This is a genomic window from Fibrella aquatilis, from assembly GCF_017353255.1.
In the GTDB taxonomy this organism is placed as follows: Bacteria; Bacteroidota; Bacteroidia; order Cytophagales; family Spirosomataceae; genus Fibrella; species Fibrella aquatilis.
On the sequence record NZ_JAFMYU010000002.1, the window covers coordinates 55,983 to 171,325 of the forward strand.

Annotated in this window: 93 protein-coding genes (1 of these 93 only partly in view); 38 read left to right on the plus strand and 55 right to left on the minus strand. The window is 56.2% G+C overall.

What is annotated here, in order from left to right:
* From J2I48_RS02590 to J2I48_RS02600, 3 genes are all read right to left on the minus strand, one after another.
* Positions 1 to 348: the start of a chorismate-binding protein gene (locus tag J2I48_RS02590; RefSeq protein ID WP_207333831.1), read on the minus strand. 915 nt of this gene lie to the left of the window's left edge; only the first 348 of its 1,263 coding nucleotides appear in the window; its start codon is at positions 346 to 348; its stop codon lies off the left edge, out of view.
* A gap of 73 nt (positions 349 to 421) precedes the next feature.
* Positions 422 to 1,411, minus strand: coding sequence for a DUF4349 domain-containing protein (locus J2I48_RS02595; protein WP_207333832.1), 990 nt, complete (start codon positions 1,409 to 1,411; stop codon positions 422 to 424).
* Between the two features lie 103 nt (positions 1,412 to 1,514).
* The gene (locus J2I48_RS02600) at positions 1,515 to 1,919 is read right to left on the minus strand and encodes a DUF1573 domain-containing protein (RefSeq protein ID WP_207333833.1); all 405 of its coding nucleotides are present in this window, start codon (positions 1,917 to 1,919) and stop codon (positions 1,515 to 1,517) included.
* Between the two features lie 239 nt (positions 1,920 to 2,158).
* Here J2I48_RS02600 and J2I48_RS02605 point away from each other — a divergent pair, with 239 nt between their 5' ends.
* From J2I48_RS02605 to J2I48_RS02635, 7 genes are all read left to right on the plus strand, one after another.
* Entirely contained in the window at positions 2,159 to 3,433 is a 1,275-nt protein-coding gene (locus J2I48_RS02605) for a sensor histidine kinase (protein WP_207333834.1), read from the plus strand.
* On the plus strand, positions 3,411 to 4,118 hold the full coding sequence (locus J2I48_RS02610) for a response regulator transcription factor (RefSeq protein WP_207333835.1): 708 nt from the start codon (positions 3,411 to 3,413) through the stop codon (positions 4,116 to 4,118). Before J2I48_RS02605 ends, J2I48_RS02610 begins: the two co-directional genes overlap by 23 nt.
* Before the next feature lie 126 nt (positions 4,119 to 4,244).
* Positions 4,245 to 5,519 carry a WD40 repeat domain-containing protein gene (locus J2I48_RS02615; RefSeq protein ID WP_207333836.1) on the plus strand — a complete coding sequence of 425 codons (1,275 nt, stop codon included), beginning with the start codon at positions 4,245 to 4,247 and terminating at the stop codon, positions 5,517 to 5,519.
* Between the two features lie 199 nt (positions 5,520 to 5,718).
* The gene (locus tag J2I48_RS02620) at positions 5,719 to 6,444 is read left to right on the plus strand and encodes a hypothetical protein (RefSeq protein WP_207333837.1); all 726 of its coding nucleotides are present in this window, start codon (positions 5,719 to 5,721) and stop codon (positions 6,442 to 6,444) included.
* 38 nt (positions 6,445 to 6,482) lie between these two features.
* On the plus strand, positions 6,483 to 7,136 hold the full coding sequence (locus tag J2I48_RS02625) for a hypothetical protein (protein ID WP_207333838.1): 654 nt from the start codon (positions 6,483 to 6,485) through the stop codon (positions 7,134 to 7,136).
* Between the two features lie 142 nt (positions 7,137 to 7,278).
* The gene (locus J2I48_RS02630; RefSeq protein WP_207333839.1) at positions 7,279 to 7,503 is read left to right on the plus strand and encodes a type II toxin-antitoxin system HicB family antitoxin; all 225 of its coding nucleotides are present in this window, start codon (positions 7,279 to 7,281) and stop codon (positions 7,501 to 7,503) included.
* A 10-nt stretch (positions 7,504 to 7,513) separates the two neighbouring features.
* A complete protein-coding gene (locus tag J2I48_RS02635) occupies positions 7,514 to 7,693 on the plus strand; it encodes a type II toxin-antitoxin system HicA family toxin (protein ID WP_207333840.1) in 180 nt (59 codons plus the stop codon).
* Between the two features lie 74 nt (positions 7,694 to 7,767).
* Here the strand turns inward: J2I48_RS02635 and nagB are convergent, their stop codons facing one another.
* From nagB to J2I48_RS02650, 3 genes are all read right to left on the minus strand, one after another.
* The gene (gene nagB, locus J2I48_RS02640) at positions 7,768 to 9,729 is read right to left on the minus strand and encodes a glucosamine-6-phosphate deaminase (RefSeq protein WP_207333841.1); all 1,962 of its coding nucleotides are present in this window, start codon (positions 9,727 to 9,729) and stop codon (positions 7,768 to 7,770) included.
* A 225-nt stretch (positions 9,730 to 9,954) separates the two neighbouring features.
* Positions 9,955 to 11,082 (minus strand): Gfo/Idh/MocA family protein, encoded by a 1,128-nt coding sequence (locus tag J2I48_RS02645; protein WP_207333842.1) that lies wholly within the window; start codon positions 11,080 to 11,082, stop codon positions 9,955 to 9,957.
* A 100-nt stretch (positions 11,083 to 11,182) separates the two neighbouring features.
* Positions 11,183 to 11,725, minus strand: coding sequence for a 3'-5' exonuclease (locus J2I48_RS02650; protein WP_207333843.1), 543 nt, complete (start codon positions 11,723 to 11,725; stop codon positions 11,183 to 11,185).
* 109 nt (positions 11,726 to 11,834) lie between these two features.
* Between J2I48_RS02650 and J2I48_RS02655 the strand changes: the two genes are divergently transcribed.
* From J2I48_RS02655 to J2I48_RS02665, 3 genes are all read left to right on the plus strand, one after another.
* Positions 11,835 to 12,584 (plus strand): shikimate dehydrogenase family protein, encoded by a 750-nt coding sequence (locus tag J2I48_RS02655; protein WP_207333844.1) that lies wholly within the window; start codon positions 11,835 to 11,837, stop codon positions 12,582 to 12,584.
* 96 nt (positions 12,585 to 12,680) lie between these two features.
* Positions 12,681 to 13,889 (plus strand): N-acetylglucosamine-6-phosphate deacetylase, encoded by a 1,209-nt coding sequence (gene nagA, locus J2I48_RS02660; protein WP_207333845.1) that lies wholly within the window; start codon positions 12,681 to 12,683, stop codon positions 13,887 to 13,889.
* Positions 13,890 to 14,036: 147 nt separating this feature from the next.
* A complete protein-coding gene (locus J2I48_RS02665) occupies positions 14,037 to 14,531 on the plus strand; it encodes a hypothetical protein (RefSeq protein WP_207333846.1) in 495 nt (164 codons plus the stop codon).
* Between the two features lie 175 nt (positions 14,532 to 14,706).
* On the opposite strand, the gene ribD is transcribed toward J2I48_RS02665, so the two are convergent.
* Positions 14,707 to 15,822 (minus strand): bifunctional diaminohydroxyphosphoribosylaminopyrimidine deaminase/5-amino-6-(5-phosphoribosylamino)uracil reductase RibD, encoded by a 1,116-nt coding sequence (gene ribD / locus J2I48_RS02670; RefSeq protein WP_207333847.1) that lies wholly within the window; start codon positions 15,820 to 15,822, stop codon positions 14,707 to 14,709.
* Between the two features lie 154 nt (positions 15,823 to 15,976).
* On the opposite strand from ribD, the gene prmC reads away from it, so the two are divergent.
* The gene (gene prmC, locus J2I48_RS02675; RefSeq protein ID WP_207333848.1) at positions 15,977 to 16,834 is read left to right on the plus strand and encodes a peptide chain release factor N(5)-glutamine methyltransferase; all 858 of its coding nucleotides are present in this window, start codon (positions 15,977 to 15,979) and stop codon (positions 16,832 to 16,834) included.
* A gap of 75 nt (positions 16,835 to 16,909) precedes the next feature.
* A complete protein-coding gene (locus tag J2I48_RS02680) occupies positions 16,910 to 17,866 on the plus strand; it encodes an AAA family ATPase (RefSeq protein WP_207333849.1) in 957 nt (318 codons plus the stop codon).
* A 96-nt stretch (positions 17,867 to 17,962) separates the two neighbouring features.
* Here the strand turns inward: J2I48_RS02680 and J2I48_RS02685 are convergent, their stop codons facing one another.
* Positions 17,963 to 18,910 (minus strand): GNAT family N-acetyltransferase, encoded by a 948-nt coding sequence (locus J2I48_RS02685; protein ID WP_207333850.1) that lies wholly within the window; start codon positions 18,908 to 18,910, stop codon positions 17,963 to 17,965.
* Between the two features lie 116 nt (positions 18,911 to 19,026).
* On the opposite strand from J2I48_RS02685, the gene J2I48_RS02690 reads away from it, so the two are divergent.
* Positions 19,027 to 21,471: an SdrD B-like domain-containing protein gene (locus J2I48_RS02690; protein ID WP_207333851.1), complete on the plus strand. Its 2,445-nt coding sequence runs from the start codon at positions 19,027 to 19,029 to the stop codon at positions 21,469 to 21,471.
* 558 nt (positions 21,472 to 22,029) lie between these two features.
* Positions 22,030 to 31,041: an SdrD B-like domain-containing protein gene (locus tag J2I48_RS02695; protein ID WP_207333852.1), complete on the plus strand. Its 9,012-nt coding sequence runs from the start codon at positions 22,030 to 22,032 to the stop codon at positions 31,039 to 31,041.
* Between the two features lie 12 nt (positions 31,042 to 31,053).
* Here the strand turns inward: J2I48_RS02695 and J2I48_RS02700 are convergent, their stop codons facing one another.
* Entirely contained in the window at positions 31,054 to 31,926 is an 873-nt protein-coding gene (locus tag J2I48_RS02700; RefSeq protein ID WP_207333853.1) for a Ppx/GppA phosphatase family protein, read from the minus strand.
* A gap of 223 nt (positions 31,927 to 32,149) precedes the next feature.
* On the opposite strand from J2I48_RS02700, the gene metH reads away from it, so the two are divergent.
* The 3 genes from metH to J2I48_RS02715 all read left to right on the plus strand — a co-directional run bounded on the left by metH (position 32,150) and on the right by J2I48_RS02715 (position 37,549).
* Complete coding sequence (gene metH, locus J2I48_RS02705; protein ID WP_374758146.1) at positions 32,150 to 35,869, plus strand: methionine synthase; 3,720 nt, start codon at positions 32,150 to 32,152, stop codon at positions 35,867 to 35,869.
* 73 nt (positions 35,870 to 35,942) lie between these two features.
* Positions 35,943 to 36,989: an AAA family ATPase gene (locus J2I48_RS02710; protein ID WP_207333855.1), complete on the plus strand. Its 1,047-nt coding sequence runs from the start codon at positions 35,943 to 35,945 to the stop codon at positions 36,987 to 36,989.
* A gap of 113 nt (positions 36,990 to 37,102) precedes the next feature.
* Positions 37,103 to 37,549 carry a hypothetical protein gene (locus J2I48_RS02715; RefSeq protein ID WP_207333856.1) on the plus strand — a complete coding sequence of 149 codons (447 nt, stop codon included), beginning with the start codon at positions 37,103 to 37,105 and terminating at the stop codon, positions 37,547 to 37,549.
* A gap of 25 nt (positions 37,550 to 37,574) precedes the next feature.
* On the opposite strand, the gene J2I48_RS02720 is transcribed toward J2I48_RS02715, so the two are convergent.
* The 12 genes from J2I48_RS02720 to J2I48_RS28615 all read right to left on the minus strand — a co-directional run bounded on the left by J2I48_RS02720 (position 37,575) and on the right by J2I48_RS28615 (position 53,288).
* On the minus strand, positions 37,575 to 37,901 hold the full coding sequence (locus J2I48_RS02720) for a hypothetical protein (RefSeq protein WP_207333857.1): 327 nt from the start codon (positions 37,899 to 37,901) through the stop codon (positions 37,575 to 37,577).
* Positions 37,902 to 37,921: 20 nt separating this feature from the next.
* Positions 37,922 to 38,878 (minus strand): hypothetical protein, encoded by a 957-nt coding sequence (locus J2I48_RS02725; RefSeq protein WP_207333858.1) that lies wholly within the window; start codon positions 38,876 to 38,878, stop codon positions 37,922 to 37,924.
* Between the two features lie 204 nt (positions 38,879 to 39,082).
* Positions 39,083 to 42,520, minus strand: a complete 3,438-nt coding sequence (locus J2I48_RS02730) for a PKD domain-containing protein (RefSeq protein WP_207333859.1) — start codon at positions 42,518 to 42,520, stop codon at positions 39,083 to 39,085.
* Positions 42,521 to 42,556: 36 nt separating this feature from the next.
* Positions 42,557 to 43,615 (minus strand): PorP/SprF family type IX secretion system membrane protein, encoded by a 1,059-nt coding sequence (locus J2I48_RS02735; protein ID WP_207333860.1) that lies wholly within the window; start codon positions 43,613 to 43,615, stop codon positions 42,557 to 42,559.
* A gap of 260 nt (positions 43,616 to 43,875) precedes the next feature.
* Positions 43,876 to 45,663, minus strand: a complete 1,788-nt coding sequence (locus J2I48_RS02740; RefSeq protein ID WP_207333861.1) for a HAMP domain-containing sensor histidine kinase — start codon at positions 45,661 to 45,663, stop codon at positions 43,876 to 43,878.
* Between the two features lie 13 nt (positions 45,664 to 45,676).
* On the minus strand, positions 45,677 to 46,117 hold the full coding sequence (locus tag J2I48_RS02745) for a hypothetical protein (RefSeq protein WP_207333862.1): 441 nt from the start codon (positions 46,115 to 46,117) through the stop codon (positions 45,677 to 45,679).
* A complete protein-coding gene (locus tag J2I48_RS02750) occupies positions 46,114 to 47,238 on the minus strand; it encodes a sensor protein KdpD (RefSeq protein ID WP_207333863.1) in 1,125 nt (374 codons plus the stop codon). The genes J2I48_RS02745 and J2I48_RS02750 overlap by 4 nt, the downstream gene beginning before the upstream one ends.
* A gap of 69 nt (positions 47,239 to 47,307) precedes the next feature.
* Positions 47,308 to 48,447: a porin gene (locus J2I48_RS02755; RefSeq protein ID WP_207333864.1), complete on the minus strand. Its 1,140-nt coding sequence runs from the start codon at positions 48,445 to 48,447 to the stop codon at positions 47,308 to 47,310.
* A 100-nt stretch (positions 48,448 to 48,547) separates the two neighbouring features.
* Complete coding sequence (locus tag J2I48_RS02760) at positions 48,548 to 49,111, minus strand: K(+)-transporting ATPase subunit C (protein ID WP_207333865.1); 564 nt, start codon at positions 49,109 to 49,111, stop codon at positions 48,548 to 48,550.
* Positions 49,112 to 49,195: 84 nt separating this feature from the next.
* Positions 49,196 to 51,286, minus strand: coding sequence for a potassium-transporting ATPase subunit KdpB (gene kdpB, locus J2I48_RS02765; RefSeq protein ID WP_207333866.1), 2,091 nt, complete (start codon positions 51,284 to 51,286; stop codon positions 49,196 to 49,198).
* Positions 51,287 to 51,451: 165 nt separating this feature from the next.
* Entirely contained in the window at positions 51,452 to 53,167 is a 1,716-nt protein-coding gene (kdpA, locus tag J2I48_RS02770; protein ID WP_207333867.1) for a potassium-transporting ATPase subunit KdpA, read from the minus strand.
* A 40-nt stretch (positions 53,168 to 53,207) separates the two neighbouring features.
* Positions 53,208 to 53,288, minus strand: a complete 81-nt coding sequence (locus J2I48_RS28615; protein ID WP_207334143.1) for a potassium-transporting ATPase subunit F — start codon at positions 53,286 to 53,288, stop codon at positions 53,208 to 53,210.
* A gap of 471 nt (positions 53,289 to 53,759) precedes the next feature.
* Here J2I48_RS28615 and J2I48_RS02780 point away from each other — a divergent pair, with 471 nt between their 5' ends.
* Positions 53,760 to 55,691 carry a KUP/HAK/KT family potassium transporter gene (locus J2I48_RS02780; RefSeq protein ID WP_207334144.1) on the plus strand — a complete coding sequence of 644 codons (1,932 nt, stop codon included), beginning with the start codon at positions 53,760 to 53,762 and terminating at the stop codon, positions 55,689 to 55,691.
* Between the two features lie 450 nt (positions 55,692 to 56,141).
* On the opposite strand, the gene J2I48_RS02785 is transcribed toward J2I48_RS02780, so the two are convergent.
* A complete protein-coding gene (locus J2I48_RS02785; RefSeq protein ID WP_207333868.1) occupies positions 56,142 to 56,324 on the minus strand; it encodes a hypothetical protein in 183 nt (60 codons plus the stop codon).
* 56 nt (positions 56,325 to 56,380) lie between these two features.
* Complete coding sequence (epsC, locus tag J2I48_RS02790) at positions 56,381 to 57,196, minus strand: serine O-acetyltransferase EpsC (RefSeq protein ID WP_207333869.1); 816 nt, start codon at positions 57,194 to 57,196, stop codon at positions 56,381 to 56,383.
* A gap of 227 nt (positions 57,197 to 57,423) precedes the next feature.
* Between epsC and J2I48_RS02795 the strand changes: the two genes are divergently transcribed.
* The 7 genes from J2I48_RS02795 to J2I48_RS02825 all read left to right on the plus strand — a co-directional run bounded on the left by J2I48_RS02795 (position 57,424) and on the right by J2I48_RS02825 (position 64,312).
* Positions 57,424 to 58,626, plus strand: a complete 1,203-nt coding sequence (locus J2I48_RS02795) for a PQQ-dependent sugar dehydrogenase (protein ID WP_207333870.1) — start codon at positions 57,424 to 57,426, stop codon at positions 58,624 to 58,626.
* 63 nt (positions 58,627 to 58,689) lie between these two features.
* Positions 58,690 to 60,849 carry a S9 family peptidase gene (locus J2I48_RS02800; RefSeq protein ID WP_207333871.1) on the plus strand — a complete coding sequence of 720 codons (2,160 nt, stop codon included), beginning with the start codon at positions 58,690 to 58,692 and terminating at the stop codon, positions 60,847 to 60,849.
* Between the two features lie 45 nt (positions 60,850 to 60,894).
* Positions 60,895 to 61,302, plus strand: a complete 408-nt coding sequence (locus tag J2I48_RS02805; protein ID WP_207333872.1) for a response regulator — start codon at positions 60,895 to 60,897, stop codon at positions 61,300 to 61,302.
* A 62-nt stretch (positions 61,303 to 61,364) separates the two neighbouring features.
* Entirely contained in the window at positions 61,365 to 61,859 is a 495-nt protein-coding gene (locus J2I48_RS02810) for a methylated-DNA--[protein]-cysteine S-methyltransferase (RefSeq protein ID WP_207333873.1), read from the plus strand.
* A gap of 20 nt (positions 61,860 to 61,879) precedes the next feature.
* A complete protein-coding gene (locus J2I48_RS02815; protein ID WP_207333874.1) occupies positions 61,880 to 62,857 on the plus strand; it encodes a GSCFA domain-containing protein in 978 nt (325 codons plus the stop codon).
* Between the two features lie 20 nt (positions 62,858 to 62,877).
* On the plus strand, positions 62,878 to 63,987 hold the full coding sequence (locus tag J2I48_RS02820; protein ID WP_207333875.1) for an Mrp/NBP35 family ATP-binding protein: 1,110 nt from the start codon (positions 62,878 to 62,880) through the stop codon (positions 63,985 to 63,987).
* 58 nt (positions 63,988 to 64,045) lie between these two features.
* Positions 64,046 to 64,312 carry a NifU family protein gene (locus J2I48_RS02825; RefSeq protein ID WP_207333876.1) on the plus strand — a complete coding sequence of 89 codons (267 nt, stop codon included), beginning with the start codon at positions 64,046 to 64,048 and terminating at the stop codon, positions 64,310 to 64,312.
* A gap of 75 nt (positions 64,313 to 64,387) precedes the next feature.
* Here the strand turns inward: J2I48_RS02825 and J2I48_RS02830 are convergent, their stop codons facing one another.
* Genes J2I48_RS02830 through tsaD form a run of 3 tightly spaced genes read right to left on the minus strand, consistent with a single transcriptional unit; the run spans position 64,388 to position 67,132 of the window.
* Positions 64,388 to 65,221, minus strand: a complete 834-nt coding sequence (locus J2I48_RS02830) for a hypothetical protein (RefSeq protein ID WP_207333877.1) — start codon at positions 65,219 to 65,221, stop codon at positions 64,388 to 64,390.
* A gap of 10 nt (positions 65,222 to 65,231) precedes the next feature.
* Complete coding sequence (locus tag J2I48_RS02835) at positions 65,232 to 66,110, minus strand: MOSC domain-containing protein (protein WP_207333878.1); 879 nt, start codon at positions 66,108 to 66,110, stop codon at positions 65,232 to 65,234.
* A 5-nt stretch (positions 66,111 to 66,115) separates the two neighbouring features.
* Entirely contained in the window at positions 66,116 to 67,132 is a 1,017-nt protein-coding gene (gene tsaD / locus J2I48_RS02840; protein WP_207333879.1) for a tRNA (adenosine(37)-N6)-threonylcarbamoyltransferase complex transferase subunit TsaD, read from the minus strand.
* Between the two features lie 25 nt (positions 67,133 to 67,157).
* On the opposite strand from tsaD, the gene J2I48_RS02845 reads away from it, so the two are divergent.
* Positions 67,158 to 67,547 carry a VOC family protein gene (locus J2I48_RS02845; RefSeq protein WP_207333880.1) on the plus strand — a complete coding sequence of 130 codons (390 nt, stop codon included), beginning with the start codon at positions 67,158 to 67,160 and terminating at the stop codon, positions 67,545 to 67,547.
* 362 nt (positions 67,548 to 67,909) lie between these two features.
* Positions 67,910 to 72,610 carry a translocation/assembly module TamB domain-containing protein gene (locus J2I48_RS02850; RefSeq protein WP_207333881.1) on the plus strand — a complete coding sequence of 1,567 codons (4,701 nt, stop codon included), beginning with the start codon at positions 67,910 to 67,912 and terminating at the stop codon, positions 72,608 to 72,610.
* A 56-nt stretch (positions 72,611 to 72,666) separates the two neighbouring features.
* On the opposite strand, the gene J2I48_RS02855 is transcribed toward J2I48_RS02850, so the two are convergent.
* The 13 genes from J2I48_RS02855 to J2I48_RS02915 form a co-directional block, all read right to left on the minus strand.
* The gene (locus tag J2I48_RS02855) at positions 72,667 to 73,941 is read right to left on the minus strand and encodes a hemolysin family protein (protein ID WP_207333882.1); all 1,275 of its coding nucleotides are present in this window, start codon (positions 73,939 to 73,941) and stop codon (positions 72,667 to 72,669) included.
* A gap of 118 nt (positions 73,942 to 74,059) precedes the next feature.
* A complete protein-coding gene (locus tag J2I48_RS02860) occupies positions 74,060 to 74,326 on the minus strand; it encodes a hypothetical protein (protein ID WP_207333883.1) in 267 nt (88 codons plus the stop codon).
* Entirely contained in the window at positions 74,323 to 76,896 is a 2,574-nt protein-coding gene (gene ccsA / locus J2I48_RS02865) for a cytochrome c biogenesis protein CcsA (RefSeq protein WP_207333884.1), read from the minus strand. Before ccsA (J2I48_RS02865) ends, J2I48_RS02860 begins: the two co-directional genes overlap by 4 nt.
* A gap of 5 nt (positions 76,897 to 76,901) precedes the next feature.
* A complete protein-coding gene (locus J2I48_RS02870) occupies positions 76,902 to 77,159 on the minus strand; it encodes a ParE family toxin-like protein (protein ID WP_207333885.1) in 258 nt (85 codons plus the stop codon).
* Between the two features lie 84 nt (positions 77,160 to 77,243).
* Positions 77,244 to 77,441 (minus strand): hypothetical protein, encoded by a 198-nt coding sequence (locus J2I48_RS02875; protein ID WP_207333886.1) that lies wholly within the window; start codon positions 77,439 to 77,441, stop codon positions 77,244 to 77,246.
* The gene (locus J2I48_RS02880; protein WP_207333887.1) at positions 77,438 to 77,878 is read right to left on the minus strand and encodes a cytochrome c maturation protein CcmE domain-containing protein; all 441 of its coding nucleotides are present in this window, start codon (positions 77,876 to 77,878) and stop codon (positions 77,438 to 77,440) included. The genes J2I48_RS02875 and J2I48_RS02880 overlap by 4 nt, the downstream gene beginning before the upstream one ends.
* A gap of 16 nt (positions 77,879 to 77,894) precedes the next feature.
* On the minus strand, positions 77,895 to 78,122 hold the full coding sequence (locus J2I48_RS02885) for a CcmD family protein (protein ID WP_310587248.1): 228 nt from the start codon (positions 78,120 to 78,122) through the stop codon (positions 77,895 to 77,897).
* 126 nt (positions 78,123 to 78,248) lie between these two features.
* The gene (ccsA, locus tag J2I48_RS02890; RefSeq protein ID WP_207333889.1) at positions 78,249 to 78,908 is read right to left on the minus strand and encodes a cytochrome c biogenesis protein CcsA; all 660 of its coding nucleotides are present in this window, start codon (positions 78,906 to 78,908) and stop codon (positions 78,249 to 78,251) included.
* A 107-nt stretch (positions 78,909 to 79,015) separates the two neighbouring features.
* Positions 79,016 to 79,690, minus strand: coding sequence for a heme exporter protein CcmB (locus tag J2I48_RS02895; protein ID WP_207333890.1), 675 nt, complete (start codon positions 79,688 to 79,690; stop codon positions 79,016 to 79,018).
* Positions 79,691 to 79,763: 73 nt separating this feature from the next.
* The gene (gene rplI, locus J2I48_RS02900) at positions 79,764 to 80,207 is read right to left on the minus strand and encodes a 50S ribosomal protein L9 (protein WP_207333891.1); all 444 of its coding nucleotides are present in this window, start codon (positions 80,205 to 80,207) and stop codon (positions 79,764 to 79,766) included.
* 75 nt (positions 80,208 to 80,282) lie between these two features.
* Positions 80,283 to 80,534 (minus strand): 30S ribosomal protein S18, encoded by a 252-nt coding sequence (gene rpsR, locus J2I48_RS02905; protein ID WP_207333892.1) that lies wholly within the window; start codon positions 80,532 to 80,534, stop codon positions 80,283 to 80,285.
* A gap of 17 nt (positions 80,535 to 80,551) precedes the next feature.
* Entirely contained in the window at positions 80,552 to 80,920 is a 369-nt protein-coding gene (rpsF, locus tag J2I48_RS02910) for a 30S ribosomal protein S6 (protein ID WP_207333893.1), read from the minus strand.
* A gap of 56 nt (positions 80,921 to 80,976) precedes the next feature.
* The gene (locus J2I48_RS02915; RefSeq protein WP_207333894.1) at positions 80,977 to 81,939 is read right to left on the minus strand and encodes a DUF8428 domain-containing protein; all 963 of its coding nucleotides are present in this window, start codon (positions 81,937 to 81,939) and stop codon (positions 80,977 to 80,979) included.
* 151 nt (positions 81,940 to 82,090) lie between these two features.
* Between J2I48_RS02915 and J2I48_RS02920 the strand changes: the two genes are divergently transcribed.
* From J2I48_RS02920 to J2I48_RS02930, 3 genes are all read left to right on the plus strand, one after another.
* Complete coding sequence (locus J2I48_RS02920; RefSeq protein WP_207333895.1) at positions 82,091 to 82,753, plus strand: YggS family pyridoxal phosphate-dependent enzyme; 663 nt, start codon at positions 82,091 to 82,093, stop codon at positions 82,751 to 82,753.
* Between the two features lie 151 nt (positions 82,754 to 82,904).
* A complete protein-coding gene (locus J2I48_RS02925; protein WP_207333896.1) occupies positions 82,905 to 83,285 on the plus strand; it encodes a DUF423 domain-containing protein in 381 nt (126 codons plus the stop codon).
* Between the two features lie 101 nt (positions 83,286 to 83,386).
* Positions 83,387 to 83,569: a hypothetical protein gene (locus J2I48_RS02930; RefSeq protein WP_207333897.1), complete on the plus strand. Its 183-nt coding sequence runs from the start codon at positions 83,387 to 83,389 to the stop codon at positions 83,567 to 83,569.
* Positions 83,570 to 83,576: 7 nt separating this feature from the next.
* Here the strand turns inward: J2I48_RS02930 and J2I48_RS02935 are convergent, their stop codons facing one another.
* Together J2I48_RS02935 and J2I48_RS02940 are read right to left on the minus strand one after the other, a co-directional pair.
* Positions 83,577 to 84,209, minus strand: coding sequence for an outer membrane beta-barrel protein (locus tag J2I48_RS02935; protein ID WP_207333898.1), 633 nt, complete (start codon positions 84,207 to 84,209; stop codon positions 83,577 to 83,579).
* A 191-nt stretch (positions 84,210 to 84,400) separates the two neighbouring features.
* A complete protein-coding gene (locus J2I48_RS02940) occupies positions 84,401 to 85,351 on the minus strand; it encodes an NAD(P)-dependent oxidoreductase (RefSeq protein ID WP_207333899.1) in 951 nt (316 codons plus the stop codon).
* A gap of 158 nt (positions 85,352 to 85,509) precedes the next feature.
* On the opposite strand from J2I48_RS02940, the gene pdxA reads away from it, so the two are divergent.
* Positions 85,510 to 87,450 carry a 4-hydroxythreonine-4-phosphate dehydrogenase PdxA gene (gene pdxA, locus J2I48_RS02945; protein WP_207333900.1) on the plus strand — a complete coding sequence of 647 codons (1,941 nt, stop codon included), beginning with the start codon at positions 85,510 to 85,512 and terminating at the stop codon, positions 87,448 to 87,450.
* Positions 87,451 to 87,462: 12 nt separating this feature from the next.
* Positions 87,463 to 88,353: a YicC/YloC family endoribonuclease gene (locus tag J2I48_RS02950; protein ID WP_207333901.1), complete on the plus strand. Its 891-nt coding sequence runs from the start codon at positions 87,463 to 87,465 to the stop codon at positions 88,351 to 88,353.
* A 21-nt stretch (positions 88,354 to 88,374) separates the two neighbouring features.
* Here the strand turns inward: J2I48_RS02950 and pfkA are convergent, their stop codons facing one another.
* From pfkA to dtd, 4 genes are all read right to left on the minus strand, one after another.
* Positions 88,375 to 89,349 (minus strand): 6-phosphofructokinase, encoded by a 975-nt coding sequence (gene pfkA, locus J2I48_RS02955; protein WP_207333902.1) that lies wholly within the window; start codon positions 89,347 to 89,349, stop codon positions 88,375 to 88,377.
* A gap of 163 nt (positions 89,350 to 89,512) precedes the next feature.
* Positions 89,513 to 92,341, minus strand: coding sequence for a S8 family peptidase (locus J2I48_RS02960; RefSeq protein WP_207333903.1), 2,829 nt, complete (start codon positions 92,339 to 92,341; stop codon positions 89,513 to 89,515).
* A 15-nt stretch (positions 92,342 to 92,356) separates the two neighbouring features.
* Positions 92,357 to 96,421: a S8 family serine peptidase gene (locus tag J2I48_RS02965; RefSeq protein WP_207333904.1), complete on the minus strand. Its 4,065-nt coding sequence runs from the start codon at positions 96,419 to 96,421 to the stop codon at positions 92,357 to 92,359.
* Between the two features lie 197 nt (positions 96,422 to 96,618).
* Positions 96,619 to 97,071, minus strand: a complete 453-nt coding sequence (gene dtd, locus J2I48_RS02970; protein WP_207333905.1) for a D-aminoacyl-tRNA deacylase — start codon at positions 97,069 to 97,071, stop codon at positions 96,619 to 96,621.
* A 133-nt stretch (positions 97,072 to 97,204) separates the two neighbouring features.
* On the opposite strand from dtd, the gene J2I48_RS02975 reads away from it, so the two are divergent.
* The gene (locus J2I48_RS02975; protein ID WP_207333906.1) at positions 97,205 to 97,969 is read left to right on the plus strand and encodes a DUF3667 domain-containing protein; all 765 of its coding nucleotides are present in this window, start codon (positions 97,205 to 97,207) and stop codon (positions 97,967 to 97,969) included.
* Between the two features lie 5 nt (positions 97,970 to 97,974).
* On the opposite strand, the gene J2I48_RS02980 is transcribed toward J2I48_RS02975, so the two are convergent.
* The 6 genes from J2I48_RS02980 to J2I48_RS03005 all read right to left on the minus strand — a co-directional run bounded on the left by J2I48_RS02980 (position 97,975) and on the right by J2I48_RS03005 (position 103,612).
* Complete coding sequence (locus tag J2I48_RS02980; RefSeq protein WP_207333907.1) at positions 97,975 to 98,646, minus strand: DUF8737 domain-containing protein; 672 nt, start codon at positions 98,644 to 98,646, stop codon at positions 97,975 to 97,977.
* 103 nt (positions 98,647 to 98,749) lie between these two features.
* Positions 98,750 to 99,337 (minus strand): Crp/Fnr family transcriptional regulator, encoded by a 588-nt coding sequence (locus tag J2I48_RS02985; RefSeq protein ID WP_207333908.1) that lies wholly within the window; start codon positions 99,335 to 99,337, stop codon positions 98,750 to 98,752.
* Positions 99,338 to 99,561: 224 nt separating this feature from the next.
* Positions 99,562 to 99,966 (minus strand): hypothetical protein, encoded by a 405-nt coding sequence (locus J2I48_RS02990; protein WP_207333909.1) that lies wholly within the window; start codon positions 99,964 to 99,966, stop codon positions 99,562 to 99,564.
* A 54-nt stretch (positions 99,967 to 100,020) separates the two neighbouring features.
* A complete protein-coding gene (locus J2I48_RS02995; RefSeq protein ID WP_207333910.1) occupies positions 100,021 to 100,593 on the minus strand; it encodes a TetR/AcrR family transcriptional regulator in 573 nt (190 codons plus the stop codon).
* A 392-nt stretch (positions 100,594 to 100,985) separates the two neighbouring features.
* Positions 100,986 to 102,350 carry a sigma-54-dependent transcriptional regulator gene (locus J2I48_RS03000; protein WP_207333911.1) on the minus strand — a complete coding sequence of 455 codons (1,365 nt, stop codon included), beginning with the start codon at positions 102,348 to 102,350 and terminating at the stop codon, positions 100,986 to 100,988.
* Positions 102,351 to 102,367: 17 nt separating this feature from the next.
* The gene (locus tag J2I48_RS03005; RefSeq protein WP_207333912.1) at positions 102,368 to 103,612 is read right to left on the minus strand and encodes an MFS transporter; all 1,245 of its coding nucleotides are present in this window, start codon (positions 103,610 to 103,612) and stop codon (positions 102,368 to 102,370) included.
* A gap of 133 nt (positions 103,613 to 103,745) precedes the next feature.
* Between J2I48_RS03005 and mazG the strand changes: the two genes are divergently transcribed.
* Complete coding sequence (gene mazG / locus J2I48_RS03010) at positions 103,746 to 104,579, plus strand: nucleoside triphosphate pyrophosphohydrolase (RefSeq protein ID WP_207333913.1); 834 nt, start codon at positions 103,746 to 103,748, stop codon at positions 104,577 to 104,579.
* A 93-nt stretch (positions 104,580 to 104,672) separates the two neighbouring features.
* On the opposite strand, the gene J2I48_RS03015 is transcribed toward mazG, so the two are convergent.
* The gene (locus tag J2I48_RS03015) at positions 104,673 to 105,440 is read right to left on the minus strand and encodes an SGNH/GDSL hydrolase family protein (RefSeq protein WP_229375765.1); all 768 of its coding nucleotides are present in this window, start codon (positions 105,438 to 105,440) and stop codon (positions 104,673 to 104,675) included.
* A 120-nt stretch (positions 105,441 to 105,560) separates the two neighbouring features.
* Here J2I48_RS03015 and J2I48_RS03020 point away from each other — a divergent pair, with 120 nt between their 5' ends.
* On the plus strand, positions 105,561 to 107,714 hold the full coding sequence (locus tag J2I48_RS03020) for a penicillin acylase family protein (protein ID WP_207333914.1): 2,154 nt from the start codon (positions 105,561 to 105,563) through the stop codon (positions 107,712 to 107,714).
* 234 nt (positions 107,715 to 107,948) lie between these two features.
* Positions 107,949 to 108,350 carry a MaoC family dehydratase gene (locus J2I48_RS03025; protein ID WP_207333915.1) on the plus strand — a complete coding sequence of 134 codons (402 nt, stop codon included), beginning with the start codon at positions 107,949 to 107,951 and terminating at the stop codon, positions 108,348 to 108,350.
* A 23-nt stretch (positions 108,351 to 108,373) separates the two neighbouring features.
* Here J2I48_RS03025 and J2I48_RS03030 read toward each other — a convergent pair whose 3' ends face one another.
* A complete protein-coding gene (locus J2I48_RS03030; RefSeq protein ID WP_207333916.1) occupies positions 108,374 to 108,766 on the minus strand; it encodes a hypothetical protein in 393 nt (130 codons plus the stop codon).
* 132 nt (positions 108,767 to 108,898) lie between these two features.
* Here J2I48_RS03030 and J2I48_RS03035 point away from each other — a divergent pair, with 132 nt between their 5' ends.
* Positions 108,899 to 109,891 carry a glycosyltransferase family 2 protein gene (locus J2I48_RS03035; RefSeq protein WP_207333917.1) on the plus strand — a complete coding sequence of 331 codons (993 nt, stop codon included), beginning with the start codon at positions 108,899 to 108,901 and terminating at the stop codon, positions 109,889 to 109,891.
* Between the two features lie 93 nt (positions 109,892 to 109,984).
* Entirely contained in the window at positions 109,985 to 111,070 is a 1,086-nt protein-coding gene (locus J2I48_RS03040; protein ID WP_207333918.1) for a M42 family metallopeptidase, read from the plus strand.
* 94 nt (positions 111,071 to 111,164) lie between these two features.
* Here the strand turns inward: J2I48_RS03040 and J2I48_RS03045 are convergent, their stop codons facing one another.
* Together J2I48_RS03045 and J2I48_RS03050 are read right to left on the minus strand one after the other, a co-directional pair.
* Positions 111,165 to 112,832: a hypothetical protein gene (locus J2I48_RS03045; RefSeq protein ID WP_207333919.1), complete on the minus strand. Its 1,668-nt coding sequence runs from the start codon at positions 112,830 to 112,832 to the stop codon at positions 111,165 to 111,167.
* 185 nt (positions 112,833 to 113,017) lie between these two features.
* A complete protein-coding gene (locus tag J2I48_RS03050) occupies positions 113,018 to 115,294 on the minus strand; it encodes a hypothetical protein (RefSeq protein WP_207333920.1) in 2,277 nt (758 codons plus the stop codon).
* Positions 115,295 to 115,343: the final 49 nt, after the last annotated feature.

Below are 115,343 nucleotides of genomic sequence, written 5' to 3' on the forward strand. Positions count from 1 at the left end.
GCCGACTGCGGTATGGGTCAGGTGGCGCGTCTGCACCGAACCCGGCGCAGTGCCTGGGGCATCGGCAACATAATGCTGGTCGGCTTGCAGGTAATAGGCGCTGGCTTCGTTGTGGGTGGCGCTGGCTGAGTTGAACAGGCCAATGGCAAAGCCAGGAGGCCGTTCGTCGAGGTCGGTGGGTTGCTCGGTGAGGGTATCGCCGAGGTGAACGATCAGCTGCTTTTCGGTTTGCAGAGGAAGCCGCCACATCGCCGCCGGGTGGGCTGTTTCGTAGGCCGTTTGCCAGATGTGGCTAAGCGAAGGAGACGATAAACGGACTGTGGCGAGCGAGTCAGATAAAGCGGTCATGGCGGAAAGCACCTTGTTCAGCTGGATAACAAGCTGTGGGGGGTAAAGAGTTTTTTGCTCTCCACAAACCTGCCTACGCCTTTACCAGTCGCCACCGCCGAATGCCGAGCTTGGCCAGTACAAACACGAGCAGGCCAAACAGAATGATGCCCCAGCTTTTGAGCAAAAAGAGAACAAACCCCGCCAGCACGTCGGCACCGGTGGCGAGAGCATCGGCGGCCTGGGCGAAAAAGCCGGGTTGGTATTCGCGTACGTCGGTGGTGTTGGGGAGCATAGCCCGGAGCGTAGACTGCCGCTGGTAGAGGTTCAAGGTGACGGTGCTGTACTGAATCTGGTCGGCCAGCGAGAGGTCGTTGATCTGCGCTTCGTCGCTTTCGCGTTGGCCATTCAGGCGTGACTCTTCGGCGGCGGTGGTTTCACCCAGCTTGCGGCCCCGCCCGTCGATGGCGCGGCGCAGGCGGGCATCGTGGGCGGCAATGCGGCGGCGGGCCTGATCGGCGGCGAGACGTTGCAGGGCTACGTCGTCGGACTTTATCTCGCGGATGTCCAGGTAGTTACCCAGCGCCGTGATGGCCTGGAGCGTGGTGTCGAGGCGGGTGTTGGGTACGCGCAGGGTCATGGTGTTGCTCACGGTATAGCGCGTGGTTTCAAGCAACGAATCGGCGCTGATGGCCACCGTCTCTTTATCGTCGATCTGACTGTCGAGTTTCGTAAACGTCACAAAGCCGCCCTGTTGCGTAGTGATGGTCTCAATCCGGCTGGTGGCTTTGGCCACATTGTCGACCCGGAATTTCACGTCGGCGGTGCGGACAAACTGGCGGGCGGGCAGGGCGGTTTTTTCTTCGGGCGAAAACAGGCCGGGGGCAGACTGGGGCTTTGTTACTGCTTCGTCCGATACCTGGTCGGCCATTACCGCATTAGCCGTGGTGGCTGGCCGTGCTGGCTCGGCCTGAATTTGTTCGGTCTGAACCTGGTCGGTTGCCGGCTGTTGTGCTTCATGTTTGGCGCTACAGCCGCCAAGCCAAAGCGCAGACAGACAGAGTATTACGCGAATCGTTTGCATGATGAACGGGGTTTTTAGGAGATAGATGAAGTAGGGGATGAGAATGCATAAAAAGGGCAATAAACCTATAAGGTTTTGGAAACCTTATAGGTTTGGTAGTTCCTTACCGCCCGCTCACGCCTGCTTTTTCGTCGGCGACGACTTCGCCTTTGAAGGCCAGCGACACGGGGCCACCGTCGGCGTTTGATTCGACGAATACGGTCTTGTTGAACGCACCGAGGGCGGCGGCGTTGAACGTGGCTTTGATCTCGCCGGTGGCGCCGGGCAGGATGGCTTCTTTGGGCCATTCAACACCCGTACAGCCGCACGAGCCTTTGGCGTAGGTCACCACCAGCGGCGTTTCGCCTTTGTTGGTAAACGTGTAACTGATGCTCACCGGCTTACCCTGCCGGATGCGGCCCAGGTCCTGAGCGGTGTTGGTCCAGCCAAAGGCGGCGGCCAGGGTGTGGGCGAAAACAGTACCGGCCAGCAACAGCAGGGCCGAGAGTGAAAGCAGTGTCCGTTTCATTGGAAACAGGGGTTTTTGGTTGATTACGAACCCGACGGGCCTTCCGCCAAGGGTCGATACAAACGTACCCGGTGCCCCCGCGCCCCCTTGTTAATGACTCGTTATCAGTTGTTAATGAAATGTTAAAGAGGGGAGCGAAAGAGTGAAAGGCGAAAGAGTGAAAGAGTGAAGACCGTACTTTCGCCATTCGCTCTTTCGCCATTCGCTCTTTCGCCATTCACTCTTTCGCTCTTTCACTCATGTCCCGCGCCCTTATTCGCACCCTCGTTATCCTCTCCGTTGTTGCCATTGTGGGCATCCTCACGGTGCAGGCGGTGTGGCTGCGGCGGGCCTATGCGCTGGGCGAACGGCAGTTTCGGCAAACGGCGTTTGTGGCTCTACAGGAGGTAGCTGACGCGGTGGCGCGGCTGAACAAAATCACCCAGACGCGCTCGGCCGTGACTCAGCTCTCGCCCGACTATTTTGTGGTCCGTACCGACGCGCCCATCGACCCTATTTTGCTGGAACACTACCTCCAGGATGCGTTCCGGCGGCACCGGCTGCTCACCGATTTCGAGTACGGCATCTACAATTGCGACAATGAGCAGATGGTTTACGGGGCCTATGTGAGCACGCAGGTAACGCAGCCGGGCAAAGCCACGGGCAAGCGGGTAAGCAAAGCGCGGACGCACCCCAAGTTTCCGGGCTACACCTATTACTTCGAAATACGCTTTCCGGGGCAGGGTAGCCTGGTGGCGGGGCAACTCGATGGTTGGCTGGCGTCGTCGGCGGCGGTGGGGCTGGTGGTGCTGCTGTTTGGCTACACGCTCTGGGTGGTGCTACGCCAACGGCGACTCACCGAGATCCAACGCGATTTTATCAATAACATCACCCACGAGCTGCAAACGCCCGTTTCTACCCTCCGCATTGCCGCCGACGTGCTGCAACAACCCGACATCGGCACCCAGCCCGACCGGCTTAGCCAGTACGCCCGTATTGTGGGCGAAGAAAGCAAACGCCTGCAAAAACAGGTGCAAAGCGTGTTGCAGGTGGCTCGTAACCCCCGCACCAGCCTCGCTGCCAACCGTACCGTGGTTGACCTCAACGCCCTCATGACCGACCTTGCCGATACCTACGCCCCGCATATACGGCTCGATTTGCAAGCCAAACAGGCCTTGATCCTGGCCGATGCCTACGCGCTGGAAACCCTGCTGAACAACCTCATCGACAACGCCCGGAAGTATTGCCAAAACACGCCCTGCATCACGCTCAGCACCCGTACCGAGGGTCAGAAACTAGTCTGGTCGGTGGCCGACAACGGCATTGGTATAGCCCGTGAGCACCACCGGGCTATCTTCCGGCAGTTTTACCGCATTCCTACCGGCGACGTCCACGACGTGAAAGGTTTCGGCCTGGGGCTGTATTACGTCGGTCAGGTAGTCCGCGCCCACGGCTGGACGATCAACCTGACCAGTGTAGTTGGTGCGGGCAGTACATTCACTCTTTCACTATATGCCCACAATCCTCTACGTTGAAGATGACATTAACCTGAGCTTCGTCACGCGCGACAACCTGAGCGCGGCGGGGTTTGCCGTGGTGCATTGCACGTCGGGTGCCGAAGCATGGGCGTTGTTTCAGGCTGATAGTCAAGAGTTTGATCTATGTTTGCTCGATGTGATGCTGCCCGAAACGGATGGCTTTACCCTGGCCCGGCAAATCCGCGCTGCCAACGCCGACGTGCCCATTCTCTTTCTCAGCGCCCGCGCCGACCATACCGACCGGCTTACGGGCCTACGCCTTGGCGGCGACGATTATCTCACCAAGCCTTACCGCATGGATGAACTGCTGCTGAAAATAGAGGTGTTTCTGAAACGCAGCAAAACCAACCGGCCCGATGCCAAACCGGCCCTTTCGGCACCGACGCGACTCATGGTGGGTCAATACCAGTTCGACCCGGCCAACCTCAGTCTGCGGTCGGCAAGCCAACAGCACGCCCTCACGCAGCGCGAAGCCGACGTGCTGGCCTACCTGCTGACCCGCGCCAACACGGTGGTTCGCCGCGACGAACTGCTCCGCAGCCTCTGGGGCGACGACGATTATTTCATGGGCCGCAGCCTCGACGTGTTTATCTCGCGCCTCCGCAAACGCCTGGCCGACGACCCCACCGTTCGTATCGAAAGTGTGCATGGCGTGGGGTTCCGGTTGCAGCTTGGGAGTTGAAAAAGTGGCCTATATATCAAGAAAAACCCATACGGGATGCCTTGGGCTGTTCGTTAGGTTATCTATTCACGCCGTTTATCTTTGTGGAGTATCCCTAAAAAAACCAATCCATTTTCCGCTTGCCCCATGAAAAAAAGCACCTTTCTGGCCGTTTGGCTGATGCTGTCTGGCACCGCCTTCGCCCAGTCACCCATTACATTCAATGCCAAAGGTTTAGTGGCTATTTCAGACGCTGACCTCTCGGCCTCGGCCATGATCGATGGCAACCGGTATACCACCCCCGGCACCCGCGACCAGCTCACCTACGTCATGTTTCCGTTGAACCGCAACGGCCAAAGCATCGGCACTGCCAACCTCTCGAACTCGATGGCCCTCACTGACAAGGTGTTGGCAATCAACAACAACGGTCGGCTGGGCTTCGTGATTGAAGGGCGCGGTCAACTCTCGGATAGCCTCGGCACGATCAAGGGCATGGCCGATTTTCCCGTTACCAATACCATGTTCATCTTGGACATGAGCAACCCGCAGAAGCCTGCGGTGAAATATAAATTCCCGACTGGCACCGGCGGGCTGTCGGCGGTGACCATTGCCCCCAACGGCACCAGCCTGATTCTGGCGTCGAGCGAAGCAGGTAAAGAACTGAAACTGATCGACATCGACGCTACGGGCAAACCCACGCGGGTACTTACGGCCGCTTCACCCGTGGCGGGCGTGGGCATTACCGACGTCACCTTCCACCCCGGCGGGCAGTTTGCGGCCTACACCACGGCAGCAGGCGAAGTTGGTCTGATGAAATACGTAATCGACGAAAAATCGAAGAAACCCTACGTCGTTGCGCACGGCAAAGCCGTAAAAGTGGGCGCCATGCCTGGTTCGGGCAAGTTCACCGCCGACGGGAAGTACTACGTCATTGCCGACGGCAAAAAGGCCCCCGGTGCGGGTGGTGCGGGTGCCGGTGAGGTATTCGTGCTCCAGTTCAGCACCGAAGACACCCCCGCTGATGCCAAGATTGTATCGCAAATAGCCACTGGCGAAAGCCCCGAAGCCGTGGCCATCAGCCCCGATGGATCGGCGGTGGCGGTGGTGAGCGCCGGTCAGTCGTACCAGCCGTTTACCAATGCCGCAGCAGGCAAGAGTGAAGTGGCCCTGTTTGGCCTGAAAGACGGCAAGCTCACCGCTGGCGGAAAAGCCACGATTGAGGGCATTGCCCCCCAGGCCGTTGAGTTCGACCGCACTGGCGACAACCTGGCCGTGGGTGTGGCCGAATATCTCGACTACGGCATCCGCACGGGTGGTATCGAGTTCTACAAAGTGACCAAAGGCGACCAGCCCAGCCTGACCAAGCAACCGGGCCGTATCAGCGTAACGCGCGGTGTGCACGCCATGCGAGTAGTAAACTAACCGGTTTCGGTAAACCCTCTTTCCACGAAAAAGGGGCAACGCCAATGGTGTTGCCCCTTTTTCGTACGGATCAATATAGCTGGGTTATGAAGCTGGTTGTAAACAGATATAAGTCAATCGCTTTGCTCAGATAACCGAACATTCAGGCGGGGGAATGGTTCGGTTAGTAGTTCAAACACGTACTCAACGAATCCCGATTATGGCACAGTCTTATCCGCAGACAATCCTGCAAAACACCCTCCACGCGCTGGCGAAAAGCGACGCCCAACCCAGTAGCGGTGCTGATTTGATTAAAGAATGGCAGTCGGCCCTCAAGAACGCTGATGGTGCCGAAGAGGTGAATAAACAACTCACCGACCTCTACGACGAACTGCTGAACCCTAGCCCCGATGCACACCGGGTGAAGAACTTCCTAAACCACCTGGCCGGTCAAACCCAGACTATTGCTCGCGGTGTGGAAGGTGAAACGGGCGAAAATCTGACCAAGCTGGCCGATTCGCTGCGGTCGTTCGCCATCGACATCAACCGCGTGGGTGACGATAGTCAATTGGCCGAAAACCAAACCGCTGAAGGCACCATCTACGACCTTTACAACCCCGCCGACCGTGCCCAGTTGATGTTCAACAACACGCTGGAAACCCTGGCCGGGGGCACCTCCGCCGCTTCGCCCGAACAGGGTGCCGTGATGGTAGAAGACTGGATCACGGTGGTTCGCTCCGACGTGAGCACACAGTGGTTGGAAGCATCACTCCTCCAACTCCGCGACGCGCTCAACGAGGGCGACATGCGCACCACCGAACGCCTTATGCGCGAACTGGCCGGCACTGTACAAGACTACGCCAACAATACCCCCGACGGCCCCTTCAGCACCGACCTCACCAACCTCGCTACTGCCCTCACCAGCTTTGCCGGGCCATTGAGCTAAGGCCAGGTGCCTGTTGATGAAACCGATTGATTGCTCTTATGCTGCCGATTACCCAACGAGTAGTCGGCAGCGTTTTTTGTAACACGTTTCAACGCCATGCTGCCATGCTCAACAAGGCTATTCGTGCGTATCTGCTAGCAGAAAGAGATCGATATATCACGTTGGCGCTGATTGATGCAGGCGCAGCCCCATTTATAAGCGATCTAAAATCAATAGATTATGGGTCATTGAGTCAGGCGTACCTGCACGAGATGCTTGAAAACAGCGATGAGTGGTGGCCTATGACAGAGGTCCCGTTTGATGCGCTTCTATTTGAATACGACTATCTTGGTCGGCTAGACCCTACTGCTGAATCATATGGCCTTCGTGCCGAAAACCCCGCTGACTTAAAAAGACAGACTGAACCCTATTTCCTTGGTTATGCCTACGATTTTGCGCAGCCTATTGAAGCTACGCCAGGTATTACGCTACGCTTACTTAATCCGCTTAGTACGGTAGAGTCAACTAACGCTGTTGAACTAATGTCCGAATTAAAGACAGCCTATTTATACGCAGCTTTTGTTGCGTTGCACGACGCTATCACCGAATTTGTCAGCACCGATAGTTTCAACAAACTGTTGCGCCTGTCGCCGTTTCATTTTCTTATTCAAGAGCACGACAGCCTGACTCAACCCCTCTACATCGTAGAATAAGCAACGCTATTCACCCGATACAGGAAGGGCGGGCCGACGGTAGTCCCTAAGGCCTGTCCTTTTTAGTGCGTAATCATTCGTATATTCGAATGACCTTAATAGCCCTGAAGCGAGCATCTATACTCTACAATTAATTGAATGCATGACCTACAATGTTAATGTGATTTACGAGAAGGACGAAAATGGCTATTATGTCTATTGTCCACAATTGAAAGGCTGCCAGTCGCAGGGCGATACCTTTGAAGAGGCTCGTGACAATATCCAGGAGGCGATTGAATTGTATTTGGAAACTATGCCACCCGATAATGTTGTTGAGTTGCTTGGGCATGAAATTATCACCTCAACTATTGAAGTAGCCCTTGCCTAAGCTACCCGTCATGGAGGCCAAAGAAGCCGAGCGGCTTCTCCTTCAACATGGTTTCGTACTGATCCGTACTAAAGGAAGCCATCGCATCTACCTGAAAGATAAGACGAGAGTTGTCATTCCATTTCACAGTGGTAAAAGTCTGCATCCCAAAATTGTAAAAGAGGTGCTCGACGCCGTGGGACAACTATAAGCCGACAGATTTATCAGGGCAACATCATAAAAAATGACTCCGCGAGATCAGTCTCGCGGAGTCATTTTTTATTCCTACCCCTTCCATCTGACAAACGCTTCCATCGCTTCGTATTCGGCCAGGCCGAGGCGGTTATAGCGGCTGGCGGTGGTGCGGTTGCGCTCTTCGGCGCGCTGCCAGAACTCGCGGGCATCCGTGCCCTGGTAGACTACGCCGTCTTTCTGCGACTGGTGCTTGAAAATACCCAGCCGCTTCTTCATCACCTGATCAGGCGACATCGGTACGGCCATTTCGATTTCGTGGATGTCCCACTCGGCCCAGGCACCACGGTAAAGCCACACCCAGCAGTCGTTCATGAAGTTGGCGGGCGTGGGGTCGGCGCGGCGCAGGCGTTTTACGGCCTCCAGAATAGCGTCCAGACACACCTTGTGCGTACCGTGTGGGTCGGCGAGGTCACCGGCGGCGTAGATCTGATGCGGCTTTATTTTTTCAATCAACTCCATCGTAATCTGAATGTCGGCTTCCCCCAGCGGCTTCTTTTCCACCTTGCCTGTTTCGTAAAACGGCAGGTTCATAAAGTGCGCGTTTTCTACGGGAATACCCACAAACCGGCACGTCGATTTGGCCTCACCCCGACGGATCACGCCCTTCACGTAGCGCAGTTCGTCGATGTCCCTATCCGAGTCTTTCTTGGTCCGCAAAAACGCTGCCGCATCTTGGAAAATATGCGTGGCTCCGGGGCTGTCGATGCCGAATTGTTTGTTGAAATCGACCACAAAATCGGCAAAGCGCAAGGCTTCGTCATCGGCCACGGCAATGTTGCCGGAGGTCTGGTAGCCCACGTGTACGTCGTGCCCCTGATCGACCAGCCGCTGGAAGGTGCCGCCCATCGAGATGATGTCATCGTCGGGGTGGGGGCTGAAGATAAGGACGCGCTTCCGTTCGGGCAGGGCGCGTTCGGGGCGGTTGGTGTCGTCGGCGTTGGGTTTGCCGCCGGGCCAGCCCGTAATGGTGTGCTGCAACTGGTTAAAGACGTCGATGTTGATGTCGTAGGCCTGACCATACTGCGCCAGTAAGTCGCTGACACCGTTGTCGTTATAGTCGCGGTCGGTCAGTTTCAGAATTGGCTTTTGCAGCGTCATCGAGAGGTACGTGACCGCCTTTTTCTTCATGGCATTGTCCCACGTTACCGAGTCTACGAGCCAGGGCGTCCGCATCCGGGTTAGGTCCGACGCCGCCGCTTCGTCGATTACAAACAGGGCGTTGGGGTGCGTTTGCAGGTACGAGGCGGGGTTTGTCTCCGTCACGGTGCCTTCCACGGCACTGGCAATTACGGGGGCTTTGCGCTCACCCCAGGCCAGCAGTACCACCCGCTTGGCCGCCAAAATGCTGGCCACGCCCATCGTAATCGCCTTACGCGGCGTGCGGGGCAGTCCACCAAAATCGACCGATGCAGCCGCCCGCGTCGAGTGGTCGAGCATCATCAGGCGGGTGTGGCTGTTGATGAGTGAACCCGGTTCGTTAAAGCCAATATGGCCGTTGCCGCCAATACCCAATAACTGAAAGTCAAGCCCGCCCGCGTCGGCAATTTGCTGATCATATTGCTTGGCAAAAGCCGCCACCTGATCGGGCGACAGCGTCCCGTCGGGCACGTGGTAATTACCTGCCGGGATGTCTACATGGTCGAAGAGTTGCTCCCGCATGAACCGCCAATAGCTTTGGAGCGAGTCCGGCTCCATCGGGAAATATTCGTCGAGGTTGAACGACACCACGTTCCGAAAACTCAGTCCCTCCTCGCGGTGCATTCGGATCAGTTCAGCGTATACCGTCTTGGGCGACGACCCCGTGGCGAGGCCCAAAATACAGGGTTTTCCTTCGCCCTGCCGCTGCCGAATGAGGTCGGCAATCTCGTGGGCCACTGCCCGTGAGGCCGCTTTGGCGTCGGCGTAGATGTTAGTGGGAATTTTCTCGTAGGTGATGGCCGACTGGAGGGGGCCACTGAAGGGCGCGTCGGTGTGAGCAGGCTCAGCAATCATACTGTGTTGGCGGTTGATTGAGCCGCAAAGGTAAATTGAAGGGAGGAAGGAGGAAAGGAAGAAGGGAGGAAAGGAGGGGTTTACAGGGCGGTTATCGCGCGTTTGCGCCAACGTTAGCGCAGGGAAGGGGGTTAATGTACAATGCACAATGTATAATGTACAATGGCTCCGCCAGATTATCATATAAGGCGGAGCCATTGTACATTATACATTGTGCATTGTACATTATCCTTTGCGTGCCATCTTGTCAGCAATAAATGCCGTTTCGAGGCTGGATAGGCCGTTTTCTTCGGAAATGATGCGGTGTACGTCGGGTTGTTTGATGGCCGCTACCTGATCGCGGAACATGAGGCGGAGCAATTCGCTGTAGCGGTGTTGCTTCTCTACGTCGAAGCCGAATTTGATCTCGATCTGTTGGTAAACCGAGAACGTTTTGTGCCGCCCGCCAATGGGTTTGGTCGGGTCGATGTTGGCCGTTACGTTGAGTTGGGCGTCGGGGAATATGTCCATCAGGGCGCGGGTGGTGGCTTCGTCGGCCACGCAGCGGAGCACCATACGGGTGGGCACCCATTCATACAGCGTGATGTCGCCGCGCTCAAAAACGAGCCGCATCTCCTGCCGGTCCATGCGCCCGGTTTGGGTGAAGCCGTGGTAGAAATTTACAAGCTTGTAGCCCGTTTCTTCACTGCCATAGCGCACCGTAGCCTGCACCTGATCTTCAATGTCATTGCTGTTGGGACGTTTTATTACCTGCGCCGCTACCACCTCGCCGTGGCCCAGCCAACCCGCAAAAAGGTCAAAAAAGTGAACGCCGTGTTCAATGAAAATACCGCCCGATAGCTCCCGGTTCCAGAACCAGTGTTCAGGTTTCAGGCCTTCGTCGCCGGCGTAGTTCTCGAAGTAGCCGTGCAAAAAATCGCCCAGCAGATTCTTATCGATCAGCGTTTTAATTCGGGCGAACAGCGGGTTGTAGCGTTGCATGAGGTTCGTCACCATCAGCAGCCCTTTCTCCTGCGCTTTGGCCAGCATTTCGCGACCCTGCGTGGGATTCATAGCCAGCGGTTTTTCGCAGATGACGTGCTTTCCGGCCTCCAGGGCCAGCATAGCCTGTTCGTAGTGCAAAAACGGCGGCGTGGCAATGTAGACCAGATCTACGTCGGGGTGGGCCACGAGTTGCTCAATCGAGTCGAGTTGATCGGCCCCAAAACGCTCGGCGGTGCGGATGGCCTCTTCGCGCCGTGACCCGGCAATGGCCACTAGTTTGGTGTGGGGATGTTGCAAAAATTGTTGCACGGCAAACAGCCCGAAGCCGCCCATGCCAATTACCCCAATACCCAGTTGGTTGTCTTCCATAACAGTCTACAGCAAGTAAGCCTATTGGTAAAATGGGCTGCTGTACCTGTTAGGATAACCCGAAACGGGGGGCGATGTTAGAATTGGCAAAAACGGGTTTTTACACCGTCACCAACGCGCCTGTTTTTAGCCGTGGAATATGGCCGTGGCGGTCGTTTTGGAGGAGCAGTTCAAACAGCTTCACGGTGGCGGCGGCATCGCCGTAGGCCCGGTGGCGGGCCGAAACCGGAATGTCGAGCGACCGACAGAGCTTGCCAAGGCTGTAGGAGGGAAGGCCCGGAATAATTTTGCGACTCGACCGCACGGTGCAGAGTGTACGCCGGTGGAAATCACGGTTGAGCCAGCGCATTTCTTTTTGCAGAAACCCAAAATCAAACATCACGTTGTGCGCCACAAAAATGGCCCCGTCAGTGATCTCGTGTACCCGGTCGGCCACCTGATCAAAGGTGGGCGCGTTGGCCACCATGGCGTCGGTGATGCGGGTGAGCTGGCTGATGAACGGCGGGATGGGGTGGCCCGGATTGAGCAGCGTCTGAAACTCGTCGATGATCTGGTAGCCATCGTGGCGAATCAGGGCAATTTCGGTAAGGCGGGCGGGGCCTTTTACGCCCCCGGTCGTTTCAACATCGACGATACAATACACGCAGTCAATAGCAGTTGGAAGGCAACCGGATTGGCTGCGATTATGAATAGATAAAGATACAACGTTTGGTGGAGGCTGCCAATTCCCGATGCACCCGTACTTTTACTATATGACACGCTACGGACTCATTGGCCACCCCCTTACCCACTCTTTTTCACAAAAATATTTCACCGAAAAATTCAACCGCGACGGTATCACTGATGCCCGCTACGATCTGTTCGACATGCCCGACGTGGCGCAGGCATTGCCAGCACTACTAGCCATGCCTGGTTTGCGGGGGCTGAACGTAACTATTCCGCACAAAACAGCTGTGTTGCCTTTCTTAAATCAACTCGATGATTCAGCTAAAAAAGTCGGGGCCGTTAATGTGATTCGGTTAGAAAAAGACGGTACCAAAACAGGCTTTAATTCCGACTATTATGGATTCCGGCAATCGCTGGAAGAGGCGTGGAGCGAAGGGGTAGAAGCGGGGGGCGAAGGGCGGGCGTTGGTGCTGGGTACGGGCGGTGCATCTAAAGCGGTTGTGGCAGCGCTAACGGATATGGGTGTTGCCCACAGGCTGGTTTCCAGAACGCCCTCTGCCAATGGGCTGGTTTATGCTGACTTGCCTGCGGTAATAGTTGATTATCAGTTGGTTGTTAATTGTTCGCCAGTAGGTACATACCCCAACGTGACGGCTGCGCCCGATCTGCCGTACGAGTTACTGACACCCCGCCACTTCCTCTACGACCTGGTCTATAACCCCGCCGAAACCGAGTTTATGCGTCGGGGGCGGGCGCAGGGGGCCACCGTCATGAACGGCTACCAGATGCTGGTTCTACAAGCCGAAAAAGCCTGGGCAATTTGGGGAGAAGGGTAGATAGGCTTTGGATATTGGATTTTGGATACTGGATTAACACACCATCAGCTTTACATAACTGTCCAATATCCAGCATCCAACGTCTAAATACCTTTTATGCTTCTTTTCAAAAACGCCACGGTCTTCACCGGCGGCACCTTACAGCCTAACACCGACGTATGGGTGGAGGATGGGCGCATTTCGGCTATTGGTCATGATCTTGATCCAGCCAACCACAACGTAATTGATTGCCAGGGCGATTACCTCGTGCCGGGCCTGATAGACCTGCAACTCTATGGTGGGGTGCAGGAGTTTCTAAACGAAAACCCCACGCCTGAGGCTGTGCGGCACATCTGGCTCAGCCACGCCCGGCGCGGGAGCACCACGGTGTTGCCCACCATGCATTCTACCTCGCTGGAGGAGATGCAACGCGCTATGGCGGCGGTGAAAATCGTGCGCGACGAGCAACCCTTACACGTGCCGGGCATCCACCTGGAAGGCCCTTATTTCAACCCCATCAAACGTGGGGCACACCGGGCGGCCTTTGTACGCCCCCCCGCCGAAGGGGAGCTGGAGGCCCTGTTCAGCCACGATGCCGACGTGATTTCTATACTGACGCTGGCCCCCGAAATCTTGTCTACAGCGCAACGGGAGACTCTTTACCGGTTGAAACATCCCAACACCCGCCTGAGCCTGGGTCATAGTAATGCCACCTATGCCGAGGCTATGCAGGCCTTTGATGAAGCCAATGCCGACGGCGCAGGCTTCGGATTGGCCACGCACCTCTATAATGCTATGCGGGGGTTTGAAAGCCGCGAACCGGGCATTGTGGGAGCTATTTTCGACCAGGGAGCTGTGGTCACGAGCCTCGTGGCCGATGGGTATCACTGCGCCCCTGCCGCTATCCGGCTGGCCCACCGGGTGCTGGGTCCCAACCGCCTGTTTCTAATTTCCGATGCGCTCTTTGTACCGCCCGTTGGTAGCGGCGCCGGGCCTCGGGCCACCTTTGCCCTGGGCGACTTTGTGGTGAAGTACCTACCCGGCACGGGACAGCCTGATGAGCCGTTGCACGGACGCTACGGCAATAACGAAGGCAAGTTGGCAGGCACCGCCGTTTCGCTTTCCGACTGCCTTCGTTTTTGTGTAAAAACCGTAGGTTTACCACTGGTAGACGTGTTGCGAATGACGACCGAAATACCCGCCAAACAAATTGGCCTGACCCATCAAATTGGTAAAATAGATGTGGGGTATACCGCTAATTTGGTTCGCCTCAATAATCTATTAAACGTGCAGACAGTCTGGGTAAATGGGGAACAGTTGATCTGATTTACTACTTATTTCAATTATTTTTATTAATAATTGATACGAGCTATTTCTAAATTAATAGCTTTGTTCCAAGAAAATGATGAGCAGGTGATTTTAGCGCCGCGCTCGCCTAGTAAAAACAGACAAATCGTTTAACCATTGCAGCTCATGAAAGAGAAAAGCATTCGTTTTTTTTCGTCTCAGGACAATCAAAAGACCCGGAAAAAATCTGACAAGCCACGTAAATCGAAAAAACAACCCACGTTAACGGGTACAATTTCGGCCAAAGGGATCGTGGTGTTTCCTGTAAAGACAGCGGCGGCTCTTGATTTGGGTGCTGCACCAATGCGCTTTAAAGTAGGTACGCAGGAAGGCAAACGCAAGATTTCGGCGCTTTACCTAGTTAAGACCAGCCAAGAAGAAGATGGGTTTGACCTAGTAAAAGCAGGCCGTAGCTATGGTATTGAATTAGCTGGTGTATTGACAAATAATGGCGTAGATTTTAAAACCGCCAAGCAGTCATTTGTCGTGAAAGATTTCAGCCATGACGGTATGACTGGCTACGAGTTACAGTTGAAGGATAGCGAACCAAAAGTAAAAGCAGCTGTTTCGGCTACAGGTAAAAAGCGGGGTCGGCCAAGAAAAAATGCCGTGGTTGCCTAATATAAAGGTCAACAGTTGGTTGTAAGTGGTTTATTAATTGGCCACGTTTTTATTGATACCCTACGCGAAAGCGGCTTATCACAGACGGCAATGTTTGTGATAAGCCGCTTTTGTTTTAACCGTCTTACAGGCATTGGGGTATCAGGCTGTGTGATAGGTACATTATGTAGAAAGATTAATTTGTTTTAGACTGTACCTTATACCAATAAAGCTGGTCAGGACCAACATGTTCCTGCGTAAAACTATAGTCTCTGAGACTGTCAATCTGTGGTGCCGAAACCCCGTGGCCTAGGTTGTTTGGGCTAATAAATCGCCTGATCTCGTCCCATAAGCCTAGCCTGATGAACTCGGTATGCACCTGAGTACCACCTTCAACAAATACAGACTGCACCGACCGCTGATGCAGCTCGTGCAACATTGCTCGTACATTCAGCATTGGCAAGCCTGTCAGCGTTGTTTCGGGCAGGGGGGCATACATCACGTTGAGCACATTGGGCGGCGAAGGCAGGGTATCGGCGTGGAAAACGAGCGTGGGTTGCAAACCGTCGAAGAGATGTAGGCTGTGGGGTAGGGTCAGTGTGCGGTCCAGCACAATACGCAGCGGTTGGCGTACGGGTTTTTCGGCATCGTGATACAGGCGCACGTTGAGGCGGGGGTTGTCGTGGCGGGCGGTGCCGCTGCCTACCAGAATAGCCTGTTCTTCGGCCCGCCAGCGGTGCACCAGCGCGTTGGCCTCCGGTCCGGTAATAGCTACGGGCACACGCCCCGGCCCACCCATAAAACCGTCGGCAGTTTCGGCCCATTTCAGCATAATGTAGGGCCTCTTCTGCTCCATAAATGTAAAGAAACGGGCGTTCAACAGGCGTCCTTCCTGCGCCAGCACGCCCCTTTCTACGGGAATGCCCGCCTCACGCAGCAGCTCGAACCCGCGCCCGGACACCAGCGGGTTTGGGTCGTCGTTACAGCATACTACGCGGCCTATGTGCTTGGTAATCAGCAGTTCGGCGCAGGGTGGTGTTTTGCCCCAGTGCGAACAAGGCTCCAGTGTCACGTAGGCTGTGGCCTGGGGTAGCAGGGCTTCGTCGGTGGGGATCACGGAACGGATAGCGTTGACTTCGGCGTGGGGGCCACCATACTGCTCGTGCCAGCCTTCACCCAGCACGCGGCCCGTGGCCGTTGGCCCCAAGTCATGTACCAGCACGCAGCCTACCATAGGGTTGGGGCTTACGTGCCCACGCCCCCGCTGGGCTAATTCCAGCGCCCGGCGCATGTGTAGTTCTGTTGGCAGCATAGACGAATTAGTGGTGAGTGCTGAGTAGTAAGCGGTGAGTAGATAAGGCAAAGGTATAGCCAACAGAAGACCCTAAACAGTCAACTGAAGACTATAAACAAAAAGTAGCCTTCCCTTAATTTGTTCTATTTTTGGCGAAACTCCGTTTTGTCGTATGGCTTCTACTGCCCGACCCCTTTACCAACAACTCAGCCGCAACATCACCGCCTACCCGCCCGAAGAGGCGCGGGAAATGGCCTTTATGCTGCTCGACCATTATTTCGGCCTGCGCAAGGCCGACGTGCTGGCCGACAAACCCCTGCCTGCCAACCGCACCGAACCCGACTGGTTTCGGGTTATTGAACGGCTAAACCGGCAGGAACCCATTCAGCACGTAATCGGTACTACCATCTTCTGCGGCCTGGAATTTGAAGTGTCGCCCGACGTGCTTATTCCCCGCCCCGAAACAGAAGACCTCATCCGCCTGATCATGCACGATTTCGGCGACGAAATGGAGCGACCCCTCAGCGTACTTGACATTGGCACGGGCAGCGGTTGTTTGGCCGTGACCCTGGCGCGGTTCCTGCCGCAGTCGGACGTGACGGGCTGGGACGTGTCGGAAGAGGCCCTGACGCTGGCCCGCCGCAATGCTGACAAACTCAATGCCGACGTGAACTTTCGGATTCAGGACATATTGAACGTGCCCGCCGAAGGAGTCAGCCAGTTCGACTGCGTGGTGAGTAACCCCCCCTACGTAACCCGCTCGGAAGCCGCCCAGATGGACCGCAATGTGCTGGACTACGAACCCGACGTGGCCCTGTTTGTCGACGATGCCGACCCGCTGATTTTCTACAAAGCCGTGGCTGACTTTGCCGCTAAATACCTGTCTGACAAGGGGATGTGCTACGTAGAAATCAACGAACGGTTCGGCGACGACACCAAGGCCGTGTTCAGTCAGCGGGGTTTCTCGCAGGTGCAGGTATATAAAGACATCCACGGCAAAGACCGCACTGTGCGAGCGAGCCGGTACTAATTGTTTGTGTGTTTGTCTGTTTTGTTGCTGGCTACAAACAGACAAACACACAAACCGACAAACAGTCAACCTTTTGTGAATTACACGACTCAGATTAAACAGGTACGGGCCGAGATTGGCAACGTAGTGGTGGGGCAGGACCGGCTGCTAAACCGGCTATTGATTGGCCTGTTTACGGGTGGCCATATCCTGCTCGAAGGGGTACCCGGCCTGGCTAAAACGCTGACTATCAATACGCTGGCAAAGGTATTGCAGCTTGATTTCCAGCGTATTCAGTTTACGCCCGACCTACTCCCCGCCGACCTGATCGGAACCATGATATTTAATCAGCGCACGTCTGATTTTGAGGTGAAACAGGGCCCCGTGTTTGCCAACCTGATCCTGGCCGACGAGATCAACCGGTCGCCGGCCAAGGTGCAGTCGGCATTGCTGGAGGCCATGCAGGAAAAGCAGGTGACTATCGGCGAAGAGACCTTTGTGCTCGACCGGCCGTTTCTGGTGTTGGCCACCCAAAACCCGCTGGAACAGGAAGGGACCTACCCGCTGCCCGAAGCGCAGGTAGACCGGTTTATGATGAAGGTCTTTGTCGACTACCTCACCAAAGACGAGGAGCTGGAGGTGATGCGGCGCATGTCGAACCTGAACTTCGACTATGAAGTGCAGCCCATGCTCGACAAAGACGACATCGCCAACATTCGCAACGAGATCAATCAGGTAGCCATCTCCGACAGCCTCGAACGCTACATCATCGAACTGGTGTTTGCCACGCGCCGCCCCCTCGACTACGGCCTCCGCGACGAGGCGCGGTACATTCAGTATGGGGTGTCGCCCCGCGCCAGTATCCACCTGAACCTGGCTGCCAAAGCTATTGCTTACTTCGATCAGCGCGATTACGTCCTGCCCGACGACATCAAAGAAGTGGCCCCTGACGTATTCAACCACCGCGTACTGCTCAACTACGAAGCCGAAGCCGACGGCATCTCCTCCCTCCAGATCATCGATTCTATTTTGAAGAAAGTAGCGATTGGATAAAAAGGGAGTGGTAAGTGATGAGTGGTAAGTGATGAGTTTGCTGCCGCAAGCGTAGTTTCTCTGGCGGCAGCAAACTCATCACTTACCACTCATCACTTACCACTTCTGTTCCCACGTCCACTTTGCTGACTCTTCCGCGCCGAGGTTGCGTTTGAAGCGCATGAGGGTCGGTTTGGGTTGACGGTGTTCGTCTACGCAAATGCCGAGGTCGAGGAAGGTATAGTGGTGGTGCTGGCAGAAGATGTAGAGGCACTCGGTGAGCAAAATGGTGGGGCTGTAGGCGCGGTAAGCCGCGTTGTCGGCGGGGAGGAAATTATAGAGAATGTCGGCGCGCATCCGCACCGCCACCGTCAGGGCGGCCAGGGTATCGTCGTGGTCGAAAACCGCAAAGGTCAGGTAATCGTCGGGGGCGGTGGCGAGCCAGTGGCGCAGGGTATCGGCGGACATGGTGAGGGGGTAACCCTGAGCACTCCGACTGGTTTCCAGGAAAGCAATGACCCTATCGAGATCAGGATTTGGCCAGTAACGAGCCACCAAACCCGCCCGTTTCGCCTTACCAAGCCTGCGACGTGCCGAGTGGTGAAGACCGTCGGTAAAGGATTTTTTGGAAATTTTAAGGTGAAAATTTAATTGTTCGTCCGCCACCACAAACCCCCGGCTGCTCAGTTTTGCCAGTAGCCGGTCTGTCTGCTCAGGGGCATAGGCACGGGGGTAATGCACCAGACGCAGACCCGTCAACTTAGCAGTTTCTACTGCCTTTTCCAGGGCGTTTAAAAAGCCATCGAGCACATTGTCGGGTAATTCTCTTGTAAATTCTACAGAACCAAATGACTGTTGCTTTGGGCTGATTGCCAGTGAGTTAGCGTCAAAAAAAGCGCAACGTGCATCTACTCGACTGCTAGTTTCATTCACCGCATCTATCACCCAACAACCGTCTACTGATTGAGCCATCAATTGCGCCACTGTATTGACTAAAAAGCCCGGCTCGGCCAGCGGCGGAAGGGCCTCCGGCAACGGCGATGAGTAGGTGACGAATCGGTACATGTAGGTCAAAACTGGTAAGTCGATAGGTTATTGGAACAATGTGAAAATGTTCATTCGTGAGCAAGTTGGCACGGTTTTCGTTTGAGGGCAAATACAGCCCAGTAAATGTGATCCCCATGAATCAGGAACCCGTTGGTTCTGCCCGGTATACCCATACCCGGCAGCCAGGAAATTCATTGCCCGGCGTGTATAAGCTACTAAATCTATTGATTTTGTGGTTATTACTGTCAAGTATTACAGCTGTGGCCCAGGTAAGTGGCGTGGCCTTCCGCGACTACAACCGCGACGGGCAGCGCGCTACCGCAGGTGCCAAAGAGCCAGGCATTGGTGGCTTACTGGTATTGGCCTATGTAGACGGGGCCAGCCAGCCATTGTCTACGACTACTGCCGACGATGGCACCTTTGGTTTTGCCGCTAACGAGATTGCGGCGGGCAAACTGGTGCGGCTTGAATTTACCCCCGACAATACCCTGTTTTCATACGACGCTCCAGCCCTGACTGGCACGTCGGTGCAGTTTGTGCAGGCACCTACCAGCGCCGTTTTGTACGGCCTCAGCGACCCGGCCGATTATTGTCAGGCGGTACCTCAGCTAGCCATTCCGATTTACTATCAGGGGGCTGTGCAGACTACTAATAATGCGCTTGTTACGTTTGCCACTACGGCATCGGGGCAGCCCACCATCCCGGCAGACCAGCCTGATGCCGTGGGTACAGGGACAGATATGGGCGCTGTGTGGGCATCGGCCTGGCAGCGGCAATCGGGTAAGCTGGTGTCGCTGTCGCTCTTGAAACGCCATGCCGCCCTGGGGCCTCTTGGACTGGGAGGTATCTACCTTACCGACCCCACCGCTGCCACTTCAACCGCCTATTTCGACGCTGGTCAATATCTGACCCTGGCCGCTCCTGCTGACCTGACTGCGCTGTCGGCGCGTACGTTGCCGCAATCGTTCAGCAATATCAGCGTTGATGCCGCCGCGTTTGCGCTGGTGGGCAAAGTAGGGTTTGGCGGTGCCACGTTCACCCCGCGTGAAGACCGGTTGTGGGTCATTAACGCCTATGAAAAAACGCTCGTCAGCATTGCCGTTGGGTCGCCTGTGAAATCGGCGGGGCTAATCACGCCCGCCAACTTTACCAGCTACCCGATTCCTCAAACCAACACCAGCAAAGGCGAAAACCGCCCCTGGGCCGTTACGTACTATCAGGGAAAACTCTACGTGGGCATAGTCAATGATGCGTCGATCAGCCGGAGCCGGACCGATTTGCAGGCTTGTGTGTACGCCTTTGATCTGGCTACCAACACCTTCGACCCCACGCCCGTGATTACCGTGCCTTTGGCTTACCGCAAAGGCTGGGCCACGGTGGGTACGCCCTCGCTGGGTGAATACTGGGAACCCTGGAGCGATACCTGGACTGATTTTTCTACCAACACATTAATCAGCACTACCACGCCGGGGCTAAACCGTGTAGTACGGCCTCAACCCATACTGGCTTCTATTGCGTTTGATGCCGAAGGGGCCATGATTCTGGGCCTGATGGACCGCACGGGCCACCAAACGGGCCGTAATCAGCCTGCCCCCATCGAAACGCTGCCTACGCCACTGACGGTATACAGCGGCTATCCGGGTGGCGATCTGTTGCGGGCAGCTCTGGTCAATGATACGTATTTCCTGGAAATCGATGGCGCAGCAGGGGCCAACACCGGCACTGGCACGATGAACGGACAAGGCCCCGGCGACCCTAACTTCCCCGCCGATATTGGCGGTGAATTTTATGGCAACGACAATTACCTGACTCAGAATGAAGAAACGTTTACCGGGTCGCTGATGAGCAACGGTAGTTTAGGAAATTTGTATGCCACGCTCTACAACCCACTCACCACCTGGTCGGCAGGGTCGGCCGTGTTTGATCTGTATACCGGTCAGGTGAAGCGCCGTTATGAGATCTACAGCGACCCGTTTTCAACTACTGCCTCGCCGTTGTACACTCGCCCACGTACCACCTTCGGCGTGGCCAACGGCACAGGTCAGTTAACTCCGCTCTGCGATGCCGTGGCGTCTGAGATTGGTAACCGGGCCTGGATCGACATCAACGGCAACGGTGTGCAGGATCCCGCCGAGACACCATTGCCGGGCCTGAACGTAGCTATATATACGGCTAGCGGACAATGGATAGCCAGTACCACCACCGACCAAAATGGTCTTTACCGGTTCAGGACAGGCAATGGTCTCAGTTTGAGCCTTAACACGCCTTACTATATTGTGGCGGGTTACGGCCAATCTAATCTACAGTATAAGCTCGCTAACAAGACGCTAAACGTAGGCCTACGCAACTACAACCTGACGGGCTGGAATCTGGGTACAGGCATCAATGCTACACTCAACGATTCGGATGCTTTTACGCTATCGGGATCAAATACACCACTAGATGGCCTGCCGGTTATGCCGTTTGTGCTCACTGTACCCGGCCAGACTATCAATACCCTCGACATAGGTGTTCAGGACGCCGGGCCGTGCAATAACGTAGCCACTTGTATTCCAATCAGCGGACGGCGCGTGAGGTAAGATCAAGGCACAGACACCAAAGCAGCAAGGCCCGATGGTTTTCCATCGGGCCTTGCTGCTTTGGTGTCTGTGGTAAAAAGTGAGGAATTTTCCTGAGTAGGCGTACGAATCTATAGCGATAAAATAAGGTACAAATTTTGCCTCTGTTAGGCAGACACTAAAATGTGTGAGCACTAACAATCAAACAAATAAGTAGGCAGTATCGGGATAGTGAAAACTACGACGTAAGCTCTTAAACAGAGCCGCGTCGCGGTTTCTCTTTGCTGGTAATGATACTATTTGTATGTAAGTGGCTTGAAGTCAGTGAATTATTGTGATTTTTTGAAACCCGAAGGATAATAGGAATCCTGTGCAACAAGTTTTCACCCTTGCGCTGACCAATTCAGTACGTGCTTCTTTTTTGAGTAAAAATTACTGCATGCCTGCATGACTATGACACGCACTTTCCTCTCCGTTAATTATTGTGAATACCGTTTTTTACATCTCAATAACTGTGCCAGTCAAACGTGGCAACTGGGGTGGAGAACGTGGCTTTTTCTACTAGCCATACTAGGTTGTATGGGTCATGGTACAGCGGTTCAGGCGCAGCAACGGGTCATGCCGGGGCAGGTGATACTCTATAACTTCCAGGAGGGTAGCGGTGGAACGGTCTATGATGTATCGCGGGCGGGGCAACCGCTCGACCTTAAGATTTACAACGCTGGCCTTACCAGTTGGGTAGCCTCGGGCTGCGGGTTGACAATCAATAATACCGTGTCAGCTACACAAAACTTTTCGGGTGTAGCGATTCAGTCAACGGCCAAAACGCTGAGCACTAAATCGACGGTGTTGGGCACGGGGCTGACACTTGAGGCCTGGGTGCAGCCCGCCGCCACAACGGGCGTGACGGGTCCGGCCCGCATCATGACCTTGTCTACTGGCACCGGCTCCCGCGATTTTTTGCTGGGCCAGGACGGCGCCAACTACGTGGTGCGGGTACGAACCGATGCGGCCCCCAACACCACCACGCCTGATTTGAACGGCACCTCGCCGCAACTCAACATTGGTGGTGTGTCTACCACTGCTCCGCAGCACGTGGTATTCACGCGCGACGCGGCAGGCAATGAAGCGGTGTATCTCAACGGGGTGTCGGTGTATACGGGTACGCGGCCGGGTACATTCAGCAACTGGGAAGACGCCCTGCTCACCATTGGTAACGAAGTGTCGTATGACCGGCCCTGGTCGGGTACAATCTACCTGGCGGCGGTCTATAACCGGGGTATTTCGGCTGCCGAAGTAACCCAAAATTTCAACGCTGGAAAATGCGCAATTGTACAGCCGCTGTGTGCCGCCTTGGCCACTGGGCAAGTGTCAGGGCAGGTATATCGTGATTTTAGCGAAGATGGCCTGCGGAATAGTTCGGGGGCCAATGTGAGTGCGGGCGAAGTAGGGGTGGCGGGCATTACCGTAACCGCCTACGACTGCAATGGCACCGCCGTAGCAACGACCAATACCACCGACGTTGGCTCCTATACATTGACGGGCCTCACTACGAGCACCCAGTACCGGATTGAATTGTCGAGCATACCTACCTACCTCTCGCCCAGCGTGGTGGGAGCCGACAACGGCACCACGGTCCAGTTTGTTACGCCGGGCAACTGCGCCAACCTGGCCCTAAATGACCCCGGCGAATATTGCGGCCCCAACCCAACGCTGGCCATTCCGTGCTACGTGAACGGCAACGCCCTGGGTGGGGGCACGGCGAGCACCGAACCCGCCCTGGTGACGTTTCCGGCCCTGGCCCGCAACGCCGACGTGGGACCTACCAAGGTGGCCGTGGCGAGTCAGGTGGGGGCTGTCTGGGGGGTGGCCTACAACAAGTTCACCCGGAAACTATACACGTCTACCGTAACCAAACGCCACTCCAGCTATGGGCCGGCGGGCATTGACGGCATCTACGTCACCGACTTTGCCAACGCTACCACGCCCACAACTACGTTTGTTGAATTTGCCAACCTGGGCATCAACGTGGGTACCGACCCCCACGCCCCCGGTGCACCAGCCAGTAAAACAGACAACTACCGCGACGAAACGGCTTTTGACGCCGTTGGCAAAACGTCATTTGGCGACATTGACATCGCTGACGACGGTTCGCGGCTGTTCGTGACCAACCTCTTCGACCGGAAAATCTATTCCATTCCAACGGTAAGCCCCACGTCGGCCAATGTTCAGTCGTTTTCCATCAACGCCGATGCCAATTGCCCTGTGGGTACGGGAGTAGCGCGGCCCTGGGGCCTGAAAAGCTGGCGGGGAAAACTGTATTCGGGCTGGGTGTGCGATGCGCAGGCCTCGCAGAGCCGGGTTAACCTGCGGGCGTTTGTTTATGCCATCGACCCGAGTGTGGCCGGGGGCAACCCCACGCTGGTGGTGCAGCCCTACAGCCTGACCTTTACGCGGGGACGTAGTAATAGCGACCTTAGCCAAGTGGCCGACTGGTACTCGTGGAAAACAACGCCGGAACAAAACTTCCTTATCAACGCCAGCAACAACCAGGCGATTATGTCGCAGCCAATCCTGGGCGATATTGAGTTTGACATCGATGGGTCGCTGCTGATGGGCTTTATTGACCGCAACGGATTCCAGAGCGGCTACCAGAACTACTATTTTTCAGACCCCAATAACGCCACCTATGGGAGCCGCTACAACGACTTATTCAATGGCTATGCCAACGGCGACATCTTGCGGTCGGCGCCCAACGCCACGTTTACGAGCTGGACACTGGAAAATAACGGTAAGTCGGGACCCATTACCACGGCCGGTGCCAGCAACACGCAGGGGCCGGGCGGTGGCGAATACTACGTGGGCGACGTCACGATAGACCATGACCAGGCTACGCAGGGTGCCCTGGCCCTGCTGCCGGGGTCGGGCAACGTGATCACCGTGGCGACGGATGCCTACCAATGCTGTTTCAACAACGGGATGCTGTACCTGAGCAATACCACAGGGGGGCAAACGGGATCCTTCCAAATATACAGTCAGGCCGAGGGCACGTCGGGTAAGGCCACGGGCCTGGGCGACATGGAGTTGTTTTGCGCCGTGCCGCCCATCGAGATTGGTAACTACCTCTGGCGCGACACCAACGGCAACGGCAAACAAGACCCCTGCGAACCGTCCCTATCGGGTATTACGGTGCAGCTGTTTCAGGGTAGTACGCTGGTCGCCACCGCCACCACCAACGCCAGTGGGCAATACTATTTTAGTTCGCTGGCCCGCGATTCGTCGCCAAGCGCCCAATATACGTTGCCCCTGTCAGCCAGCACGGCCTATCAGATTCGGATCCCGACGGTGCAAACGGGGCTGACAAACCTGACGTTGACCACGGCCAACGTAAATAGCAACGGCAACGATAACATCGACTCCGACGCCAGCATGTCGGGTAATAATGCCATCGTTAACCTCACTACGGGGGCTTTTGGGCAGAACAACCATACCTTCGATGTGGGCTTTACGTTCTGTCCTACGCTGGTGCCAACCAGCAGCGCATCGTTTTCAATCTGTTCGGGGCAGGCCACGCCTACGCTGTCGCTGACCTCCAACGGCACCTCAGCCATTACGTTCTACCGATCAGACGTGGTGCAGGCTAATCCTTACGCGCCCACGGGTACGACTACACTCGTTGGCGGCGGCACCCCCACGAGCAACAGCCTGGCGGTGGCGGGGGGTAGTTATTCGCTGCCCGCCAACACCGGCACCACCACGACTACCTATTATATCTATGCGGTGTTGAATCCCGCCGCCGCTGATCCCGCCTGCCGCCCGTCGGTGGTGTATCAGATTACGGTGAAGCCGATTCCGGTGGCTACGGCGGCGGGGGCTACCATCACCTGCGCCTCGCCCACGGTATCGCTCACGGGTACGTCGTCTGTTATCACACCAAGTCCAACGTACAGTTGGACGGCGCCGGGCGGGGGTGTGCTCACGGGTGTTAACCCAACCGTTAACGCGCCGGGAACGTATACGCTGGTGGTAACGGCCAACGGTTGCTCGAGTTCGGCGGTGACGGCGTCAGTCAGTTCCAACACCACCGTCCCCGTTATTTCGGCCCAAAACGACGGACCAATCACCTGCTTAAAACCGGCGGCAACGGTGTCGAAAACGGTGCCCGTGCTGCAAAGCTGGACCTGGACGGGGCCGGGTGGGTTGGTGTCGAATGCATCGAGTTTTACCACAAGTACGGCGGGCGTCTACAGGCTGACGGTGACGGCGGCCAGCAATGGTTGTACGGCCGTGACCACCACTACGGTGCAGGCCGACAACACGCCCCCCAACGCCAACGCCGGACCCGACCGCGAACTGACCTGCGCCATTACGCTGATTCAGCTGGCCGGTGGCAGCAGCACCCCCGGCGTATCGTATTCGTGGACGGCTTCAAACGGAGGTAACATCGTGAACGGAGCCAATACGGCAACGCCATCCATCAACGCCGCCGGAACATACACCCTACAGGTGACGGCCTCCAACGGCTGCGTCACTACGGACGTAGTCGTGGTTTCACTGAATAACACCCCGCCCAACGTCAATGCTGGACCCGACAAGGTGCTCAGCTGCACCCTGACCAGCGTGGTCCTGACGGGTAGCAGCAGCACACCGGGAGTTATTTACGTGTGGAGCACAGCCAATGGGGTAATCCTCGCAGGAGGCAACACGGCCAGCCCCACGGTAAGTGCGACGGGCACCTACAGCCTGCAAGTGACCGGCCCCAATGGCTGCGTAGCCAGCGATGTGGCCCTGGTCACGCTGGACAACGCCCTGCCCACGGTAGTGGTGGGCAACGACGGGCCACTGACCTGTGCTAAAACGAGCGTGCTGCTCTCTACCACAGCCAGCCCCGGCACGGTGAGTTATCGCTGGAGCGGGGGTCAGACCACGCCCACGCTGAGTGCAAACACGCCGGGCACCTATACGGTGGTGGTCACAGCCCCCAACGGTTGCACGGCCCAGGCCAGCAGCACCGTAGCCCAGGATATACTGACCCCCACGCTCTCGCTCTCCAGCAACTCCCCACTGACCTGTTCGCGGACGAGCGTAACGCTCTCGGCGGCGGTTGGTAGTTATGTGGGCAGCTATACGTATAAATGGAGTACGGGAGCCACCAGCACGAGCAACGCCAGCACGTTAACGGTGCCGGTAAGCACGTCGGGCACGTATAGCCTGACCATTACAACCACAAATGGATGTTCGGCCACAGCCAGCGTGGTAGTTGACCAGCGCATTGGTCAACCGGTAATAGCACTTACTAATGATGGCGACCTGACGTGCAACCGGAGCACTGCAACCCTTACGGCCAGCCTGACGGGTGCCAGCGGAGCAGGTACCTATACCTATCAGTGGAGTACCGGTGTTACCGGCAGCACAGTGCTCACGGCGGGTCAGGTAGTGGCCTTTACGTTGGCCGTGCAGTCGGCTGATGTGTTCAGTGTGACGGTCACTGCTCCCAACGGCTGTACGGCTACAGCATCGACCACGCTCAACAATGATACGTCGATCCCCGACGTGGCAGTCGTGAACAACGGGGTATTAACCTGCGCTAAAACCACCGCGATTTTAACGGCCACGATTACGGCCGGCACACTGACGGGAAATTATACGTACAAATGGAGCAACCAGGCATCGCCCACGGTGATTGCCCTCACGGCAGGTGGTTCGCAGGTGGTTACCCAGGTGGTGAGTGCGTCGGGCACGTACCAACTGAGCGTGACGGGGCCTAATGGCTGTTCAATGGTGGGCACTACTACCCTCAACAGCAATACGGTTGTGCCCCTTATGGCAGCTGCGGTAGACCGGCTTGTTAGCTGCGCCAACCCCACTGCCACGATTACCGCCAGTATTACGGCCAGTGGTGGATCAGGCACTTACGGATACGCCTGGACGGGCGCGAGCAGCGGCACAGTGCCCATCAACGCTGGGCAGGTAAGTACGGTGCCCCTGTCGGTGAGCGTAGCCGGAACCTACAGCGTGACCGTGACCGCCCCTAACGGTTGTACCAGTGTGGCAAGCGTAGTGGTGAGCAGTGACCTTACCACACCCAACGCCAACGCAGGTCCCGATAAGGCGCTTAGTTGTACGCTGACGAGCGTAGTGCTCAATGGCAGCAGTACCACGCCGGGTGCCGTTTATAAGTGGCGCACCAGCAACGGTACCATCGTGTCGGGCGGCACCACGGCTACGCCCACGGTGAATGCGGCGGGCAGCTACCTGCTGACCGTGACGGCTCCCAACGGCTGCACGGCCACCAGCGCAGTGAGTGTTTCGCTTAACAATACCGCGCCAACCGTCAGTGCCAGCATTGACAAAGTGCTTAGCTGTACGTTGGCAACGGTATCCCTGACCGGTAGTAGCATGACCCCCGGCGTCACGTATTTGTGGAGTGCCAACAATGGCGGTGCGATTGTATCGGGTGCTAACACGGCCACGGCTACGGTCAATGCCGCCGGTACGTATATCCTGGTGGCTACGGCCCCCAATGGCTGTACGGCATCCGATGTGGCTACGGTGGTGCAGGACATCAACGCACCTCAGATCACGATCAACAACGACGGTCCGGTTACCTGTGCCGACCCGGTAGTGCTCATCTCGGCGGCGGCCAACGCCACAGCGGTAGCTTATCGCTGGTCGAGCGGGCAAACGGTTTCATCGTTTACGGCGGGGTCGGGCACCTATTCGTTGACGGTAACGGGCAATAATGGCTGTTCAACCACGGGCATCACGACGGTGCAGAGCAATACCACCACGCCCACCGTAAGCCTGACCAACAATAGCCCGCTTACCTGCACCAAAACAACGGCCACGCTAACGGCCACGCCGGGCAACGTGACGGGGGGTAACTATAGCTATCGCTGGAGTACCGGTTTCGCTGGAAGCAGCAGCGCACCAAACCAGACCACGGTCATTGACGCCGCCGGGACGTATTCGGTTACGGTGATCAACGGCAACGGTTGCTACGCCACGGCTACGACCAATGTGCTGAGCAACACGGTGGCTCCAACGGTATCGGTGAGTGTCAATGGGCCTATTACCTGCGCTCGCCCACTAGCTACGCTCACAGCCACAGTCAGCCCGGCCGGTACTACCTACCGCTGGACAGGGCCAACCAACACGGGTGCCACCACCGCCGCCATCAATGTCGGTACAGTAGGCAGCTATTCGGTGGTGGTCACGGCCCCCAACGGTTGCACAGCCGCCGCATCGGCTACGGTTACCGCCGACCTGACATCGCCAACGGCCACGGCGGGTAACAACGGACCGATCACCTGCGCACAACCGTCGGCAGTCATATCGGCCACGGTGGCTAGCGTGGGGGGGTACACGTATCGGTGGGCTAACCCCGCCGGTGGGGGAGCTACGGGTACGTCATCGGCCACGTCGCTGTCGTTCACCACCACTACGCCCGGTCTCTACAGCCTGACTATTGTGGCGCCAAATGGTTGTTCGACCGTAACCACTACGACGTTAGAAGAAGATACCATGGCCCCCGGACTAACGCTCGACAACGACGGTCCTATCACCTGCGACCAGGCGTTTGTCACGATGACAGCCACGATCAACAGTCACCTGAACATGATGCACGACTACCGGTGGAGTTCAGGCGAAACCGGCACAACGGCATCCAGCATCTTCTACAAGTCGGTGCTGGCACCGGGTCCCTATAGCCTGATCGTTACGGCCCCCAACGGTTGTACCGCCACGGCCTCGACTACTGTATCACAAACACTTACAACGCCGGTTATTTCCATTTCGGCCAGTGGGCCTATCACCTGCAATAACCCGACGGTAGCCCTTACAGCGTCGTTAAGCAACGTCAATTCGGCTTACAGCTACGCGTGGAGCACGGGCGAAATTGGCAAGTCGTCGCAGTTGAGTATTCCCTTTTCAGCGTCGGTGGCGGGTGCTTATAGCTTAACGGTCAGCATTTTCAACGCGCCACCGGGTTGTTCGGCCATTGCCAGTACGGTAGTGGAGAGCAACACCGCTACCCCGCAAATTACGCTGACCGACAACGGACCGATCACTTGCCTGAACCCAACGGCCACGCTGTCAGCTACGGTAGCGGCGGTTGGGTTGTCGTATCAGTACGCGCTCAACGGCGGGCCACAGTCGGCCACCACCAGTGCGGCCACTCAGACGTTCCCCAACAAGGGGCCGGGCACCTACGTACTGAGCATCACAGCGGCCAATGGGTGCGTACAGTCGGCCACAACGGTAGTAACCGCTGACCAGCAATTACCCTCGGTTACGGCCACGGGCGGTACGCTAACCTGCGCCAAAACGAGCCTGACGCTGGTAGCCACAGGCACACCCAACGGGATAGCCTACGCCTGGACCGGCCCGAACAGCTACACCGCCCGCACCGCCGACGCCACCGTGAATAAACCCGGCACGTACACCGTCACGGTAACGAACCCGGCCAATGGCTGTCAGGCCAGCACTACGGCGCTGGTGCAGCAGGACGTTACCCTGTTTTCGGTTTCGGCCACGGGCGGCACCATCTCCTGCGCCAGTGGTAGCGTGAAACTGACTGCCAGACCCAGCTTGGCTGGTGCGTATTCGGCCTTGTGGACGGGACCAAACAATTACAGTTCGACCGAAAACAGCCCAACGGTGGGCCTGGCGGGCACCTACACGGTGGTGCTAACGAATGACGACAACGGCTGTTTGGCATCCGCCACGGCGGCGGTGTCGCAGGATAAGGGCCTGCCGGGGGCTTCGGCCAACGGTGGCACCATCACGTGCCTTCAACCAACCGTTACACTGCTGGGCACGTCGACCTCGGCCAACGTAGCCTACACCTGGTCAGGTCCGGGCATTACAGTGGTAAATAAGAACCAGCAGAATCCGGTAGTTAGTTTGCCGGGCGTGTATATCCTCACGGTGACGAGTCAGGGCAACAGCTGCTCGTCTGTTGCCACCGCCGAAGTGCTGCTCGACACCACCCCGCCCGATGTGACGGTGCAGTCGGGCAGTGCCTGCGTGGGGCAAACCCTGACGTTGCGGGCCAACTCGCAGACCGGTTCGGTGCGCTACGCTTGGCGTGGTCCGCAGAGCTTCACCAGTACGCAGGCCACGGTAACGATTCCGGCCACGACTACAGCCAATGGCGGAGTATACAGCGTGACGGTGACCAACACCGAAACGGGTTGCTACAGCGTCTCGTTGGTGCAGGGAACAGTGATTGCCTTACCCGATGCGTTCTCGCTGACGGTGCAGGAAGCACAATGCATTGGTGCCACTTCGCAGGCAAACGGCTTTGTGAGCCTGGCGGGGGTATCGCCAACAGACCGGTATGATTATACGGAAGGGACCACCTACGCCGGCGCACTCAGCTACGCGGGGGCTACGCCGTTGCCACCGGCCAGCGGCGGGTTGTTCAAGATCATCCAGAACATCAGCCGGGGTACGGCCAAAACGTATGTGGTGCGGGTGTTCAACGCGTCGGGTTGCTTTGCCGACAAGGTGATCTCGTTTGCCAACGCCGCCTGCGTGTGCCCACCACCCAAGTGCGTACCAATTTTGGTGGTTAAACGGAAGCGTTAAACGTGAATGCGCTTATTTCTTCAATTGCTGGTACACCGTTTGCAGGATGCCGTCTTTGAGGCCTAGGTCAGGTACGGCGATTTCGGTGGCCCCGGCCCATTCCATCACGGCCAGGTAGATCTCGGCGGCAGGCACGATTACGTCGGCGCGGTCGGCGTTGAGGCGGAGCTTGTTGATCCGGTCGTCGAGGCTGAAACCCGCGATGTAGTCGTGCATCCGCTGAATTTCGGCCAGGGTGGTGGTCGTGTCCGACGTTTTAGCTACCAGGTTGAAGAGCTTGCTGATGTTGCCACCCGTGCCTACGGCTACAATCGGTTGCGTCCGGTCGACGTTTTCGGCCACCCAGTCGTGCATTTTTTGCCAGGCACCTTTGGTCTCTTTACCTTCCAGCAACCGCACCGACCCGATCTTAAACGACCTGGAGTTCAGCTTTATACGGTTTTTGTAGAAGTTTAGCTCGGTGCTGCCCCCTCCGACATCGATGTGGATCGTTTGCCGTTCGTCGAGGGCTAGCACCACCACATTGTTGATGAGTTGGGCCTCACGTTGCCCGTCGATGATCTGGATGGGTATACCCGAACGCGCTTTGACCAGTTCAACCACCTCGCGGCCGTTGGTAGCCTCGCGCATGGCCGACGTAGCACAGGCCATAAAGCCCTCAACCTCATGCAGTTCCATCAGCAGTTTGTAAGCCTGCATCAGCTTCACCGTGCGTTGTACGCTTTCGGGAGTCAGGGCGCCATGCGTGAACACGTCGTGCCCCAGCCGTAACGGAAAACGAACGTATTCTACGCGTTTGAAACTCACCACGTCATCGTTGGTCAGCACGGTTGAGATTTGCAGGCGGGCGGCGTTGGAACCGATGTCGATAGCGGCAAGTTTCATAGGTTAGTCATTGATCAATAACTAGTAGGGGCAAAACTACGCCCAAACGCTTATTCTTTCTCACTATTGACCCGTTGGTAGCTATTCAGCAGGCCAACCGTTAAATTTGTACTTTTCCGGGTTAGCGGCCTTTTGCCATTAACTTTTTCCACGAAACTACTGGCTCGTTTTGCAACAGCTCACCGACCTCCTCCAGCAACGTATCCTCGTCCTCGACGGGGCCATGGGTACCATGATTCAGCGGTACGACCTCACCGAGGCCGATTACCGCGGCGACCGTTTCCGCGATTTCCCGCACGACGTGAAAGGCAACAACGACCTGCTGTCGCTTACCCGCCCCGACATCATTGCCGAGATTCACCGGCAGTATTTCGAGGCTGGTTCCGACATTGTAGAGACGAATACCTTCAGCGGTACGCGCATCGCCATGGCCGACTACCATATGGAGGACCTGGTGTATGAGCTTAATTACGAGTCGGCCCGGATTGCCCGCGAAGTGGCCGACGAGTTTACCAGCGCCAACCCCGACAAGCCCCGGTTTGTGGCCGGCGCCATGGGGCCCACCAACCGCACCGCCTCCCTTAGCCCCGACGTGAACAACCCCGGCTACCGCGCCGTCACGTTCGATGAACTGGTGGATGCCTATTACGAGCAGGTCGAAGGCCTCATAGACGGCGGTTCGGACATTCTGCTGGTCGAAACGATTTTCGACACGCTCAACGCTAAGGCAGCACTGTTTGCGGTCGATAAGTATTTCGCGAAAGCGAGCCGGTCGTGGCCTATCATGATTTCTGGCACCATCACCGATGCGTCGGGGCGGACGTTGTCGGGGCAGACGACGGAGGCGTTTTTGTACTCGATCTCGCACCTGCCGCTGCTAAGCGTGGGCCTGAACTGCGCGTTGGGGGCCGAACCCATGCGCCCGTATATACAGACGCTGGCGAAGGAAGCACCATTTTTTGTGTCGGCCTACCCCAACGCGGGCCTGCCTAACGAGTTTGGTGAATACGACGAAACGCCGGAGATGATGGCCGCCCAGGTAGACGGCTTCATGCGCGACGGGTTCATTAACATCATCGGTGGTTGCTGCGGCTCCACGCCCGACCATATTCGCGCCATTGCTGAAAAAGCCAAACAATACCAACCCCGCCCCAGGCCAACGCCAGAACCATATCAAAAGCTGAGCGGTCTGGAGCCGCTGAAGATCACGGAGTTAACCAACTTTGTGAACGTGGGTGAGCGGACCAACGTAACCGGCTCGAAGGCGTTTGCCCGGCTCATTAAATCGGGTGATTACGAAGCGGCGCTGGCCGTGGCCCGTCAACAGGTAGAAAACGGCGCGCAGATCATCGACGTTAACCTGGATGAAGGCATGCTCGATTCGGCGGAGGTAATGACCACCTTCCTGAACCTGATTGCCGCCGAACCCGACATTGCTCGCGTACCCGTCATGATCGACTCCTCGAAGTGGGAGGTGATCGAAGCGGGTTTGAAATGTGTGCAGGGTAAGGCCATCGTCAATTCCATTTCCTTGAAAGAAGGCGAGGAGGCGTTCATCGAGCGGGCCAACCTGGTGAAACGCTACGGCGCGGCCACGGTAGTAATGGCGTTTGACGAAGTAGGGCAGGCCGATTCGTTTGAACGGCGCATCGAAATCTGCGAACGCGCCTATCGGATTTTGGTTGATAAAGTGCAGTTCAACCCCCAGGACATCATTTTCGACCCCAACATCCTGACCGTTGCCACGGGGATCGAAGAGCATAATAACTACGCCGTTGACTTCATCAACGCTACGCGCTGGATCAAAGAAAACCTGCCGCTGGCGAAGGTGAGCGGGGGTGTGAGTAACGTGTCGTTCTCGTTTCGGGGCAACGAACCTGTTCGCGAGGCGTTCCATTCGGCCTTTTTGTACCACGCCATCCGGGCCGGTATGGACATGGGTATCGTGAACGCGGGTCAATTAGGCATCTACGACGATATTCCAAAAGATCTGCTCGAACACGTTGAAGACGTACTCCTGAACCGCCGCGACGATGCCACCGAACGCATGGTGACCTTCGCCGAAACGGTGAAAAGTAAAGGCAAGGAGGTAGTCGTAGACGATGCCTGGCGGGGCGGCACCGTGGGTGAGCGCCTGAAACACGCCCTCATCAAAGGCATTACCGAATTTATTGATGAGGACGTAGAAGAGGCCCGCCAACAGGTAGAACGCCCGCTGCACGTGATCGAAGGTCCCCTTATGGACGGCATGAACGTGGTGGGTGACCTCTTCGGCGAAGGCAAGATGTTTCTGCCCCAAGTGGTGAAATCGGCGCGGGTGATGAAAAAAGCCGTAGCGATCCTCACGCCCTACATTGAGGCCGAAAAGGCCGTGGGCGAAGCCGCCGGGGCGGGTAAAATCTTGCTCGCGACGGTGAAGGGTGACGTACACGACATCGGCAAAAACATCGTGGGCGTGGTGCTGGGGTGCAACAACTACGAGATCATCGACCTTGGGGTAATGGTGCCCACTCAGAAAATCCTGGATGCTGCCCGCGAACATAATGTAGATATTATTGGCCTTAGCGGCCTGATAACGCCGTCGTTGGACGAAATGGTAGGCGTGGCCAAAGAGATGGAACGGCAGGGCTTCACCATGCCGCTGCTCATTGGCGGTGCCACCACCTCGCGCATCCACACCGCCGTGAAGATCGACCCGCACTATTCGGGACCGGTCATCCACGTGCTCGACGCCAGCCGGAGCGTACCTGTGGCCGGTCGGCTGACGAGTGATGAACTGGCTACGCGCGATCTGATATTTCAGGAGATTAAAACCGAATACGCCCGGCTCCGCGATGAGCACGCCAAACGGCAGAAAGAGAAAAACCTGCTGACCATTGAGCAGGCCCGCAAAAACCGCGTTGCCATCGACTGGTCGGCGTTTGAGGCCACCAAGCCCACGTTCCTGGGCACCCGTGTTTTCGATGATTACCCGCTGGAGGAGATCGCTAAGTTTATTGACTGGACGCCGTTTTTTCAGACCTGGCAACTGAGCGGCAAGTACCCCGCTATTTTCGACGATGCCACGGTGGGCAGCGAAGCCAAAAAACTTTACGACGACGCCAACGCGCTCCTGCAACAGATCATCCGCGATAAGTCGCTGGGCGCGAAGGCCGTTATTGGTTTCTTCCCGGCCAACGCCACCGACGACGACGTACTGATTCACGAATACGAAGAGCTATCACGCGAGATTCCCTGCGAACGCCACGGCAGCCACCTGCATACGGAATATAAGATCAGTCGGGCGCAGTCGCAAACGTCGGTGACGCCCGCGGGGGAGTTGTTATTTGATACAAAGACTGTACTCCACTTCCTGCGGCAGCAGAACATGAAGGCGGCGGGTTTGCCCAACCTATGCCTCGCCGACTTTATAGCACCGCTGGAAAGTGGCCGCGAAGACTACATCGGTGCCTTTGCCGTTACAGCAGGTATTGGTATCGAGGCGCTGGTGGAGAAATTTGACCGGGATCATGACGACTACAACAGCATCATGGTCAAGGCCCTGGCCGACCGGCTGGCCGAGGCGTTTACCGAGTTGATGCATAAGCGGGTACGTACCGAGTTCTGGCCCTACGCACCGTCTGAACAATTGAGCAACGACGAATTGATCCGCGAGAAGTACCAGGGTATCCGTCCCGCGCCGGGCTACCCCGCCTGCCCCGACCACACCGAAAAAGCCACGTTGTTTGACCTGCTGGACGCGGGTCGGGCTGATATTGTGCTGACGGAAAGCTTCGCGATGTACCCGGCCTCGTCGGTGAGTGGGTTTTATTTCAGCCACCCCGAAGCCAAGTATTTCGCCACGGGCAAGCTCAACAAAGACCAGCTCATCGACTACGCCCACCGCAAAGACATGCCCCTCGAAGACGCCGAACGCTGGCTCGCCCCGGTGCTGGCATATTGATTACCAAACCTATAAGGTCTTCGGAGACCTTATAGGTTTATTTTGACCTTAGCTGAATCACTACATCCGCCACATGGATCATTTCATCGACCACCTCGAAATCCGCAATTTCAAATCCATCAGGGAATTGAAGCTAACCGGCTTCAAGCGTATTAACCTGTTTATTGGCCGACCAAATGTAGGTAAGTCGAATCTGCTTGAGGCAATGTCTGTACTTTCGTTGCCATATATTTTTGAAAGCGACATAAAATTCAATGAAGTAGTTAGGGTAGAAAGTCAGTTTGAGATATTTTTTGAGGCACAACATGTTCAAGAAGGCGCTTTTATATTTGCTGGTACACGGGATGGTCACATCAACAGTTGTAACATTTCTTATAACAAATTTGATTCTTTGATTGATTTTCACATAGAATATAATCATCAAATTATCCAAGGCAATCATGTCAAAATTTTAGACGAATACGAATTTACTATTATGGTCGATAATGAATCATTTTTGTTAAGAAAAAATACAGAAAAATTTTCATTTAGCACAATCAAACCATATTTTTTTAAAATTAATAAAGACGGTAAGATAAAAAAATGGCCATTTCTACAACCTCCCTTTGGTAATAATTTATTGTATGTTCTTCAACTCATACCTGAACTCAGGCAAATATATGTGAACTGGTTTAAGCAATATGGTTTACAATTAGTGCTTGACGCAACTACTCAATCTCTGAAAATTCAGAAAGATAAAAGTAACGGTGAAGTGTTCCAGTTACCTTATACTTCCATCGCTGACACGCTTCAGCGGATGATTTTTTATAAGACGGCTGTTGCATCAAATGAGAATTCGGTCCTATTGTTTGAAGAACCCGAAGCACACGCGTACCCACCTTACATTTCTGAATTTACGCAAGAAGTCATTAAATCGAAGTCAAATCAAACGTTTATTGTTACGCACAGTCCACTCATCGTTGAGCAGTTTTTAACGGAGGCTATAGATGATTTAGGCATATTCATGGTTGATTTTAAAGATGGACAGACGGTTGTGAAAGGGTTGTCGACAGATGAGATACGAGAGGTTTATAAGTATGGAATGGACCTGTTTTTTAACGGGGAAGCCTACCTCGACTAATGGAGCAGCATATAATTCCGGAGTGCTATATTGATACCCGATTGGTCAAATCGCTGTTGCCGTCTAAAAATCGATATAATCACCAGCATGGTTGTTCTAATGTAGAAAAAACCATGAAAACTAAGTTCAAAGGAGATTTTGCGCTTGGGATAATTGATAAGGATAAGAAAATCCTGAATTATTTGAACGAATGTCAACTTGTGACCGAGTTGCCTACTGTGCTTCAGCTTTTCAAGCATAGACAGGCCAATCATTACCTGATCATTATCCGACCAGCAATGGAAAGATGGGTAATGAATGCAACGACTATTGCGGGTCTATCTTTATTGAATTTTGATCTGCCTAATACCCTTGAGGGCCTGTGTGATATCACTAAAACATCTAAAGAAGATAAAGTAGACGTACATGCCTCTAAGTTCTACAGCCTTTTTAAAGAGTTAAATAGAATAAATCCGCCTGCTGTAGCTGTTCTAAAATTCTGGATTACCTACCTGAAAGATAATCCATACCAGGCGGACCTAGCTTACATTATTGACCAAACCCAGATTTACTGCGAATAAAGTAGCCCTTATCTACTGCCGTTTCTCATAATATTGATACAGCCTTCTTCAATAGCTTCTCGACTAGTGAGGCGGCGGCGGCGGCTTGTTTGATCGTGTCGGCGATGTGGGTGATGGCGGTATTGGTTTCGGTGAGCCAGCCGTTGAGGGCCGTAAGCTGCTGATTGGCTTCGTCAACCTGTTTTACGCTGTCAGCGAATTCGGCGGAGAGAGCGCTGATGAGCGATGCCCGCAGGCGCATACCCTGCGTGAGCATGTTGGTCTGCTGAGTTGCAGTAAGGCGACCATCGCGGGCCAGCGAAAAGCTCTTCTGCGCCGACCCGGCCAACTGTTCGGTATCAATCTTCTTCATCGGAGAAAACAGTAAACTGTTTAAGGATGGTCTGCTTTGCGGAGTTCGTTGATGCGCTGGGCGGCTTTCAGGAAGGTGTCCACCTGAGTTTCGTAGGCGAGCACCGTGGTCCGAAACTGCTCGAACGTGTGCGTTTGTTTGGCCACGCCCACTAACGCCGCATGTGATTTTTTTAACGATCGCAGCACGTCAGACGGGCGGTTGGCGCGGGTCAGGCGCAGTTGTTCGGCGGCACGCTGAATTTCGGTGAGGCGTTTTTTTAGCTCCTCATAGGGCATGGCTTTGCGGTTGGCCAGGTTATTATAGGCTACCATAAGCTGCGTTAGCTTTTGATCATCGCCCGTTTTTTGCGCTAAATACACGTACCGGTCCAGGTCTTTGGTCAGGAAATCGAGTAACTGATTAATGGGAGCTTCGCCTTGAAAAATAGCCTGGCGCACAGCCCTGTCGCGCTGGTTGGTGAGGGCAGCTTCACCAACGATGCCAATCAGGGTGCCGATGGGTGAAATATAGGCTGCTGCCTGCTCGTCGGCGCGTTGGTGCTGCAACTCGGCGAAGGTGGTCTGGATAGCCCCCAGGCTACTGCCCAGCGCGGCCATACTGGTGCGTAGTTGCTTGGGGGCTTCGTTGCCCGCCAGCGCCGACAGGTTATCGGCATAGAGGGCCAACTGCGCCAGTAGCGCAACACGGGCCTGCACGGCGGCGGGGTCGAAGGCATCGGCCATCAGGGCGGTCTCTTTCCCCTGGGCATCAACCTCCTCCACCCGTTGACCAGGATTGAGCAGCAGCGTCAGAAAATACAGATCGCGCTCATACTGGTTCAGGGCGTTGTAGTACGTACTGATAGCCGATGTAGCGGCCGCCGTGCTTTTCTGCAACGACTCGATAGGTGCCTTGTAGGCTCGCTGGCAGGCCAGTGGGGTGAGCCAAACGCCAAACAGCAATAGATAGCCTGGTATTCGTAGAGACGGAATCATACCCCAAGATATTAGTCTTAATTCGTAAAACGAAGCATAGTCTGTGGGGCGCGTGTCAATCTTGTGTAGCTGCCTGTTTGGGAGTGCTTTCTGAGCTGTGTCGGGCTGGAGTTTTGTGAAAGTGATGCGGTTAAAGCGGTCTTTACAGGGTGGTGTCAGGTCGTTTGGCCAATTCGGGGTAAGACAAAATTAGAACACACAGTATCAGCGGAGCAGGGTTACAACGCCGCGCTGTTTTCTGACGGTGCCGCCTATAAATTCTACCAGTACCTCATACACGTAATTGCCGGGCGGCAGGGCTTGCCCGTTCTGTTGGCCGTCCCACCCTTCCGTTTGTCGATTAGGCCTTAGGTCTCTGCCTACGTAGACCTCGCTTCCCCAACGGCTAAACACGCGCAACTCCCGAACCATGGTCACATTGCTGCCGTAGACATTGAAAAAGTCGCTGGTGTTGTTGCCGTCGGGTGTGAACACGTTGGCGGTGTAGAGCGCACAGGTGTCGACCCGCACCACGTCCTGCCGCAGCACCGAGTCAGGGCAGATACCGTTGTTGCTTACCCGTAGTTTGATGTCGTATGCCCCCTGCCGCAGCCGAATCTGCGGGTTTTGGGCCGTAGACACCAGCACAGTGTTGGCGTACCACTGCCAGGTTGTCGCGCGCTGCGACTGATCCAGCAGTGACACCAGCGTGTCGGAGCAGACAAGGCCGTTGTTGGCCAGACTAAAAACCGCTTTGGCCCGCTCACGCACGTTGACTGAATGCGATACGGCGCTGGTGCAGGCTATAGGGAACCCCACAATGGTCATCGTGACCGGATAGGCGTTGCCGCCCGCCGCAAAGGCGTGGGTCGGCGAAAAATAAGTCGAATCGATGGGGGAGCCGTCGCCGAAATTCCAGCGAAAGCGGTACGCCTGGTTCGACAGGTTTCGGAGGGTTACCGTCTCGCCGGGGCAGGCTACGGCCGGGTAGCTGAAATTACCCGTTGGGATGGTGTCTGTTTTGATTGTCAAGTCTTTAGCCATGTACCCGCCGCATTCGGGATAGACGGTCTGCGTTATTTTGTAGGTCGTGCCTGGCTGGCTGAAGCCCGCATAATCTACAATGGGGCCGTCGAGCAGGTTGCCGTTTATGGCCCACTGCACCCGCGCGGGTTTGGGCGTTGAGGAGTCTTTGAACCGGACCGTTTCGCCGGGGCAGATGGTAGTGCGGCTGATCTCAGACAGCACCGTCACCGAGTTGGGCAGCACCGTGATGCGGACGGTGTCGCTGGAGGGGCCACAGGTGCCGTTGATGTCGAGCCTGACGAGATACACCTGTTTGCTGGTGGGCGAGGCGTATTCGTGGGTGAGCACCGCCGCCAAACTCACTACTGCCGTGTTGCTGTCGCCGAAGGTCCAGGTGGCGTTGCCCTGGAAGCCGGTAGACCGGTTGGAGAACGTCAGGCTGGTGGGTGGGCAGAGCACTGTACTGCTGTTGACCCCGATTTCGGCTTTGGCGTTGGGCAGGATCGTTACGGCGGCGGTGCTGGTGAAACTGCCGCAGGCGTTGATTCCCTCCAGCCTCACCATATAGTCCTGTGGCTGTCGGCTGGTGTTAACAAACGTCTGAGGGCCAGGCTGGTAGGCAGTGCTTTTGGTTTGGTTGCCAAAGTCCCAGTTGTAGCTCACACCGCTTTGAGCCGTACCGCTCACGGCAAACGTGATGGGCAGTGGCGAACAGACCGTCTGCGAACTGGGCGTGAGAATGGCTTTTTCGGGAACGGGCAGGGTTGTCAGGGTTTTGGTGGTGGTGGCGCTGCAACTGCCGGCATTCGCTATCAGGGTCACCTGTGCGCTACCGGCGGGCAGTTTTAGCGTTGGTGTGGCTGTGGTGGCTACCTCTGCTCCGTTGACCAGCCACCGAAACGCCGACGCCCCCGTAGACGTGTTAACAACGCTGACGTTTTTGTCGCTGCACCCCCCACTGATACTGAAACTAGCCACCGGCTGCCCCACCGTTACAGTGGCCGTGGCGGTGGCACTACAGCCGCTGCTACCCTGCACGGTGTAGATCAGCGGCAACGTAGTTTGGGTAGGCAACAGGCGCGACAGAAACAGACTGTCGTTGCGGATGCAGCTGGGGCAGTTGGCCGACGTGCTCCACAACCCACCCGCAGGCGTACCCGTGAGCTTCACTACGGTTTCAGACTGGCAGGCAGCTTTGCTGTCGGCTGTGACGGCCACGCCCGTTACGTTGATGGTTACGGTAGAGGATCGCTGGCAGGCACCCACGCCGCGCTGGTAGCGTAGGGGAAAGGTGCCCGTGGTTTTGGGCGAAAAAAAATAGGCCGTGCCGCGCTGCACGAGTCCATCCGCAGGATCCCACTTGCCGTCGGTGAAGTCGGTGAGTAGGGGCAGGTCGGCGGTGTTGGCGCAGAGGGTGGTGTCGCGCCCCGGCGAGAGGATGCGGGCGGCCTGTGCGCTGCCAACGGTGAACGACACGCTGGTGGGCACGTTGCCGCACAGGTTGTTTAGCCGACCTTCTACTACCACAACGTAAGGGGTGTTGGTCACTTTCAGGAGGGTGTCGCCCGAAGCGGGCAGCAGTTTGCCGTTAATAGTGTAGGTCGCCGTTTTGTCGAACGGCACGGGCCGGTAGGTGAAATCGGTGCAGGCAGGGGCGGGCGTGCTTAGTTTGAGCACCGGTATGTCTTCCACAATGTGTTTGCAGGTTACGGGCACACTCCACTGCCCACAGGCATTTTTCACGCGCAGGGTAACGACGTAGTTGCCCGGTTTGACAAACCTAATCTTCGGGTTGGGTGAATTGTAGTTGGTTTTTTCGAGGTACTCAACGGCGGGCGTAATGGTCCATTCGTAGTCGCGGGCGTTGATAGAGCCAATGCCGTCGAGCCGGATGATGCCTCCGCCGTCGAAACAGATGAACGACGAGTCGAGCCGAACGGCCACCACCCGGCCGGAATCAGGCCCGATTTTGGCCACTGCCTGATCGATAATGCTCACCGGCACGGGTGTTCTGGTGGGTGCGCCCACATTGCAGACGTTGGAAGCCAGAATCGTTGCCGTGTAACTGCCGATTTTGTCGTAAGTATGGGTCAACTCTTTGCCCGACTTGCCATCGCCGTAGTCAATAGAATATGTGACATCCTTTGCCGGGCAAAAATCTACGCCGAATGTCACCTCCTGATTAACGCAGGCGGGGTTACGGTTTAGCTGAACGGTAGCTTTGGGCGGGTTGGTGAACAGGATGATGCCCGGCGCTAGATTTGGGGACTTGTTACAGGCCGCTTTGAAAGTCGACGTCAGCAGAATTGTGTACCGTTTATCGTACATGCAGTCGGGCAGGTCATACTCGTGGTCTTTGATGAACGACGTGTCTTTAGTTGAACGCGGAATGACGACGCTGAACTTCTCGGCGGGTAAATTATCGTTCCAGTCAATCTCCATCTGCTCTACGTCGCAGTTACCGGCGGGCACGTTGATCTGAATAGACGCCTTTGCTTTCTTGACCCCCTGCGGCACGCAAAAACGCTGCTGTACTACCTTGATGTTGATTTCAAGCTGCTGCTGCGCCCAGGCAGCACAACTGCCAAACAAGAGCAGTGTCAGGGCAATAAGTAAGCGGGTAGTGGTTGCGTTCATAGGTGGTTTGGATGGAATAATACATTTACTATCACGCTATTGAGGGCAGCTGAGTTGTTTTCTGGCTCCTTTCCCGTTGGGCTTTCCTTTCCCGTCCGGGCAACCCGGAATAAAGTCGGTGAGGCGAAGCCGGAGGCTGAACTCGAACGAATTGCCCGTGTAGCCCGTCAGCCCGGAGATGGTGGCATCGTAGCTGAAGCCCACCGAAAAGCCATTACTCTGAATGCCCACCAGGGCTACCAGGGCATCTTGCGTGGGCTGGCCAACCAACTGCCGGGAAAGGGGTACACCCCGGTAAAGCAGCCCCAGCACAAACTGGTAATAGCCCGTATACACGCCAAAGTCGAGCTGACGCAGGCTGCCCTGCATTCTGAAATTGGCCAGTGGCGTTACGCTCCACGCCCCAAAACCCAGCCGCGACCCTGCGTGCAGGCTGATGTGCATGGGCAGCCGGTAGGTGGGTACGCCAGCCCCCATCTCGATACGCGGCTGGTTGATGTGCGACACCGATATGCCAATCCAGTCCATGTCGCCGTACTTACTGGCATCTTTGTCGTCCTCATCCGAATCGGTGAAGCTGAAGTCGATCAGGCCACCTACGCCCACGTCGAAAAACGCCCTGGAGAGGCTGGCTGTGGCGAAGGGGTCCTGCGTGGGGTTAAGCGTACCGGTGGTGGTCAGCTGATCCATAAACGTGAGGCCATCGCGGCGGTAGCTGCGTTGCCCAGCCCCCAGATATACCCCCAGCCGGGCCGAATACTGGTCGCCTTCCAGAACGGCCGGCACCAGCGTAATACCGCCATTGAGGGTCTCAACGGTGCTGCTTTGCCGGTCGTTCATCAGCAACACGCCGCCCCCCAACTTGAGCCTGCCGCAAGCATAAGGCACGTCGGCCGAGGCGGCGAAGGTGTTATACTGCCCCAGGTCCCGCCACTGGTTTCGGTAAATGGCGTTGGCCCGGATGCCGTTGCCGTAGCCCGCATAAGCCGGATTGAGGTAAAGCGGCAGGGCATAATATTGCGAAAACTGCGGGTCCTGCGCATAGGCGTTGAGGCCAAACAGGCAGAGACAGCCGAGGCGGTACAAAAGGGGCATCGTTAAGTGGTGTGGTATAAAAAGGGGCAGAAGCGGCTTCGAAAAAACGCTCTCCTAGAAATGTAGCACCAGCCAACAAGCTTACCGGGCGTAGCCGCATTAAATCGACTGCGACTTTATTAAGCGGTAGTTTTCGGATAAAAGACAGGGGGCAAACTGTTGATCAAACGATTAGTAGAATAGGGGTAACTGCCATTTCAGGCCTATAGCTGCCGTGTCGCCAGACCGCAGCAGAAGACGGTAAACAGAAAACTTCCTTCCTACGCCCGCGGCAGGGTAAACCAAAACGCGGCCCCGTCGGTGACGGTGGTGTCGAGGCCGATTTGGCCGTTCATGCTCTGGATAAATTCACCCGAAATGGCCAGCCCCAGGCCTGTACCGCTGGGTTGACCGCTGGAGCCGGGCGCGCGGAAATACCGGTCGAAAATGCGGTCGCGGTGTTCGGGGCGGATGCCCGCGCCGTGGTCCCGCACCCGGAACTCGACCCCCTGTTCGGTGGTTTTTGCCGACACCTCGATGCGCCCCTCATCGGGCGAATGCCGGACGGCGTTCGACAGAAAATTGATCAGCACCCACGAGGCCTTATCGGGGTCGGTGCGGACGTCGGGGAGCGTGGCAGGCAGGTTGGTGCGCAGGTCGATATGGCGCTGCGACGCCGTAACGCGCAGGGCGTTTACGGCATAGCTGATAATATCGGTGGGGGCTACGGGCTGGAGGTTCAACTGTATCTGCCCCGATTCCACCTGCGCCATGTTGAGCAACTCGCCCGTGATGCTCAGTAGCCGGTCGGCGTCGCCGCGGACGTTGGCAATCAGGCTTTTCTGTTCGGGATTTAGTTGACCAACGCGTTGATCGTCAAGTAGTTTCAGGCTCATCTTGATGCTTGAGATGGGCGTTTTCAGCTCGTGCGATACCGTGGCGATGAAGTTGGTTTTGGCCTGATCCAGTTCTTTGTAGGACGTGATATTTTTGAGCACAATCACGTACCCCGCCCGTACGGTCTGGGTGTCGCCGGTGCGGGTGATGTCTACGGGCTGGGTCTGGCGGGTGAAGTAGCTTTCCTTGTCGCCGTCATAAATTTTCAGCAAACTTGGTTCCATGCCGGTCGTAGGCGGGGTACCCTGTGGAATGGCCGTTGGCCCAACCGACTGAACCGTCACATCCTGAATCAGTGTGCGCATGAGGTCGTTGTGCGTGGCTACGTCGGGGGCATATTTTCCCAGCAAATCGGCCTCCGACAACCCCAGCAACCGACTGGCCACCTGATTCACAAACAGCACATACCGGTTCTGATCCAGCCCGATGATACCGTCAGACATGACCTGAATGAGCGTGTCGATGCGCTTTTTCTCAAACAAAATCCGGGCGATGTTCGAGTGCTCGAACTCGTCGAGTTTCTGGGCCATGCTGTTGAACGATCGGGCCAGTTCGCCAAACTCGTCGCTCGATTTAAAGTGCAGCCGCTCTTCGAAATTGTGGCTGGCTACTTGTTTGATGCCCTCGGTTAGTTCACGGAGGGGGCGGGCAATGTAGGCGGGGAAGTTGATGATAAACGACAGCACGATCAGGAAGCACAGCGTTCCCACCGCAGCCAGCCACACCAGCGCGTCTTTGGCCGTGCGTTTGGCTACTTCGTTTTTTCGCACAATGGCGTGCCGGTTGATGTCGTCAATACGGAATAACCCCGCCCGGATGCGGCCGATGGTGGTTTCGCGGCTGGGGTCGGTGGGGGACAGGGCGCGCAGCCGGTTGAACTCCCGCCGAATGGCCGCTACTTCGGATCCTTCACCCACTTCGGTGATGTTGGCCTGTTCTTTTGTCAGGTTCCTTTCAAATTCACCGTAGGCATCGCTGTCGGGCTTGGCCTGAGCGTCGGCCAGAGTCTTCTGCATGTTGCTGCCGTATTCGAGCGAGTCGTAGTTGTCTGTTAAAATTGCCTGCGAGTCGTTCGACAGTTGATTGAGGTAATAGGCTCCCAGGCCACCCAGAAGCAGGATAATGGCGAATAGAAACGCCAGGGCTGAGGCTATTTTGGCTTGTAGGTTCATCGTTGAGTTGGTGTCAGGGTGAGTCGGTAGACGCGGGCAGTGCCCAGCTAAATTCCTTCAGTATGTTGTCGAGGTGTGTACCCGGTGCCAGTGACTTCATGGCCAGCAGCACCCGGACAACTGCCTGCCGCTCGGCATCGGGCCACTGCTGAAACCCGGCCTGTTGCACTTTCATCGACAGCATAAATTCGTTAATAAATCGCTCCCCATTGGCAATCAACTCTAAAGCGCGGGGCAGGTAATATTTTGCGCTCTGCACCGAGTCGCAGTTGTTCATAAACAGGTAGTTGATGTCTTCCACCGGGACTTCGTACCGTTTCATCTGGTTCACCCGCCGTTCAAAAGCCTGCAAATGGGGGTCGGTTGTGTACCAAACGTGCCCGTCTATTTGTTGCGGTGCCCGCAGCGTAGCGTACAGATGCGCGATGGCATCGTTTAGTTCGAAGCATGTCATGACAGGATGATCAGGTCTACGTCTGAGTCAGAGAGTTTATTCAGCAGCCGGTTGAACGCGTTGGTGCGCACAATAATCTGAATCAGGCTAAAGTGTGGTTTGCCAATGCAGACGGTGGTTATTTTCCGGTTTTCCACCTCAGCCATTATGCAATCAACAATATTGTCGCCTTTGGTCTGAACCACCTCGGCCCCTAGTTCGGTAGCCAGTTTGAAGTTGTTGATCAGGTGTCGCTGTAGGTCGAGCCGGATGCGGTCGGGGCTTTCGCTGGGGGGCTGCACGTAGAGGACAAACCAGCGCGAGTTATAGTAGCTGGCCAGCCGGGCCGTTTTCCGGATCACACGCCGGGCTGTTTCGTGGCTGCTGCTGATGGCCGCCATAAACCGCTCATTACGCGGCGGTCCCGCCTGTGGCAAGGCCATGTCTACTTTGCGCTCTACCTGCCCGGCTACTTCCTTCAAGGCCAACTCCCTGAGTTGCAGAATTTTGTCGGCCTGAAAAAAATTAGCCAGCGCGGTTTGCACCTTGGCCGGGTCGTAGATCTTGCCTTCTTTCAGGCGCGTTATCAGCTCGTCGGCGGTGAGGTCGATGTTGACTACTTCGTCGGCGAGTTGCAGCACGCGGTCGGGTACGCGCTCGGTGACGTCGATATTGGTGATCTTTTTTACGTCGTCATACAGGCTTTCAATGTGCTGAATGTTGACCGCCGAGATGACGTTGATGCCCGCGTCGAGGATTTCGATGACGTCCTGCCACCGTTTTTCATTTTTCGAGCCGGGGATGTTTGTGTGGGCTAGTTCATCCACAATCACCAGTTCGGGGTGGGTATTGATGATGGCCTGCACGTCCATTTCGGCCAGTTGGCGGCCCTTGTAGAACAGCGTCCGCCGGGGAATCATGGGCAGGCCCGCCACGAGCGCTTCTGTTTCAGCCCGTTTGTGGGTTTCAATAAACCCAATTGTCACGTCAACCCCGTTGCGCAGCAGGCTGTGGGCTTCCTGCAACATCCGGTATGACTTGCCCACCCCCGCGCTCATGCCGATGTATACCTTAAACTTCCCCCGCCGCGACTCGCGGATGAGGGCCAGAAACCGGTCAGCATTTTGGTCGTTGGGTGTCATGGGAAGAGAATGTACGATGGCTGCTTAATGTACATTGTTCATTATACATTGTACATTAGGCTTTGTACATTAAAACGATACAGCCAAACTCGTTGTCAATGAAGCATTTACGCGCTTGTTTTCAAACGTAGCCAATGGTGCTTTGCTGTCGTAGACTTTGCCTTCCAGCCGGAGCAGGGCAGTTGGCAGGATGGCGTAGTTGTAGCCCAGTGAGTAGCCCATGGTCTGGAAACCGGGGATGCCGATGAGCGTGCCGGCCTTGTCGTCGTAATATTCTACACGGCCGTTGACGTAGCTTTGGTCGGACGTTTTGTAGCGGGCAATGACCACCGGCGAATACCATACGTAGTTGCCGCCGCCGTCTACCCGCACATCGGAGCCGGTGCGAACAACGGGTTTTTGGTCCGAGCCGATGTCGAAGCCGAGGATCACACCAAACCGACCGGCTGGGTTAATGATGGCGTAGAAATTGTTAAAAAAGCGCGTCTGCTTCAGCGAATCGGGGCGGTCACTGCCCAGGAAGCTGCTCCAGTTCAGGGTCAAGTTGCCCGAGGGGCGATACTGCACCTGCGTACTCAGCGACGGGCCGGTGTAGCCGTCGAGCTTCTTGATATGCTGCCAGCCGTTGACCACCGATCCCAGCAGCGTCCATTTGCCGTTGGTAGTGTTGTAAGTCACTTTGGCCCCCGACAGATAATAAGGCGAGTTTTCGGCCAGGATACTGCGGGTGAGCGTCCAGCAGTCTTTCGATATGGCGCTTTCGAAGCCAATATGCGAGGCGAAGATGCCCGCGTCGAGCCACAGATCGCGGTTTTTCGAGAGTTTCACACCCGCGTTAGCTTCAAAAATATTCCGGCTCAGGGGCTGCTCGGCAGCATAGTTATACTGCGCGTAGTTACCCACTTGCAGCGCCAGATTGCCCCGGATGCGGTCATTGACGTAGGCGGCTTTGATAAACGCCAGGTTCACGTTGACCTCGCGGTTGCGACGGTGGTTGTACAAAAAGCCGGGCCGCTCCTGCGTGGTTTTCGCCAGTGAGAAGTCGTGCGAATAGTAGGCTTCGATGTAGCCCGTAATGGTCAGGTCACTGCCAGGAACGGCCTGCGTGGCAGCTTGCGTCGGTGCCGACACCGCAGTAGTGTCGGTGGTTTGGGCCAGCGATGCGTAGGATGCCGAGGCCATTGCCAGGGCAGTAAATAGTGTTTTCATTGTTGTTGAGAAAGTAGACCTTATAGGTTGAAATACAGTGGCTACGCCGGGGCAACCTATAAGGTTTTCTTCAACCCGCAGCGGCGGACCGCTTATAGGTTTATTTCAGCGCATCCAGCGCCACGTTCAGTTTTAATACATTAACCGTCGAAGGCCCAAATAAGCCCAGCAGCGGTCCTTTGGTGTGTTCGGCCACGAGTTGGTTGAGCCGCTCGGCAGCAATGCCGCGCACTTTGGCAATGCGGGCCACCTGTATGTTGGCAGCGGCGGGCGACAGGTCAGGGTCGAGACCGGAGCCGGACGCCGTGACCAGTTCAGCGGGGATATCGACTTTTTGTACGCCAGGGTTATGCACCATAAACGTGTCGATACGCGCCTGTACCACCTTCAGGTAGTCGGGATTGCTCGGCCCTTTGTTCGACCCCGCCGACCCGGCAGCATTGTACTCCACCGCCGATGGCCGCGAGTTGAAATACCGATCTTCGGTGAATTTCTGGCCGATCAGCGCGTAGCCAACGACTTTGCCGTTGACCACTACTTTTTCGCCCGAACCGCCACCGGGGGCTAATTTGGCAATGCCCAGCACCACCAGCGGGTAAATAACAGCCACCAAAACAAGCATCACCAGGGTGAGCCGAATGGCCGGAGATATGTGAGTTTTCATTGGAAAGGATACTGGATGATGGACGTTGGACCCTGGACTTCAGCGAGAATATCCAATGTCCAACGTCCAGAGTCTAACGTCTTTTTACACAAACAACCCCACCAGCAGATCAATCAATTTGATGCCAATGAAGGGAGCTACCAGGCCACCTACGCCGTAGATGAGCAGGTTGCGGCGCAGCAGGGCCGAGGCTCCAATGGGCTTGTATTCAACGCCGGTTAGAGCCAGCGGAATGAGCATTGGAATGATGATCGCGTTGAAAATTACCGCCGACAAAATGGCCGACTCCGCGCTGTGCAACCGCATGATATTCAGGGCCTGTAGCGACGGAATAGACATCACAAACAGGGCCGGCACAATGGCGAAATACTTGGCCACGTCGTTGGCAATAGAGAATGTGGTGAGCGTACCCCGTGTGATGAGCAACTGCTTACCAATCTCGACCACCTCAATCAGTTTGGTCGGGTCGTTGTCGAGGTCAACCATGTTGCCCGCTTCTTTAGCGGCCTGTGTACCCGAGTTCATCGCTACACCCACGTCGGCCTGGGCCAGGGCGGGGGCGTCGTTAGTGCCGTCGCCCATCATGGCCACGAGCTTGCCTCCGGTTTGTTCGGTGCGGATATACTGCATCTTGTCTTCCGGTTTGGCTTCGGCAATGAAATCATCCACACCCGCTTTCTCGGCAATGAACTTGGCCGTCAGGGGGTTGTCGCCCGTGACCATCACCGTTTTTACGCCCATTTTGCGGAGCCGATCAAAACGTTCGGCAATGCCGGGCTTGATAATGTCCTGCAACTCTACCACGCCCATAACGCGCTCATTGTCAATCACTACTAGCGGCGTTCCCCCGTTAGCGGCAATAGCTTTGGCCTGCGTTTCGGTTTCGGGAGGAAAGTGGTTGCCTGCCCGCTCCACAATGGTCCGAATCGAATCGGTAGCGCCTTTACGAATGCGCTGCCCCGGTTCGCCGTTGCGAGCGGCCAGATCAATGCCCGACGAGCGGGTTTCGGCCGTGAACTTGATCATCGTGGCCCCTTCCGTGCTCAGCCCACGCGTCACGTCGGCACCCCAGTCTCCACTGCGGGCCAGTTCTACAATCGACTTGCCTTCGGGGGTTTCATCGGCCAATGAACTCAGCGCCGACGCCCGAATCATGTCGGCCTGCGATACACCGGGGGCGGCGTAGAAGTTGGTAGCTTTGCGATTACCAATCGTGATCGTACCGGTTTTGTCCAGCAGCAGCACGTCGATGTCGCCCGCCGTTTCTACCGCCCGGCCCGACTTGGCAATGACGTTGGCCCGCAGGGCGCGGTCCATTCCCGCAATACCGATGGCCGACAGCAGCCCGCCAATGGTGGTGGGAATCAGGCACACAAACAAGGCGATCAGGGCCGCAATAGTGATAGGCGCGTTGGCATAGTCGGCAAAGGGTTTCAGGGCCACGCAGACGATGATGAAAATAAGCGTAAAACCCGCCAGCAGGATCGTGAGGGCAATTTCGTTGGGCGTTTTCTGCCGCGAAGCCCCTTCCACCAGCGCAATCATCTTGTCGAGAAACGATTCGCCGGGCTGGGTAGTCACCTGCACTTTAATGCGGTCAGACAGCACTTTCGTACCGCCCGTCACCGATGATTTGTCGCCGCCCGCTTCCCGAATTACCGGGGCCGATTCGCCCGTAATGGCCGACTCGTCGATGGTGGCGAGGCCTTCGATAATCTCGCCGTCGGACGGGATAATGTCGCCTGCTTCGCAGAGAAAAACGTCGCCTTTCACGAGTTGCGCCGACGAGATGGTGACGATCTGGTCATCATTTTTCTGCCCATTGCTACTGCCCACTGCTACCTTCTTGGCGGGCGTTTCCTGCCGGGTTTTCCGCAGCGATTCGGCCTGCGCTTTACCCCGCGCTTCGGCAATGGCCTCGGCGAAATTGGCAAACAACACCGTTAGCAGTAAAATGGCCGTGATCACAATATTGTAGCCTAAAGACCCCTGCGTTTTGTCGCCCGAAAGTGCAACATAAACCGTTACGAACAGCATGATCACCGTGCCAATTTCGACGGTAAACATGACCGGGTTTTTCACCAGCTGAACGGGGTTCAGCTTGGCGAAGGATTGTTTTATGGCCGTCCCGACCAGGTCAGACTGGAAGAGCGACGGTGAGGATTGTTGAGCCATGTGTATGTTTGAAAAAAGGGTTTTTGACAGGATTATCAGGATTTCAGCGGTCCGCCGCGCGGGATGGACAGGATTTTTTCCTTTCTCCAGAACAAATAGAAAAATCCTGTCCATCCCGCGCGGCGGACCGCTGCAATCCTGATAATCCTGTCAAAACCTCTTCTTCTATTTCAATGAAAAATATTCGGCCAGCGGACCCAGCGCGAGGGCGGGGAAGAACGACAGCGCAGTGATGATAATGATAACGGCAAAGGTCATCAGGCCAAACGTGGGCGTGTCGGTGGCCAGCGTACCGGCACTTTCGGGCACGTACTTTTTGTCGGCCAGCAGGCCAGCAATGGCCACTGGACCGATGATGGGAATAAACCGCCCCAACAGCATGACGATGCCCGTGCTGAAGTTCCAGAAGAAGTTACCGTCGCCCAGTCCTTCAAAACCTGACCCGTTGTTGGCGTTAGCCGACGTGAACTCGTAGAGCATTTCCGAGAACCCGTGGCTACCGGGGTTATTCAGCCAGGCCGTTGGTTTCACTGACCACTCGGCGTTTGGGTAGTTAACAATGATCCACGAGGCAATGGCCGTGCCGCCCTTCACGAGCAACGTGCTCAGCAAGGCCACCAGTGAGGCAATCTTGATTTCCCGTGCTTCTACTTTCCGGCCAAACAGTTCCGGCGTGCGGCCCACCATCAGCCCCGAAATAAAGACGGCAATGATGAGGTAGTAGTAGTAGTTCAGAAAACCCACGCCACAGCCGCCGTAAAAGGCGTTGGTCATCATGCCCAGCAGTTGCATCGACCCCGACAGCGCCATGCTTGAGTCGTGCATGGAGTTGACCGAACCCGTTGAGATAACGGTGGTAGCGATGCTCCAGTAGGCCGACGACAACACCCCAAACCTGACTTCTTTGCCTTCCATAGCTCCCGTTGGCTGCACCACGCCGAGGTGGGCAATAGCCGGGTTGCCATGAAACTCGGTCATTAAGGTGGGCGTGACCAGTAACAAAAAGCCGGTAGTCATTACGCCAAAAACGGTCCAGGCAAAGCGTTTGCGGTTGATGAGGTAGCCCAGGGCGAAGAGCATAATAATGGGCAGCATCACCTGCCCAATCAGCTCAACCATGTTGGTGACGTAGTTAGGATTTTCGAGCGGGTGCGCTGAGTTAGCCCCGAAATAGCCCCCGCCGTTGGTGCCCAGGTGTTTGATGGCAATCAGGCCAGCCGCCGGTCCGCGCGACACGTTGACGGTGTCGCCCTGCATCGAGATAAACTGATCTTTCCCCTCGAAGCTGGCAGGCGTACCATTAAACGCCAGAATAGCAGCGATAATGAGTGAACCGGGCAGCAAAATGCGGGCAATAGCCTTCGTGAAATACACGTAGAAGTTACCCGACAGGGTTGTCTTCTCGGGCAAAAACGACCGTACAATCAGCATGAGAGCCGCCATGCCCGTAGCCGCCGACACGAACATGAGGAAATTAATCACTACCGTCTGCGTTAGGTAAGTCAGCCCCGACTCGCCCGAATAGTGCTGCAAATCGCAGTTGACCATGAAACTGATGGCCGTATTGAAGGCCTGGTCGGGCGTCATGTTGGGGTTGCCATCGGGGTTGAGGGGCAAGCCCGCCTGGGTTAGAAGCAGCACGAAGGCATACACAAACCAAACTGCATTGATGGTCAGCAGGGCCACCAGGTTCTGTTTCCAGGTCATCTCCTGCTTAGGGTCAACACCGCCAAGCCGGAAAATCAGCCGCTCCAGCGGAGCCATAAAATCGAGCGCGTTGGGTTCACCCCTGAAAATCTTGCCCACCAGCTTCCCCAGTGGAATAGCCAGCAGCAGGGTGATCAGGTACGTGACCACAACGCCAATAAATTCTGTATTCATGATAATGGGGTCATTCAATGACCACTGAATGACTCGTAGATTAAAATTTCTCCGGGTTGATCAGCACATAAAGCATATAGGCGAAGACCAGGAGCGAGGCGACAAACAGGATAAGCAGCATGGTTGCATGGTGTATTTAGACTTTCTCGAACCATTCAATGGCTTTGTAGAAAGCGGCGAAGCAGAGAAATGCCGAGAGAAGCAGGAGCAGGGTGGTGCCCATTTGATTTGGTTGATTAGGTGAATTGATTCCGAGGGGATTATGCCAAAAAATGGTCCAGACAAGCTAGATATGTCAAGACATCTGATCAAGTTATTGATTAACAGACAGTTGTATTGATAATCCGTGTTGCCCATACGTTAGCCACACTTTCCGTTTTGTCGTTTTGGAAAGGTTTCTTTTCCATTTTGAAAAAATGCAGCGTTAATTCTGCCCTGTTCCTAGTTATTTCGACGTTGGCACGATTTTCCGGAAAGGGAAAATTGGTTGCGGTCCGGCGTTCCGGCCACAAGCGCGAAGCCAAGCGCGTCAGCAACACAATAACTCCTTGAAAAACAATTATTTACTTTGAGCAAGCATAACATTGACCGCATGACGGCGGCGGGCCTACTCGTGGCCGTGGGCATCGTTTTTGGCGACATTGGCACCTCACCGCTGTATACCTACCGCGCCATCATTGAAGACCGAGTCGTCGACGAAACCCTGGCCCTGGGGGGCGTGTCGGCTATTTTTTGGACGCTGACCTTTCAGACCACCCTCAAATACGTGCTGCTCACCCTCCGCGCCGATAACAACGGTGAGGGCGGCATCTTCTCACTCTATACGCTCATCAGGCGGTATGGCAAATGGCTCTTGTTTCCGGCTATTGCGGGGGGCAGCTTCCTTATTGCCGACAGCATCATTACCCCGCCTATTTCGGTGGCCTCGGCCATTGAGGGGCTGCTGCCGCTGTATCCCAACCTCCCCACGGTGCCTATTGTGCTCTTTATTCTGTTGCTGCTCTTTGCCGCGCAGCAAATGGGTACCGACAAGCTGGGCAAGGCCTTTGGCCCCATCATGGGTGTCTGGTTTACCATGATCGGCCTGATGGGCGCGGTGCAGGTGGCGCAGAACCCCGGCGTGATCCGTGCGCTGAATCCTATGTTTGCCTACGACATGATCGTGAACTACTCCGATGGTTTCTGGCTGCTGGGAGGCGTATTTCTTTGCTCAACGGGTGCCGAAGCCCTGTATTCAGACATGGGCCACGTGGGTCGGCGCAACGTGCAGGTGTCGTGGTTTTACGTCAAAATCTGCCTCATTCTCTGCTATCTGGGGCAGGCTGCCTGGCTCCTCGACCATACCGGCAAGCCCCTGGGCGACCTCAACTCGTTTTTCGGGCTGGTGCCTGCCTGGTTCATGCTGCCCGCCATTGGCATTGCCACGCTGGCTACCATCATTGCCTCGCAGGCGCTCATTAGCGGCACATTTACGCTGGTGTCTGAAGCCTTCCGGCTCACGCTGCTGCCCAAAATGCGGATTGTGTTTCCGTCCAATGCGCGGGGGCAGGTCTACATTCCGGCGTTCAACTGGTTGCTGATGGCAGGCTGTTTTGGCGTGGTGCTGTACTTCCGCGAGTCGAAAAACATGGAGGCGGCGTTTGGCCTGTCGGTAAACCTGACCATGCTCACCACCACTATTTTGCTGGGCATGTATCTCTACGCCAAAAAGCACGTGAACGGCCTGGCAGTGCTGGTCCTCATTGTGTTATACCTGTGTATAGAGGGCAGTTTTCTGGTGGCCAACCTCCGCAAATTCACGCATGGCGGCTGGGTGTCGCTACTGCTGGGGCTGATTATGCTCACTGTCATGCTGGTCTGGTATAACGGCAGCCGCATCAAACGCCGCCTCACAACGTTCGTCAGCCTGCCCGACTACCTGCCCATCCTGCGGCAGCTAAGCAACGACGAAACCACGCCCAAATACGCCACCAACCTGGTGTACCTGACGGCCTCGCCGCGTGTGCAACAAATTGAAGAACAGATTATTAACTCGATTCTGGGTGGCATGCCCAAACGTGCCGACGTCTATTGGTTTATCCATATCGAACTCGTAGATGACCCATATACGACCGAGTACAGCGTGGATATTCTGGACCCTGAAGAGGTGGTGCGCATCACGTTCCGGTTGGGGTTCCGGGTGCAACCGCGCATTAATCTGCTGTTCCGCAAGGTGGTAGAAGAACTGGTACGTTGCCGCGAAGTCACGCTGAAACCCAAGTACCGCCCCCTCGGTGCCACCCCCGACTTCATCGGCGATTTCCGGTTTGTGGTCATCAACCGGTTTCTGTCGTACGAAAACGACCTGGCTGCCATGGACACCTTCGTGATGAATGGCTACTTCGGCCTTAAGCGCCTGAGCCTGGCCGACGAGCGCGCCTATGGCCTCGACACCCAAAACGTGCAGACCGAGCAAGTCCCCCTAGTGGTCCGCCCCGCCGAGTTCGTCCGATTGAAACGGGTAAGGCGCGAAGAAGAGGCGTAGGTCTAGTCTAATCTCTCTCCAGCATAGTGTAGTTAGCAGGCTTGTATAACCGAATGCTAGGTATACGTTCAAAATGTTTCTGGTTCAGCGTGAAGACGGGCACATCGAAAAATAAGCCCACGCCAATGGTGAAACAATCACCTAAACCCGTGTCAGGGTATAATCGACAAGCGGCAAGAGCTAGGTCCATGCAGTCGCTATGATTAAGCTGGATATACCTGTCGAGCTGATGACGAAGCTGATCAAACTCTGATTTGGTCAGGGGTTGGGTAGTTCGTCCCCGTGCCTTAATGAGCCATTGCATTAACTCAATATAAACGCTGCCGGTAATTACTGGCGTAGCCTAAGCGGTCAACGCTGCGTATGCCTGGGTAATTTGAGGTTTACCTAAAAAATACCGGCTCATCACGTCGGTATCCACCAAAACAAACGAATCGGAGGTTGGGCCGTTCATTGCGGCTCAACTGGGGTAGGCACCAAGCCCTTGCGCTTGGACAGTATTCGCTGAATGGTTAGGCCGGGATCTTCCTGCGATAGCGTACCAGCGGGAATAATGCCTTCGATCACTTTGCCAGTAGCATTACGGCCCTGTACCAATAAAGGAGCCGGTTTTTTTAGGGTTCTGGTTGCCATGAGTTGTTCGTTTACTGGATAACCAATCTACCGATCAATCCCTACGGGATAGCAGGTTACTGCAAAATGGGCTTCACCTCGATCTTGCTCTGGTGATAGACCAGCGAATACGGCTCCACGCTTTCGGTGAGCCATACGTTGCCGCCAATAACCGAATCGTGTCCCACTACCGTATGCCCACCCAGGATGGTGGCGTTGGCGTAGATGATGACGTTGTCTTCAATGGTAGGATGACGTTTTCTCTGCGCCAGGGTCTTGGCCACGTGGGTAGCGCCGAGCGTAACGCCCTGGTAAACCCGAACATTCTCGCCAATGATCGTCGTTTCGCCGATGACGACACCCGTGCCATGGTCGATGAAAAACGAGGGGCCAATTTGTGCGCCGGGGTGAATGTCGATGCCGGTGTGGCCGTGCGCATATTCGGTCAGCATCCGGGGCAGCAGGGGCACGTCGATTTGCAGTAGTACATGGGCAATGCGATACACGGCAATGGCGTAAAAACCGGGATACACGGCAATGACCTCTTCCAGACTGATGGCGGCGGGGTCATTGTCGGCAATGGCGCGGGCATCGAGCAGCAGGTCGGCGTGGATAGCGGGCAGGGCGTCGAAAAAGCGGAGCGCGACAGCTTCAGGCAGGGTGCTCAGGTTGGGTTGCAGGGGCCGCAGCAAACACAGCAACTGATTATTGAGCCGCTGGTAGGTTTCGCCCACATTGGCCGTGGCCGACTGGCAGTCCTGCGTAACGGGAAACAGCAGCCGCATGAGCTGATCAATAAACTGCCCGGCATCGGGGCGCGACGGCAGTCGATACTGATACGTACCCTGTTGGGCGGCGAGTTGGTTGAGAAACTGAATAAGCGGGGTGGCCATGTGCGTGAGTGATGCGTTCCCCAATGTGGGGCATTCTGCCAACACCCCTGAAAAGCAATGGTTGTTGGTTAGGTGAGCAAAGTACCGTGTCTCAGGTAATTTCCGAACAAAAGGAGTACCAAATAGTTCGGCGGGGCGTATTGGTGCGCCTTTTGCCTTGTTGACCAGTAAACAACAGATTTTGGACGCTGGCCACTGACTATTAACGCCAGCAACTTCATACAACTATGCTTTACAAGACCGTATTAACCCTGCTTTATTCGCTGGCAGCTACATCCTGCTTCTCCTTCTTGGTAGCGTGGGCGTGTGCCACCGAACAAGCGCCTAACATCAACCCGGTCAACGCGGCCGCTACGGTGCGGGTGGTCAATGCCCATCCCAGCCTCAACTTCGACGCACCGGTGTTGTACACGTACGCACCCGATGGCACCAACCGCATGTTTGTGCTGGAACAGGCGGGCCGTATTAAAGTGGTCGATCAGGCTACCAATGCCAGCAACGCTACTACGTACCTCGACATCAAAAACAAAGTGGCCTACGGAGGCGAAATGGGCTTGTTGGGCTTGGCATTCCACCCGAATTTTAAGCAAAACGGCTTCTTATACGTCAATTACACCCGCGAGGGTAACGGCCACCCGCGCGAAACGGTAATCAGCCGGTTTAAAGCCCCGTCGGCCAACGCCACGCAGATAGACCCGGCTACGGAAACAATTCTGCTCACCTTCCGCCAACCGTATGCTAACCATAACGGGGGCGGCACCATGTTCGGGCCAGACGGCTATCTGTACATCAGCACCGGCGACGGCGGCAGCGGTGGCGACCCGCAAAATAACGCCCAAAACCGGACATCGCTGTTGGGGAAAATGCTCCGAATCGACGTCAACGGCACCGATAAGGGCAATTACGGCATTCCAAAAGACAACCCATATGTAGGCAACGGCGAGGGCTTCCGCGAGGAAATATACGCCTACGGCCTGCGCAACCCCTGGCGGTTTAGCTTCGACAAAAAGGGTCAGCTTTGGGTAGGCGACGTGGGGCAGAACAAGCTCGAAGAAGTAGACGTGGTTACGAAAGGCGGCAATTACGGCTGGCGCATCCGCGAAGCACTCGATGGCTATAAGCCCACTGAAAAAGCCGCCGACCCGCTCATCGGCCCCATCCACGAATACAGCCACGCCAACGGCGACCTGTCGATTACGGGTGGTGTGGTCTATGAAGGAAAAGCTCTGCCTGAGTTGGCAAACAAATATATCTTCGCCGACTACGTAAGCGGGCGCGTGTGGGCACTCACGCCAACGGGCTCCAACAAGGCTACCAACCAGACACTCATCGACCGGGCGGGCACAATCTCATCATTTGGGGAAGACCGCATTGGCGAGGTCTACCTCTGCGACCATGCCGAAGGCAAGATTTTGAAACTCGTGAAGTAGGGGAGGAGACCGCTGTGTTAAGTTGCCCATGAGCCATTATCTTGGCAACTCAACGCGACACCCATGCACCCCACTTGCTACCTGACGCTATTGCTATGGCTCACCTTTGATTCATTAGTAGCTCAACATCAATTATTTACGATTGATGGCGTGTTGTCGGCGCCGTACTCGTCGAACCTGACGGGGGTGGGCGACAGGGTAGTATGGCTGGTGACGGAACGGGGTGTGCGGAACATCTGGACGGCTACATTTCCTGATGCCAAACTCCGTCAGCTTACCCAACAACGCACCGACGACGGGCAGGACCTGAACGACCTGACGCTGTCGCCCGATGGCCGATGGGTGGCTTATGTGCGTGGCACAGGTAAGAACAAAGAAGGCGTCAGTCCCAACCCCACCAGTAGCCCAACCTCTGCCGAACAGGCCGTTTACGTGGTCTCGACAACCGGTACGGCCGAGCCTATTCGGGTGGGGGTGGGCAGCCATCCGGTATGGTCTCCGGAGGGCAAGCGCCTGGTATATGGTAACGGTGGACAACTGTATCTGGCCACGATAAGCGACAAAATCCACCCAGCACCAACCCGCCTGTTTACGGCGCGGGGCAGCCAGGCCGACTACTCGTTTTCGCCCGACGGACGGCGTATACTGTTTGCTTCTTACCGGGGTTACCACAGCTTAATCGGCATATATTTACTTGATAATCAGCAGATAAACTGGCTGGCAGCAGGGGTAGACCGTGATCAGTTTCCGGTGTGGTCGCCCGATGGGCGGCAGGTGGCATTTGAGCGGGTGCCGGGCAGCAGACATGGCGAACTGGAGAATATTCAGGGTGGGCGACCCTTTGCCATCTGGGTGGCCGACGTAGCTACCGGACAGGGCCGCGAGATATGGCATTCGCCCGGCGACGATGGCGGCTTTGCCCAATATTACCCCACTGCGCCCCTCCGCTGGACCCGCCAAAATCAGCTGCTCTTTTTCTCGGAACACGATGGCTGGATGCACGTTTACAAAGTCGCCCCCACCCGCGCCAACACGCCTGTAGACCTCATGCCGGGGGCATTCGAAGTGGAAGAAACATGCCTGTCGGCCGACGGACGCTACCTCTATTATGCCAGTAACGAGGCCGACACCGACCGGCGGCACCTGTGGCGGGTGAATGTTGAAACAGCTCATCGTGAGCAACTTACGTCGGGAAAAGGCATTGATACAGACCCGGTGGTAGTGGGGCAAACGCTAGTCTACCGCGACGCTGCCTGGAACGAACCCACGGGCATTGCCTGGCGCAGTATGACCAACCCCAAGACCACCGCGCTCTTTCCGGCCAAGTGGCCCAACACCTTCCCCAAAGCAGCCCTCACCGAGCCGCAGGCCATTACATTTGCCGCTGCCGACGGGCTGGTGGTGCATGGACAACTGTTCTTGCCCCCGGCTGGATTGCCCCCGGCTGGATTGCCCCCGGCTGGACTGCTCCCAACCACCACGGCCCCCAAGCAACGCCCCGCGCTGCTGTTTTTCCACGGCGGACCCATGCGACAAATGCTGCTGGGCTGGCACTACCGGGGCATTTATTATGCCAACGCCTATGCCATGAATCAGTACTTGGCGCAACAAGGCTACGTGGTGCTGGCGGTCAATTACCGGGCGGGCATTGGCTACGGACGGGCCTTTCGGCGGGCCGACAAACAGGGGCCACGTGGAGCGTCGGAGTACCAGGACGTGCTGGCGGCGGCAACATTTCTGCAAAACCACCCAGCCGTTGACCCCAAACGGCTGGGCCTCTGGGGTGGGTCATATGGCGGCTACCTTACTGCCCTGGGCTTGGCTCGCAACTCCGATTTGTTTGCCTGTGGCGTTGACCTTCACGGAGTGCACGACTGGTCGTGGCGGGGCAATATGTTTTCGCCGGGGGGCGACTGGGGCATTGGCGAGGCCGAAACCAAAGAAGCGCTGGCCTCGTCGCCCAATGCCGATCTAAGCAGATGGCGGTCGCCTTGCCTATTTATCCACGGCGACGACGACCGCAACGTGGCCTTTGCTGAAACAGTTGATTTAGTGCAAAAGCTGCGCAGCCAACACGTGCCCACCGACGTGCTTATACTACCCGATGAGGTACATGGTTTTCTGTTGCACAAAAGTTGGCTAGCCGTTTATGGCGCGATGGATAGGTTTTTGCAGTACTATCTGCCGGTACCGCGTTCATTGGGTACCACTCCCAAGAAATGAGGAAACTGGTAGCTGAGGGGGGTGTTTTAGTCAACGTATGAGATTATGAAAAAACAGATTCAATGTATTATGCTGGTCGATGATGACCCGGATGATAACTATATCCACCAACTGGTGATAGATGATTGGGGCCACTGCGACACCGTTCGCGTGGCTGAGAATGGTGCCGATGCCCTTGCTTATCTCAGCAATATAAGCTCACCAGATTATGTACGGCCCGAAGTGATTTTGCTTGACATCAATATGCCGGGTATGAATGGGTTTGAGTTCCTGGAAGAGTACCACAAACTGGATACGAGTCTGAAAAGTGAAGTGGTCGTGATGATGCTCACCACCTCGCTCAACCCCGCCGATGCGCAACGGGCCGGGCAGTTTAACGAGGTGACCGGCTACCGCAACAAACCGCTCACGAAAACCATGCTCGACGAGGTACTGCGGCAGTATTTTGCTTAACTTGTGGAGTATGTCGCCCAGCCGAAACAGCCTCGTCCTGGCTGGGACCAACTATCCGCTCTATGGTTTCGTATCTTACCTCACCGCTCGGCACGATTCGTATTACGGGCGATAAATCGGGTGTGCTGGCAATCAGTTGTTTAGATGATCCCATGCCCGATTTGCCCCTGCCCGTGGGTTTGCCTGCCCCCCTGCAAGCCGCCCATGAGCAATTGACAGCCTATTTCAACGGCGAACGCCACACCTTCGATTTCGCCATCAATCCCATCGGTACTGAGTTTCAGCGCCGGGTGTGGGAGGCCCTACTCACCGTGCCATTTGGTAAAACGGCCTCGTACCTCGAACTCTCGCGGCAACTGGGCGATGAGAAGGCCATCCGCGCGGTGGCCGCCGCCAACGGACGCAATCCGCTGGCCATTGTGGTGCCCTGCCACCGCATCATCGGCTCTAACGGCAGTCTGACGGGCTACGCCGGGGGCCTATGGCGCAAACAGTGGCTGCTGGAACACGAAGGCTCACGCCAGAAATCCCCCGCAGGGCAATTGGCTCTTTTTTAGGTTAGTGGTTGCCTACCCCCATGCGCTTCCGCACTGAACTCACGCCCGATAAACTGCCCGTGGCCCTGCAACTGGGCGACCGGGTCGTGACTGTGGGTTCGTGCTTTGCCGAGGTGATGGGCCAACGCCTGGCCGATAACAAATTAGTTACGGCGGTAAACCCGCTGGGTACGCTGTTTAATCCTCTCTCGATTGCCAAAGTGGTGGCCCTGGGGTTGGCAGGCGGCATGCCTGATGAGGCGTTGTACGTGCAGCGCGAGGGCCTTTGGTTTCATTACGATTTCCATTCGACGTTTTGGGGAAATACACGGAATGATTTGACAGGCAAGTTGTTACGCATTTTGGCTGAGGTTGGGCAGGTACTGCAAAAAGCGAATTGGCTGTTGCTCACGCTGGGGTCGGCGGTGGTGTATCGGCAGGTAGAAACGGGGCAGGTGGTGGCTAATTGCCATAAGATGCCGGGATATCTTTTCGACAAATACCTCTGCCCAATTGATACCGTCCGGAATAGCCTGACCGAGTTGTTAGCCCTGCTGCGCGCTTACAACCCCGCCATGCAGGTGGTACTCACGGTAAGCCCGGTACGGCACGTGCGTGACGGCCTCACCTTGAACGGGGCCAGCAAAGCCCTGTTGCGAACGCTCTGCGCCGAAATGCCCCTGCTACACACACAGACACACTATTTCCCGGCTTACGAACTGGTACTGGATGACCTCCGCGACTACCGATTTTACGAAGCCGACCTGATTCACCCCAACGCGCAGGCGCACGATTACGTGTTCGGCAAGTTTGCCGAGGCCGCCTTTTCGCCCGACCTTCGTGCCTTTGTTGACCAGTGGACAACCATTCGACAAGGCTTGGCGCACCGGCCCTTGCATGGCAACACACCTGCTCATCAGCAGTTTTTGGCCCGTCTGCTAGCCCAAATCGAGGCGCTCCCCCCATCAATTGACACTACCACCGAACGGGCCGAACTGCAACAACGTTTACAAGGGTAGTTTACAGTATACTCTCTTTTATGTCAAGTTATAAACTCACCGAACAAACAGTTCTTGCGGCCCTGGGGCATGTGGAAGAACCCGACCTCAAGCGCGACATTGTGTCGTTGGGGATGGTAACAAATATTACGCTGGGTGTTGACTCTGTGCGGTTTACGGTGGTACTCACCACGCCCGCCTGTCCGCTGAAAGAACTGATCCGGCAACGGTGCGAGGTGGCCATTCACGAACACATTGGCCCCGAAGTGGCCGTGCAGGTAGACATGACGGCCAACGTGACCTCTACCCGCAACAACGCCCCGCTGCTGCCAGGGGTGAAAAACATCATCGCCGTGGCGTCGGGAAAGGGGGGCGTGGGTAAATCGACGGTGACGGCCAACCTGGCTATTGCGCTTCATAAATCGGGTGCGAAGGTGGGCATCATCGACGCCGATATCTACGGTCCGTCTATTCCGGTCATGTTTGGGGCCGAAGACATGCAGCCGCAGATTACTCAGGTAGACGGGCAAAATCGGTTGCAACCCATCCAGCAGTTTGGCATTAAACTTATGTCGATTGGCTTTTTGGTACCGCCCGATCAGGCTATGCTCTGGCGCGGACCGGTGGCAAGCCGGGCGTTGCAACAGTTCTTCTCCGACACCGAATGGGGCGAATTGGACTACCTGCTCATTGACCTCCCCCCCGGCACGGGCGACATCCATCTTTCGCTGGTGCAGACGGTACCGGTTACCGGGGCTATCATCGTAACGACTCCTCAGAAGGTAGCCATCGCCGACGCCATCAAAGGTTTAGCTATGTTCCGGCAGCCGCAGATCAACGTGCCGGTGCTGGGTATCGTAGAAAACATGGCCTACTTCACCCCTGCTGAACTGCCTGACCATCAGTATTTTATATTCGGTAGTGGTGGCGCTCAGCAATTGTCGGAGCGTTTCGACGTGCCGTTGCTGGGGCAAATTCCGCTGGTGCAAAGCATCCGCGAAGCGGGTGATGAAGGTAAACCCGCCATCGTGTCGGGTGAACCCATTGCCTCGGAGGCGTTCCGTGGTGCGGCTGAGTCGTTGGCGCGGCGGGTGGCTATCCGCAACGCCACACAGGACCAAACCAAACGCGTAGAGTTTACACGGACGTAGATGGCGGGTTGCCCGCTTTTTTGTATCTTTACTAGCGTTAGCTCTCCCAACTGTATCTATGCTTGTTGCCAACTCACTCCCGCTGATTGACCGCGTCGATAAGGCTCTCGACAGCATGAGGCCCTATTTGGCTACTGACGGCGGCAACGTAAAGGTGCTCGATGTGTCGGACGAGGGCGTAGTCCGTCTCGAACTGCTCGGCTCGTGCGGCAGTTGCCCCATGTCGGCCATGACCTTCAAAGGGGGCCTGGAAGAAGCCATCCTCCGCGCCGTCCCCGAAGTAACCCGCGTAGAAGCGGTGAACCTTACTTTAAGGGGAGTTTAAGGTTTAACGTCTAAGGTTGGCTGACGCAAGAGTGTATGCGTCAGCCAACCTTAGACGTTAAACCTTAAACTCCCCTTAAAGCACCAGAACCGGCAGCCAGAAGACGGCGTCGGCAAAGAAACGGTACCGGCCGTGGCGACCGAAGTAGTCGGGGTACCGGGCAATGGCGTAGAGCACTAAGCTCATAATGGCCAGCATCAGCGACGACCGTTGTGTGAACCGCGCCCCCCCACCCGAATCGTCGGCGGTGAAACAGACCGCCAGTGCCCCCGCCACCAGCAGCAGCGTGAGCCAGCGCAGGATAACCTCGCAACGGTCGGCACCCCAGAACGTAGCCAGCGACGGCCCCGTGGTGGTCGGGTTTTCGCGGTATTCAAAAACCGAAAACAAGAGGATATTCTGAAAGGCGATGCCCAGAAACAGGGCCGCTTCGGCTTTGAAAGGCCAACCCAGTTCGGCCCGCTGTACCCACACGCTGCCCCAGATGCCCGCCGTGAAGAGCAGGGCTACCAGCGGTTCTTTCAGGACTAAAAAAGTGCTCTGATTCGGTACCTGCGAGACTCCCACTACATAGGCCACGCAGATGATGCCCAGCACCGCCCCGAACTTGACGACGGTGCCGGGCAGGAAAAACACCAGGATGGCCCCCACCGCCAGCGCCCCACCCACGATGCCCCAAAGCAAATCGGCGTTGGCGGCGTGAAACCGATGTCGGCCCGTGTTGGGCGCCAGCGGCTTGCGCACGTCGAGGAGGCGGTCGGCGGTGTAGATGGCCCAGACCACAATGGCCAGCAACGGCGTAGTGGCCCAATGCACGGGGTCAACATCAGACAAACGTGCGGCGAAGCGGTTGGAAAAAACCGCCCCCAGCACCACGGGCAAACTCAAATAGATAAAGGGGCGAAGCATGAAAAAGTGTTTAAACTCCTACCAGAAGCCACGGTTCTTTTCGCTCCAGCACCTGGATGGCGTCACCTACGGAAATGGTCTGGCCTGCAGAGGTGGGGTTGACCATGACGTTTTCGCCGAAGAGAATTTTGTTGCGGGCCGAACGGTAGGTGGCCAGGCTACGCAGGGGTTCTTTGCCCTGTTGGCCGGTGGCGGGGTCGAGGGTGGTGAGCACGCAGCGGCTGCATGGCTTCACCCCGTGTAGCGTGGCCCCGCCAAGCTGGAACGTGCCCCAAGTGTCTTCATCGTGAGGCCAGCAAAGGCCCTCCACAACCATATTTGGCCGAAAACGCGCCATTTCCATGCCTTGTTCCTGCTCCTGACCAATGCGCCGGTTCAGTTCATGAAGCGACGATTCGGTAACAACCAGGATAGGGAAGCCGTCGGCGAAGCTCACGGTTTCGTCAGTAATCACGTCGGGTCGGATGTGGCTACTCGTGATGGTGCGCTGGGTGCTGTCGGGCATGTAGACCAGTCGACAGGGCTTGTTCAGCACTTTTGTAAACCAGGCATCGGCAGCCGGGCCAATGGGCTGCGCCGATACGCCTTCGCTGTCCCAGATGTTGACCGGGTAGTTGGGTTCATCGGATGGATCGGGTACCAGCGGCAGGGTCAGCACGTCGGTTGGCGCATGGCGGTGCCACACGCGCAATTCGTTGGCGGCTACATCTATGGCCACGTCGATGAGGGCCATCTGGTGACTGCTGCGCTGGGTAATGAAATCGCCCGACGGTGTCACCAGCATATAGCGCCGGTCGTAGCGTAGCCCCCGCGGGTCAAGCACCGCGTCTGGCACCGAAATGCCACCGAGCGATTTGATGGGGTAGAGGTGGATGGATTTTAAGATCATGCGCTTCACAGGGCTAACCTCGGCAGGGGGCTTATGTCCTGGCCGACGAAGTCGTGTTGTTGATACTTGAAATAGCCCGCCATGGCAATCATGGCGGCATTGTCGGTGCAGTATTCAAATTTGGGAATGAACACGTTCCAGCCCTGGTCCTGCCCCAACTGATTAAGGGCCGTTCGCAGGCCGCTGTTGGCCGAAACACCCCCTGCAATAGCCACCTGCCGGATACCTGTTTCGTGCATGGCGCGTTTCAGTTTGGTCAGTAGCATCTGTACCAGCGTGTGCTGAATGCTGGCGCAAATGTCGGGCAGGTTGTCGGCCACGAAGCTGGGATTCTGTTTCGTTTTATCCCGCAGGAAATACATAATGGCCGTTTTAATGCCGCTGAAGGAAAAATCGAGGCCCGGCATCTCGGTAGTAGGCAACTTGAACGCCAGGGGGTTGCCTTGTTTGGCGTAGCGGTCTATGAGCGGTCCGCCGGGGTAGGGGAGGCCCAGCAGCTTCGCCGATTTGTCGAAGGCTTCGCCCACGGCGTCGTCCTGCGTCTGGCCAATCACGTGCATATCCAGCGGGGCATCTACCCGTACCAGCTGCGTATGGCCGCCGCTGACGGTAAGGCAGATAAACGGAAAGCCGGGGCCTTTGGCGTAGGGAGTTTCGGCGTCGGCAATGAAATGGGCCAGCACGTGGGCCTGCATGTGGTTCACTTCTATAAGCGGGATGTTCAGCCCCAGAGCCATCGCTTTGGCAAACGACGCCCCCACCAGCAGCGCACCCAGGAGGCCCGGCCCCCGCGTAAACGCCACCGCCGAGAGGTCGGTTTTGGCTACCTTCGCCTCGGCGAGGGCCTGCGCGACCACCCGCACAATATGCTGCTGATGCGCCCGCGAGGCTAGTTCAGGCACCACCCCGCCATATTGTTCGTGAATGAGTTGCGTCGCAATGATGTTGGAACGGATTTGCCCGTCGACCAGCACCGCTGCCGAGGTTTCATCACACGACGATTCAATAGCTAATACTATCATTTGGGCAAAATTACGACTTTCCCCCATGCGCCATCTTGCTCACCTCGCTCTTGTCGTGGCTGATTACGACGAAGCCATCCGCTTTTATGTAGACGAACTGAATTTTGTGCTGATGGAAGACACGGCCCTCAGTCCGACTAAACGCTGGGTGCGGGTGTCGCCCTCGGCCGATTCGGGCTGCTGCCTGCTACTCGCCAAAGCCGACGGCGAAGCCCAGCAAAGCCGCGTTGGCAACCAAACCGGAGGCCGCGTCTTTCTCTTCCTGAATACCGACGATTTCTGGCGCGACTACAATCAGTACCGCAAAAACGGTGTGCAATTCGTGCGCGACCCCGTAGAAGAACCCTACGGCACCGTTGCTGTCTTCGCCGATCTCTACGGGAATTTGTGGGATTTGATCCAGCCAAAGGTTTGAGGCGTTTTTTTTGGACAGGCTTGGCAGGATTTCAGAATTAACAGGATTTCTTATTACTTCTGAGTTACTCTGAGCAAACAGACAGAGTATGAAAAATCCTGTTAATCCTGAAATCCTGCCAAGCCTGTCCAAAAAAAACTGTGCAAATCCTGCGCTGGCGCACTGGCCTAATCAACTTAATCAACGGTCCCCTTAGAATCCGCCGTTTACTCTACAAAAGTTGCCTCTCTATAACGAAATAGCGACTTTTGCCGTTTAGAGCATACACCGCTAAACGTTCGCGCGCTGGCTTGCTCTAAGGAACGGAATCGTACCAGATTGCTGGTGACAATCTCCGTTTCAAACGCCCACCCCACCCCTGAATGCGGACATTTGTCAACATACTGCTGAAGACTATCCTGCTGTTATTGCTGGTGCTGGCGTCGGTGTGGGTGCTGGTACAATTGCCACCCGTGCAGACCTATATGGTGCAGCGGGCTGCCAAATGGGCCACCGAACGCCTGGGAATGCAGGTGGCTATTGGCGGGGCCTCTATCAAGTGGTTCGACACGCTGACGCTGGAAGACGTGAACGTACGGGATTTTCAGCGGCGACCCATGATTCAGATTGGGCGGCTGGAGGTAAACTATGACCTGGGCAACCTGGCCGATTTGTCGGGGCTGCCCACCTGGCTGGGTAACCTCATTACCAAACGCCGCCCCACCGACCCCCGCCGTACCGATACGCACCTGGATGAAGTAGTGCTCTACCGGCCCAACGTGCAGTTTATCTACAACGAAAAGACGGGCGACCTCAACTTCGACGATTTCATTGCGGCCATTGAGCGGCTTACCTCCGACCCCAACGCCCCCGCCAGCGACGTGCATACGCCGTTTACTATTGGCCGGGTGTCGGTAGTAGATGGCGCATTTTCGATGGATGACCCCCGCGAGAAATACATGTCGCACCCCAAAGATTTCGACTATAACCACATCCGGTTGTCGGGCATTCAGGGCAATGTAAAAGACTTTCTGGTGCTGGGCGACACCATTGCGCTGGACGTGAACCACCTCCGAACCACCGACAGCAAGACCGGGCTGGCGGTGAAGCGCATGGATACGAAGTTTCTGTATTCGGCCAAAAAAATGGAGTTCGACCAGCTCTACATGGTGGTCAACAACTCCATCATCCGCGACTACGTGGCCTTTTCGTTCAACCGCCCCGGCGATATGGGCGACTTCAATGAGAAGGTGGCCATCCGCGCCAATTTTACCAACAGCATCATCCATTCGGCCGATCTGGGGGCTTTCTCAGAATACGTCCGTGGTCTCAACGAAACCTGGACGCTGTCGGGCAATATGCGCGGGCGGGTGGTCGATCTGTCGCTGGTGAACACCGACCTGCGCTTTGGCCCGCAGAGCCGCAGCCGACTGACGGGCGATCTGGCCTTCGTGGGTCTGCCCGACCTCGACCACCTGCGCGTCGACTGGCGGTTCAAACCCTCTACCGTGGTCATGGCCGACGTGCATCAGTACTACCCCGACCCAGCCTTTACCAGGCTGGCCAACAAGATCAACGTGCTGGCGTTCAATGCCAACTTTGCCGGTACCTTCAGCGACTTTAACACCAGGGGACAGCTCAATACGGCCCTGGGTCGGGTGGCGGGCAGCCTGAAACTGAAACTGGCCGACAACCCCGATCAGACTACCTACGATGCTGACCTGACCGCCGAAAACTTCCGCGTAGGTGAGCTAATTGATCAGCCCGGCACTATCGAAACTGTAGATGGCCACGGGCGGCTGCATGGGCGCGGTACCGATTTGAGCAAAGCCTCTGCCGACGTTGACGGGCAGTTTGCACGGCTGGGTTTCGACGGGTATTTGTACAAAAACCTGAGCCTGCAAGGCAACCTCCAGAAGGCCTATTTCGACGGGCACGTGGCCTTGCGTGACCCCAACGCCAAACTCAACCTCGACGGACAATTTGACCTGCGCGGCCCCCGAAATCGCTTCGACGTGCGCGGCACCGTGCAACAAGCCGACCTTCGGGCGTTGGGATATTTGACTGACTCACTGGTAGTTAGCGCCTACCTAAACGCCGAACTGGAAGGCAATTCGGTCGATCAGCTGACGGGTACGGCCAACTTCCGCGATGCGTTTCTGACCCTGAACGGGCGTAACCTGGCTATCGACACGCTGGCGATGGTGTCGACCATCGAGGGGAATCAGAACCGATACCTCAACATTGATTCTGACTTCTTTTCGGCGCGGTTGCAGGGCAATTACCAGCCCAAGCGTACCCTGGCCGACCTGGCGCAACTGGTGAACGAATACAAGCTCTATTTTGGGGGAGATGCCGTGGGTCGGGCCGACTATTACGCCCGGAAAACGGCCACTGCGCTGCTGAAAAAGCCGTTGCCCTACCAGATTGATTACCTGTTTACGGTGCGCAATGCCCGCCCGCTGCTGGCTTTTCTGGGTCCACCGGCCTACGTAGCCCCCGGTACCCGCGTGGCTGGTCGGTTCACGTCTGACAACACGCAGTTTCTGACTACCAACGTAGCTACCGACTCGGTGAGCTACCTCGGCTACCAGTTTGGGCATACCGAACTGGATTTGAACACGTCGAAATTCACCAACGGCGAGGCCGTACTGGCGTCGGCTATTCTGTCGTCGGCGCGGCAGAAGCTGGGTAAACTGGCACCCACTGAGGGCCTGGAAGTGGAAGCCTCGTGGGATCAGGATCACATCGAATTTACGAGTAGCGTACAGCAGGCGGGCACCACCAATCAGGCTGATCTGAACGGGGCATTGCAGTTTAAAGGCGATGCCGTTGACCTGACGTTTCGCAAGTCGCGGTTGCGGTTGCTCGACACCGACTGGACGCTCAACCCGGCCAGCCTGGTGCGGGTGGTAGGTGACGAGTTTATGCTGCAAAACCTGACCATATCGCACGATAATCAGTTTATTACGGCCAACGGCAAAGTCTCGGCCGATAGTACCCAACGGCTTGATCTGGCCGCCCGCGATTTCCAGCTAAGCTCGCTCAACCCGGTGCTGAATACCAAAATAGGCGGCATTCTGAACGGTACGGTGCTGCTGCGAAACCTGTATGGATCGGCCATTCTGGAAAGCAAGCTCAACGTGGCTAAGCTGGCCTACGATGGTGCCGAAATTGGTGATCTGGTTGGGCAGGGTACCTACGACCCGGCCGCACAGCGGGTGAATGTAGATACACGCCTGATTCGTGATGGCGGCGACGTGCTCACGCTCATAGGCAGCTACACGCCGGGGCTTTCGGCTAATTCGCTGGCGTTGCGGGCCATTTTCAACAATGCCGAACTGCGGCTGGTAGCTCCGTTTACCAAAGATATTTTCTCGAATTTCGGCGGCACGCTACTGGGGCAGGTCGATATTAAAGGCACGCCCAAAGCGCCGCTGCTGAGCGGGGCTATCGACGTGGTGAAGGGCCGCACCACTTTCGACTACCTCAAGGCAGACCTGTTTTTCGACAATAAAATCTACTTCGGCGAGAACGAGATTATCACCCGCCGCATGGTCCTGCGCGACGCCGACGGCAACACCGCCGTGATTCGCGGTGGGGTGTATCACGACAATTTCAAGTACTTCCAGCTGAACTTCGACGCCGATCTGGACAAGTTCAAGATCCTGAATACCACGCCCAAAGACAAAAACAGCGATGTATTCTACGGACAAGGCATCGTGACGGGCAAGGCGCAGTTGTACGGGCCGCTTTCTAACCTGACGGTGCAGGCCGATTTGCTCAGCAATAGGGGCACCCGGATTTATATTCCGATGGACGGTGCCGCCAGCGTGGCCGACCAGGACTATATCGAGTTTGTGAGTCGGCGGCAGGTCGATACCAAAGACACGGTAAAGACCAGCCCCACCGTCGATTTGTCGGGCCTGAACCTGGACCTGAAATTCGACATTACACCCGACGCCGAGTGCGAGGTGCAGCTTGACCGCCAAACCGGCGACATTATCCGCACGAAGGGCGAGGGGCGGATTGCCATGAAGATCGACACGCGGGGTGATTTCAGCATGACCGGTTCGTACGGCATCACCCAGGGCGATTATACGTTTACGTTTCAAAATCTGATTAAGAAGAAATTCCTGATTCAGCCCGGCAGCCGCCTTACCTGGACCGGCGACCCCTACGGCGCAGTAATGGACGTAACCGCCGCCTACACGCAGTCGACGGCGCTGGGTGCGCTATTGGCCAACACCAGCTCCAGCATCACCAGCAACTCGCCCGACCGCAGCCGCCGTTACCCCGTCGACGTGCTGATTCGGCTGACGGGTTTGCTCACCACGCCCGACGTGTCGTTTGACCTGAAGGTGAAAGAATACCCCGCGTCGGGTGAGTTTCGGCAGGCGGTAACGGCCTTTGAAAACCGGATTCAGAGCAACGACCAGGAGCTAACCCGGCAGGTGTCTAGTCTGCTGTTATTCAACCAGTTAATTCCCGAAGGCTCGAACCTGTTCAGTCAGGATGGGGCTATTGGCAATGCCGCCGGCGAGATCGCCTCGAACCTGTTGAACAAGGTCTTTTCCAACGTGGGCGACAAGCTCGATCTGGGGGTATCGCTGGGGAATTTGGGCAATGTGCTGGGGGCCAACGCCGTTAATTTGCAGGCCAACGATAACCTGCTGAACAACCTGCAACTGCGCTTTTCGTACCGGCTGCTCAACGACCGCCTGCGCGTCAGCCGCGACGGGGGCTTCACCTATGGCCAGAGTCAGGCCAGCGCCGCCAGCCTCCTGGGCGAATGGACGCTGGAATACTGGCTCACCGCCGACGGTCGGCTGCGGGCCAAAATGTACAACCGCAACCAGCAGAGCGCCCTGGGCCAGTCGATCTACAACTCGGCCACGTTGACCACCAGTGGCGGGTTGAGCCTGCTCTACACCCGGTCGTTCAACCGGATTTTTGGTGGTAAAGCTCCCAAGCCGGGCGTCACCATCCCCAACGAGTCGCAACCCGCGCCGCCCAGCACCGGCACACAGCCCCTGTCTGTGCCGCCAGCGTCTACGTCGATGCGGCTAACGGAAAGCCAGTGAAGGGGTAAGGGGGTGATGGCATCAGTGCGTTCAAGAGGCCCCTAAAAACTTCCTCTTTATTCCTTCCCCACCGACACCCGAACGGTCTCGATGCGGGTGCCTTTGACGGCCTCAACCGTGATGGTGTAGGGTGGTACCTGAAACACGTCGCCTACGCTGGGCAGGTCTTCGTTGATGGAAAGGATCAGGCCGCTGAGGGTATCATAATCGCCCTCTGGCAGGCTCCAATCGTATTTCTCGTTCAGGTCATCGATCTCATGCCGCGCCGACAGCCGGTAGGTTGTAGCATCGATCTGTTGCTCAATCCAGTCTTCGTTATTGTCATATTCGTCCTGGATTTCCCCGAAAATCTGCTCCACAATGTCTTCAACGGTGATGATTCCCGCCGTACCGCCAAACTCATCGACTACCAGAGCCAGGCTCTTCCGTTCCGACAAAAAACGCAGCAGCAGATCATTGGCGGGCATGGTTTGGGGCACCGTGATCAGCGGCGATAGGATGGTGTCGATGCGTTGCGGTTTTTTGAACAGGGCTGTGGCGTGGCAATAGCCAATGATATCGTCGATACTTTCGCGGTAAACCAGAATCTTCGAGTGGCCACTTTGCTGAAACGTCTCGCGCAGTTCGTCAATGGAATCATCAACGTCTACGGCGGCAATTTCGGTGCGGGGTACCAGGCAGTCGCGCACGCGCACATCGCGAAACTCGATGGCGTTATTGAAAATGCGGGTGTCTACCTCCACATCCTGCTCACTTTCGGTGGGGTTCTGGTTCAATTGCTGGAGGTAGTTATTAAGATCGGTGAGGCCAAAAACGGGGCGAATTTCATCTACGTTCTGGCGCAGGATGTACTTGTTGATTAGCCGGGCCAGGCTCACCAGCACCCGCACCAGCGGCGCAATAGCCTGGTAGATCACCCAGAGCGGCACGGCCAGCCGTTCCAGAAAGGCGTCGGGGTGAATAAGGGCGAGGCTTTTGGGCAAGTAGTCGGCGAAGGGTAAGAAAATCAGCGTCAGTACAACTGTTTCAATAGCCAGCAACGCCACGGGGCTATCGAAGGCGTCGGGCAAAAGGCGCTCCAGCAAGGGGTTCAGAGCCGTTACGCCCAGCACGGCGTAGAGTACCAGAAACAGGGTATTGCCGGTGAGCGTAGTACCGATAAACAGGATCGGGTTCTTCAGAAACTTGGTCACCAGCTTTTCGCCCAGCGGCCCCTGCTTGCTGTGGAGGTCAAAGTAGAGCCGGTTTACCGAACTATAGGCCGTTTCGACCGCCGCAAAAAAACCGGTAGCAACCAGGGCGAGCAGGGCACCAAGCAGAATGTACGTCATAGAATGAGAGGCAAGATATGAGAAACAAGAAGCAAGAGGTGAGCGGCAGGAAATGAGAGGTGAGAGATAAGAAGCAAGAAAAAAGAAGTCTTGTCTCTTGCTTCTTATCTCTCACCTCTCACTTCTTGCCTCTTACCTCTTGCTTCTTATTCCCTTTGTTAGCCGCTGCTTTTTTGCGGGTTTCGATCATCTGTTTGATCGTGGGCGATACCTCTTTTTGACTCTGCCGATCCCGGTACCGGAAAAACTGGTACGCAAACAGAAACACCAGCGCCATCATAAGGGCGGGGTAGCTTTCCAGAAAGCCCGCCCGCCGAGCCTCCAGCGCCCAGATAAACAGACTACCGATAAACAAAGAAAGCAGTGCGGTGTCGCGTAGTTTCATAGGGAAGAAGTCGTCAACGTCTTCCGCGCTTCCTTGTCTGCTTTTACGGCCAGTTTACCACTCTCGCGGTAACGGCGCACCGACGACATAGTGAAGCCGACAACCAGCACCAGCGTACCGATCCAGAGCAGGTTAATCAGCGGTTTCTCCGATGCCTTCATTACAATGTAGTCGCGCTGAGTGCGGTTCACATTGAAGGTGAACAGGCCCGTCTTAGGGTCGATCATAGCCAACTGAATACGCACGCCAATCTCGTCGCTGATATCGGGTGGGCTGGCAAACGCTTTGTCGCGAACCACAAACGCGGGGTGGAGCATCACCACATGGTCTTTGTAGAGCACCCGGATGCTAGCCTGCACGGCAATATCGTTGGGCTGCATGGTCATGCCCGGTACGTCGTTCACCTTTTTTACCTCGTCCAGAATGGCTACGTAGTCGTTCAGGAAAAACGTGTCGCGGATAGCCACGCTGTACTTCTCGGTCTTTTCCCAGCGGCTTTCGGCGGTGGGGTCAGGAACGGAAGAGACGAAAGTGTAGAGGTCGCGGCCTGCCCTGCGCTTAATGTCGGGCGAGGCCAGCAGGCCCATCTTGTCGTTCACCTGTGCCCGTGGATACAGCGAAAACACTTTGCCTTTCTGGTCGCGGTATTCTACTTCATAATATGTGTTTTCGGGGTACAGGGCCACCGTATCGCCTTTGTGGTGATACACTTTGCCGTTATAGGCCAAGTCCTGCTCGGCAATACCGTGGAAGTCACCCTCGATCACCGTGACGGCCTTGCGGGGCTGGTAGCCGGGCATATCGCGCACCTCGATACGCTGTCCCCGGTAGGTCATCTGGTAGTCGCCCATACGTTCCGACAGGTTCAGCCACAGCAGCACGTTCTCTTTGTTTCCCTTGTTGTCGTCTTTCGTAAACTCGGCGTTGTTTGAGATCAGCAGGCCGCTATTATTGATCGACACCACTTTGGAATAGCCCGACGAAAACAGAATGCCCAGCAGCATCAGCGCCACGCCCATGTGCGTCACCGCCCCACCCGACACCCGGTAGTTGCCCTGCGCAATGCCCAGCAAAATGGCACCATTGGCCATCAGGGCAAACATTGACGTGGTGAGCAGCACCATGAAAACGGGGTTCTTCACGTCGCCAAAATAGATCAGCGCGGCAGACGCCAGCAGGGCCAGCACAGCAGGAGTGGTGAGGCCGTCCAGGTTGCCTTTGCCAATCTTGCGCCACCACATATACTGCCCCACGCCCGTGAGCAGGGCAATGATGCTGAAAAACCAGATCTGGAATTTATTGTAGTGGGCCACCTGATCGCCGGGAGGGGCAATATTGGCGTTCTTGCCAAACACCTCGGCAATCTTGTTAAACACCGGAAACGAGGTGGTGAAGATGATTTGGAAACCAGCCAGGCACAGCACCAGCGCCCCAATGAGCAGCCAGGTTTCTTTGTTATAGGTCGAGAGTTCTTTTTCGTCGCTGGCAATCAGGTGCCATTTCGCGGCCATCAGCCCAACGGCGATCACCAGAAAGGCTACCAGATAAAGCAGCAACTGCCCCGATAGCCCAAGGTCAGTAAACGAGTGGACCGAAGCGTTGCCCAAAATGCCACTCCGCGCCAGAAAAGTCGAGTACAGAATAAGCAGAAACTGCGCCACCGTCAGGATAATGGCCGCCTTAGCCCCTGCCGACGACCGTTTGGCAATCAGCATCATGTGGATGGCTGCGATCATGATAAGCCAGGGTACAAACACGGCATTTTCAACGGGGTCCCAGTTCCAGTAGCCGCCGAAGTTCAGCGTCTCGTAGGCCCAGTAGCCACCCATCATAATGCCCACGCCCAGCACCACGGCCCCCACCAGCATCCAGGGTTGAGCAGGACGAACCCAGTCCAGCGGTTTGTTTTGCCAGAGACCGGCCATGCAATAAGCAAAGGGCACCAGCGTGAGGGCAAAGCCGAGAAACAGCGTGGGTGGGTGAATGACCATCCAGTAGTTCTGCAACAGCGGGTTGAGGCCCTTGCCATCTTTCGGAATAAAGTTGGGGTCCATGGTAAACACCGGCGCGTCGGGCATGGCTTCTTTGAGCAGCATAAACGGCGACGAACCAATTTTCAGATCACCCACGGCCACCCCCAGAATCATAGAGGCCAGGAACACCTGCACCAAGGCAAACACGGTCATCAGTGGCCCCTCCCAATTCCGGGCCGAGCGTGTGAGAACGGCACCCAATACGGCGTTCCAGAAGAGCCAGAGCAAGAAACTGCCTTCCTGACCTTCCCAGAAGCAGGAGATCATAAAATGCACCGGCAGTGCCCGCGACGAGTGGCTCCAGGCATACTGGTACTCGAACCGGTGGTTGTAGATAATGAAAAACAGCGAGGCTACTACCCCAATGATGGCCGCGCCATGCACGTAAAACGCCGACCGCGCCAACCCTTTCCAGTGCGCCTCGTCGGCGGGTTGGGTGGCCAGGGTTGTTTTCAAATAAGCAAACGTGGCCACCAACGCCGTCACAAACGACAGGATGACAAACAGGTGCCCAAGGTTTCCAACGGTAAAATCCATGTTGTTTATTTAATCAAATGGTCGTATTCAGCATGTGAGCCAATCCAGAACCAGACGCACTCTTGGTTGTTTATGTAAGCTAATGCCCGATAACCTTTCCCTGCTCTCACCGACCACAAATCGGGTTTTACCTCTTTAAAATGAAGTGAAGGGTAATAAGAGTCAGCCTTAAGTAATTCGTAGTTTTTATCAGCAGTGCGCTGAACCGAGACAGGAAGCTTGTAATAAAGCTCCCAGAACTCTGGCGTAGTTTTATGGGTCATTCTAAACAATCGGTTAGTATAACCATAAAAGTACGCCCACTGTAGGTCGGTGACCTTGACCTCTTTCTGTTATAGAATCGGTCCCTATAGAGGACTAGTTGTTCTTTGCCGAATATGCTCCTTCGCTTGATTAATTAGTTTGTCTAACCGACCAGCCTTTGCATCCTCTTCGATCTGCTTGTCCCAAAGGTCCTCCTGATATTCTGTGAACCAATCGGCCAATGTCTTTATCTCATCAGCCGGTAACTTGGTGATAGCAATTTCAATTTCCTGTAGGCTCATAGCGTTGCTGTTTTTGCTTCGTGCTCCGTTACGTCGAGTTTGCCGTCCTGGTATTTAGACGGGCATTTGAGCAGGATTTTGTTGGCCTGGAAATGGTCACCCTGCATAGCACCAATCACCACGATCTGCTCAGACCGGTCGAAATCCTGGGGTTTAGGGCTGTTGTAGACGCATTTCTGCACCTTGTTTTCGTTATCGACCAGGGTGAACTCGAAATGGTTGGGGTCAATTTGGGGCTGGTATACGATGCCCTCGGCTTTGCCGTCGGCCCCTTTTTTCACTTTGCCTACTACATGAACCAGGTCAGCGTCACCGTCTTTAGCCAGCAATTGTGCTTTGCCGAAAGTAACGTAGGTGCTGGCGTCGCCGGTGGCGGTGGCCACAATGCCGATGGCCACTGCGATAACGATAATGCCAATGATGTGCGAAAGTTTCATAACAGGACGCTGACTATTAGATCTTAGATACTGGACGTTTAGCTGACTGCAACTGCTGTTCGCCCACCTCGCGCTCCAGCTTGCCGATCTTCCGGTCGAGGCTAACGAGGTAGATGATGATGCCAAAAAAGACGGTGGCGATTACGGCCACAACCACCCAGATTTTACCATCGGCACGAAGCTGATCGGCCATCTCAACGGTTTGTTGGGCCATCAGGTTTTGGCTGACAAGCAACAGGGTCATTATCAGGGAAAAACGAGACAAAAAAGAACGGCTCATATGTGGTGTATGGGGCAAAAAGAAACGGGCCACCCCTTTATTTTTCAACAAAGATACGGCCCGTTTCATTCGCCTAAACGTGTAGGCTATTTAGTCTTCCATCACTACCTGCAACCGCCGCAAACGAACCTGTAACTGCGTGATCCAGACACCCAGCAGCGTGAACCCGATGATGGCCGGATAGAACACCATCCGCATCTGACTATTCATGTCGTACTTACCGAAAGCCGGGTTGCCGCCGTTGCCAGGATGTAGTGAATCGGTCATGCGGGGAATGATGAAAATTAACGGAATGAAGACCGCAAACGCCAGAATATTATAAACAGCCGAAATGCGGGCACGACGTTGTTCATCATCGAAAGCCCCCCGCAGCACCAGATAAGCCAGGTATAAGAGCATACTTACCGCCACACTATTCAGTTTGGGGTCATTTGGCCATGGTTCGCCCCAGGTGTAGTTCGCCCAAACGGCTCCGGTAGCGCAGCCCAGGATACCAAACACAATGGCCGTGTTGGCGAATTGTACAGAGACTGTATCATGCGCCAGATCACCACTCCGTAAGTAGCGAATAGCAAATATCATCGACGTTAGCATGAGCGTGATCATAGCAAACCAGAGTGGCACGTGGAAATACACGTTGCGGATGCTCTCGTTCAGGATCGGCTGCCGGGGCGTAGGTCCCAGCAACCCCCAAAAAACGGTATAGGTCAGAATCAAGACCGCCAGGGCCTTCCACCAGTGTGCTTTCATAAAAGATCTGTTCAAGGTTTAACGTCTGATGTTTAAAGTTGCTTCGCGTATTACGGTAATACGCGAAGCAACTTTAAACATCAGACGTTAAACCTTGAACATGTTTGTTAGCTTTTCCAGATGAACGGAAATAGGAGTACGGAAAGTGCCAGAACGATAGCATCAATGGCGAAAATAGAGAGCAGTTCGTCGCGGCTGGCCGAGCGCTCCAGGCCGTCCATGGCGTTTTTCGACACACGCAGCAGCAGCAGCAGTAGGGGCAGGATGACCGGGAAGCTCAGGATGGCCATAAGCGTGGCCGAGTTTTCGGCTTTGGCGGCAATGCCTGCCACCAGCGTCAGCGAAGCCGCAAAACCCACCGCTCCCAGCAGCAGACTGCCCAGGTACAGTTGCCAGTCCTGCGCCATGTTGCCCAGCACAAAGGCATAGACGGCAAACCCCAGCAGCGACAGCACCAGCATCAGCCCGATGTTGTAGATGATTTTGGCGATGATGATCTGCTGCGGACTGGCCAGGGTGTAGTAGTAAAGCTGCCGCCCGGCCCGTTCCTGCACAAAGGTTTTGGCAATGGCGTTGATAGCCGAAAACAGCTGGATAATCCAGAACAGGGTGTTCCAGACAATGGGCAGCAATTGGCCCCGGCGGGCGTTGAACCCCAGGTAGCACACAAAAACGGCCCCCACAATATACAGGAGCATACCGTTAAGCGCATACCGCTGCCGCCACTCAAGCCGGAACTCTTTGGCCACCAGTGCTCCTATTTGGTTTATGGATTGGTACATAGCGGGATATACAACAAAAACGCCGACGTGAGTTGCTCCACGTCGGCGTCTGTATAGCTATCGATAGCGTCGCTTATTCGGCGGCAACTACTTCTACCGTTACCATGTGCTTCACTTCTTTGTGAAGGTCGATAGTAGCCTGGTATTCACCGAGCGTTTTCACGTCTTCGATGGTGATTTTCTTCCGGTCGATGTCGAAGCCTTTCTCGCGGAGAGCATCGGCAATCTGCGTGTTGGTAACACGACCAAAGATTTTGCCGCTTTCGCCGGCTTTGGCAGCCAGGGTCAGCTTAACGTCGCCAAGCTGTTCGGCCATGGCTACGGCGTCATTCTTCAGTTTCTCCACTTTGTGAGCAGCCTGACGAATGTTTTCGGCAATGATCTTTTTGTTCGAGGGTGTTGCCATCATGGCAAAGCCCTGCGGGATCAGGTAGTTACGACCATAGCCGGGCTTCACCTCGACCGTGTCGTTCTTATACCCCAATCCGGTGATATCGGTTTTGAGAATGATTTCCATTTCTGAAAAAAGGAGTTTTGCAGTTTAGAGTTTCCAGTTTACTCTTCAGCGCAAAGCAACTGAAAACTGTAAACTCTATTTAAGTGAATCGGCTACGAATGGGAGCAGGGCCAGGTGGCGGGCGCGTTTTACGGCCACGGCCACTTTACGCTGATACTTCAGGCTGGTGCCCGTTAAACGCCGGGGCAGAATGCGGCCCTGATCGTTGAGCAACTTCAACAGGAAGTTAGGGTCTTTGTAGTCGATGTACTTAATACCCGCTTTCTTGAAACGGCAGTACTTCTTGCGGACTTCGCCGCTATTCATTGATTCGTTCTGTAAGCTCATGAGTTCTGTTGCGCCGGTTACCGGGCGTCTGATGTTTCCGTTTTTTTCTTACCGACCAACCCGTTTTTCTTGCGGTCGTTGTAGTCGATGGCGTGTTTGTCCAACACCGTCGTCAAATCGCGCAGGATACGCTCGTCACGGAGGTACTCAATGTTGAGTTTCTCGATCAGGGCGGGGTCACACTTAAACTCGAATACCTGATAGTAGCCCGTATTCTTGTTTTTGATCGGGTAAGCCAATTTGCGCAAACCCATGCTGTATTCGTGAACAATCTCGGACCCGTTGCCGGTAAGCAGGGTACGATACTTGTCGACGGCGTCCTTTATCTGTTGTTCAGATAAAACGGGAGTCAGGATGAACACCGTCTCGTAGTTCTTTTGGAACATGATAAACTTATTTGTTTTTGTAAATGAGGGCGCAAAGGTAAGAAATAAATCGTGAATTATTTCACAGTAAACTCGCCCTGCCCGATGCGGAATCCTTCGGAATAGATCTCTATCGTGTGGCGGCCTTCAGTGAAGCGCTGCCCGCCCCGGCCGTAAACAAACGACACCTGCTGTCCCGAATTGTCGTAGTCGATGCGCTGCATGGCGGTGTAGACCATGTCTTTGTTGGCATATGTAAACTCGCCCGAACCGGTAGCCATGTCGGCAATGACGGCACCGGTGGGGTCCAGAATGCGGAGGTAGATGTCCTTGGCGTTTTGCTCGGTGAGGGGGTTCTGCGGCAGGCGGAACGTCACCTTCACTTTGTCGAGCCGCTTGGCCTTGTAGCTGCCGCCGTCTTTTTCTTTGCCTTTGGCGTTGAGGGCCGTCACCATAATGTCGTCGGCATGGAGGGCGGCGGCTACGGTGACTTTGTCGGCAAGCTCGCGATTTTGAGCTTTCACCTGCCTGGTTTGGCTGGCATAGCTCTCCACAGTGTCGACCAGGGTTTTTCGCTCGGTGCGTAGCGCCGTGTTTTCGCTTTTTAGAATGGTGTTGTCTTCATTCAGAATGCCGTTTTCTTCTCGTAATCGGGCTATTTCGACGTCCTTTTCGGCCAGCAGGTTCTGGTAGTTATTGATCTTTTGCTGGTAAGCCCGCCCGTCGAAGTTCGATACGTCGCGGAGTTTGATGCGGTCGCTTTCAATTTGTTCCTTCACCTTTAGGAGCGAATCGACGCTGCCGCCAAGCTGTTGAATCTCGGCAATTTTGGCATCGAGCTGACCGGCAATAGAGTCCAGCTTCATCTTCGTCACCAGCACCTCTTCGGTTTTGGCGGCAATGGTGGCATCTTTGGTCTTGTTGTTTTCTTTTTCCTGGTACCAGAAATACAACAGCATCACGTTGAGCGCGGCCAACGCCAACAGCGCGATGATGAGAAAATTACGGCTACTATTTTGCTTTACGGGTCTTTGTTCCATAACAGGATACGTGGAGATGCGGTTAGACTGGAAACGGTAACCCACCCGAAAATGGTATAAAGCCACACCGGTTTGGGCTGTTGACGGCCAAAAACTACGCCATTATGCCTGTAACTCAAACCACATTACATACATTCTTCCCAAACGGCAAATGACCATTTCTGAATCTATTGCCCAAATTGAAGCACAGTTGGGCCACCGGGCTACGCTCACGGCCGTTACCAAAACCAAGCCCGTAGCCCTGTTGCAGGAGGCCTATGATGCCGGGTGTCGTCATTTTGGCGAGAACCGCGTGCAGGAAATGGCTGAAAAACAGCCGCAACTCCCCGCCGACGTGCAGTGGCACCAGATTGGTCATTTGCAAACCAACAAGGTTAAGTACATCGCCCCGTTTGTGGCCCTGATCGAGTCGGTGGACAGCCTGAAACTGCTGGAGGAAATTGATAAACAGGCTCGCAAAAACGACCGGGTGATCGAGTGCCTGTTGCAGATCTTCATTGCTCAGGAGGACACCAAATTCGGCTTCTCGCCCGAAGAGGCCATTGACCTGCTACAGTCGCCTGCGCTGGATGCGCTGCAACACATCTGCATCGTAGGCCTGATGGGCATTGCCACCAACACCAACGATCAGGCGCAGATACGCTACGAGTTCAGCGGCCTGAAACAACTTTTCGATGCGCTAAAGCCTATTCATCGCCCCAATGTGGCCTTCCGCGAGCTGTCGATGGGTATGAGCAGCGATTACCTGATAGCGGTAGAGGAGGGCAGCACCATGGTGCGCGTAGGCAGTGCTATTTTTGGCAGTAGAAACTAAACTAGTGATGAGTGGTGAAAGAGTAGTGATAAGTGATGAACGATGAGTGGTGAGTTTGCTTCCGCCAGAGCAAATACGGGGGCGGAAGCAAACTCACCACTCATCGTTCATCACTTATCACTACTCTTTCACCACTCATCACTACATAATTATGGTTAAATTCTTCCTTCAGGCTGGCGCGTTGCTAGGCCTTTTTGGGGTGGGTATTGGCGCGTTTGGCGCGCATAGTCTGCGGGCTAAACTGACAGCTGCGGGCCGCATAGATACCTTTGAAACGGCGGTGAAATACCAGTTTTACCACGCCCTAGCGCTGGTGCTGGTAGGAATATTGATGCAGCAACTGGCCAGTAACCCCGACGCGTTGAAGTACCTTAACTGGTCGGGCTACAGCTTCCTGATTGGGGTGTTGATCTTCTCCGGTTCTTTATATATCCTGTGCCTAACCGGCGTTACATGGCTGGGTGCCATCACGCCCCTGGGTGGCCTGTTTATGATTGCTGGGTGGGCATTGCTGTTTTGGGCGGTGAAATAGACAGGTATAAACCAGTCGCGTACAGCATAGCATTAGCTACCGCTTACTCATAATGCATCCTGCTTAGGCAACATAGCCTTTCGCTACGTGACTACTATGCTGTGACCAACGTTGTCCTGCCCGCAGAGTTAAATCGCGGTCTGTTTCCTCATTTCTATGTGGTAGACGAAACCAGCCGTTACCAAATTGAAGCGTTTATGGCCAGCGGGCAGGTTCAGGTGGTGCGGGTTATTCCGGTGCCGCTGAAGGGCCACCAGATTCTGGAGTGCACGTTTACTAACTAGTGCACGCCTACATACCTCGCCCCCTGGCCAGGAAAATGTTGAAGCCAACGCCAATGGTAAACGAATTGCCACCCAGACTACCCAGCAGGTTGGTATTGCTCGACCCCAACAATGTAGCAGGATTGTTCTTGTCGAAGTCGCCGCTGTAAATACCAGCCAGGTCCAGGCTGACATGCCGATTCAGAAAAAAGGCTACGCCCAGGCTAAGGTTATAGCCCAGACCGCTGTTACTGTTGTCGCTGAACGTCTGAGTGCCCGATTTGCTGCTGACAGTGGTGTTGGCGTAGGATAGCCCCGCACCCAGGTAAGGGCGTGTCATGCCGCTGTTGAGGTATTGCCTAACAAACGGTGCCAGGCCCAGTTGAACAATAGACGTTTTGGTGCTACTGCTTCCTCCAAGCTGGTTATTAGACGTAAAACTCAGCAGATAGATAGGCACCCCAATGCCTATTACCGTTCTGTCGCTCACCAGCCAGCCCACCGTCGGCGATAATTGCCCGGATACCAAATCGGTGCCACTGGCTGAACGAAAATTGATGTTTGCCACTTGCGCCCCCACCAGCCGGTCGCCCTTCATGGCCTGACCATACCCCACCAGACTCATGGCCAATAAGGCCATTGTTACTATGCCGTTTTTCATAAAGTGATTGGTTGAATGAAACGACAAGTAACAAAATAGTTTATAAAACACAAAGTTGTCAGGAAGTCCTAAGTCGTAGAGTCGTAAGTCTGGAAAGCCGTACTAGTGTTGCTGACGCGAGCGTAAATGCTGAAGGCGAATATTGGCGCCGAGACGTCGGACCGCAGCAACACTAAAACGGCTTTCCAGACTTACGACTTCCTAACGACTTCCTCCAACTGCTCGACGAGCACCTCGTTGATGCGGACATAGCTTTCTTGGGTCCAGCCGGCAATGTGGGGTGTGAGGATGACCTGGTCCGACTGGCGGAGGTAGTCGAACGTGGCTTGCTGGGTGGGGGTGAGGGTTTTGAGTTTTTCATTTTCCAGCACGTCCAGACACGCTCCCCGCACCTTGCCCGACTGAAGGCCCGCCACCACCGCCGCCAGCGAGACTACTTCCCCGCGCGAGGCATTGACCAGAAAAAATGGTTTGCTCATATCGGCCACAAAATTGTCGTTGATCCACTGCCGGGTGTCGTCGGTGAGGGGTACGTGCAGGCTGAGCACGTCGGCTTCGGCCATGATCTGGGCCACGGTGGCTTCCTGCGCATATTGGTCCGAATAGTTAGTGCGGAACTTGTCGTAGGCGAGCACCCGGCACCCAAAGCCACTCAGGCGACGGGCGGTGGCCTGCCCATTGTTGCCGTAGCCGAACAGGCCCACGGTCTTACCCATTAGCTCAACGCCCCGGTTACCTTCCCGGTCCCAGATGCCCTGCCGTACTTCACGGTTGGCTTTCACAATGTTGTTAAACAGGGCCAGCAGCATACCCAGCACGTGCTCGGCCACGGCATCGCGGTTACCAGTACCGGCGTGTACAACCAGGATACCCCGGCGTTCGGCGGCGTCCATATCAATCAGGTCAAGTCCGGCCCCGGCGCGGCCAATGTAGCGCAGGTTGGGCGCGGCGGCCAGCAGCGCGGCATCGACGGTGGTTTTGCTGCGAATAATCAGGCCTTCGTAGGGGGCAATGGCGGCCAGGATGCCGACCCGGTCAAGGGTGGGTTGGTAGGTGTAGGTAAACCCCGCCTGGTCGAGCATGGCAAAGAGCGAGGGGTGCATCTCATCGGCAATCAGAATAGCGGCAGGCGGCGTGTGCATGGGTGGAAGTTTGTAACTTGCAACGACAATTACCCGAATCAATACGTAATAACCAAGCCGCATTGCCAGAATAAAGGAACAGCCCCACCGGTACTCCTAACCACTGGTTTTGCGCCCGCAACAGGCCCCTTTGGCGTAGCCGTTGCGCAATTAGGTCAATGGAAGAACAAACAAACCCAACCAACCGCCCCGGTGGCGATAGCCCGGACAAACGTGCTGAAGACCGGAGCGAGCGGCCCGGCGGCGACAGGCCAGAGGGTGAGCGCACCGGTAGCGGGCGAAATCGCAACCGGAACCGCAACCGGGGTCGTGACCGCAACCGCGACCGGCAGCCGCAGGGCGAACGCACCGAAGGCGAAGGTGCCGAGGGTGTTGAACTGGCCGATGGCCAGGCCGAGGCTGCCGCAATACAAGCCCCCCGCCCCCCCCGCGACAACACACCCCGGTCTGAACGTCCCCCCCGCGACAACGCCGAACGAGGCGACCGCCCCCCCCGCGAACCGCGCCCCAACCAGCCGGAGCGCAGCGGGCAAGACAGGCAACCGGCTGACCGGCAGCGCGATGGTCGCGAAAGCCGCAATGAACGCGGTGGACAAGACCGTAACCGCGACCGTGACCGGCAGTTTGCTGACCGGCAGCGCGACAGTCGTCAGGAGCGGTCAACAACAGATCGGCCGGTGCGCGTGGCCTCGCCTGACTTTTATATTGATAAAGACGACGACATTGACCCCGCCGACGGACGGCCCATGAGCCGGGTGCAGGGTGGGTCGGTGTTTGAGCAGTATGACGACGAACCCGCTCGTATGGCTCCTGCTACGTTGCCCCCTTTGTCGGAACAGGAGCGGCTGGTGATTGGCATTACCCTGGGCGATTACAACGGCGTGGGGCCGGAAGTGATTCTTAAAGCCCTGCAAAATAACCAGTTACTGCGCATTTGTACCCCCATCATCTACGGATCGATGCGGGTGCTGAACCGCTATCGGAACCTGCTGAATATGAAAGACTGGACGCTCAACGGTATCCAGCAGGCATCGCAGGCAAGCCATAAGCACACCAACGTGATCACCTGTTTCAGCGAAACGATTCCCGTACCGGTGTCTGTTGTCGCCGCCAAGCCAGCCCCCGCTGTTGTGGCCGAACCCGTTGCCGTTGAGCCGGTTGCTGCCATGCCTGTGGCTGTTGACACGCCTGAATCTAAAACGGAGCCTGTAGCCGCATCCGAAACGCCTGCGCCAACCGACGCCGTTGCTGAATCTACGCCCGAACCTGAGTCTACACCCGACCCCACGCCGGTGCCTGCTGTGGTACCACAAACGGTTGACATTCAACCGGGTAAGGTAACGCCCGAAGCCGGTGCTGCTGCGCTTGCCTGCCTGAACCGGGCCGTGGAAGACCTGAAAGCCGGGCAACTGCACGCCATCGTTACGGCACCCATCAACAAGCACAACATTCAGTCGGCGGCGTTTGCGTTTCCGGGGCATACCGAATACCTCGCCAACGCGTTTGGCGTACCCGACGACCTGATGTTTATGGTGAGCGAAAACCTGAAAATTGGGGTTGTCACGGGCCACGTGCCGCTGGGTAAGGTTCGCCAATACATCACCAAACCAGCCATTCAGACCAAACTCGATTTCATGTTCCAGTCGCTGAAGCAGGATTTCGGTATTGCGCGGCCAAAGATTGCGGTGCTGGGTCTAAACCCCCACGCGGGCGAAAACGGGTTGATTGGTCACGAAGAAAAAGACATTATCACGCCGCTGATCAACGAGATGCGCCGCAAGGGTGAACTGCTCTATGGCCCCTTCCCCGCCGACGGTTTTTTTGGTACCCGTGCTTACCGTAAGTACGACGCCATACTGGCCATGTACCACGATCAGGGCCTGATTCCATTCAAAGCCATCGCCTTTGAAGAGGGCGTGAACTTCACGGCGGGCCTTCCCATTGTGCGCACCTCGCCCGACCACGGCACCGCCTACGATATTGCCGGCAAAGGCCTTGCCGACGAGACATCCATGATTCAGGCCATCTACACCGCCGTCGACGTAGCCCGTCGCCGCAAAGAGTACCAGGAACTAGCCGCAAATGCACTCAAAAAATAGTTGTCCCTCCTTATGCTAACATCCATGACCGGCTTCGGCACGGCAACCGTTGAAGCGAATGGCTTATCAGCCACCGCTGAAGTTAAAACGCTGAATTCTAAGTTCTTAGACATATTCTGTCGGCTGCCACGCGGATTCTCTGACCGGGAAATCGAGGTGCGTAACCTACTCACGCAACGCCTGGAACGCGGTAAAGTAGAGTTCAACCTGACCGTAACCCGCACCGCCGACGTGCGTCCCGCCGTAACGGTGAACCGGCCGCTGATTCAGGCCTACATTAACGACCTTACCCAAAGCGCCAGGGAATTACGGCGGGAGGTGTCGGACGAGACCATCTTCAAGATGGCGCTGGGTATGCCCAACGCGTATTTGAGCGAGAGCAGCAGCCAAACCGACACCGCGCAGGAAGACTGGGCCGCCGTGCAGGAGGCCATCAACCAGGCTATTGCGGGTTGCCAGGAATTCAGGCGGCAGGAGGGGGCTTCATTGGAAAGTAAGCTCACCGAATACATTCAAAGCATTGCCGCCCGCCTTGCCGACGTAGAAGTACAGGATGCCGAGCGTATTCCCGCCGTGCGTGAACGGATGCGCGCTGGCGTGACCGAACTGCTTGGTAATGAAGATTTTGACCGCAATCGGTTTGAGCAGGAACTGGTTTATTACGTCGAGAAACTGGATATTTCGGAAGAGAAAGTCCGGCTGAAAAACCACCTCAGCTATTTCAGGGAAGTGCTGGAGTCGGCGGAGGCAAATGGGAAGAAACTCAACTTCATCGCCCAGGAAATTGGCCGCGAGATCAACACCATCGGCTCGAAAGCCAACGATGCCACGGTGCAGCGGTTTGTGGTGCAGATGAAAGACGAACTGGAGAAGATCAAAGAGCAGACCATGAACGTGATCTGATCGATACAACTGAGCGTTTGGCTAAACGCTCAGGATTTTCACCATCCGAAGCAGGTCTTCGCTGATGGGTTTGGGCAGGCGGATAGTGTCGCGGAAAGGGGTGTACACCAGTTCATTGTTGATCACGCCCGCCATCACGTTTTTCTCGCCGTTCATCAGGCCCTCCAGCGCGCCAAGGCCCAGGCGACTGGCCAGAATGCGGTCGTAGGCCGTGGGGATGCCGCCGCGCTGAATATGGCCCAGCGTAGTCACGCGCATGTCCAGTTCTTCGTCGATGAGCTTGCTGATTTTTTCGGCTACTTCGGCGGCGCTGCCTTCTTCCTCGCCCTCGGCTACTACCACGATAGACGACGACTTGCTACGCACAAATCCCTGTTTCAGTGTATTGACTACCTCTGATATGGGCGTGAGCACTTCGGGCACCATCACCATTTCGGCCCCGCCCGCAATACCCGACTGAATGGCAATGTAGCCAGAGTCGCGGCCCATCACTTCAATGATAAAAATGCGGTCGTGCGAATCGGCGGTGTCGCGGATTTTGTCAATAGCCTCCAGGGCCGTGTTTACCGCCGTGTCGAAGCCAATAGTATAGTCGGTACCATAGAGGTCATTGTCTATAGTGCCGGGTGCACCCACAGTGGGTATGCCGTATTCGTCGTAGAAAATGGTGGCCCCCGTAAAGGTACCGTTGCCGCCAATGGCAACGAGGCCCTCGATGCCGAACTTCTGAATTTGCTCGTGAGCTTTGGCCCGACCCTCGGGGGTCATAAACTCTTTACTGCGAGCCGATTTCAGGATTGTACCCCCCCGCTGAACAATGTTGCTCACCGAGTGCGACGTCATCTGAAAAATATCGCCGTTGATCATTCCGGTATACCCCCTTCTGATGCCAAATACCTCGATTCCGTGGTAGACAGCCCCGCGCACAACGGCCCGGATACAGGCGTTCATACCCGGTGCATCGCCCCCGGAAGTAAACACAGCAATACGTTTCATTGGGTCAACTTAATTTTTCGTAGTATTCAACAACTGTGCTGATCATAGCCTGACCAGGTGCCTTAAATCGGCATCAACTGAACACGCAAAAATACCCGCATTTTCAGATTTTAAGCCATACTGCTTCGATTTAACCGGTCTTTTCACGAAAAGACAACAAAAGCTATTCCTTGAAAAAGCGTACGCTTTTGCTCCGCGAACCGTCGGTGAGGTGCAGGAGGTAGATGCCCAGTGGCAGGTCATACACGGGCATGTCGAGGTAGAACAGACCCTGCCGAAATCGCAACGGCATGGCCTCTTTCCTGACGTTGCCGATGATGTCGTAGACCGTAACGTTAACGGTGGTGGCGCCCGGCCGCACATACCGCACAAAGAGGGTGCCGGGCGTGGGGTTAGGATAAATGACAAACGTGCTGTCGGCACCATCGAAGGCCACCAGCGAGTCAGGAAGGGTGCTCAGCCCCGCCCACGACGACCGTTGCACCGTTTTTTCGGCAGAAAAGCTAACGCACTGTTGCTGCGTCACTTGCAGCCGGTAGGCCCCTGGCGTATTGACCAGTAACTGCCGATCTACGGCACCCGCAATGGGCTGCCGGTCGCGCTGCCACTGGTAAATAAATTCGGGTCCGACAGGACCAATGAGCCGGATACTGGCCCCGTTGGGCAACTGAATGTCGTCTTCGGCGGGCAAGAGCAGAGGGGTGCCCAACGTGGTTGGCTGCGCCGATACGGCCACCGACTGGGCTGCGCAGTTGCGCAAAGTGGCCTTTGCCATGTAGATGCCCGGTTGTGCAACGGCAATAGACGTGCCTGTTACCCCCGTCAACAGTTGGCCGTTTCGGAACCAACTGAGCGTGCTGCCTGCCTCGACCGTAGCCGAGAGCGGCACGGACGAATTACTGCTACACAAATATAGACTTGTTGCGGGCGACAGGCGCACCTGCGGGCTGAACAACCGCACCCGTACCGGTGCCGACACGCCTACACAACCTGTGACCTGATCGGTGTAGCGCAGGGCGTAGCTACCACTGGTTTGCACGGTCGTTTCAGGGGCATCGTTGGTGGGGGTGGGCACACCGTCGCGAAGCCATTCGTAGTGCAGGCCGGGTATATCGTCGGTTTTCAGCGTCAGCGTATTACCCACGCAGAGGGTCGTGTCGGGGCGGTTCAGGATAGCGCGGGCGGGCAGGCTGCAAGCACGCTCTTTCTGGCCGCTAACAATGACCGAAAAGGGCTGACCGGCATCGCGGAGGGTGTTTTTGTGCGTTACCTTCACCATATACGTCTGCCCGGCCACGGGGTTGGTAATGCATACCTGCTCTACATTATCGCGGCTATTGTCGCCACGGGTAGCCTTGTCGGCGGGGCGGTCGGGGTTCAGGATATAAGGCAGGGTGGTCTGGCCGTTGCCTACCACCCGTAGGTCGAGGTCATTGACGATTTTGGGAATACGGCTATTGAGCGAAATGGGGTTGAGCGGACTTACGGGGCCTTCGGGGTCGGTCCAGCACAGCGTGACGACCAGCGGCTGACCGCCCTGCGCCACCACCGACAGGGTGTAAGTTTGAGCGTTGGGCAGGGTCTGTTCGCTTAACTGATGGCCCTGGTTCAGGTTCTGAATTACGGCGGCTGCAGCGGTGGTATTGAGCAGCCCCCAGCCCTGCCGGTAGTCGGGGCCGGGGTCGGGCGTAAGGCGTGAGGCGGTGTGGATGGCCAGCCCGCGCAGGGTAGCTGCCCGCAAAAAACGCCCATTGGTCTGGCGGGTATACAGTTCCTGCAACAGCAGCAGCGACCCCGTTACGTTGGCCGCCGCCATCGAGGTGCCGGTGTTGACGCCATAATCAGTGGTTCCGCTGGCCAACGTAGAATACACTCGCGTACCAATGCCCAGCAAGTCGGGTTTGATGCGCCCGTCGTCGGTAGGTCCCCAGCCACTGTAGGGCGATGAGGCTAGTCTAACTGGTTCATTATCAGAACTAAGATCAATGTCGGCGGCACCTACCGTCAGCACGTTTTTGGCCGTGGCTTCGGCCGGGATCACATCATAGGCGTCGTTGCGGCTGCGGGAGGCGGTGCTTTGTGCATTGGTGTTGGCCAGAAAATAGGCTGTCCCTGCTGCCGGTCCGGTCTCGGTGCGCTTGTTATCGGCCGACCGCACCATGAGGTAATAGGGATTGGTGTAGGCCAGGCGGTCAATGTCGCGGGCTTTGGCGGTGTAGAAACCAAAGAGGTAATCTTCGGTAGTGCTGACAGCGGTATTGCCCCACCATTCCCACTTCAGATTGGGGTCGGTGCCGGGTCGGCTGAGGTTCTGCACCCAGCCTGCCAGCGGGCCATAGGCGTGCACCGACAGGAGCAGGCCGGGGGCGGCGGCGGTCATTTCGGCCAAGTCGTCGGTATAATCCCAAACTTGCAGCGAAGCGCCGTTGGCCATGCCCCGTGCGGCGGGCGACAACCCTTTGGCTATCAGCGTACCGGCCATATGGGTGGCGTGGTTGCTCAGGGTGCCGGTGGTATTTCGTTGCCGAACGCGCCCGCCAAACTCCTGATGGCCCGCCAGCACCAGTCCCCCGTCCCACAGCCCCAATTTTCCGGCCACAAAACTGCTGCCGGTCAGTTGCAGACCGGTGGCATTCTGGCCAAAGAGGGGCAGTGTGCGGGTGCCCAGGGCCGCTTCGGTGTTATGTAGCCCGTAAACAATGGGGTGGCCCGTTTCGTCAGTGCCCATCCAGCGCCGGGGGCGGTAGTTGGACCGTTTTTTGCTAGGCTCCAAAAAAGACACCCCACCCCCGGCCGGTTGATTGGGCGTAGGGGTAGGGTGCGCAGCAGGCTGATGAAAACCGGGTTTTGCCGGGCGTAGCGGGGTTATTGGCTGGGCGTGGGCTACTCCACACGCTACTACCCACAGCGTGAGCCACTTACCTGCCCGGTAGAGCTGAAGCGGGCGGCATGTGTTGACGGTTAGGTGTCGTAAAGAGCGGGCCAGCTTCAAAGATTAGTGCGTTCGTTAGTGCTTTACTATTGTTTTGACCTTTGGCGGTTGCGTTGGGTCATCTACTACCTGTACAAAAAACGTACCGGCTGGCAGGCTGCTCACGTCGAGCATGGCGCGCCAGCCACTTAGCCAACGGTCCATGGGCTGCTGGCTCAGGCGGGTGCCCCGCGCGTCGTAGAGCGTAACGCTGGGCTGAACCGTAACAGCCGTGCCGTCGAGGTCAACGGTCAGGCGCTGCTGGGCCGGGTTGGGGTATACCCGGAAGGAGGCGTTGGCCGGTTCGGTAGCCAAAATCACGATGTACACTTCGTCGGAAAGGGCCTCTCCACAGCCGTTGCTGTTAGCCCGTACCGAATACCGCCCTGTTTGGGGGGCGCTGAACGTAGGCCCCGTGGCACCCGGTACGGGCACCCCCGCCGCAAACCACTGGTTGCCCGTTGGCACGCTCGACATCAGCAACACGCCCGTTTGCGATATGGTGGGCGCTGTGGCTGGCCGCACGGTGACAGCAATGGCCGACGTAGACACGGGTGCACAGCTTCCGCTCACCTGCACAGCGTAACTACCTGGCTGTGAAGCCACGTAGCTGAGGCTGGTAGCCCCTGCAATGGCCTGTCCGTTCAGTAACCACTGGTAGGAAAGCACCTCGCCCGACACCACCGTGGTGGCTGCGCCGCGCAATGATACCGTGCCCCCCTGGCAAAACGTAGTGGAGCCGTCGGCCGTGATGGATGCCGTTGGCGAGGGCCGCGTTTGTACGCTCACGGCCGTGCGGCCGCTGGTGGCGCAGGCTAATGGTCTGATCTGCATGTCGTAGAGGTAGTACCAGGCCGTTTTTAACGTGTCTGGGTTGCCGGTGGTGGCGTTGTTGAACAGCGAGCCTTTGATGCTCACCAGCACGTCGCCCGACTGGCTTTTGAGTTCGAACGGAAAACCAGACACCAGCGAATTACTGCGGAAAATGGTTACGCCGTCTTCGTAATCAATGGCAATCTTGTAGTCACCAGCGTCGGGAATGGTCAGGTTGAGGGGATAAACGGCTCCCTGGTCGGCTGGGTCGTCGAGTTGCTGACCACCCGAATTGGTGAGTGAAGCAGGGGTGGTGCGCGTGGCTACTACGTCAATCGTAGCCGATGAGATCACGGTTTCGTCGAAACGGCGTACCGAGAAGGTCAGCCGCCCCGGTGCGCCGGTGTAGATTCTGGCCCGCTCGATGCGCAGGGGCACTTTGGTGCTGATGAGTGGTTGCGGACCGAAGTTGCCAAAGTACGTACCGCCGCCAAACTCACTTTTACCCGCTGGTCCCAGCCGCCCGCTGAAATCGTTGGTGGCGGCGTAGTAGACAGTTTTGGCAGGGCTAGTAGTCTGATTACCAGCGGCCAGCAGGGTGCCGCCCGTGGGCAGGTCGTACCAAAAGGCAGTGCCCGTACCCGCATTGCGCAGGGTAACGCTGGGGTCGCTGCCACAGGCTGCCGCCGAAAAAATGCCCGTTTCGGCACCCGTGCCCACTACCCGCGTTTCGGTCAGCACGTTGTTGGTCGTGTCCTGATCGCCGGGCAGCGCCACCCGGCTGCGGAACACATAGGATTGACCCGTGGTGAGCGATATTGAGTTGGGCAGGGTAAACGTAACGAGTGCATCGCGGTAGGCCCGCAGCAGCGAGACCGTGCTGCTGAGCGACGCCACTGGCGTACCCGTGGTGGTGCTTATTTGCAGCGACACCGGCACATTGCGTTGGTCGGAACCGGCGGCATTGCGCACCCGCACCGACTGCGTTTGGGTGTTGGGGCAGAGGGGACCGGCCAGAGTGCCCAGCGCGGCCAGGGCTACGTCGGTGGTCGGGCGAATCACGCGGAGAAGGTAGTCCTGGGTTTCGCCGTTACCGTAGCTGCCGCAACCCTGCACCGCGGCGGGGTCGCCTGTTTCAACGGCCACTATTCGCAGCCGGACCAGCGTACCCGCCGTGACAGACGCGGGCGGGGTGAGGGTAGTCACAAACTGACCGGGACCAGTCAACACGCCCGACGTAGCCAGCAAATCGCCCGCGTCAGTGAAGGCACCGTTGCCATTCCAGTCGGCAAATACCTTCACGATGGCGTTGCGGCTGGCCCCGCAGGTGCCGGTGGTCACAGTCAGCGGAATGGGCTGGCCGGGCTGCACGTCGGTGGTGGGGGCGGTGGTCATGAAGTCGGAATAGGTGGTGCAACCTGCCGCACCGGCCTGAGTTACGCCCGCAAATTGTACTTGACTGATCTTGGTGTCAGCCGACGACGTAGGGGCCGAGGCGCAGTAGGCCGTGCCACCAATGCCGCTCAGCAGCAGGGCGTAATCCTGCTTGGTGCCCGACAAGGTGCCTTTGTGGCTGATGGTGAGTGTGTAGGTGCGGCCCGGCACGGGGTTGGCGATGTACACCTGCTCTACGTTGTCGCGGATGTTGTCGCCACGAGTGGCGGGCTGGGCGGGTTGTTCGGGGTCGAGTATCCAGGGCTGGGTAGTAGTGGTGCCGTCGCCCAGGCGGGCGTCGAGGTCATTGACCAGTCTGGGGGTGCGGTTGTTGAACCGGTTGGTGGCGGGCGTGGCGGCTCCTTCGGGGTCACTCCAGCAGATGGTAGCCACCAGCGGCCCCCTGCCCGACGCCACCACCTGAAGCGTGTAAGTCTGGCTTTGGGCAAGCGTCCGCTCGTCGATGAGGTAATTTTTGTCGCTGTTCTGGATGGCGCGGGCGGCGCGTTCGATGTTCAGCAACCCCCAGCCCGCCTGATAGTCGGGACCGGGCGCGGGGCCTGCTTCTTCGGCAGTGTGCAGGGCCAGGCCTTTGAGCGTACTAGCCCGCATGAGCTTACCCGCGTTGAGCTGGCTGTAATATTCCTGCAACAGCAGCAATGACCCCGACACGTTGGGCGCCGACATCGACGTGCCACTCAACGCCCCGTAGGCCGACGATGCCGACGAGTTGGTGGAAATGACATTGACCCCCACACCGACAATGTCAGGTTTGATGCGCCCGTCGTCGGTAGGTCCCCAACTACTGAAATCGGCCAGACTGACGTCCTGTGGCCGGTTATAGCCATTGGAGATGGCGGAGATAGCGGCTACCGAGAGAATGTTTTTGGCCGTGCCGTAAGTAGTAATCTGGTCGTAACCGTTCTGCACATCGCGGGGGGTGGTGCTCAGGCGGCTGCCGTGCTGCACCAGGTAGTAGGGCGTACCGGCGGCGGGGCCACCCGCGTTATGGTCGTTCCCCGCCGACTTCACAATGAGGTAGTACGGTGCCGAGTTGGCAATGCGGTCCCAGCTTACGGCGTCTTCATTGTAGAGACCGAACTTATAATCCTGCGTGGCGCTCAGCGTGGTGTCGCCCCACCACTCCCATTTGTTGGTGGTGCTGCGGCTGCTGTTGAAACGCCAGCCGGCAATGGAGCCATACGAGTGGTTCGACACCAGCAGGTTGGCAGCTGCGTTGGTCATTTCAGACACGTCATTGCCGAAATCATAGGCCTGCAAGCTTGCCCCGTTGGCCATGCCCCGCACCAGCGTGTTCAGCCCGGCGGCAATCATCGTACCCGACACGTGGGTGGCGTGGTAAACATCCTCGTTTTCGCGGTCGGTGCGGGTGGGGTTGTCCTGCTGAATAACGCGGCCCGTTAGTTCGGGGTGAGTAGCGTAGACCTGCCCACCATCCCAGACGCCGAGCCGATTTTTCACGTTGGCACTGCTGCCATTGAGGTTCACGCCCAGGCTACCCCCGGCATACAGGCTGGTGGTGCGGGTGGTGGCGGCGGCGCGGGCGTTGTAGTCTACCACGTCGTAAAGTAGGTTGCCCGTGGCCACGTCGATGCCCCGCAGGCGGCGCGTAAGGCCTTTGCCAACGGCTTCCTCTACCGGCCGACCCTGCCTGTTGGCCACGTCAACGGCGATTTTATAGTTGGCGACCTGTTGCTGCGAAACGAGTTGTTGCAGCGTACTGAGACGAGCGCGTTGCGCGGCACTATACTGAGTCAGCGGTTGCGCGGTGGCCCTGGGTTGAAGCAGCAACAGCACAGCCGAAAGGGCCAGAAGCCGGTAAAAGAAAGTCATGTAATAGGGGTTGATGCAAAGCGTTCGTACTATACAAATCTACAGTCAATTACGGCTTCGCGAACCAGGGTGGAAACGTTGCAGGGAAATAAATGAACGAGTGAATGGCGACGGTCCGGCGTCCCGGAGAGTGAAAGAGCGAATTGTGAAAGAGTGCTCACAACGGCGCAAGGCTGAGGCGATCACTCTTTCACCATTTACTCTTTCACCTTCGTGTCAATCACAATCGTGACGGGGCCGTCGTTGAGGAGGGAGATTTGCATGTCGGCGCCGAAGGTGCCTGTCTGGATGGGGTGGCCCAGTTCGGTGGTGAGTTGGGAGATGAACTGTTCGTAGAGGGGGATGGCCTGCTCGGGGCGGGCGGCGTCGATAAAGCTGGGGCGGTTGCCTTTTTTGGTGTTGGCGTGGAGCGTAAACTGGCTCACCAGCAGCACGTTACCGTCCACCGCCGCCAGGTCGAGGTTCATCTTGCCGTTGGCATCGTTGAAGACGCGCATGCCCGCAATTTTCTTCGCCAGCCAGGCTCCATCGGTGGGCGTGTCGGTATGGGTGATGCCCAGCAGCACCAGAAACCCCGTCTGAATTTGCCCCTTCACCTGCCCCTCAATGCGGACAGTAGCTTCAGTAACACGTTGAATAACAGCGATCATTGGTGAATGGAGAGGATGCGAAGCAACACGTCTACTTGTTGCTTTGTGCGCAATATAGTTGCCCCAGGGCTTGGTAAAAATTGGTGTACGGACGATATTTAAGGTGCTGACAACCAACCGGGCAACGAATGTTATGATGACTACAACGCAATACGAAATAGATAAAGCAACGACCTGTTCTAACTGCGGCACTGATGTAACTGCCCATTTTTGCGGCCACTGTGGAAAATCAGCCAAACTTGAACGGATAGACAAGCATTATATTTCACACGAAATCTCTCATCTGTTTCACTTTGAGAAAGGTCTCTTTTACACTGTAAAAGAATTATTCACCAGACCCGGCGATAGTATCAAAGAATTTATTGCCGAAAATAGAAGTAAGCACATGAAGCCAGTGGCGTTTCTTATTTTAACGTCGCTGCTTTATACGGTGGTAGCGCATTATTCGCACGCCGAAGAATTTAATAACAGCAGTGTGAAGTTAGACTTCGGAAAATCTGCTGTTGGTTCGCTACTTCATTGGATGCAAACGCATTACGGCTATGCAAATATCATGATGGTAGTCTTTACTGCCTGTTGCGTAAAATTGCTTTTTAGAAAGTATAGCTACAATCTATTTGAAATTATGGTGCTGTTATGTTTTGTAATGGGACAAGGAATGCTGTTGGCCACTTTAGTGTCCTGCTTCTATAAGCTGGTGAGTCCTGGTGTGTATATGAACTTGTTTTTAGCATCTGGCTTTATTTATCCGGCTTGGGCTGTTGGGCAGTTTTTTGATAAAACAAAAATAACCAACTACCTAAAAGCTTTTGCCGCTTACGTGTTGGGATCTGTACTGTTCTATACGGCCCTCATTTTCGTGGGTTTGGCCACTGATCTACTCATAAAAGCGCATTGAACGTGTTACACTGGGTATACAGAGCGTCTAATAGCGGCCAGGTGCGCGAAAATGACCATTGGTACAACCAGGCTGGGCAGCAGCACAAACGGGAAATAGGCCAGGGCGATGTTGGGTTGGTCGAAGGCAAACTGCTGCAACGGTGTGGGTGCTGACAGCAGACCGTTGACAGCTATATTGATTACCAACCCCAGGCACACCACGTTCCAGATAAGCAGGATGGTCTGCTTCGGGCGGTTGCCAGCGAACCCAACATAATAGAGCACGGGTGCTGACAGTCCCGACAGGATATCGAAGTTGCGGCCCTCGAACGTCATCAGTTGCGGCACCGCCCCCTGCATAAACAGCCAGAACAGTACTGCCTCAACGGGCACCCGCACCACGTGAAAAAGCGTGAGCAGGCGAAGATCCAGCCCGTCTATAAACCGCTGTCCCCGTTTAGTGCTCAGCACCCCAACGACCAGCAGCAGCGGTGGCAGCACCAGGAGCGGAAATCGGGGTGGGGCAGGGTTGATGACCTGATAAAAACCAGTCAGGCCCAGCGCCGTTTGTAGAGCACCCCAGCCCAGTAGCAGCCACAATGCCGTTTGGGATTGGGTGGCGCGGTGGAAGAGGTATAGGGCCAGCAGCATAGTCAGGCCAAAAACGATGGGGACGTAAAGCGGAAGTTGTTGCATAGCATCGGGAGGAGTTGGTAGGGCAAAGGTGAGGGCCAACTTACCCGGCTGCACTTACCCGATGTCAAGAACCCACTTGCCAATTGGCAAGAAAAAGGACTAATTAGCCACGGCGGGCATACTCCCGGCGGATGCGGCTCAGCGAGGTGTCGGTAATGCCCAGATAAGAAGCAATTTGTTTCAGTTGGGCATGCTGAAACAAGGCTGTGTTTGCGCGGAACAGGGCATCGTAACGTTCTTCGGCGGTGGTGTTAATCAGAGCCAGGGTACGTTGCTTGAAGGCAGCGTACTCCCGAACCAGCATTGTGCGCCCAAACTCGCGGAATGCCGGCACCGCATGAAACAGCTTATTCACCGTCTCGAAGGTGATCATATAACCCCGGCAGTCGGTCAGGGCCTGAATAGACTCGGTAGCGGGCGTACGCGTGAAAAACGACGACACCTCCAGCACCACGCGGTCTTTGCCAAAAAAATTGGTTGTCACCTCGTTATTGTCCGTGTCGAAGGTGAAGGCCCGCATAAATCCCTCTATCAGAAAGAGGTACTCGTTGCTAACGCGGCCTGCTCGCAGCAGGTACTCGTTTTTCAGGAGCACGCACTCCTCAAAGTGCGCCGCAATGTCAACCGCAGCCTGCTCATTAGCCGTGGGCATATTGGTTTGAATGAAGCGCAGCAGCGGCTCTTTGTTCATGGCCAAAAATAAGCGATGGGGGATGACTACGGCCAAAGATACCGTCAAACTGCTGCCAAAATGACCAGAGTAGATAGAGCAGCCACTGTTTGATCCACTTAGCTACTAGACCCGAAGACCTTAAAAACCTCCGCTTCAACCGCGTCGTAGTGGTGACCCAGTGTACGTAAAGCACAAAGGTGGTTTACGGGCTACTCCTGCCGGGGTTGAACGTACTGTCAGAATTACCGCTCGGTTTTAGACAGATTCCTGTCTTTGACATCGCCATAAAAAGCTGCTAACAGACCAAGACCTACGCCCCAGAGAATCCAGGCGGCACCATGCAGGGCTATCTCAAACGAATCGGCATATAGCTGCCGAAACCAGACCAGGGCAATACCGTCGAGGAAGGTGGCGGTGAAAGTCATAATCACGATGGGTCGCAGTAGCTCACCAAACGCTAAACCGCTGACCCACCGCGTAATGTAAATAGATAGCACTGTGATGGGGATAGCCGCTGCAAATGCCAGGGCCATAGCTGGATTGTGCGCCGAGAATACGGTGGCCCCCACGAAATGAATGATCAGGGCGGCGTTTAGCCAGAAAAAGGCACCCAGTGTTATGAATAAAGGTAATCGCTGCTTGCTCATGGGCTTGTCAGTTTTGAAGGTGTCTGCAAAGCAAGCCAGCGCAGGGCAGTTAGTTTAGACGCTACCGTACAAAATCGACTGCTGCCGGTCGTTGGCCTGAAACGCCCGCACCATCGCTTGTAGCTCATGCATGTAGCCAACCAGCCAGTCGTAGGTTAGGGTTTCGGGGGTGAGTTGGAGGTAGAAATTCTCCAGACTCAGCATGAGCACCATCCGGGTCAAGGCTGAATTATGGGCCAGTCCCAGCATATCGGCGAAGATGCCCGATATGGCCTCGCCTACCGCACCCGTCGATTTGTCGAAGCACTGCTTAAAGGCCGGGATGGTGCGATGGATACGTAACTGTCTGTCGAATAGTAGGTTCTCTTTTACCGTGAGCAACAGATTGACCAGATCGGGAATCACGTTTTGGCATTGCCGCTCCTGTTCGGCAATGCGGTGCACCTGGTTCAGGTGATACCGGAGCAGCAACTCGGTGAAGACCTCAAGGTCGGCAAAGTGGTGGTAAAACGATGATTTGCTTTTACCCACCACCCGCGCCAGCCCTTCTACAGTCAAGCCCTTTGGCCCTTCATGGGCAAACAGACGGTAGCCCGCCAAAATCCAGGGTTGTTCAATGGGCTTCATGAAGTGGCCGTGGTTAGAACATAAATATAGGAGATGTTAGCCCCCATGTGATCCGTCCCGGCGGATTTGCCTGATTAGAATGGATGAGGCGTGCTGTTTTAAAGCGCTTCCATCTCGTCTAAATATCCTTAACCTGCTATCCCGTAGGGATATAAGAGCGCAGCGTCGGTAGGAAAGTAAGTTGCCTCGCCAGCCCTTGCGTGCCGTAGGTACGCGACCGACTCGCTAGTTGTGGCGTACCTACGGCACGCGATTGATTAACCGGCCATTGCTTCTACCGACGCTACGCTCTTATGTCCCTACGGGACAACATGGAGCAAAACGGAGGCAACTGATGAGCGCTGAATACCTTCGCTTTAAGCACTGGCATTATGGCGTCATTGACACTTACTCTACCCCTCTATCCCGTACTCCGCCATCTTGCGGTACAACGTTGTCAATCCGATGCCCAGCAGCTTGGCGGCTTCGGGTTTGTGGCCGTTGGTGTGGAGGATGACCCGGCGGATATGCCCTTTCTCGACCGTGGCCAGGTCCAGGGCGGTTTCGTCCAGCAGCGACGATTGCAGGTCGAAGGGGAGGGTGCCGGGGGTGAGTTCGGTGGTGCCGTCGGGGCGGGTGTCGGCCAGGATCACGGCGCGTTCAATCACGTTCTTTAGCTCCCGAATATTGCCTTTCCAGGGGTGCTGTTGCAGTCTTTGCACGAAAGTCTGACTCAGCTGCACGTCGCGCTTACCGAGTTTGGCGGCGGCCTGCCGGGCAAATTGCAGAGCCAGATCGGGGATGTCGTCGCGGCGGTCGCGGAGGGGGGGCAGTTCAATGGAAAACACCGACAGCCGGTAATACAGATCAAGCCGGAAATGGCCCGGACTGGATGGTCCTGCGTGAGCCTCCTGCTCTAGTCCCCGGTTGGTGGCGGCGATTACCCGCACGTCGGTTTTGGTGGGTTTGGTATCACCCACGCGCAGAAACTCGTGGGTTTCCAGCACGCGCAGCAGCTTGGCCTGGAGGTCGAGAGGCATCTCGCCAATTTCGTCCAGAAAAATGGTGCCCCGGTCAGCTTCAGCAAAGAGGCCTTTCTGGTCACGGCTGGCCCCGGTGAACGCCCCGGCGCGGTGGCCGAACAGCTCACTTTCCAGAATGTCTTTGCCCAGCGCCCCGCAGTTGATGGCCACAAACGATTGTGCCTTGCGGGGGCTGGCCTGGTGAATGGCCTGTGCAAAAACCTCCTTGCCCGTGCCAGTCTCGCCCGTGAGCAGCACAGTGGTGTCGGTGGTGGCCACGCGGCGGGCCAGATCTACGGCCAGTTGCACCGCTTTCGAATGGCCCACGATACTCTCGAAACCCAGCCGCTGGCTCATTTGCGCCTCTAACTGCCTGATCCTGAACTGTAAGTTGGCCTTTTCCACTGCCCGGCTCACCAGCGGAATGATGCGGTCGTTGTCGTCGCCTTTGGTGATGTAGTCAAACGCACCGTTTTTGATGGCCGTCACCCCGTCGGCAATAGTGCCGTAGGCGGTGAGCACGATGACCTCCGTGGCGGGGTAGAGCTGTTTGATCTGCGCCGTGAGTTCGATGCCGTTTTTGTCGGGCAGCTTCACGTCGCTGATCACGAGCTGCACGGCCTCACGCTCCAGGGTTTTCAGGCCTGCGCGGCCGTTTTCGGCTTCCAGAATCGTGTAGCCTTCCAGTTGCAGAATGCGGGCCAGCAACTGCCGCAGTCTGGGTTCATCGTCAATAAGAAGAATGGTAGCAGGCATAGTTTCGTAAGCCAAACTTACGCCTTCACGGCGTCGCTGATGGCCTCGCGATTGATGAATTGGAGAAAGAAACCCCAGCCCACCACTACCATGGCCCCCGCAATCACGAGCGGCAACGTGAGGCTAATGGTTTCGAGATACCCCGCAATGACGGGCGGCAGGGCAAATGCCGCCGACAACACCGACTGGTTAATGCCCAGCGTGCGGCCCTGTCCTTCGGCCCCGGCGCTGGCCGAAACCAGGGTGGTAGCGTTGGGTGAGGTGAGTCCCTGAAAGAGCGCCATTAGCGGAGCTACCAGAAAAATTTGCCACGACTGCTGCGGCAGCAAAAAGCACCACAGCGCCACCGCCAGGCCCAACACGCTCACCCGCAGAATCTGCGCCGGTGTGTAGCGGCTGGCCACGCGCCGCACCACCAGCCCCTGCATAATGGCGATGCACAGGCCCACAAACCCGAAGTAGCGGCCAATGTGTACCTGGTCGAAATCGAACCGTTTGAGCAGGTATACCGAGAAAAACTGGGTGTAGAAATTGAAGCCGAGCGCGTAGAAAAACACTCCCGCAAATAGTACGCGCAGCCGCGGATCTGCGAAGGCCTGGCCGACGTTGCGGAAGCCCGTGAGGGCCGTAATAGGCCGCATAATGGGTGTGGCTAGCGTTTCGCGGAAGGTAGTCAGCACCATAATCAGGTTGACCACCGCCAGCCCCGCCGCCGCGTAGAAAGGTGTAGCAAATGTAAACCACGACACTGTTTTGGGGTTCGATAGTTCGCCGCCGAGCGTGGGACCAATGATGAATCCAATGCCAAACGCCACCCCAATAAGCCCGAAATTTTTGGTCCGCGAACTCACGTCGCTCACGTCGGCAATGGCCGACTGGATAATGGCGATATTGCCCCCGCCAATGCCGTAGACGATGCGGCTGAGAAACAACAGCCAGAGCGCTTGGGTCTGAATGCCCACGGCAAAGATGAGGTAGCCCGTGATAGTCAGCACCAGCGAAAACAGCAGCATAGGTTTGCGCCCATACCGGTCTGACAAGGCTCCCAGCAATGGCCCGCCAATGAACCCCGCCACCGAAAACGACGCGAGCAGGTACCCTAGTAGAATAGTCCGCTGATCGATGGAGTACGCAGTTGGCAGAAACCCCGAACTGGCCCGCAACAGCAATGGTGTAATCGTCGGCGTGGCGATACCAACGCCCACCACGTCGATAAACACGGTGAGGAAGATAGTGGCAAGGGGGAGGCGGTTAGAAGGCATAAAGAGCGAAAGAGCGAATGAGCGAAAGAGCGAAATGTCCAGTCAGCATTCTACCAACCCGTACCAATGCAAGGCTGTTCACTCTTTCGCTCATTCACCCTTTCGCTCTTTACGAATCTAGTATCTTCGTTGCATGACTTTCGATCACCTGCCTGCCCGCCGTCAGGAGCAACTGATGGCGTTTAATCGCCTGCTCACCATCATGGACGAACTGCGCGAACAATGCCCCTGGGACCGTAAGCAGACGATGGAAACGCTGCGCCACCTGACCATTGAAGAGACGTACGAGCTCTCGGATGCGATTCTGGAAGGCAACCGCAATGAGATCAAAAAAGAGATCGGCGACCTGATACTACACATGGTTTTTTACAGCAAAATAGGTTCCGAAGCCCCCGAAAATGATCCGCAACGGTTCGACGTGGCCGACGTGCTCAACGGTATTTCGGAAAAGCTCATCAGCCGCCACCCGCATATTTATGGCGACGTGCACGGCAACAAGGTGGTAGCCGACACCGAAGAGCAGGTAAAGGCCAACTGGGAGCAACTGAAGCTAAAAGAAGGCAACAAATCGGTGTTGGGCGGGGTGCCGCAGTCGCTGCCTGCGCTGGTGAAGGCCATGCGTATTCAGGAAAAAGCCCGCGGTGCCGGGTTCGACTGGGACGAACCGGCGCAGGTGTGGGCCAAAGTAGAAGAAGAGATGCAGGAGTTCCAGGCTGAATATAACGTAGACGTTGAGGCCATCGACCCTGCCAAAGCCGAAGGTGAGTTTGGCGACCTGCTGTTTTCGCTCGTCAACTACGCCCGGTTTATGAACCTCAACCCCGAAACGGCCCTGGAACGCACCAACAAAAAGTTCATCAAACGTTTCCAGTACCTCGAAGACCGCGCCCGCGCCAATGGACAAGCCCTCCACGAGATGACCCTCGCCGAAATGGACGTGTACTGGGAAGAGGCAAAGAAGAAGTGATTTACGATGTACGATGTACGAATTACGATTTTTGCTGACGCCAGAGCATAATTACGCTGGCGTAAGCAAAAATCGTAATTCGTACATCGTACATCACTTCAGCCTCCCCACCACAACCCCCACGGCCTCCTCGGCCCAGAGGCGCATTTGCAGGCCGGAATAATGAAGGCCGTCGGGGGCATACTGTGTGGCGTCGGTGCCTGCTTTTCGGGTAAGATCGGTGATGTCGATGAAGGTGACGCTGGCTTGTTCGCAGCTTTGTTTGGCCGTATTGTTGAACGTATCGATCTGATTGCCAATGAGATTGCGGTCACGGTCTTTGGCGTAAGGCGACTGTCCCCAGTCGGGAATAGACAGTACCACCACGCGCTCAGAACGGCCGTTGGCAAAGCGGATGGCCGTTTGTAGCAACTGCCGGAACTCGGTGCGGTACCGTTCAATATCCTGCCCCCGATACTGATTATTGACCCCAATTAACAGCGACACCAGATCGTAGGTGTTGGTATTGCCCGACGAGGCAATGGCGTCGGCGAGTTCGGCGGTGGTCCAGCCGGTGCGGGCAATGATGGTGGGGTTTGCCAGGTTAACGCCTTTGGCACGAACCAGTCCGGCCAGTTGCACGGGCCAACGGTCGGCCTCGCCCACACTTTCGCCAATGGTGTAGGAATCGCCCAGGGCCAGGTAGCGGAACGTAGTGGCTGTTGGTGAAGGGGTCACGGTGTTGGGTGGGGTGGTTGTGGTCGGCATTGGTGGCGTAGGCTGGGCAGGCAGCGCCGGAGCATCAGGCGGAGTGGGCTGTGCACAGGATACGGTCAGCAGCAGACAAAGGCCGCCGAAGACGGCCGAAAGAGGACGTATCATGGCTGGTATGTTTGCGCTAACTTACGGCGAAACTGGCCTTGATAGATGCTTTTTGCCGTATTGCTGACGCCCGTCGGGCGGCCACTATGGGCTGCCCCTACACAAAAACCCCTAACCCCGATGCGCTACCTTTTCCTGCTCCTGCTCACCCTACCCACTTTCGCGCAAATCAATCCGGCCAACGTCACCATAGCGCGGGATGCCTACGGGGTGCCGCATATTTTCGCTAAAACAGACCCGGAAGTGGCCTACGGCCTTGCCTGGGCCCATGCCGAAGATAATTTCAAGACCATTCAATACCTCATGCTACCCGCCAAAGGGCTGCTGGGCAGGCAGTTGGGCAAGACCGGTGCCGCCGCCGACTATGTGGTAGAACTGATCCACGCGGGCGAGCTGGTGGCCAACACGAAAGGCCCCGCCCTATCGCCCGATTTCCAGGCGGTAGTGGAAGGCTACTTGCAGGGTATCAACGATTTCGCCCGTGCCCACCCCGAACAGGTGCTGGATAAACGGGCGTTTCCGTTCACGCTCAACGACTACCTGAAAACGTCGGTGCTGTCGCTATCCATGATTTCGGGGCTTGAAGGGGCGCTGAAGGCCATCTACGCGGGCCGCACCCCCACCATCGATTTTGGTACGCCTGCTACGGCCCACCGCCCGGCCCGGAAACAAAACCAGTCCGACTGGTTGGGTGAGGCCCTGAACGAAACGTCGTTTCCCGGCTCGAACGCCTTTGCCATTCACCCCAGCAAAACCACCGAGGGGCAGGCGCTGCTGGCTATCAACTCGCATCAGCCGCTGGAAGGGCCGGTGGCGTGGTACGAGGCGCACCTGTGTTCCGAACAGGGCTGGAACATCCTGGGCGGGCTATTTCCGGGGGGTGTCACTATCTTCCACGGCGTTAATGAACACCTCGGCTGGGCGCATACGGTCAACTACCAAGATAAGATCGACACCTACCAGCTTCAGACCGACAAGGCACACCCCGGCCAGTATTTCTTCGACGGAAAATGGGTACCGCTCGAAGTGAAGAAGGTGAAGCTGCACATCAAAGGTATCCCGGTTGCCATTGGTCGAAAAGCCTATTACAGCGTCTACGGGCCTACTATCGTGACCAAACGGGGACGGTCCGACGTCTCGGTTTTTGCCCTGCGGCTGGGGGCCAATCAGGAACTGCGCGGGCTGGAGCAATGGTACCGGATGAATAAGGCGCGCTCGTTTTCAGAGTTTCGTAAAGCGCTGGAACCCACCGCTATTCCGGGCTTTAACATCGTTTATGCTGACGCCGACACCATCTATTATGTGAGCAACGGCAAGATCCCCCGCCGCGATCCGGCCTACAACTGGGCAGGTACTTTGCCGGGCAACACCTCGCGCACGCTCTGGACGCAGTTTCACTCACTGAGCGATTTCCCTGCCTACGTGAACCCGCCGAGCGGCTATGTGTTCAACATGAACAACACACCCTTCTACGCCACCGGCCCCGCCGACAACCTGAAGCCTGAGCAGTTCGATCAAACCATTGGCTATGAACGGTTTAATACCAACCGCAGTGTTCGATTCGGTGAGTTGATTGCCCCGCTGGATAAAGTGAGCTATGCCGATTTCAAACGGATTAAATACGACCTGCAACTGCCGCAGAAACTATCCTACGCCGCCGGTCCCGACGCCAACGCCCTCTTCGCTCTCTCGCCCGATGCGTATCCCGACATCCGTGAGCAGATACAGATGCTAAACGCCTGGGACCGGAAAGGCACCGTCGATAGCCCCGGCGCGGGCTTGTTTCTAGTGGTCTACCACTACTGGAACAATAAGCTCAAAGACGTGCCTGTTCCTAAACCTGCGCTCACGCCAGAGCAGTGCGTAGAGAGCCTTCGCTACGCTAAGTCGTTCATAAAGAAGCACTTCAACAAAGAGAGTATTACGCTTGGCGAGTACCAGCAACATGCGCGGGGCAACCGGGCCATCCCCATCTGGGGCCTGCCCGACGTGCTGGCGTCTATCTATTCCGGACCCTACAAAACCCCCACCGGCCAAACGGGGCGCGTACACAGCACCAACGGTGAGTCGTATATTATGTTGGTGAAATTTCCGAAAACGGGCTTGCCCGCCATCGAAACCGTCAACTGCTTCGGTGCCTCGGCCAACCCCGACAGCCCCCATTTCACGGACCAAATGGACCTGTTCATCCAGATGAAAACCAAGCCCATGACGCTGGATAAAAAAGCGGTTTTAGATAGCGCAAAGCGGGTGTACCATCCGGGGGAGAAGTGAGTTGGTGGTTTGTAGTTTGTGGTTGCTTCGCGCTCTAGTGGGCTTCGCGCTACGTGCCCTTCGACAGGCTCAGGGTGACAACAATGTTGAATCAACTCAAGAACATTGTTCTAGTACCCTGTCACCCTGAGCCTGTCGAAGGGCCTCGCGTCAGCAATTTACCTCGCGAAGCCCACTAGGGCGCGAAGCAACCACAAACTACAAACCACCAACTACAAACTTACCTTTGCCCTCATGCAAATCAACGACACTCACACCCACGCGTTTCGGTTTTCGCAGGCCGACGTAGAAGCTTTTGCCCGCGTCACGGGCGACAATAATCCGCTGCACCTCGACGCCGATTTTGCGGCGCAAACGCCCTTCAAACGCCCCATCATGCACGGTATGCTGGGGGCCAGTATTTTCACGAAAGTGCTGGGCACCGAATTCCCTGGTTATGGGTCGGTGTATCTGGGGCAAACGCTGGAGTTTTTGCGCCCCATGTTTGTCGACACCGATTATGAGGTCACATTCACCGTACAACAGGTTGATCCTCAGAAGCATATCGCCCACATTTTCGGCGAAATTCGGGACATGCACACCCAAAAGGTAACCACAAAGGGCGTGGCTACACTCATGCATAAGGAGAAGATATAGCGATGGTTACGCTTGTTGTCTGCTCATTGAAGCGACGTCAGCGCCACCAGCTGAACGGTACTCCGTTTACCCCAGCCGCATTCCAGCGTGCCTGTGCCGGTGGTAGGGGTGTAACGGACTGTTACGAGTTTCTGACCCATCCAAAAACCGTTGGCCTGTTTAGCCTCCTCGTCGGCAATGGCTTTGTCGAAGAGTGGGCGCGTGGCTTCTGTGGGCAGTACTGTGGTGCCCTCGTCGTTGGCGGCGTTGAGGTTGATGACCAAATGCGCACCACACCCATCGGCGGGTAGCCCATTGCCAACCAACAACGCTTTTTGCTCAATTGATGTCGTCTGCTCGGGGGCTACGGTTTTTTCGCAGCTGAAGGCCATTAACAGTATGGCGGGCAGGAAGAAATAGTTGCTGACACGTTGCATAGAAGTTGGGTTATATGTCTGTTAGTAAAGACTCGCCAACAGTTGAAACGGTTGGAAAAAGATGAAGTTAGCACTCTATAAACGCTAAATCTTCTCGCTTCACTACTTTTAACCCGATTTTTCGCGTACTCCATGCCCACTGCCACCCCCGACGTTTCGATTATCATTGTCAATTACAAAACGCCACAACTCATTATCGACTGCCTGCATTCGGTGTTCGAGCACACGCAGGGCGTTTCGGTTGAGGTCATTATCGTCGACAATGAATCGGGCGACAATAGCGAAAGCCTTGTGCGGGGGGCGTTTCCGGAAGCGCAGTTTCCGCAGGTGCGCTGGTTCGATATGGGGTATAACGCGGGCTTTGGGCGGGCCAATAATTTCGGTATGAAACAGGCGCGGGGCCGTAACGTCCTGCTGTTCAACTCCGATACTCTACTGGTGGATGATCTAATCTCTCGCTGTTCACAACTACTTGATCAACAGGCCGATGTGGCAGCGGTGGGGGCCATGCAGATCAACCGCGAGGGGCAGGTACACCCGCAACTGTTCACCCGGTTTGCCCAGTTGCGGCGCTTCTGCTACATCCTGCCCGAACGCTGGCTCAACCGGATTTTTCCCGATAGCCACTACGCCGACCCCAACCAGGTAGACTGGATTATTGGTGCGTTTCTGATGACCCGCCAAACCACCATCGGGCAAACAGGTGGTTTCGACGAGCGATTTTTTATGTATGGCGAAGACGTAGAATGGTGCTGGCGACTAGGCAAACAAGGGCGGATGCTGGTGCTCCACGACGGCTTTTTTGTGCACCTCGAATACGGCAGCGATATCAGCAACGCCACCCGGAAGGTCACGTTCATCAACCGGTTTAAGACGCAGATGCAATTGTCTAACCTGCTCTGGATACGCAAACAGTACGGCGCGGGGGCCTATTTGCTCCTGATGATCCACTACTATACCCTCGTGCCCATTGTTTACGGCTGGAAGATAAGTATTAACCTCCGGCAGGGTAAGCCCCTGTTCAGTGAGCTAACAAATCAGCGGGCGTTTGCCCAACAAGTCGGTATATTTAGCCGTTTCTTCTGGGCGACCCTCTTCAATCAAAACCGCTTTTTTAAGGTGTGACGACACAAACTGGTAGACGCTGGATATTGGAGCAAGAAGTTCAATGTCCAGCGTCTACCAGTTAGTGTTTAACATCCAATATTCCCCTATCCTATGACTGAGACTAGTAGGGCGTTTCTTTACGCCTACCTTAACAACGCCTCGCCCACGGGCTTTGAATCGTCGGGGCAGCAGCTTTGGCTCGATTACCTCAAACCCTACATTGACGAGTACATCGTTGATACCTACGGCACGGCAGTGGGCGTAATCCACGCTGATCCGGCCTCACCCACCAAAGACTACAAAGTGGTCATTGAGGCTCATTCCGACGAGATATCGTGGTTTGTGAACTACATCTCCGACGATGGTTACCTCTACGTGCGGCGCAACGGTGGTTCGGATGCCCTCATTGCACCTTCTATGCGCGTGAATCTGCACACCAAGCAGGGCGTAGTCGAGGGTGTATTTGGCTGGCCCGCCATTCATGTGCGTGACCTAGCCAAAGACACCGCCCCCAAAGTGACCGACCTGTTTATCGACGTGGGCGCGGCCACCAAAGATGAAGTGCTGGCCATGGGTATTCACGTAGGCACCGTCTGCACGTTTGTGGATGGCCTGACCGAGATGAACGGCCGCTACTTTGTGGGTCGGGCGCTCGACAACCGCATGGGTGGGTTCATGATTGCCGAAGTGGCCCGTCAGCTGAAGGAGAATGGAGTCAAACTGCCCTTCACGCTCTACGTCGTCAACGCGGTGCAGGAAGAAATCGGCCTGCGCGGGGCTGAAATGATCGCCCACCGCCTCCGCCCCGACATCGCTATCTGCACCGACGTAACGCACGATACGCAGTCACCGAAGTACGATAAGAAAGAACAGGGCGACCTGAAATGCGGGGGCGGCCCGGTACTTTGTTACGGCCCCGCTGTGCAGAATAACCTCCTCGATTTCATGATCGACGTGGCCGACACGCACGACATTGCGTTTCAGCGGCAGGCCGTGAGCCGATCTACCGGCACCGACACCGATGCTTTTGCCTACGCCGCCGAAGGGGTAGCTTCGGCCCTGATCTCGCTGCCGCTGAAGTACATGCACACCACCGTAGAGACGGTGCATCAGGAAGATGTTCAAGCTGTTATTCGGCTGATGTACAGCGTACTACTGACGCTGAAGGGTAACGAGGATTTCAGGTATATAAAATAAGTGGTAAGTGATGAACGGTAAGTGGTAAGTGGCTGACGCATAAATAAGAAGCGTCAGCCACTTACCACTTACCGTTCATCACTTACCACTTATCTCATACTTTCGGCTCCACCCAGATTGCTACTAGCAAGCTGGTAATCAAGATAAACCACGCCCAGTCGGGTAGTTCTTTTTCGACGAAACGGGCTTCGGCGGGGCGACTGACATCATAGCGGCGGTGGGCAAGTGCTACCGCCGCTGTCTTTTGGCGTTGGCTCAACGGCCCCAACGCCCCCGCTCGGTTTGGCTCAGTGGCGTAGACATAGACCGCCAGTGTGTCTTGCAACGGTTGCCAGCCAGGTTGTGCCGGTCGGATGGTGCCGGTCCAGGATCGGGTGTTGAGCGGCGCGGGGCGCAGGTTTATGGTGTCATTGCCGATGCGCAGACGAGCAGGGACGACGGTTGGGTTGTTGAGCGTTATTTCGGCCGGAAGGTGCTGATAAACAGGCGCTTCTATGGTCAGATTATTGGTCGATGTAGGCTGTAATTGAGCCAGTATTGACAGCCAAAGCCGGTTATAGGCTACGCTGTCGCCGCTTAGACGGAGGGGAAAAGTTTCGGTTAATAGCGATAGAGCCACCCGGCCGGTAGAGGGCTGAACGGCAACCGGATAGCCCGGCACGGGCAGCAGCCGATTGGTGAGCACAAAGCGATAGGGGAGGGCCGTGAGTACGGGGCCAATGTGCAGGGTGTCTTTGCCCGGCACCCGCCGCAGTTGCCAGCGCGTATGCAAGGCCCGGTTTACGGCGGCCACATCAGCGTCAGCCTGACTCACGTTCAACACCAGCACACTCTTGTCCGTTGATAAAGTATTGGTTACCAATCTATTAGTCACGTTGCCTGGATCCGTAATGACCAGATCGGGCGGGGTATTTTTGGCCGAAACTGCGCTGTTGATGGCCAGCGAACTACCGATTCCTTTCGACAGTGTGCTGGTCAGTTCAACCTGATGCCCCTGCTGCCCCAGCCAGTCGGCGAGGGTGCGCGTCTCGAAATCGGGGGCGGTGAGCACAAACCGGATGCGCATACGGGCGGTGGGCCGGACAACAAAATGGAGCGTGTCGAGTAGGGTGTTGCCGAGCCAGAGCGTCGGGCTGTTTCGGCCTAGTGCAAAAACCGGATAGTTTAGTATAAAGTCTTGATTACCAGTTGTCAGCCAGGTGCTGTCGAGCGTACGTTGGCCAAGTCGAACCCGTAACACGTCCGCTTTTGTCGTACCGATTTGCCCACTGATTGTCTGGGACTGACCCAGCGGCACAATACCCTGCCAACGCAGACTCTGCAACTGACCCGCTGCCGCATAGGGCACCCACGTCACCACCTGCTTAGTCAATTGCGCCAGTATGTTGTCGGGAAAAGCCTGCCCCAGCAATACTACCGAATCGGTTGCCCCGCGAAACGCCTGCGCCATGATGATTTGGCGAATATGCAGGCTGTCCTGCACCCGGCGAATGGCCTCGTTGGGAATCTCCATACCCAGAGCCTCATCGGCCACCAGCAACACCCGTCCGGCGGGAAGTTGACTACGGCAGCGGGGTTGTAGAAACAGGCCTAGCAAGCTCAAAAACAGCAACACATGCAGCCCAACGCGCACTGCTCTGCGCCCCGCTGACAAATTGGTTTCTTTACTGATTCGCCACAAAGAGAAGAACAACAGGGCTAACAGTAATGCGGAAATAAGCCAGGGCCAAGGCGTTGTCCAGTCGATGGGAGGGAGGGTCATTGTTGATGGGGTGAGTGCTGTCAGGTCGGAATGCCGCACCATCCTAACCTGACGGAACGCGGGTCCCCCGACCCGGCGTAGAAAAGTAGCTGGTTGAAATACGCCGGGTCGGGGGACCCACGTTCCGTCAGGTTAGGATGGTGCGGCATTCCGACCTGACAGCACTCAGTACTACACTTAACCCATCACTCCAGCCTTTGCCAGAAAGCGTTTTCTAATTTCTTTTCCGACACCATACCCGACCGGCTGCCCACCGTAGTTTGGTTGGCGAATGCGGCCAGTCGGCTTTGTAGTTGATCAATAGCGTTGGGTGTCAAGGTTTTACCTGCGGCTAGCTGCTGTAACTGCGCCAGCACCGACCAGTTGGTCAGGCCGCTTTGCAACAGTGGGCCACTCAGCGCTAGGCTTAGTTGCCCTATCGTCTGGCGCTGTGCGGGGGTTAGTTTGGGTAGCGACACATAGCCCAGCACTTCGGCTACCAGCGTGGCCGTGGGCAGGTTGCGGTATTGCCGCGCCAGCCGGTTTCTGGTGGCTACGTTTTTGAGTTCGCCCGTGAGCCGGGTTTCTTTTTCCTTCAGCGGGGGCGGGTCGTAACCGCTCTTTTTAGCGTAAGCACGGGCTTTTTGTTGTGCCAGCTTCAGGTATTCCAGTGCTTTTTGTTCAAACGGTCGGGCCAATTCAGGCTCGTATAGGCGCAGGTGTAACTCCGACTGCCACATCTGTTCCAGCACCATTTTCAGCAGGCTCCGCGTCGACTGCTCGTAAAACGTGTTCACCTCGCCGTTATCGTGGTTGTGCACGTATTGCTCCATCAGCGCGGCCAGGGGGTCTTGTTCCTGCCCGGTGGCGGGGCCATTGGCACCGCCGTGATCATGGTCGTGCCCTGCTTCGGCGTGGTGATCGTCGTGATGCGCTTCTTTGGGTGCCGGAGATGCCTCGCCGCCTCCAGGATCTTTCTGGGTGTCGTGGCGGTGCTCAAAGCCCGCCAGCAAGTCGGCGTCGTTGTCGGCCAGGGGGCTGTGGCCGCCAATCTGATTCTCGAATTCTTCGCCCAAATACTGCCCGTAGCGCAGCCTGAGCACTTTTTGGTCGAAACCAATCTCATTCGATTCACTGTTGAACGCCGTTTTGGTCAGCCGCTTTTTGCGGGCAATGAGCTTGTCGGTGTCGATAATAATCTGCCGCTGACTGCGGAAGTATTCGGGCATGATGTTCACCGCCATCGTAGCCAGTTCGGCGTCGTCGGTCTGGGTAGTGTCTTTGAAGACTACGAAGTAGGTGTCTGACTTGGTCAGTTGCGGCTCCGGGCGGTTCGCCGCTCCGATGCGGTTGTCGATGGCGGCCCAGTAGTAGTATAATTCGTCGCCGGGAGCAAAACCCAGTTTGGCCAGATCGAGCGTATGACTCAGCAGCGCCGACGTAAACGGCCCGCTGCCCGACGGTGGCGTTACCGGAAAGTGGCTCTCCCGAAACTTGACATTTTCGCCCGACCCCCTCGCCAACGTAGCTACAATGTAGGCCCCCCGCACCCGGAAATCGTCGGACACCTGGGCCTGCACCCGTAGTTGCATAGGTTCGCCCAGGCGATGAAACCGGTGCAGCTCTTTCGACGTGGGCCGAATCACGGGTGGCGTATCGGGCTGGGCTTCGAGGCGGTAAAAGTCGGACTGGTACACCAGCGAGTCGCGTTGCTTTGGCGTCGTCCAGTAGGCCCGGATGGCATACAGGCCTGAGTTAAGCACGCGGTCTTGATACGAAAAAGCCCCTTTCTGCTGTGCAAAGGCTAGTTCGCCCCCCCGGTTGTTGACCAGCACTACCCGCACCCGGTCTGCTTGGCTAAGCTGCACCTGCCACCGCAACACCGACCCTACGTAGGCCGTCACGTTCAAATCGGTCGTGTTGCGCGTGGGTAAACCCGTGTAGGCTGGCGGTTGAACCTGCAAGTTCGCCGAACGGAAGGTGGGGGGGAAGGTTCTGTTTACAGTTTTCAGTTTGCTGTCTTCTGTTGTTGTTCTCCCGATTGCCTTGCGTGAGGGGGCCGGTTGGACGTTGATCAGGGCGAAAAGGGCCAGAGAAGCCAGCAGGAGCAGGGCGTAGGGGCGCAGGTTTTGCAGTAGTACAAACGGTTTGGGCAGTTGCGCAGCCCGTTTGCCCAGTCGGTCGAGCTGCAACTGTTCGGCCATGTTGGGGTTAGGCTTGGTGAGCAGGGGCAAGCTATATTCGGTGTGGCCCAGGGTGCGGTGTAACAATGCAATGGCCGCTTGTCGCTGTGGATAGAAAGCGTCTAACCGCCAGGCTGTCAAGGCTGTAGCAGTCAGGGATAGGCCAACAATGATACCTGTAGAAGCGGGCCGCAACGCTAGCAACAGCCCCACCGATACACCAACAAAAACGGCCTTCAGCCAGCTGTTGGCATATAACTGCGTGGTAATAGACCGTATGAGTTGATGAAGCGATTCCATAGTTGAGGAGCAGAGGGCAGAGAGCGTAGGGCAGAGGGCGTGGTGTCAG

Coding starts and splice junctions, on each gene's coding strand:
- J2I48_RS02595 (WP_207333832.1), bottom strand. CDS start 1,411: ATGCAAACGATTCGCGTAATACTCTGTCTGTCTGCGCTTTGGCTTGGC.
- J2I48_RS02600 (WP_207333833.1), bottom strand. CDS start 1,919: ATGAAACGGACACTGCTTTCACTCTCGGCCCTGCTGTTGCTGGCCGGT.
- J2I48_RS02605 (WP_207333834.1), top strand. CDS start 2,159: ATGTCCCGCGCCCTTATTCGCACCCTCGTTATCCTCTCCGTTGTTGCC.
- J2I48_RS02610 (WP_207333835.1), top strand. CDS start 3,411: ATGCCCACAATCCTCTACGTTGAAGATGACATTAACCTGAGCTTCGTC.
- J2I48_RS02615 (WP_207333836.1), top strand. CDS start 4,245: ATGAAAAAAAGCACCTTTCTGGCCGTTTGGCTGATGCTGTCTGGCACC.
- J2I48_RS02620 (WP_207333837.1), top strand. CDS start 5,719: ATGGCACAGTCTTATCCGCAGACAATCCTGCAAAACACCCTCCACGCG.
- J2I48_RS02625 (WP_207333838.1), top strand. CDS start 6,483: ATGCTGCCGATTACCCAACGAGTAGTCGGCAGCGTTTTTTGTAACACG.
- J2I48_RS02630 (WP_207333839.1), top strand. CDS start 7,279: ATGACCTACAATGTTAATGTGATTTACGAGAAGGACGAAAATGGCTAT.
- J2I48_RS02635 (WP_207333840.1), top strand. CDS start 7,514: ATGGAGGCCAAAGAAGCCGAGCGGCTTCTCCTTCAACATGGTTTCGTA.
- nagB (WP_207333841.1), bottom strand. CDS start 9,729: ATGATTGCTGAGCCTGCTCACACCGACGCGCCCTTCAGTGGCCCCCTC.
- J2I48_RS02645 (WP_207333842.1), bottom strand. CDS start 11,082: ATGGAAGACAACCAACTGGGTATTGGGGTAATTGGCATGGGCGGCTTC.
- J2I48_RS02655 (WP_207333844.1), top strand. CDS start 11,835: ATGACACGCTACGGACTCATTGGCCACCCCCTTACCCACTCTTTTTCA.
- nagA (WP_207333845.1), top strand. CDS start 12,681: ATGCTTCTTTTCAAAAACGCCACGGTCTTCACCGGCGGCACCTTACAG.
- J2I48_RS02665 (WP_207333846.1), top strand. CDS start 14,037: ATGAAAGAGAAAAGCATTCGTTTTTTTTCGTCTCAGGACAATCAAAAG.
- ribD (WP_207333847.1), bottom strand. CDS start 15,822: ATGCTGCCAACAGAACTACACATGCGCCGGGCGCTGGAATTAGCCCAG.
- prmC (WP_207333848.1), top strand. CDS start 15,977: ATGGCTTCTACTGCCCGACCCCTTTACCAACAACTCAGCCGCAACATC.
- J2I48_RS02685 (WP_207333850.1), bottom strand. CDS start 18,910: ATGTACCGATTCGTCACCTACTCATCGCCGTTGCCGGAGGCCCTTCCG.
- J2I48_RS02690 (WP_207333851.1), top strand. CDS start 19,027: ATGAATCAGGAACCCGTTGGTTCTGCCCGGTATACCCATACCCGGCAG.
- J2I48_RS02695 (WP_207333852.1), top strand. CDS start 22,030: ATGGGTCATGGTACAGCGGTTCAGGCGCAGCAACGGGTCATGCCGGGG.
- J2I48_RS02700 (WP_207333853.1), bottom strand. CDS start 31,926: ATGAAACTTGCCGCTATCGACATCGGTTCCAACGCCGCCCGCCTGCAA.
- metH (WP_374758146.1), top strand. CDS start 32,150: ATGGGTACCATGATTCAGCGGTACGACCTCACCGAGGCCGATTACCGC.
- J2I48_RS02710 (WP_207333855.1), top strand. CDS start 35,943: ATGGATCATTTCATCGACCACCTCGAAATCCGCAATTTCAAATCCATC.
- J2I48_RS02715 (WP_207333856.1), top strand. CDS start 37,103: ATGAAAACTAAGTTCAAAGGAGATTTTGCGCTTGGGATAATTGATAAG.
- J2I48_RS02720 (WP_207333857.1), bottom strand. CDS start 37,901: ATGAAGAAGATTGATACCGAACAGTTGGCCGGGTCGGCGCAGAAGAGC.
- J2I48_RS02725 (WP_207333858.1), bottom strand. CDS start 38,878: ATGATTCCGTCTCTACGAATACCAGGCTATCTATTGCTGTTTGGCGTT.
- J2I48_RS02730 (WP_207333859.1), bottom strand. CDS start 42,520: ATGAACGCAACCACTACCCGCTTACTTATTGCCCTGACACTGCTCTTG.
- J2I48_RS02735 (WP_207333860.1), bottom strand. CDS start 43,615: ATGCCCCTTTTGTACCGCCTCGGCTGTCTCTGCCTGTTTGGCCTCAAC.
- J2I48_RS02740 (WP_207333861.1), bottom strand. CDS start 45,663: ATGAACCTACAAGCCAAAATAGCCTCAGCCCTGGCGTTTCTATTCGCC.
- J2I48_RS02745 (WP_207333862.1), bottom strand. CDS start 46,117: ATGACATGCTTCGAACTAAACGATGCCATCGCGCATCTGTACGCTACG.
- J2I48_RS02750 (WP_207333863.1), bottom strand. CDS start 47,238: ATGACACCCAACGACCAAAATGCTGACCGGTTTCTGGCCCTCATCCGC.
- J2I48_RS02755 (WP_207333864.1), bottom strand. CDS start 48,447: ATGAAAACACTATTTACTGCCCTGGCAATGGCCTCGGCATCCTACGCA.
- J2I48_RS02760 (WP_207333865.1), bottom strand. CDS start 49,111: ATGAAAACTCACATATCTCCGGCCATTCGGCTCACCCTGGTGATGCTT.
- kdpB (WP_207333866.1), bottom strand. CDS start 51,286: ATGGCTCAACAATCCTCACCGTCGCTCTTCCAGTCTGACCTGGTCGGG.
- kdpA (WP_207333867.1), bottom strand. CDS start 53,167: ATGAATACAGAATTTATTGGCGTTGTGGTCACGTACCTGATCACCCTG.
- J2I48_RS28615 (WP_207334143.1), bottom strand. CDS start 53,288: ATGCTGCTTATCCTGTTTGTCGCCTCGCTCCTGGTCTTCGCCTATATG.
- J2I48_RS02780 (WP_207334144.1), top strand. CDS start 53,760: ATGACGGCGGCGGGCCTACTCGTGGCCGTGGGCATCGTTTTTGGCGAC.
- J2I48_RS02785 (WP_207333868.1), bottom strand. CDS start 56,324: ATGGCAACCAGAACCCTAAAAAAACCGGCTCCTTTATTGGTACAGGGC.
- epsC (WP_207333869.1), bottom strand. CDS start 57,196: ATGGCCACCCCGCTTATTCAGTTTCTCAACCAACTCGCCGCCCAACAG.
- J2I48_RS02795 (WP_207333870.1), top strand. CDS start 57,424: ATGCTTTACAAGACCGTATTAACCCTGCTTTATTCGCTGGCAGCTACA.
- J2I48_RS02800 (WP_207333871.1), top strand. CDS start 58,690: ATGCACCCCACTTGCTACCTGACGCTATTGCTATGGCTCACCTTTGAT.
- J2I48_RS02805 (WP_207333872.1), top strand. CDS start 60,895: ATGAAAAAACAGATTCAATGTATTATGCTGGTCGATGATGACCCGGAT.
- J2I48_RS02810 (WP_207333873.1), top strand. CDS start 61,365: ATGGTTTCGTATCTTACCTCACCGCTCGGCACGATTCGTATTACGGGC.
- J2I48_RS02815 (WP_207333874.1), top strand. CDS start 61,880: ATGCGCTTCCGCACTGAACTCACGCCCGATAAACTGCCCGTGGCCCTG.
- J2I48_RS02820 (WP_207333875.1), top strand. CDS start 62,878: ATGTCAAGTTATAAACTCACCGAACAAACAGTTCTTGCGGCCCTGGGG.
- J2I48_RS02825 (WP_207333876.1), top strand. CDS start 64,046: ATGCTTGTTGCCAACTCACTCCCGCTGATTGACCGCGTCGATAAGGCT.
- J2I48_RS02830 (WP_207333877.1), bottom strand. CDS start 65,221: ATGCTTCGCCCCTTTATCTATTTGAGTTTGCCCGTGGTGCTGGGGGCG.
- J2I48_RS02835 (WP_207333878.1), bottom strand. CDS start 66,110: ATGATCTTAAAATCCATCCACCTCTACCCCATCAAATCGCTCGGTGGC.
- tsaD (WP_207333879.1), bottom strand. CDS start 67,132: ATGATAGTATTAGCTATTGAATCGTCGTGTGATGAAACCTCGGCAGCG.
- J2I48_RS02845 (WP_207333880.1), top strand. CDS start 67,158: ATGCGCCATCTTGCTCACCTCGCTCTTGTCGTGGCTGATTACGACGAA.
- J2I48_RS02850 (WP_207333881.1), top strand. CDS start 67,910: ATGCGGACATTTGTCAACATACTGCTGAAGACTATCCTGCTGTTATTG.
- J2I48_RS02855 (WP_207333882.1), bottom strand. CDS start 73,941: ATGACGTACATTCTGCTTGGTGCCCTGCTCGCCCTGGTTGCTACCGGT.
- J2I48_RS02860 (WP_207333883.1), bottom strand. CDS start 74,326: ATGAAACTACGCGACACCGCACTGCTTTCTTTGTTTATCGGTAGTCTG.
- ccsA (WP_207333884.1), bottom strand. CDS start 76,896: ATGGATTTTACCGTTGGAAACCTTGGGCACCTGTTTGTCATCCTGTCG.
- J2I48_RS02870 (WP_207333885.1), bottom strand. CDS start 77,159: ATGACCCATAAAACTACGCCAGAGTTCTGGGAGCTTTATTACAAGCTT.
- J2I48_RS02875 (WP_207333886.1), bottom strand. CDS start 77,441: ATGAGCCTACAGGAAATTGAAATTGCTATCACCAAGTTACCGGCTGAT.
- J2I48_RS02880 (WP_207333887.1), bottom strand. CDS start 77,878: ATGAAACTTTCGCACATCATTGGCATTATCGTTATCGCAGTGGCCATC.
- J2I48_RS02885 (WP_310587248.1), bottom strand. CDS start 78,122: ATGACCCTGTTGCTTGTCAGCCAAAACCTGATGGCCCAACAAACCGTT.
- ccsA (WP_207333889.1), bottom strand. CDS start 78,908: ATGAAAGCACACTGGTGGAAGGCCCTGGCGGTCTTGATTCTGACCTAT.
- J2I48_RS02895 (WP_207333890.1), bottom strand. CDS start 79,690: ATGTACCAATCCATAAACCAAATAGGAGCACTGGTGGCCAAAGAGTTC.
- rplI (WP_207333891.1), bottom strand. CDS start 80,207: ATGGAAATCATTCTCAAAACCGATATCACCGGATTGGGGTATAAGAAC.
- rpsR (WP_207333892.1), bottom strand. CDS start 80,534: ATGAGCTTACAGAACGAATCAATGAATAGCGGCGAAGTCCGCAAGAAG.
- rpsF (WP_207333893.1), bottom strand. CDS start 80,920: ATGTTCCAAAAGAACTACGAGACGGTGTTCATCCTGACTCCCGTTTTA.
- J2I48_RS02915 (WP_207333894.1), bottom strand. CDS start 81,939: ATGGAACAAAGACCCGTAAAGCAAAATAGTAGCCGTAATTTTCTCATC.
- J2I48_RS02920 (WP_207333895.1), top strand. CDS start 82,091: ATGACCATTTCTGAATCTATTGCCCAAATTGAAGCACAGTTGGGCCAC.
- J2I48_RS02925 (WP_207333896.1), top strand. CDS start 82,905: ATGGTTAAATTCTTCCTTCAGGCTGGCGCGTTGCTAGGCCTTTTTGGG.
- J2I48_RS02935 (WP_207333898.1), bottom strand. CDS start 84,209: ATGAAAAACGGCATAGTAACAATGGCCTTATTGGCCATGAGTCTGGTG.
- J2I48_RS02940 (WP_207333899.1), bottom strand. CDS start 85,351: ATGCACACGCCGCCTGCCGCTATTCTGATTGCCGATGAGATGCACCCC.
- pdxA (WP_207333900.1), top strand. CDS start 85,510: ATGGAAGAACAAACAAACCCAACCAACCGCCCCGGTGGCGATAGCCCG.
- J2I48_RS02950 (WP_207333901.1), top strand. CDS start 87,463: ATGCTAACATCCATGACCGGCTTCGGCACGGCAACCGTTGAAGCGAAT.
- pfkA (WP_207333902.1), bottom strand. CDS start 89,349: ATGAAACGTATTGCTGTGTTTACTTCCGGGGGCGATGCACCGGGTATG.
- J2I48_RS02965 (WP_207333904.1), bottom strand. CDS start 96,421: ATGACTTTCTTTTACCGGCTTCTGGCCCTTTCGGCTGTGCTGTTGCTG.
- dtd (WP_207333905.1), bottom strand. CDS start 97,071: ATGATCGCTGTTATTCAACGTGTTACTGAAGCTACTGTCCGCATTGAG.
- J2I48_RS02975 (WP_207333906.1), top strand. CDS start 97,205: ATGATGACTACAACGCAATACGAAATAGATAAAGCAACGACCTGTTCT.
- J2I48_RS02980 (WP_207333907.1), bottom strand. CDS start 98,646: ATGCAACAACTTCCGCTTTACGTCCCCATCGTTTTTGGCCTGACTATG.
- J2I48_RS02985 (WP_207333908.1), bottom strand. CDS start 99,337: ATGAACAAAGAGCCGCTGCTGCGCTTCATTCAAACCAATATGCCCACG.
- J2I48_RS02990 (WP_207333909.1), bottom strand. CDS start 99,966: ATGAGCAAGCAGCGATTACCTTTATTCATAACACTGGGTGCCTTTTTC.
- J2I48_RS02995 (WP_207333910.1), bottom strand. CDS start 100,593: ATGAAGCCCATTGAACAACCCTGGATTTTGGCGGGCTACCGTCTGTTT.
- J2I48_RS03000 (WP_207333911.1), bottom strand. CDS start 102,350: ATGCCTGCTACCATTCTTCTTATTGACGATGAACCCAGACTGCGGCAG.
- J2I48_RS03005 (WP_207333912.1), bottom strand. CDS start 103,612: ATGCCTTCTAACCGCCTCCCCCTTGCCACTATCTTCCTCACCGTGTTT.
- mazG (WP_207333913.1), top strand. CDS start 103,746: ATGACTTTCGATCACCTGCCTGCCCGCCGTCAGGAGCAACTGATGGCG.
- J2I48_RS03015 (WP_229375765.1), bottom strand. CDS start 105,440: ATGATACGTCCTCTTTCGGCCGTCTTCGGCGGCCTTTGTCTGCTGCTG.
- J2I48_RS03020 (WP_207333914.1), top strand. CDS start 105,561: ATGCGCTACCTTTTCCTGCTCCTGCTCACCCTACCCACTTTCGCGCAA.
- J2I48_RS03025 (WP_207333915.1), top strand. CDS start 107,949: ATGCAAATCAACGACACTCACACCCACGCGTTTCGGTTTTCGCAGGCC.
- J2I48_RS03030 (WP_207333916.1), bottom strand. CDS start 108,766: ATGCAACGTGTCAGCAACTATTTCTTCCTGCCCGCCATACTGTTAATG.
- J2I48_RS03035 (WP_207333917.1), top strand. CDS start 108,899: ATGCCCACTGCCACCCCCGACGTTTCGATTATCATTGTCAATTACAAA.
- J2I48_RS03040 (WP_207333918.1), top strand. CDS start 109,985: ATGACTGAGACTAGTAGGGCGTTTCTTTACGCCTACCTTAACAACGCC.
- J2I48_RS03045 (WP_207333919.1), bottom strand. CDS start 112,832: ATGACCCTCCCTCCCATCGACTGGACAACGCCTTGGCCCTGGCTTATT.
- J2I48_RS03050 (WP_207333920.1), bottom strand. CDS start 115,294: ATGGAATCGCTTCATCAACTCATACGGTCTATTACCACGCAGTTATAT.